The following is a 112,378-nucleotide window of genomic DNA, read 5'->3' as shown; positions in this document are numbered from 1 at the left end:
GAGGAGGCCGCCCGCGACCACGCCACCCGCACCTGCAACGAGGTGACGCTGTCGAGCGCGCTGGACGAACTCGACGAGACGGACGACTTCCGCGTCGAGGCCGCCACGCGCGTCGTCCGGGCGTTCCACGACGCCCTGGTCGAGACGTACGAGGCCGGGATGGGCTCCGGCGCCCGCTCCCTCGACGACGACTGGACGGACCTCTCGATCGACGCCGAGACCGGCCGGGACGACCTGACGATGGCGTTCCTGCGGCGGTACGAGGGCCCCGGCTACGAGCAGGACCTCGACCACGCGCTCAACCTGGCGAAGACGCTTGACCAGGCGTACCAGGAGGCGTACAAGGAGGGCGAGACGACGACGCGCAAGGAGTGCCAGACGCTGGGGGCGGCCGGCTTCATCGCGGACTGGATGGACGGCTCGGCCGAGCCCGGGCAGTACCCGGTCGTCAGCGTCCGCCGGACCGACTCGGGCCTCCGGGGTCGCGCGGAGCTGTACACCTGCATCCCCCGGCAGGTGACCGAGCCGCTGTTCGACGACCTCCACGCCTCCGTCCTGATGAGCGCGACACTGCGCCCGTTCGACGTCCAGCGGGAGGTGCTCGGACTCGACGACCCCGTGACGATGACCCACGGACTGCAGTTCCCGGAGGAGCGCCGGCGGACCTTCGCGGTCACGTCGCCGGCGCTGTTCGCCAGCGAGCGCGACGACCCCGACACCCAGTCGACGGTCGCCGACACCATCGAGGACGCCGTCCGGTTCACACCGGGCAACACGCTCGTCTTCTGCCCCTCCTACGCGGAGGCCGAGCGCTACTACGACCGCGTCGGCACGGCCGCGACGCCGTACCTCGACAGGCCGGGCGAGCGCGCCGAGGACCTCCGCGAGACGTTCACCGACGGCGACGACGGCGTGCTGTTCACGTCGCTGTGGGGGACGCTCGCGGAGGGGGTGAGCTACGACGGCGACGACGCCCGCACCGTCCTCGTCGTGGGGGTCCCGTACCCGCATCTGGACGACCGGATGGGGGCCGTCGAGGACGCCTTCGCCGGCGCGTTCGGCAGCGAGGACCAGGGCTGGCGATACGCCGTCGAGGTCCCCACCGTCCGGAAGACCCGGCAGGCCCTGGGCCGCGTGGTTCGCTCGCCCGATGACTTCGGGGTCCGGGCGCTGATCGACGAGCGATACGCCCGCAGCAGGGCCGACGACCTGGGCCAGTACTCCGTCCATGACACGTTCCCAGAGGAGGAGCGTCGGGAGATGGTGGACGTGGCCCCGGAGAAGTTGAAGTTCGCGATGCTGAACTTCTATCAGGAGCTAGATGCGTACGACGGGGCGCCGCCGGAGCCGTGAGCGCCCGGGGGCCGCCCCTCCGGATCCGGCGGCCGCGTCTCAGATGACATCCGCGCTACCACGGGCGACGGTCGAACGTCACCCGCCCGGAACGGTCCACCTTCGGGGGGACGACCCCTCGGCCCCGAACGTCCGCCCGGGGACCGCCAGCGTCCAACGGTTCCGACTGCGCGAGCCCGTCCTCCGGGTCGCCGGGCCCGGGTCTTATTAACGGACAAGACGAAAACTCTGGGGCTTGAGCTCGGGGATGAAGCCGACCCGCAGCGACACAACCTATTATGTGGATACATCGGTAATCAAGTGATAGCGATGGAATACAGTCACCGCTACCGTGCCTACCCATCAGGAAAGGTAGGGGAGCGACTGGAACACCATCTTGACGTTCATCGCCAACTGTACAACCACGTCCGCTGGGACTACGAACAAGCCCCAGAAGACGACAAACCCAGCGAGTACGACCAGAACAACAAACTCCCCGAGTGGAAACGGCGGTGGTCGGTGTTCGGTGAGCTGCACTCGAAAGCCGCACAAGCCACCGTCGCACGCTTCCACCGCAACGTCTCAAACCTTCGGAAAAAGAAAGAGAAAGGATACGATATCGGTCGCCTCAAACGGCAAGTACCCACCGACTACCGAAGCGTGACGTACAACCAGAGTGGTTTCGACCTCGATGAAAAGAGGGGCCACGACAGGTTCGCTTACGTTCGCTTCAGCAAAATCGGCTGGGTGAAAATCCGGTACCACCGCCCGATTCCCGACCACGCCATCATCAACGAAGTCACGTTCAAAAAGGAGACGACCGGCGAGTGGTTCGTCTCTTTCGGTCTTGAAGCCGACGACGCTGGTCTGCCTGAGAAACCTGACGTTGGTTCGTTGGACGCAAGTAACAGCGTTGGGGTTGACCTCGGTATCCAGAACTACATCCACACGTCGGACGGTCAGACGGTAGACTGGCTCGATCTTGAGGATGAGTATGAACGTCTTCAGCGTGAACAACGCAACCTCTCACGGAAAGAACACGGTTCTGCTAACTGGGAGAAACAACGTGATGAAGTGGCGAAGGTCAAGCGTCACATCAAGCGGAAAGTGCTGGACTACCAGCACAAGATTACGACGGGGCTCGTCCGCGAGTACGACGCCGTATTCGTAGAAGACTTAGACGTGAAGGGGATGCTCGAACAGTCGTACAGCGCTCGAAACAAGCAGGATGCGGCGTGGCGACAGTTCATCACCCTGCTCGAATATAAAGCCGACTTGTACGGCTGTCACGTCGTGCAGGTCGAAGCACAAGGCACAACCAAAGAGTGCGCTTCCTGTGGCGTGGAGACAGCGAAGCCCATCTGGGTGCGGGAACACTCCTGTCCGAGTTGTGGGTTCGAGACGGATAGGGATGCGAATGCGGCGATGAACGTGTTGCAACGTGGGTTTGACGAGTTAGGGCTGGGATGGCCCGAAGATACGCCTGTGGAGACTGTGACCGCTACGGACACGACTCAGTTTGAATCCGTGTCTGCAAGTCACGTCATAGAAACAGGAAGCCTCGGGGCTTGACCCCGAGGCGATTCACTCTGCGCCAGTCCACCAGCCGCGTATGGTGGACGCGTTCGAGGCGATCAGCTTCCTGACGCGCTCGGAGAACCGCGTCGCGGTACTGGAACAGCTCGCGGCGGGGCGGCATACGCAACTGGAGCTGGTGGACGAGACCGGCGTCTCGGACGTGATGATCGGGCGTATCCTGGAGGACTTCACCGAACGAGGGTGGGCGGTCGAGTCGGGAAGCGGGTACGAGACCACCCGGCTGGGTGACCTGGTCGCCGATGACTACGCCCGGCTCCGCGACTCGATGGACCTCTCCTGTCGGTTCGGGCCCGTCCGGGCGTACCTGCCGATCGAGGCGATGGAGTTCGACCTGCGGCACCTGGCCGACGCGCGGATCTCCGACCCCGATACGCACGACGTGATGCGGGCGGTCGACCGGTGGCTGGGACTCATCGAGGAGTCCGACCGGATCATCGGGACGGCCTACGCGGGCAGTGCCCTAACCGCCGAGGCCACCCTCGAGGCCGTCCGCGACGGACAGACGTTCGAGATGGTGATGGTCCGGCCGCTCTACGACGAGGTCAGAGGGGCCCCGTCTCGCGGACCTCTACCGCGACCTGTTACGCGCCGGGGCGACGATGTATCTCGAACCGGACGGAACGGACATCAGCTGGGCCATCGCCCTCTGTGACGACATCGCCGCGATGGCCGGCTACGACGAACAGCGGAGCTTCCGGGTGGGGGTCGAGAGCCGTGCCGACCCGGTTCGCCGATGGGTCCGGGAGACGTACACCGATCTGCGCGCGGACTCGCGCCAGCTCACACCCGCGGACTTCGGCAACTGACCTGACCACGGGCCTCGTCGCCCGGCTCACACCGTGTACGTGCCTCACGGGGTGAAGGAGTCGCACACCATGTGTCATTTCATCGATAATAAATAAGTGGCGAGCGACCCCCGGTTCATCCGGGGATGCACCCCTGATTCGAGATGAACTTCGCGAGCTACGTGGATATCCAGGCACGCGAGCGCCCTGACGAACTGGCGGTAACGGACCCGCAACGGGAGATGAGCTACGCGGAACTGCGCGCCGAGACGGACGCGGTCGCGAACGGGCTGGCGGCCCTGGGTGTCGAGCCGGGGGACCACGTCGCCCTGTTCCTGCCGAACCTGACGACCTTCGTGACCAGTTACTACGGTGCGATGAAGCTCGGGGCGATTCCGGTGCCCATCAACCTCCGGTTCGGCGAGGCCGAGATCGCGCACGTCCTCCGGGACGTCGCGCCCTCGGCGCTGGTGGTGCTGGATCGGTTCGTCGACGCGTTCGCCGACCGCGACCTCGGGGTCGAACTCGTGGCCGTCGGCGACGAGGACATCGAGGGGACGACCGACTACGGCCAGCTGGTGGCCGACGCGGAGAAGTCGTTCCACACCGCCGAGCGACTGGACTCGCAGGTCGCCGAGATCCTCTACACGAGCGGGACGACCGGCGACCCCAAGGGCGTCCAGCACACGCACGGCAACCTCGCCGCGAACGCACGCGGCGGCGCCCGACACATGCACATGACGAGTGACACGGTCTATCTCACCATCGCGCCGTGCTTCCACGCCACCGGCCTGAACGGGACCACGACCCCGTCGGTGGTCACCGGCGCGGAGAACCACCTGCTCCCGGAGTGGGACCCCGAGATGGCACTCCGGACGATGGAGTCCCGGGGGATTACCTACACCGTGTTGATCCCGACGATGGTGCTGGACCTGCTCGAACACGGCCCCGGGGGGTACGACATCGAGCCGCTGGAAACCCTCGTCGTCGGCGGCTCGCCGATGCCGAAGGAGCGGATCGAGCAGGTCGAGGCGGCGCTCGACTGCACGCTGTACGAGGGCGGCGGGATGACGGAGACGACACCGCTGGCGGTCATCAACTCGCCCGAACAGGCGGTTCGCAAGCCCGGGAGCGTCGGGACAGTCGCGGGGGCCGTCGCCCGCCTCCGAATCGAGGACCCCGACACCGGCGAGGCGGTCGAGCCCGGCGAACGAGGGGAACTGCTCTGGCACGGTGACACCGTCATGAAGGGCTACCACGACCTCCCGACGAAGAACGAGGCGGTGTTCGTCGAGCGCGAGGGGAGAGAGTGGCTCCGGTCGGGCGATATCGGCCACCGCGACGCGGACGGGCACGTGTTCCTCGACGACCGCCTCGACGACATGATCATCACCGGCGGGGAGAACGTCTACCCCCGCGAAATCGAGGACGTGATCTACGAACTCGACGAGGCGCAGGAAGCCGCGATCGTCGGGACGCCCCACGAGCGTCTCGGCGAGCAGGTGACCGCGGTGGTGCGCGGCGACGTGACCGAGGCGGAGGTGCAGGACGTCTGTCGGGGCTCGCTGGCCGACTACAAGATTCCCCGCGAGGTCCACGTCCGCGAGGAGGCACTCCCACAGACGGCGACGATGAAGATCGACAAGGTGTCGCTCCGGGCGGAGTTGGGCTGACCGGGGAACGGGATCGTCGACACGGTCGGACGACCACCGTCGCCGCCGGACGAGGACTGGCTGGCGGTTGGCGTCGACGCGGGCCCCCCGTCCGTGGGGCCCGGCTCACCGGCCGGTATCGCCCGCGGGCCGCCGAGCCACCCCTTCGGAACCCTTTTGCCGTAACCACGACCAGATAGCCCCAATGAGCGACCTCACGGAGGAGTATCAACTGGAGTACTTCCGGGAGGAGGGGTTCGTCCGCCGGGAATGCCCGGACTGCGGGGACCACTTCTGGACCCGCGACGAGGAGCGGGAACTGTGCGGCGAACCGCCCTGCGAGGAGTATGGCTTCATCGACGACCCCGGGTTCGACGAGGCCTACTCCCTGACGGAGATGCGCGAGGCCTTCCTCTCGTACTTCGAGGACCACGGCCACGAGCGCATCGACCCGTACCCGGTCGCGGCGAACCGCTGGCGCGACGACGTGCTGCTGACCCAGGCTTCGATCTACGACTTCCAGCCGCTCGTGACGAGCGGCAGAACACCGCCGCCGGCCAACCCGCTGACGGTCTCCCAGCCCTGTATCCGGATGCAGGACATCGACAACGTCGGCAAGACCGGGCGCCACACGATGGCGTTCGAGATGATGGCCCACCACGCGTTCAACGCCCGCGAGGACCTCGAGGACCCGGACCAGTACGCCTACGAGGGCGAGGTGTACTGGAAGGACCGGACCGTCGAGCTCTGCGAGGGGCTGTTCGAGGACCTCGGCGCCGACATCGAGGCGATCACCTACATCGAGGACCCGTGGGTCGGCGGCGGCAACGCCGGCCCGGCCATCGAGGTCATCTACAAGGGGGCCGAGCTGGCGACGCTCGTCTTCATGTCGATGGAGCAGGACCCCGATGGGGAGTACGAGCTGAAGGACGGTAACCGGTACAGCCCGATGGACACGTACATCGTGGACACGGGCTACGGGCTGGAGCGGTGGACCTGGATGAGCCAGGGCACCCCGACGGTGTACGAGGCGGTCTACCCGGAGGCCATCGCCTTCCTGAAGGAGAACGCCGGCATCGAGCACACCGACACCCAGGAGGACCTCATCCACCGGGCCGCCAAGCTGGCGGGCCGGATGGACATCGACGAGGCCGAGGACATGGCGACGGCCCGCGGGGAGATCGCCGACCGGCTCGACGTGGACGTCGAGCGGCTGGAGGCGCTCATGGAGCCGCTGGAGGAGATCTACGCCATCGCCGACCACTGCCGCACGCTGGCCTACATGCTGGGTGACGGCATCGTCCCCTCGAACGCGGGGACGGGCTACCTGGCGCGGATGGTGCTCCGCCGGACGAAGCGCCTCGTCGACAGCGTGGGCGTCGACGCGCCGCTGGACGAGCTGGTCGACATGCAGGCCGAGCGGCTGGGCTACCGGAACCGCGACACCGTTCGGGACATCGTCCGGACGGAGGTCGAGAAGTACCGCGAGACGCTCGAACGCGGCGGCCGCCGGGTCGAGGGGCTGGCCGAGGAGTACGCCGAGCGCGACGACCCCATCCCGCTGGAGGAGATCATCGAGCTGTACGACAGCCACGGCATCCAGCCGGACACCGTCGAGGAGATCGCCGCCGAGTACGGCGCCGCGGTGGAGGTGCCGGACGACTTCTACTCGCTGGTCGCCTCGCGCCACGGCGGCGGTGCCCTTGACGACGGGAGCGAGGGCGTCGACGACCGGGTGGTGGACCTGCCGGGGACGGAGAAACTGTTCTACGAGGACCAGGAGCGGACGGAGTTCGAGGCGGTCGTGCTCGATGTCATCGAGCGGCCGGACGCGGGCGAGGACGGGGGGACGCTGTACGACGTGGCGCTGGACCAGACGATGTTCTACCCGGAGGGCGGCGGCCAGCCCGGCGACACCGGAACGCTCGCGACCGACGACCTCACCGCCGAGGTCGTCGACGTCCAGGAGGCCGACGGGGTCGTGCTCCACCGGGCGGACGCGGACCCGGGCAAGGGGGAGTTCGTCCGCGGGCAGATCGATGCCACCCGCCGGCGCCGGCTGATGCGCCACCACACCGCGACGCACGTCATCGGCCACGCCGCCCGCGAGGTGTTGGGCGACCACATCCGGCAGGCCGGCGCGCAGAAGGGGACGGAGTCGGCCCGGCTGGACGTGACCCACTACGACCGCATCGACCGCGAGGCCGTCAAGACCATCGAGCGGGTCGCGAACGACATGGTCCGGGAGAACCTCGCCGTGACCCAGGAGTGGCTCGACCGGAACGACGCCCAGGCCAACTACGGCTTCGACCTGTTCCAGGGCGGCATCCCCGCCGGGACGGAGGTCCGGGTGGTCACCGTCGGCGACGACGTGCAGGCCTGCGCCGGCACCCACGTCGGCCGGACCGGCGAACTCGGCGCCGTCAAGATCCTCGGCACGGAGCGGGTCCAGGACGGCGTCGAGCGGCTCGTCTTCGCCGCCGGCGACGCCGCGATCACGACCACGCAGCGCACCGAGGACGCCCTCTACGAGGCGGCCGACACGCTGGACGTGGACCCGCCGGCGGTGCCCGACACCGCCGAGCGGTTCTTCGAGGAGTGGAAAGCCCGGGGCAAGCGCATCGAGGAGCTAAAGGAACAGCTCGCGGAGGCCCGCGCGCAGGGCGGCGAGTCGGGGGAGGAGCTCGACCTCGGCGACGCGACGGCGGTCGTCCAGCGGCTCGACGCCGACATGGATGAGCTCCGGGCGACCGCCAATGCGCTCGCCGAGGAGGGGACGGTGGCGGTCATCGGCTCCGGCGTCGACGGCGCGACCTTCGTCGTGGCCGTCCCGGATGGGGTCGGTATCAACGCCGGCGAGGTCGTCTCGGAGCTCGCGGGCAGGGTCGGCGGCGGCGGCGGCGGTCCGCCGGACTTCGCCCAGGGTGGCGGCCCCGAGGCAGAGGCCCTCGACGACGCGCTCGAGGACGCGCCGGACGTGCTGCGCCGGAAGCTCGAGGCCTGACAGTGCCACGAGGGGCGCCGGTCACCCGGTCCCGCGGTATGCGAAGTTATAATACTGAACGGCTCGTCAGCCTTCGCACCCATGCCACGACCCGTTATCGCGGCCGTCGGTGCCTCCCGACTCGGCCGCACGGCCCTGCCCGGACGTGACCTGTTCTCGGTAGCGGTCGACGAGGCCTTCGAGGGACTCCCGGCGCCGGCGGAGCTGGTAGGGGCGCTGTATGCCGGCAACCAGTCCGAGCGGTACGAGAACCAGATCATGCACGGCACGCTGCTGGCGGAGTGGGCCGGACTCCGGTACGTCCCCGCCGAACGCGTCGAGGGGTGTGCGGCCGCGGGGGCGCTCGCGCTCCGGCACGCGGTCACGGACGTCCGCAACGGCGAGCACGACGCGGTCCTGGCCTGTGGCGTCGAGAAGATGACCGCCGGCGGGACCGACGTGGCGACGGCGTCACTCGCGGCGGCGTTCGACCGCGCCATCGAGCAGCGCTCGGGGGTCACGGCTCCCAGCCAGTACGCCCTGCTCGCGCGGCGCTACCTCCACGAGACGGAGGCGACCGAGCGCGACCTCGCTCGCATCGCGGTGAAGAACCACCGCAACGCCGCCCGAAACCCGCGGGCGCAGTTCGGCGAGACGATCGACGTCGACACCGTCCTCGAGTCACAGCCGGTCGCGCCACCGCTGAAGCTGTTCGACTGTGCCCCCGTCACCGACGGCGCGGCCGTCGTGCTCGTGACGAGCGCCGAGACCGCCGCCGAACTGGGCGTTCCGGCCGTGGACCTCGCGGGCACCGGCGCCGCGGCGAACAACATCGCCGTCGCAGAGCGCGACATGACCCACATCGAGGGAGCCAGGATCGCCGCCGAGCGCGCCTACGCCGAGGCCGGCGTCACGGCCGCCGACATCGACATCGCGGAGGTTCACGACGCCTTCACCGTCTCCGAGGCGCTCCTCTCGGAGGCCGCCGGGTTCGCGCCCGTCGGGACGGGCTACCAGAGCCACCGCCCCCCGGCCGAGCGCGACGACGGCTGGACCGACGTGGCGCTGAGTACGAGCGGCGGGCTGAAGGCTCGGGGCCACCCGGTCGGCGCGACCGGGCTGCTCCAGGCCGTCGAGGCGTACGAACAGCTGACGGGTGTGGCGGGCGAACGGCCCGGCGACCCGCCGGAGGGGGCGCCCTCGTCGCCGGAGACGGCGCTCCTGCTGAACGAGGGGGGTGTCGCCGACGCGGTGACCGTCGCCCACGTCCTGACCGCGGCCCCGGAGGTGGGCCGATGAGCCGTGACCGAGCGCTCGACGCCGAGCACCCGCTGACGCTGCCGGGGTTCTTCGACGCGTTGGCGGACGGTGACCTGCTCGGTGGGGTCTGTGCGGACTGCGGACAGGTGCTCCTGCCGCCCCGCCCGGCCTGCTACGCCTGCGGCAGTCGGGACGTGACGGTCGCGGAGCAGCCCCGCGAGGGGACCGTCTACACCCACACCGCCGTCCACACCCCGCCGCCGGCGCTGGCCGACGACGCCCCGTACACCGTCGCGGTGGTCGAACTCGACGGCGGCGGCCGCCTGCTCGGACGGGTCGACGCCGACCATGACGACGTGACCATCGGCGACCCGGTCGAACTGCGGGTCCGCGAGCCGACGGCGGCCGAGCGCGAGGCCGCGCTCGACTACGAGGCGGCGTGGCCGGTCCACCTCTTCGAGCCGCGGTGACCCGACCGTCGGTCCCGCGTTACAGCTCCGCGACCGACGGGAGCACGGCCGCGGCGACGACGCCGTAGACGACGTGCCACAGCAGGCTCGGGAGCGCGAAGTTCGGCAGCGGCGGCGACGCCGGCGACCCGACCGCCGACAGCCAGGCCGGCATCACCAGCGCCGCGAGCACGACCCACGTGAGGACGTCCCAGGCGACGCCCGCGCCGAGCAGCTTCCCGCGCGACGCCGTGATGCCGGCCGCTCCAGTCAGCCCCCCGAAGACGACGCCCAGCACGGCGCCGTGCGCGAGGTGGATGGTCAGCCCGGCGGCCCCGCTGGCCGGCGGCGCCAGCCCGTAGAGGCTCGGGATGGCGACCTCGATGGGCGCCGGGTTCATGGCCAGCATGACCGCCGCCATGACGGCCCCGCCGGCGAGCCCGGCGACCACGCCACCTCTCCACGATACGTCCACGTCGGCTACGAACGTCGGTTCCGCGGGTTCCGTCTCTCTCATCGACCGGATCCACCGCCGGGCCCCGGGTAGTCCTGGGGTGGAACCGCGCGCGGGCGACAGGGTCACATCACCGCCCAGCCGCGAGCCCGGGCGCGGCGCGACCGGGGCGGTTCCGACCCCTGGCGACCCGGGTCGACGCGCGACGGACGAACGGGTCGTTCGTCCTCCGGGTGAGAATCTAGGTGAACCCGAGGTAACGACGGAATTTATTCCCGTTCCGTCACTAGGTATGGATACGATGCACACCCCGTCCTCCGATCCCGACCCGGGTCGTTTCCGCGAGCTGATGATCGACGACGAGCCGGGTTTTGCCGACGTGATGGCCTGCGTCTTCGGCGTCCAGCGCCACGAGGCTCGTACCTATCTCACGCTGCTGGAGAACCCCGGGAGCACGGTCGCCGAGCTCGCGGACGAGCTGGAGCGTGACCGCTCGAACGTGAACCGCTCGCTCACGACCCTCCGCGAGAAGGACCTCGCCGCCCGGCAGCGCCGACTGCTCGACTCTGGCGGCCACGTCTACCAGTACACCGCGACCCCGCTGGCGGAGGCCCGCGACCTGATGCACGAAACCCTGGACGAGTGGACGGCCTACGTCCACGAGCGCATCGACGAGTTCGGCCCCGACGCCGAGGACGTCGACGAGTAGCCCCACCCCGCCCCCCGCCCGGCGGGATACCGCCCGGTGAACCGCTCGGCGGCGGCCGGGCGAACTCCCGGCGGCCGTGGCATGTGACTGGCCGTACGCTCCCGCCGTGGGTGGCGCCCTCCCTGGGGGTCCACGGTCGATGTCGCCCATCCCCCGAGCGGGACACGCCGTGGCGGCGGCTCGTGGGGTGACGAACGACGGAGAACGGGGGTGCTGCGCTACTTCCCGCGCCGCCGGTCGGCGCCGAGGCTCGGCTTCGTGTGCTCGGTGCCCTTGCCACGGCCCTGCTGGCCGCGGTTGGACTGGCCGGCGGAGGTGCGCCCGCGGAACGCCCGGCCCCGCTGGGCGTCGTCGCAGATCCAGTTCAGGTCGTCGTCGTTCTCGATGGCGGGGTGCTCGGGGTCCACGAGGACCACCTCGTGCCACTTCTTCGAGCCGTCCTCGCCGACCCAGTAGGAGTTGAGCACGCGGAGGTTCCGGAACTTCCGACTGGCGCGCTCCTCGGCGATGCGCTGGATGGACTTCCGGCGGGTGATCTTGTTGACTCCCTGGCGCTTGGAGCGCCGCCCGGCCTTGAACCGCTGCTTGCGGGCTCCGCCCTTCCGGACGGCGACCCGGGCCACGACGATACCCTGCTTTGCCTTGTAGCCCAGCGAGCGGGCCCGGTCCAGTCGCGTGGGCCGCTCGATGCGCTCGACGGAGCCCTGGTCGCGCCACTCCTGCTGGCGCTGCCACTGTAGCTCGGCGAGTTTCCCCTCCTTGGGGGAGTTCCAGGCCTCCCGGATGTGCGAGTAGAAGCTTCGTGTCATGTCTTTCACCGCGGGCGTTGCGTGGTTCAGCCTGTCGGGGGCTCTGCCCCCGCCGGCCACATTCCATCCTGCCGTGGCAGGTGCCCGCCGGTGCCCGCGACCGACGAGTTACCGATGTGTTCTCGGTTCGGGGTTCTAAGCGCTTCGGAACGTGCCCGTCGTGCCGTCCGGGGAGCGGCCCCGCCGGCCACGGCGGAGGCCTCGAACGCCCCGCGGCCTCCCGCGACGGCGGCCGCGACCGGAGTCACGGGGCCGCCCCGCCGCCGACCGGAGCGTCTCGCGGGTGGCGATGGGGCGGGATGTCCCCCGCGAGCGCCCCGTGGACCTCTCTCGTGGTCACCCGTGTGACGTGCGCCGACGCCATCGCTACCGGTGTTGTACGGTAGTTCGGCGGAGAAGCTGATAGAGTGGCGATCGAGTCGAGAAAACCACTGATTACCGAGATATGGGTGCCGTTCCCGGACTCAGTACAGCAGCGTCTCCGACCCCTCGATCATGTACAGCGTCCGGGCCGCGATGTTGACCGCGTGGTCGCCGACGCGTTCGACGTCCCGGACCGTCAGCAGGAGGCGGCGGACGCCGGTCAGCAGGTCGTCGTCGACGGTCCCCTCGCGGCCGACGAGGTCCTCGATGACGATGTCGGCGACCCGCTGGCAGAGGCCGTCCAGCTCGTCGTCCTGGTCGGCGACCGCGTGACACGCCTCCGGGTCGCCGCGCTCGTATGCGTCCAGCGCGGCCACGACCATCTCCGCGGCGATGTCGGTGAGGTCGGCGACGTTCACGTCCGGGACGTGGTCCGCGCGCTTCTGCAGGGCCTGCTCGGCCAGGTTCGTCGCGAGGTCGCCGATGCGCTCGATGTCGGTGAGGATCTTGAACGTCGAGGTCACGAAGCGAAGGTCGCCGGCGACGGGCTGTTGCAGCGCCAGCAGGTCGATACACCGGGATTCGAGGTCGAGATACCGCTCGTTGACCGCGGCGTCCCCCTCGATCACCTCGCGTGCGGCCGCCTCGTCGCCGTCGGCGAGCGCGTCGGCCGCACGCTCGAACCCGTCGAGCACGTCCCGTCCGAGGGCCACGACGGCCGCCCGGAGGTCACGCAGTTCCTCGCGGAAGGACTCGCGGGTCACGGGCCCACCCCCGGTTCACCGAGCGGGACACGGCCCACGGGGCAACGTCGACCCATGAGGAAACGGTATGACCCGTGCCCCCTTACTCTTGTGCCGGCCAGCGCCCCCGGGAGAGATATGACCGGGGGTTCCGATATCCGGGCGATGCGACGGCGAGAACCCCTCTGCCCGACCAGCGCCGCCGGTCTCGCGGGGCTGGCGGGCTGTGTCGGACTCGGCCCCTGACTGGTCCCCCCGCTGCCCTCCCGACTTCGGACGCCGAATCCGCGGAACGCGCTCGCGGCCTTCGAGGAGGGTCCGGCGTGTAGCGGTTCGAACCGAGCGCCGTCGTGGCTTCGGACCCCGTAGTAGAGGGGCTTCGCTTACCTTTCGGGGGACGGAGCACGTCGCCGAACGTGACCCGCTTCCGGGCAGCGAGCGACCGTCGTCGGACCGGCGACCATCGCGGTCACAGTCCGCCCTGGCCGCCACGGAACACCGTCGTCGGGTCGACGTCCGCGGGGAGCAGGTTCCCGCCGACGGCCATCCGGACGGCCCAGCCGAGGAAGCCGCCGAGCACGACGAGCCCTACCGAGAACAGGAGTCCGCTGACCCGCGCCCCGGCTAGTGCTATCCGGGCCGAGAACCAGAGGGCGCCGCCGATGCCCGCGACGGCCAGCAGGAGGAGCGCGTAGCTCACGACCGCGCCGAACAGCGAACGGAGTCGCATACACCGGGGTGTACGGTGCGGAATGAACTGTCTCGTGCCCGTCGCGCTTCGGTGGCCTGCACATGGCTTATGTCGGTCGCGGGCGCCTCACCGGCAGATGCGACGAACGGGACCGACCCGTCGCGAGGTCCTCCGCGATATCGGCGCGGTCGCTGGCGCGGTCGGGGGCGTCGCCGTGGCCGGCCGGGCAAGAGCTGCGGACGACCGGTGGCCGACGCTCGGTCACGGTCCGGGGCGGGACGGGTACGCCGCCGGGAACGAGGGACCGTCGGACGCACTGGGTCCCGCGTGGACCGTCGGGACCGGGGCCGCGACGACCGCTCCGGCAGTGGTCGACGGCACCGTCTACGCGGGAAGCCTCGACGGCAACTGTTACGCCGTCGCCGCGGCCGATGGGACGCGGAAGTGGACGGCCGATGTCGGTCCAGTGGGGGGTGACCCGACGGTGTCCGACGGGACCGTCTACGTCGGGAGCCGCGAACGGGGCGTGGTCGCGCTGGACGCGGCCGCCGGCGCGGAACGGTGGCGTCACGAGGTCCCGGCCGGCGTCGACGCGTCGCCCACGGTGGTCGATGGGGCCGTCTACGTCGGCGGGCTGGACGGGACGGTGTACGCGCTGGACGCGGCCACCGGCGAGCCGGCCTGGACGCACACGACCGACGACGAGGTGTCGGCCGCCCCGGCGGTGGCCGGTGACACCGTCTACGTCGGGGGCTGGGACGACCGCCTGCGCGCGCTCGATGCCGCGACCGGTGACCCCCGCTGGACGGTCGGGACGGGCGCCGCCGTGACCGCCGCCCCGGCGGTGACCGAGGACACCGTCTACGTCGGGGGCTCCGACCGGTCGACGGGCGACCCGCAGAACTGGCGACTGTACGCGCTCGACGCCGCGGACGGGACCGAGCGCTGGGCCGTCGGAACGGAGACCGCGGTCCGGGCCCCGCCGGCGGTGGCCGCTGGCACCGTCTACGTCGGGAGCGGACCGTCGGTTGTCGCGCTGGCGGCGGACGACGGCACCCGGGAGTGGACCTTCGAGGCGGACGCGCGGGTCACGACCGCCCCGGTCGTGGCGGGGAGTACCGTCTACGCCGGGACGAGACGAACCGGGATGTACGCGCTGAACGCCGGAACCGGGCGGGAGTTGGCGGCGTTCGACCCGGGCGGGCCGCTCGCCCCGGCCGACAGGGGGACGACGAGCCGCGGCAACGCCCCGGCCGTGGCCGGGGGCCGTCTCTACCTCGGAACCGTCGACGGTCGCCTGTACGCGCTGGACGAGCGCTCGGCGACCGATGGCACGACACCGTGGGGGGTCGTCGGTGGCGGCGTGGTGGCGCTGGTGGGTGGCGGGGCCTGGCTGTGGCGTCGGCGCGGGACGACGAAGTGAACGCCCGTCCGCCCCCTCGACCGCGGCCGCGAGTCAGCCGGCCTCACCCGTGGCCGTACAGTTCCGCCCCCGGGTGACGCTCGCGCCAGGCGAACCAGAACTGCGGCGGCGGCCCGGCGGACGCCAGCCTGGCTCCCCGGTGGGGCCCGTCCAGCGCGAGTCCCGTCGTGATGGCCCAGCGCGACCCGCCGGCGTGGAGGTCGCCCGTCTCCCCTCGTTCGAACCGGAGCGTCCGGCCGTCGACCCGGCGGTCGTAGGCGACCATGCTCCCCGAGAGCGTGCTCACCGACCGACCCGGGCCGGCAGCGACGACGACCGGCGTGCGCCCGACGGTGTCGTTGATGACGCCCCGCTCGCGAACGATGGGGAACGGATACGCACGGGCAGTTCCCCCGGAGCGGATGCCGATGACCGACGTCTTCGGGTGGATTCGGGCATCCGCGGCCGACCGGCCCGCGCCCGGCGCCCCGACGCGCTCGCTCGCGTAGTACGCTCCGTACCGGTCCCGGTTGTAGTTGAACGTCCGGTCGTCGACGCTCCCGGACCGCGGCGGGGGGAGGAGCACCCGTGCCCCGGGGTGCTGCTCGCGCCACGTGTCCAGTCGTGTCACCGCCGACGGCAGGAGTTCGAGCCGGTCGCCGGTCCGCGGGCCACGGATGGCGGTGGCCGCCAGCTGCGACCACAGCGACCCCGTGACCCCGTCGTACAGGACCAGGTTCTGGTCCAGCAGCAGGCCACTCACGCCGAACCGCGCCGGCTCGCCGCCGACCGTTCGCCGGGTGACGATGCTGCTCCCACAGAGGGGACAGTAGGTTACCAGCAGGGGCCGCCCCTCGGCCGTGTCGTTGACAACCTCGTGCCAGGAGAGGAGCTTCAGCGGGTACGCCCTGGCCTCGCCCTCGAGCGCGACGCCGATGACCACGTCCTGCGGGCGCAGTTCGAGGTCGACGGTGAACTCCCCCCGCGAGAGACTCTCGGCGGCGACGGTGATGCCCGACCACGTCTCGCCGAACGCCGGCTCGGTTATCGCGGGAATCCCGTCCCGGGGAGCGGCGCGAACCAACTCCGATTCCGGGACGGGGAGTTCCGACGGTGTGGTCGGTCCCGGCACCGGTGCGGCGGTCGCCGTCCGTGGGACGGGGGCGGCCGTCTCCGTCACGGTGGCATCGCCGGCGAGCCCGGAGCAGCCGGCGAGCCCGGAGCAACACCCGACGAGTGACGCGAGATACGCGCGCCTGTTCATCCCGGCCCCCTACGACCCCGCGGGACGAGCCGACGGCACGGCGATGTGACGGCGTCCGGCCGCGGAGCTCATCCGAACTTGCCGGTGATGTAGTCCTCGACGCGGTCGTGCTCCGGGTTCTCGAAGATCTTCTGCGTGTCGTCGAACTCGACGAGTTCGCCACCGGTGAGGAAGACGGCCGTCTGGTCGGAGATGCGGGCCGCCTGCTGCATGTTGTGGGTGACGATGACGACGGTGTAGTCCTCGGCCAGCTCCTCGATGAGGTCCTCGATCTTCGAGGTGGCGATGGGGTCGAGTGCGGAGGCGGGCTCGTCCATCAGGATGACCTCCGGGTCGACGGCGATGGCGCGGGCGATGCAGAGGCGCTGTTGCTGGCCGCCGGAGAGGTCGAGGCCCGACTTGTCGAGCTGGTCATTCACCTCGTCCCACAGCGCCGCCCGCCGGAGCGCCTTCTCGACCTCCTCGTCCATGTCACCCTCGAGCCCCTGGATGCGCCGGCCGTAGGCGACGTTGTCGTAGATGCTCTTGGGGAACGGGTTGGGCTCCTGGAACACCATCCCGACCTGTCGCCGCAGCGCGACCGGGTCGACGTCGTCGTCGTAGACGTTCTTCCCCTTCAGCAGGAGGTCCCCCTCGACGCGGGCGCTGTCGACCAAGTCGTTCATCCGGTTGATACAGCGGAGGAAGGTCGACTTCCCACAGCCAGAGGGCCCGATCATCGCCGTGACCTTCCCCTCGGGGATTTCCAGCGACACGTCGTCGAGTGCCTGGAGATCGCCGTAGTAGACGTCGACGCCACGGGCCTCGACCATCGTCCGCGAGGTGGCGGCCGCCCTCGCCGACTCCTCGCCGGTCGTCACGTCCGTGGAGATGAGCTTCTCGTCATCGGTCTGTGGGTCGGTTCCGCCCTCATCGGTCGTGGTCGTGGTGTTCTCGTTCTGGGACATCAGATATCACTCTGTTCGAACTTGTTCCGCATGAGTATCGCGATGGAGTTCATCGTGAGGAGCACGACCAGCAGCGTCACCACCCCGGCCGCGACGACACCGTGCTGGAACTCCTGGCTCGGGAACCCCGCCCAGGTGTAGATCTGCATCGGCATCGCCGTCATCTTCCCGAACAGTCCGCCGGGAGGGCTGAACTTGGTCGTCGCGACGCCGATCATGATCAGCGGTGCCGTCTCCCCGATCGCCCGCCCCAGCGCCAGGATGGTGCCGGTCAGGATGCCGGGGATTGCCCGCGGCATGATGACGTTGCGAACCGTCTGCCATCTGGTCGCCCCCATCCCGTAGGAGGCGTCGCGCAGCGAGTCCGGCACCGACTGGATCGCCTCGCGCGCCGAGATGATGACGATCGGAAGGATGAGCAGGGATAGCGTGAACGCCGCCGTGATGACGGTCCCGAACCCGAGCCGGAGCGTGTTGGCGAACACCGCCAGCCCGAGCAGTCCGTAAACGACCGAGGGGACCCCCGCGAGGTTGGAGATGTTGATGCGGATGAACCGCGTCACCGCCCCCAGAGGACCGCTGGAGGGGGCATACTCCTCGAGGTACAGCGCCGCACCCACCCCGAGCATCAGCGTGAGGAGCGCCACGAGCACGATCATGAAGATCGAACCGATGATGGCCGGGTACAGGCCGGCCTGATCGGCGAAACGGGACGGGTTTGCGGTGACGTACTGCCAGTCGAACCACGGCTCCGGCCCGGCGATGCCGAACACCTCGGGTAGCGTCACCAGCAGTGCGACGCCACCGGCGAGGATCAGCGGGCCGGCGAACCCGATCCATCGGTCCCGGTCCGCGAGGTTCTTCGCGGCGACGATACCGAACGGCACGACGAGTGCCACGTGGAACATCAGCCAGATCGGACGCGTGACCGCCGCGAACTGGTCGGCGACCGGAACCCCGACGAGGGCGACGACGACGGTGGCCAGGGCGGCGTAGTCACCGCTCCCGAACTCGAGGACGTCCCCGACGACGTACCGTGCGATCGCCGCCGCGGGGAGCACTAACGAGAGGAAGTAGATGCCCGGACCGCCGAGCAGCTCCCCGACCCGGGTGAGCGGGTCGAGCGCCACGGTCCCGACGACCGGACCGACGACGAGGGCGCCGAGGCCCGCGAGCCCGACCCAGTTGGCCTCGTTCCGCCGCCCGTAGACGAACAGCCCGGCCAGCGGGCCCGCCACGGTGGCGAAGTAGGCGGACCAGACGTCGGACCCGGCGATCACCTCCAGCACGACGACCAGCGCGAAGCCACCGAGAACGCCGGCCATCACCGTCGAGAACAGCTCGAGGGCGACCTCCCCGGCCAGCGCGTTCCGGCGGCCGTAGAGGGCGAAGCCAGTCAGCGGGAGCACGAGCGTCACGGCGAACGCGGCGTACCACAGGGGGTCGGCCGCCTGGAGGCCGAACGCATCCCAGAAGACGTACCCCAGCAACACCCCCAGCGAGGCGATGCCGAACACCGAGGCCGCGAGGGTGAGGTACTCGAAGACGATCCCCCGGAGCCGACTGATCTTTCCGAACGCCGCGCCCTCCGTCGTCGTGCCGGTTTCGGTTGCCATTATTCGTAGTCCTCCTGGTAGCGCCGGACGAGCACGTCACTCACGAGATTGAGCACAAGCGTCATGACGAACAGCACCAGACCGATGGCGAACAGGGCCCGGTAGGCGGTCGTTCCGCCGGCGAGGTCGCTCAGTCCCAGCTGGACGATCGCCGACGTCATCGTCTGTGTCGACTGGAAGAAGGAGTTCAGCAGCTCGGTGGCACTGCCGGGGAACCGTGCGGTCTGGCCGGCCGCGACCACGACGATCATCGTCTCGCCGACCGCCCGGGAGATCGCGAGGATGAACGAGGAGGCGATGCCGGAGGCCGCCGACGGGACGACGACACCGGTCGACACGTCGAACTTTGTCGAGCCGAGCCCGTACGAGGCGTTCCGAAGCGAGTCCGGCACCGCGCTCATCGAGTCCTCGCTGATCGAGGAAACCATGGGGATAATCATGATGCCCATCACCAGCGACGCGGAGAGGGCGTTGAACGTTCCCAGTTCGATCCCCGGGACGGCGTCGAGGATCGGCGTCACGTAGACCAGCGCGAAGTAGCCGTAGACGACCGTCGGGACCCCGGCCAGCACCTCGAGCAGCGGCTTCAGCACCGCCCGCCGCCGCGAACTCGCGTACTCGCTCAGGTAGATGGCGGTGAGCAGTCCGAACGGGAGCGCGACCGCTGCCGCGCCCACCGTGATGAGCAGCGTGCCGAACACCAGCGGCAACACGCCGAACACGGTCGGCTTGATCGCCGGGCTGAAGTCCGTACTGAGCAGGAACTCGCTCAGCGATACGTCCTGGAAGAAGCCGGAGCCACCGAACAGCCCGAACGCCGGCCCCGCCAGCGAGAGGACGATACCGATGGTGGTCAGCACCGACACCGCGGCACAGATGAAGAAGACGAGATGGTAGATTCCCTCGCGGACCGTCTGGGAGCCACGGTCCCCGGTCAGGTCCATGTCCGCAGGTTCGTTGCTCATTCGTTGAGGGGTCGTATCGGTGGGAATGTGTTAAAGTGGGTGGATGCGACCGGAACCGTTAGGCGTTCTCGATGGCCGCGTTCAGCTCCTCCAGTTCCGTGTTCTTCTCCTCCTCGCTGTTGGGCACGTAGCCGACCTGGTTGGCGACGAGCTCCGTGTTGGTGGTCTGCTCGACGAAGAACCGGCAGAACTCCGCGATATGGGTCTCGGTGAGCCGGTTCTGGTTGGGGTAGGTGAACAGCGGCCGGGCCAGCGGGGTGTACTCGCCGGACTTTGCCGTCTCCAGCGACGGCGCCACCGGGCCGTCACCGCTGTCGACGGCAACCGCGGTGACCTGGTCCGGGTTCTGGGAGTAGTAGGCGAAGCCGAGGTAGCCGATCGCGTACTGGCTCCCCGTGACCCCCTGGACGATGGTCCGGTCCTGCTCCGTGGGCTCGTAGTCCTGCGTGTGGGCGCCCTCCTCGCCGTTGATGACCTCGGTGAAGTAGTCGAAGGTCCCGGAGGTCTCGGCGGCGCCGAACCGCTCGATCTCCTCGTCGGGCCAGTCCGAGTTGACGTCCGCCCAGGTCTGGCCGTCGCCGGCCTCCGGGCCCCAGACCTGTGCGAGCTCGTCGATGGTCATCTCGGTCGCCCAGTCGTTCTCGTTGTTGATGATGACCGTCAGGGCGTCGGTCGCGACCTTGATCTCGTGGGGCTGGACGTCGTTGCTCTGGCAGTTCTCCATCTCGCTGTCCTTGATCGGACGCGAGGCGTTGTTGATGTCGGACTCCCCGGGGCAGAAGAAGTTCTCGAACCCGCCGCCGGAGCCGGTCGACTGGATGCTGATGTCGACGTCGCTGTGCATGCCCTGGAACTCCTCGGCCACGGCGGTCGCGAGCGGGAAGACGGTCGAACTCCCGGTGACGCTGATCTCCCCCGAGAGGTTCATCTCCCCGTCGCCACTGCCACCGTCGCCGCCGTCGCCGCCACTGCCACCGTCACCGCCGTCACCGCCACTACCACCGTCACCGCCGTCACCGCCGTCACCGCCGTCGCCGCCCTCTGTACAACCTGCGGCGAGCGCGATGCCGGCAGCCCCGGCGCCGGCGATGAACTTGCGGCGCGATGCGGTGTCGAACCGGTCGTTTTCTGACATCACCTGTCCCCGGACATGGAGCGGGTAAGTAGTCTACTATGACTGCTATACTCTGAACTGATTACTATATAGGTAAAGGTATCAGTACGTGTCACATCCCGCCCCCATCTCGCTATATCGGCCGTGGACCGGCGCTGAACGTCAAACAGCGGCGCGGACGGGGGCAGTGGCGGCGCCGCTTCGGGTCAATACTCCTCCATCGACGGGCACTCGACCCGACCGTTTCCAGCCGTGCAGGGGGCATGACGGCGAACTATGTCTAACTGACATCTCGTATATAGATATGAATCGATTTATGATGGGTGGCCTCACAGGGACGGTCATGGAGACGCGCAAGGTGCAGGTGACCGGCGGGTCGACGTTCACCGTCTCGCTGCCGAAGGACTGGGCGACCGATAACGGCGTCAGCGGCGGCAGCGTCGTCGAGTTCCACCCGGAGGAGGAGGCACTGCTGTTGACCCCTCAGAGCGACGAGGAGAAGATCGAGGGGACCCTCGATATCGGCGACCTGGCGGACCAGGAGCTGATGCGCGCGGTGGTCACGATGTACGTCAGCGGGTTCGATATCATCACGCTGCAGAGCGCCCGCGTGACCGCGGCCCAGCGCCGGACCATCCGCGACGCGGTCCAGTCGCTGGTGGGGCTGGAGGTCATCGGCGAGACCTCCGAGCGCGTCCGCCTGCAGGACCTGCTCGACTCCTCGGAGCTGTCGCTGCACAACGCCATCACCCGGATGCGGCTCGTCGCGACGACGATGCTGGCCGACAGCGTGGCTGCCCTCGTGGAGGACGACGACGACCTCGCCGCGGACGTGGTCCAGCGCGACGACGACGTCGACCGGCTCTGGTCGATGGTCTCGCGCGTGTTCCGCTCCGTCCTCCGGGACCCTGGCGCCGCCGCCGACATCGGGCTGGACCGCGAGACCTGCTTCGACTACCACTCCTCGGCCCGCCAGCTCGAGCGCGTGGCCGACCACGCGGCCAAGATCAGCAGCCACGCCCGGGCGCTCGACGAGATGCCAGCCGACGCCGCGGCCGTCATAGAGGAGCTCCACGCCGCCGCCGAGGGGGTCATCGAGACGGCCATGGACGCGCTGCTGGAGGCGGATTCCGAGGCGGCCACCCGGATGGCCAACGACGCCCGGCGCCGCATCGAGGACGTCGACGAGCGGGCCCGCGAGGTCGACTCGCTCGTCCGCGGTCACGAACTCGACCCCCAGCAGGCACAGCTGCTCGGGCTCGTCGTCGACTCGCTCACCCGCGCGGGCGACTACGGCGGCAACGTCGCCGAGACGGCGCTGCAGAACGCCGCACCGAAACCCTGAGGCCGGCGGAGGGCCCGCTCCGGTGAACACTGATACGCGTCGGCTATGTGCGTAACTGCCGGGACAACGCGGGAATGCCGCTCCCCGCTCGACTGTGTCGGCGTCTCGAAGGCAATGCTCGGAGTTACCCGTCCCTCCGGAACCAGCGGGCCAGCCCGGCGCTGGTGACGAGCTCCACGACGCCGAAGGCGACGGCCGGGAGCGCCGCGGTCGGCGGGAAGCCGGCGCCGACGACCAGCGCGGCCGCGACGGCGAAGTCGCGCATCCCGACCGAGAGCGTCGTGGCGATGCGGGCGGGGCGGTCGAACGGGCTCCCCGCGAACCAGCCCGCGGCGTAGCCGGCGACGTTGAGCGCGAGCGCGCCGGCGACGACCGCGGCCAGGCGCGAGCCGCCGGCCCGGAGGAGAGCCGCGTTCGCGGCCGTCACGCCGCCGATGATGACGACGACGAGGCCGGCGGCGACCGAGGGGTAGAGGTCGTCGTACCGGGCGACCCGTTCGGTGAAGCGCGACCGGAGGCCGACCGCGGCGGCCATCGGCAGGACGACCGCGAGCGCCAGCCCGCGGACGATGCGGGACGTGTCGAACGCCACGGCGTCGCCCACGAGGACGGTGACGGCCCCCGGGACGAGGCCGACGCTCCCCAGCCCGACGAGGACGAGCACCGCGGAGGCGAGCGCGGTGTCGCCGTCCGCGAGTTCGGTCATCACGGGCGTGACGAGTTCCGGCGTCACGGCACCGAGGACGACGAACCCGACCGTCAGGGCGGGCCCGAGGCCGAGCAGGCGCGCGACGGCGAACGCGGCCAGCACCATCCCGGTCTGTGCGACGAGGGCCACGGCGAGCGCGCGGCGGTCGACCGCCCGGAACGCCCCGGCGGAGAGGGTCAGCGAGACGGAGCCGACCATCGCGGCGAGGATGGGTGTCGAGAGCGCCGTCACCGCGCCCAGCTCGGGGACGGCCAGCCCCGCGAGCACGGCCAGCGCCACCCAGCCGACGAGGTAGTCGTCGACGATTCGGGCGGCCCGGGTGACGGCGCTCACCCGTCGTCCTCGCCACCGGACCCGCCCTCGAACACCAGCGCGGCGTCCTCGCGGGCGCGCCCGATGCCCGCGTCGAGGTCGAACTCCCGGACGAGTTCGCCGTCCGCGACGACCGGTTCCAGCAGCGGGTCGCCGTCGGCCGGGCCCTCCTCGTGGGCGAGGCCGACGTGGTGGGCCCCGTCCGGCGTCCGGTAGACCTGCTTGGGGAGCGGGAGCTTCCCGCGCTTTGCGGCCGGTTCCCCCTCGACGGTGACGATGTCCAGCCCGAAGTCGGCCGGGTCGGCGTTGCTGATGGCGCCGCCGACGCCGAACCCGTCGGCGACGTCCCGGAGTTCGCGGAGGTCCGCGACCCCGAGCCCGCCCGAGACGAAGAGGTCGACGTCGTCGTGGCCGCGGGCGTCCAGCTCCCAGCGGACCTCCCGGCAGATGTGCCGGAAGTCGCCCCGCCGGGAGCCGGTCGTGTCCAGCCGGACGCCGCCCAGGTCGTCGACGGCCTCGGCCGCCCGGACGGCCTCGTCCACCTCGTCGCTGTAGGTGTCGACGAGCGCGGTCCGAGGGACGTCGGGGTCGACGCCGTCGTCGAAGGCCCGCCACGCGGCCTCCTGCTCGCCGCGCCCGAAGCAGATGACCAGGGCGTGGGGCATCGTCCCGCTCGCCTCGCGACCCAGCCGGTCGCCGGCGGCGACGTGCGAGAAGCCGTCCAACCCCGCGAGCAGCGCCGACCGCTCCAGGACCGCGGCCAGCGACGGGTGGAGGTGGCGCGCGCCGAAGGAGAGCACGGGCGTCTCCGGCGCGGCCCGCCGGAGTTCGTGGGCGGCCGTGGCGAACGCCGTCGCCCCCGAGAGGAACCCCAGCAGCGACGTCTCGTACCGCGCGAACGAGCGGTACGGCCCCTCGATGCGGACGACAGGGCCGCCGTCGAAGCACGTCCCCGGCGGGAGCGCGTGCACGTCGACCGGGAGCCCCTCGAACAGGTGGACGGCGTCCTGGATGCCGTCGAACAGCGCCGGCTCGCCGGTCGGGAACTGGCTCGCGGTGACCTCGGCGACGACGTGGGGGTTCCGGTCGGCCGCGTCCAGCGCCGCCTCCGTCCGGCGGAAGTACGCGTCGGTCGCGCGACCGTCGCGGATGGCGGCGGGCGGGACGATGGCGAACGGCTGGTCGTCCTCTGGCATGGACATGCGGAGTCGTGGCAGGGCGAAAAACCTCCCGGGTGCCGGGGGTCCCGACCCTACGACAGCGCGTCCAGGACGTCGGCGGTGCCGGCGACGGTCGCGAACTCGCCCGAGAGGTGTGCGAGCGCCGTTCGATGGACCGTTTCGGGGTCGAACCGCTCCCCGCCCAGGCTCCGGGCGTGGGTGGCGCAGGCGTCGGCCACGACGGCCACCTCCAGGCCGCGGTTCTCGGCCATCCGGACCGTCGTCGAGACGCAGTGGTCGGTGGTGAGCCCCGCGACGACGAGCGCGCGGTGGCCGTTGTCCCGGAGCCACCACTCCAGGTCCGTGTCGACGAACGCGCCGTTGACCGACTTGACGAACTCCGGTTCGCCGTCCGCCGGTTCCAACCCCTCGATGAACGCGAACCCCGGCTCCCCGCGCTTGAGCGGGGAGTCGGCCGCCGCCGAGTCGTGTCGCACGTGGGCGACCGCCCGCCCGCGCTCGCGCCAAGCCGCCAGCAGCTCCCGGGCCCGACCCTCGGCGTCGGGGTTGTTCCGGTCACCCCAGCGCGGGTCGCCGAAACCGGCCTGGAAGTCGACCAGCACCAGGACCGCCTCGGCCGGCAGGAGTGGTGCCGTGTCGGTCATGTGGGTGGAACGGTCGGCCAGGGGCTTAACAGTCGTGCCGGTCAGTCGTCGGCCGACGCCGGCGCCGGCATCGCCGGGTCGAACCGGTGGTCGACCTTCGGGTGCTCGCGCGTGAACGTCACCGGACACGCGTCCGGCGCCTGCGACTCGTCCTCCGGGAGCATATACTGGTGCCACTCCCGGTCGCCCGGCGCCCCCCAGTCGCCGAGGTTGGCGTGCGGACAGACGCCGTCGTAGGCCTCGAGGTTCCCGTGGATGGTCTCGCGAGCCCGCTGTCCGGCCTCGGTGTCGCCGGTGATGCCGTCGAACAGCGACCGCGGCTGGAACGTGATCTCCAGGCCGACCGGGCAGTAGCGGCTGCGATAGTCGTCGTAGAACGGGGCCCGGCAGGTCGGGAAGATCGGCTCGTCGCCGAAGCAGAACTCCCAGAACCGGCTATCGGTCCCGGTGGGGATGTCGTCGGGCCACGGCGACGGGTCGTGGACGTGCAGCACCTTCAGCACGTGCCACAGCGCCTCGTGGTAGTCGGCCTCCGTCTCCACGCTCGGGTCGGGGCGGAAGAAGACGACGAACGAGGCCCGACCGTTGCGGTCCTCGTACCGGTCGAGGTACTCGAGCAGTGCGTCCCGGAACCGGAGCAGCGCGTCCTTCTCCCGCATCGACGGGACCGCGGTGTACAGCGGCTCCCCGTTGGCGACCGACTCGGCGCCGAAGAAGCAGGGGAACGACTCGCCCTCGTGTTCGCCGGTCAGGGCATCGCGGAACGTGCGCCAGTGGCGGGCGACCCACTCCGGCGTCTCGCCGGCCGCGACACGCTCGGCCAGGGTCCCCTGGTCCATCACGGACTGGATGCCCGGCTCGTTCATATCCGCACATGGTCCCGGAGCGGATTCAATTCTCCGGTCCCCCGTCGACGACCGCGACGGCGTCGCCGAGGGCGACCGTGCCGCCCTCGACGACCCGGGCGCGGAGGCCGCCCCGGTGGACCAGCGCCTCGCGGATCCCCTCGCGCTCGAGATGGCGCTCCAGGTACGAACAGGGCTCGCAGAGGGCCTCGCCGACACAGACCGCGCCGCCGACCCGGAACCGCTCGCCCACCAGGTGGTTCAGCGCGACGCCCGCGGTCGTCACGTTCCGCCGGTGGACCCCAGGCGCGAGGGCGATGTCGTGGTCGCGCTCGACCGCGGCCAGCGCCTCCCGCTCGATGAGTGTCAGGTCACTGCCCGAGCGGTCGGCGAAGGTGCCCATCTCCTCGAAGTACCGGTCGCCCCGCAGCCCCCGGCCGGCCACCGCCCGGACCGTCTCCCGTGGCTCGACCGGGGCGCCCTGCTCGGGCGCGACGTGGATAGCCGCGACGCGACCGTGCTCGTCCATATCGCCGCCTGCCACTGCGACGGCCTCAATCCGTCGGTCACCGCCGCCGGACCGATGTCTCCGCCCCGGACCCGGTACCACGGTGCGACGGCGGTACCGCCAGCCCCGTCGGAGGTATCAGCCTCCGTCCTCCGATCCGACGACCCGGACGTGGTCACCGGCCTCGACATCGTCGGCCGCCCCGGCGGGCAACTCGATGACGGTGTCGGCCCGCGCCCGTCCGTGACCGAGCCACGCGTGCAGGCACCTGACCGCCCGGACCTCCCCCTCGACCAGCCACACGGCGTCGATATCGAACGGGACGAACAGCATATGGAGGCCACGGGTCGCGACGCGGCCGAACGGGAAGACCAGCGCGTACTCGGCCGGCACGGAGCGTCGGAACATCAGCCCCCGGGCCCGCGAGAGGAAGCTGTCGGCGACCTCGACGGTCGTGGCGAGGACCCGCCCGGACCCGGTTGCCGGTTCGTGGACGACACGCACGGCCGACCTCTCGGAGGGTCACCGCTTATACGTTGTGCCTGACTCGACACACGAGAGGAGAGAACTGACGTTGTACGGTGGCAGTTCGATGCGGAAACAGCACGTTACGGACGAAACCGGCGGATAAACTCGGAACGGTGCGGCCGTCCGGCCCGCGCACGGGGCCAAGGGTTTAGCGCCGGGCGTTCCTATGTGCGTGTAGTGCGAGCTGCCGCCGCCGTCGGTCTGGCCCTCCTGCTGGCCCTGTCCGGCTGTAGCGTCGGCTACGGCGGCCCGACGGCCGACGGCGACGCCGGAGGCCCGACGCCCACGCCGGCGGACGAGCCGACCGCGACACGGACGCCCACGCCGACGGACAGGCAGACCCCCACACCGACGCCGTCCTCCCGACAGTCGGCCCCCGGCGCGTCGTTCGACGGCCCCCCCGGCGACGAGTCGACCATTGCCGTCCGCAGTGGTCGTATCCCGGTCGACGCGACCGCGGTGTACGACCGGACCCAGCGACTGCTCGGGACGGCGGCGCCCCGTCCCGAGGCGGTCCAGCTGCTGAACACGACGGCCAACACCACGCGGCCGCCGGAGTTCCAGCGGCTGCTCGGCCTGGAGCGGAACGTCTCCGAGGTCGAGGCCGCGGCGTTCGTCGTCGGCCCGCGGACCGTCTACCTCAACCGCAACGTCACGGACCGGCCGGCGTTCACCGAGCACGTGCTGGCCCACGAGTTCACCCACACCGTCCAGTTCCGGACCGGGGCTATCGGGCGGGTGCAGGCCGCGACCGGCCCGGGGCCGGACGGGGAGTTCGCCAGCACGGCCGTCATCGAGGGGGCGGCGACCTACGCGCAGGACCGCTACTGGCGGACCCACATCGCGAACCGGACCGCGCCGGGCGAGCGCCCCTCGCGTGCCGTGGCTGCGAGCTACCGGGCGAGCGAGGGCGCCGCCCGCTACAGCTTCGCGCCGTACCGGTTCGGCTACCGGTACGCCAACGCGACGCTGTCCGGGCCGCGGGCGCTCCCGTCGCTCTACCGGGACCCGCCGCGGACGAGCGAGCAGGTGCTCCATCCCGGCGTCGAGGACCCGCCCGTCCCGCTCCGGGTCGAACTGCGCGGTGCGCGGACGGGGACCTGGCAGGAGACGTTCGCGCCGCGGCGGGGGCGGCTGGGTGAGGCGTTCCTCCGGGTCGCGTTGGCGACGGAGCTGGACGACGAGCGGGCCGCACGCGCGGCCGGCGGCTGGGGGAACGACACCCGCATCGCGTTCAACGACGAGTCCGGCGCTCGCAGCTACGCCTGGGTCGTCCGCTTCGACGCCGCCGCGAACGCGAGCACCTTCGACGAAGCCGTCGGAACGTACCTGGACCGTCGGACGGGGAGCGGCCCGCTGGTCGACGACCGACCCGGACGGCGGTGGTCGGGGACGGTCGACGACCGACGGGTGGCCTACCGGCTCGTCCGGACGGACGACCGGACGGCGGTGCTGCTACTCGGGGAGCCGGGGTTCGTCGACGCGGGGACGACCACGGTGCGCGGTGAGGACGGGCGGGTGGTGATCGCGACGGACGGTGCCGAGAACGGGTGAGCGGCCCCCGTCACAGCGTGAGTGCGAGGGGGACGCCGAAGACGACGAACAGCCCCACCAGCGCGACGGCGAAGCCGATACCGACCTGCTGGGGGGTGTACTCGCTCTGCGGGGCGGTCGTGCGCCCCTCCGCCTCGTCGTCATGGCCGTGGTCATCTGCCATATCCGGTCGTCCGTCGGGGCGCACTTGCCAGTACCGGTCCGCGGCGGACGGCCGTCGGGGCGCCGCTGTCGCGGAATCCCGGCGGGAGCCACCGCCCGCCGGGAGGTTATACGCCTCGGCGGCGAACGATGACGCGATGGACGGGCCACGGGTCGGCGCGCTCCTGCTCGCCGTCTGCCTCGTCGTCGGAAGCGCCGGCGTGCCGCTCGCGAGCGGGGCGACGGCGAGCACGACCGCCACGACGGAAGCGACGGGTGCGCCCCACGGCGGCCTCCACATCGACTTCACCACCTCGCTGACCCCGGAGCGCCCCGGCGAGGTCGGGGTCGTCGCCGCGTTCGAGGTCCCCGACGGCGTCACCTCGCTGACGGCCGAGGTCCCCCAGGGTGTGGAGGTCACGGACACCGACGGGTTCCGGCAGCGCGCGCCCCGCGAGTACGAGTGGACCCGAACCACCGACAGCCCGTCGCTGACCTACCGGCTCCCGGTCAACGAGACCGTCACGCGCGGCCGCGAGGGCGCCGAGACGAGCGGTTTCCTCTACGTCGACACCGGCGACTGGGCGCTGCTGAAACCGCCGCAGCTCGGCGTGATCTACTCCGGGACGGGCGGGCGCGAGCCGATCCGGCGGAGCCACTCCGTCGACGGGCCCGGCGTCGCCGGCGAGAGCCTGCTGTTCGTCGGCCCGGTCGAGACGACCGCCCGCGAGGTCGCGGGCCAGCGGCTCCGCCTGGCCGTCCCCGAGGCGGCCGACCTCCGGGCGTCCCGTGCCGACGTGCTGGACTCGCTGGCCGGCGTCGCACGGACCACGACGCTCGGCCCGGCCGACGACGAGGTGCTCGCCATCGCCGCGCCGACCGACGGCGTCGCGTACGGGTCGACGGGTCTCCAGCGCGGCTCGTCGGCGTTCTGGGTCCGCGACGTCCAGCGACTCGACGGCCCGGAGAACGTCTGGGTCCACGAGTACGTCCACACCCGGCAGACCTCCCGACCGACCGACGCGACCCGCTGGAGCTACGAGGGGATGGCCGACTACTACGCCGTCACGCGGGCGCTGCGGGCCGGCCAGATCAACTACACGCAGTACCGCCGGCACCTCGACGTCGGCGCCCGCGAGCGGTACGCCGACGTGACGCTGGCCGAGCCGGACACCTGGCGGGGGACGGGCGCGAACTACTGGAAGGGGGCGCTGGCGTTCGCCGCCATCGACCGGCGGATCCGCATCGAGTCCGACGGCGCGGCGACCCTGCAGGACGCCATCCGCCGGGCCCAGGACCGGGCCGGCGGCGGCCGGCTCGACCAGTCGACCCTCCTCGGGAGCATCGAGGCCGTCGGCGGGTCCGACTCCCGCGACCTCGCCCGCCGGCTGACCGAGACCGACGCCGCGGCCGAGACCTGGACCCGCTCGGAGCACGCTCGGGTCTTCGGCGGCCTCGCTGCCATCGACTACCGGTTCGGTAGGTTCGCCGTTCGCGGGCCGTACCGGAACACGAGCGTCGACCGGCCACCGACGCTGGTTCCCGGCGAACGGCTCGTCGTCGACGCGACCGCCGAGAACACCGGCGACGCCGCCGGCGAGTTCACCGCCACCCTCCGGCTGGGCGACCGCGCGGCCGACACCCGCAGCGGCAGTCTCGAGGCCGGCGCGTCGACCCCCCTCTCGTGGACGGTCCCCGTCCGGACGACCGGCGAGCGGTCGCTCCGACTCGGCGAGGCCACCCGGTCGGTGGCGGTCCGGGAGCCGGCGACACCGCGGGTGAGCGACCTGCGGGTGCCCGGCCGGCTCGCGGTGGGCGAGCGGGCCGAGTTCGCGGCCGTCGTCGCGAACCCGGCTGACCGGCCAGCCGACGGCACCGTCGCGCTGACGGTCGGTGAGCGGACCCTGACCGAACGGCCCGTCCGCCTCGCGCCGGGCGAGTCGACGACGCTGACCGCGACGACGAGCGTCGAGCGCGCCGCCGCGTACACCGTCGCCGCCGGCGACCGCTCCGCGACGCTCCGGGTTCGCGACCCGACGCCCACCCCGACCTCGAACCCGGGCGGCGGGTCGGGCGCCGGCGGGCCCACCCGGACGGCGACCGGCGGCGACCGGCCGACGACCGCCGGCGACGGCCGGACCGACGGCGAGGGCGATGGGGACGGCACGACGGCCCGGAACGGGGACGAGACGGATACCCCCACGCCGCTGACCCCCTCCGGGGCGTCGGGCGACGGCTTCGGCCTCGCGACGACGCTGGCCGGGCTGGCCGCGGTGGCGCTCCTGTGCTCGCGACTGCGATGACCTGGGGGGCAGACCGCCCCGATTCCGCTGTCCGAATCCGGGAACGGCCGACGGCCGGGACACGCGTGGAACTATCGGGGAACCCCACGGATTGCGCTGATACCGACCACGGCCGACCACCCTCGCCGTGGCCAACCACTAACAGCCCGGCCCCGCTGGCGACGAGCATGCGTGACGACGCGGACCGACGTGACCTGGACGCGACGGCGTTGACCGAGCGGCTGCGCGCCGAGCGCCGGGCGGTGAGCGACGAGGGCCGGCCCAAGGCGGTCGAGCGCCAGCACGAGCACGACAAACTGACCGCCCGCGAGCGGGTGCGATATCTCTGCGACTGCGAGCGCTTCGACGAGATCGGCCAGCTCGCGGCGCCCGCCCCGACCACGCCGGAGACGGTCGACTGGGAGCGCGAGGACGCCCCGGCCGACGGCGTGGTCGCGGGTATCGGCGAGGTCGACGGCCGCCCGGTAGCCGTCGCCGCGACCGACTTCACGGTGAAAGGCGGCTCCATCGGCCACACCGGCGGCCGGAAGCTGGAGCGGCTCTACGACCTCGCCATCGACCGGGGCTATCCGGTCGTCACCCTGCACGACGGCGGCGGCCACCGCATCCAGGAGGGGCTCGACGCCCGGCCGACCGCGCAGGGTGACGGCGGGCTGTTCCGCCAGCAGACGAAGCTCTCGGGCTGGGTGCCGTTCGTCTCGGCGATGATGGGCCCCGGCTTCGCCGCGCCGACCAACTTCTCCGTGATGGCCGACTTCGTCCCGATGGTCGAGGGGTCGACGCTCGGCGTCGCGGGGCCGTCGCTGGTCGAGGCCGCCCTCGGGACGGAGCTGTCGAAGCAGGAGCTCGGCGGCACTGACGTCCACACGGCCCGGACGGGGATGGCCGACGCCGCGTACCCGAGCGACGAGGCGTGTCTGGATGCCATCATCGAGTGGCTCTCGTACCTGCCGCGCAACTGCCGGCGCGACCCGCCGGCGGCCGAGCCACGCCCGCCCGAACGGGACCCCGACCGGCTGGTCGACGTCATCCCGGCGGACCCGAAGAAGGGGTACGACGTGCACGACGTGCTGGCGGGCGTGGTCGACGCCGGCTCCGTCCTCGAACTGAAGCCCCGCTACGCCCGGAACGTCGTCACCGCCCTCGCCCGCGTCGAGGGCAGCCCCGTCGGTGTCATCGCGAACGCGCCGACCGCGCTGGCCGGCACCATCGACACCGACGCCTCGGAGAAGGCCGCCCGCTTCGCCTCGCTCTGTGACGCCTTCGGGCTCCCACTCCTGCTGTTCGAGGACACGCCCGGCGTCCTGCCGGGACCGGACTCGGAGGCCGAGGGGGTCGCCCGCCACGCCGGCAAGCTCCCCTTCCAGCTCAACCGCGCGACCGTCCCCATCATCAACGTCGTCCTCCGACGGGGGTACGGCTTCGGCCACGTCGCGATGGGCGGGGGGCGCTCGGCGCGCAACGACCTCACCGTCGTCTGGCCGACGGCGGAGGTGGCCGCGATGGGCATCGAGGGCGCGGTCGACGTGGCCTACCGCCGGGAGATCGAGGCGGCCGACGACCCGGAGGCCAGGCGCGAGGAACTCATCGCGAAGTTCCAGGACCGGACGGGTGCGGTCCGGGCCGCGTCGGGCGTCGGCGTGGACGCGGCGATCGAGCCGGCCGAGACCCGTGGGCGCATCGCCCGGACGCTCGACCGCGCGGACGAGGCCCTCGAGGCGGACTGGCCGCCGAAGAAGCACCCCATCGACCCCATCTGAACCGGCCCCGCCCCCCGTGTCGGACGCCCGGCTGACGCGGGGCCCGCCGACGGAAACGCTTGTCCGGCGGCGCCGAGTGGCTCCGGCTGATGAACAAGAAGGGTCACGTGCTGAACGGCGTCCTCCTGGCTATCGGGCTGGGCTACGTCCTCGAGCCGGCCGGCGACGTGGCGACGTTCCGCACTATCGCGATGACGCTGGTCCCGGTGACGCTCGGCGCGCTGTTCCCGGACATCGACACCGCCTTCGGCACCCACCGGAAGACCTTCCACAACCTGCTGACGCTGGCCGTCTTCGCGCTCTACCCCATCTACTTCGGCAACCTCCACTACGTCTGGATCGGCGTCCTCAGTCACTACGTGCTGGACGTCGTCGGCTCCAAGCGCGGTATCGCGCTGTTCTACCCGTGGCCCGAGGAGTTCGGGCTCCCGGCCGGCGTGAGCACGAGCAGCAAGTACGCCGACGCGGTGACGGTGCTGGTGACGGCCCTGGAGATCGGCGTTGTCGCCGTGTTCGTCCACGTCGTCCCCGGCGTCGTGCGGACCGCCGTCGAGACGCTGCCGCTCGCGCCCGGCGTCGGCAACGAGTCCGTGACCGCCGTCTTCGGCTGGCTGGTCGCCGTGCCGGCCGGACTCCCGGTCTGACGGTCAGTAGACCGCCGCGTCGTCGAACCGGCCCTCGTAGGCGATATGTCGCGGATGCGTGGGCTCGGTGCCTTGGAGGAACAGTCGGTCGATCTTCTCCCAGGTGTTCTCGTAGAGCAGGTGGCCCGTCTCCGCCACGCAGCGGCCCGCGTGCGTCGGGCCGTCCCGGTGGTACACCCGCCGTGGGGTGCCCTCCCTTAGCGCGGTCGCCAGCGCCGCCTCGGACCAGCACGGCTCCTCGAACGCCGTCCAGACCTCGCCGACCGTCCCCCGGAGGTGCGCGTACGAGGAGCCGAACGGCGGAAGCCCGGTGTCCCGGGCCAGTTCACCGGCCCGGCGGTTGTGACGCGGCAGGTGCTTCGGGTTGTAGATCTCGATGGCGTCGACCGTCCTCCGGTAGTCGGCGAGGTCCTCGGTCTCGAGGCTGACGGTGGCGAACTCCGGATGCGGCGCGAGCACGGCGGCGTCCTGCCGGTCGAACTCCGCCATCGCCGCCTCCAGCGAGATGAAGTCCGGCACCGGCTCGGAGAGGCCGAGCGCGAGGACGTGCTTGCGCTCGTGGAAGCTCCCCGTGAACACCTCCCGGGCCGGGACGACGAGCAGCTCCTCGTCGGAGAACCGCCGCGCCTGCGCCCGGATGTCCGGTAACCGGGTGAAATGCGGGGCGTACACCAGCGCGTCGAGGCCGCGCCGCTTGGCCCGCGCGACGACCCGCTCGTCAACCATCTTCACGTGCGGGTCGACCCGGAACTCGCCGTCAGTCACTGTCCCCGCGTGCGCGGGTGAGGGTCTAAGCCGTTGCGGGTCGGCCCGACCGCGACCCGCGAGTGACGTGGGCCACGGACACGAGGCGAGCGCCGACCCCATCGCGGTCGACGGCATCCCGGCCGTACCCGATTCGATATCGCCGTATCCGGTTTACTTCCCGTCCCCCGGGACGCCGTGGGTATGGCTGGCTCTGTGTCGGATTCGTGGTGAACGCGTCGGATAACCGGTCGCGCCGCTCCGGAGCGACGATACGGCGCGGATATCGTAGAAACCGGCGCCCGCCCGGAACGACGAACTACCGCTCGTCCGAATCCAGCACGCGGATCTGATCGCCACGCACCGTCACCGGGATGGGAACGGTCGCCTCGTACAGCTCGACCGTCACCTGGTCCTTGCCCTCGTCGATGCGCTGGACCTTCGCCTTCTCGCCCTTGAACGGGCCGGCGATGAGCTCGACGATGTCGCTCTCGGCGATGCCCTCGACGTCCGGTTTCGGCGAGAGGAAATGCTCGACCTCGGCGATGGAGGACTTCCCCTGCACGACGCCCCGGGAGTGGGGGATCTCGTCGAGGATGCGGTCGAAGACGGAGATGTCGTCGGCCTCGACCATCACGTAGGAGGTGAGCGAGTCCGGCGCCAGCGCGGCGTGGACCGAATCCTCCTCGCGGCTCATGATCATGTCCGCGACGGTGCGCTCCTGGCTGGCGGTCGTCTTGACGGCGAAGATACCCATCTCAGGCCCCTCCGGGGACGAAGTTCATCCCCACGAAGATGAGAAAGCCCAGGATACCGACGAGGATGACCCCGACGCCGGCGATGAGGGCGACCCGGGAGAACTCCTCCCAGGAGGGGGTGCTTGCGAGTTTGAGCACCCGAGTGTACGAGCCCAGATCCTTCGGTACTTGCATATCGCCGTTTTCCCGGGCGGGCTTTCTATACCTGTTGGTCCGACGGACCCGTCCACGCGGCCGGAGCCCGTCGCTATCGGGCTTCGAGAGCGGGTGCGAGGAGCGATCGCGACGGCCGACTACTCGACGAAGTCGATACCGCCGTCGGAGGAGGCCGGCTGCTGGCCGCCCTCGACGGCGCCGGTGTCGGCGGCTCCGTCGACATCGCCGGCCGGGGTGGTGCCGGCCCCCTTTGCGGCCTCGTTCCTGCCGTATATCTGCGGGCTGTCGACGCCCGTGACGACGATCATCGTCTCCATCTTCCCGTCGAACTCCTCGTCGACCGAGGCGCCCCAGATGATGCGGGCGTCGGGGTCGATGCGGTCGTAGATCTGCTCGACCACGCCCTCGGCCTCCTCGATGCTCATGTCCGGGCCGCCCACGACGTTGACGAGCGCGGAGTTGGCGCCGTCGAACTCCACGTCCAGCAGCGGCGAGCGCAGCGCCGACCGGATGGAGTCCTGGGCCTTGTTCTGCGAGTCGGACTCGCCGAGGCCGATCATCGCGACGCCGCCGTTCTCCATGATGGTCTTCACGTCGGCGAAGTCGACGTTGACGAGGCCGGGCTTGGTGATGAGCTCGGTCATCCCCTTCACCGAGCGCATCAGGACGCGGTCACAGATCTTGAACGCGTCCTGGAGCGGCAGGTTCGGCGCGTAGTCCAGCAGCCGGTCGTTCGGGATGACGATGACCGTGTCGGCGACCGCCCGGAGCCGCTCGAGGCCGGCGTCGGCGTTGGCCCGCCGGCGCTCGCCCTCCGCCGTGAACGGGACCGTCACGACGGCGATGGTGAGTGCGTCCTGCTCCTGTGCGGCCTGTGCGACGACCGGCGCCGCGCCGGTGCCGGTGCCGCCGCCGAGTCCGGCGGTCACGAACACCATGTCCGAGCCGTCGATGGCGGCGTTGACGTCGTCGATGTTCTCCTGGGCGGCCTCCTCCCCGATCTTCGGGACGGAGCCCGCGCCGCGGCCGCCGGTCCGCTGGCGGCCGATGAGGATCTTCGTGTCCGCCGCGACCTCTCCCGCGAGGTGCTGGGCGTCCGTGTTGGCGGCGACCAGTTTCGCGCCGTGGATACCCTCATCGTGCATCCGGGTGACGGTGTTACCGCCGGCGCCGCCACAGCCCACGACGGTGATCTTGGTTTCGAGATCGTCGACGACGCTCGCCAGCTCGTCGTCGGTCATGGTGCCCGACGCGTTCGGCGAGTGGTCGTTCGGGTTCGCCGACCCGTCCCCAGTCGGGTCCTCCTCCCTGTGCTCGGCCTCGTCGATAGCGTCCTCGATCAGCGAGTCCATCCTGTCGGGTCGGATGCCTACATCCCGTAAGTAGCTTACTCCGCCGTCACACGCGTGTCTGACGCCGATGCGCGGTCTTGCCGCTTTCGACGGGGAGTGAGCCGATAAACCGTCTGTGACGATACGGAACGCGGTCGGTCGGGCCGTGGGCGCCACGGCTCTCCGTCCGATGTCTGGCGCTCGCGCGGCCCCCCGACTCAGAGCGGGAACCGCCGCTCCTCATCGGAGCTGACCGCGTCCGGGGTGATGGTCCGTCCGTTCACCTCGACGGTTTCGCCGGCCGACAGTCGGCCGAACGCCGGCCCCTCCGGGACGCCGAGCGTCCGGGCCTTCTCCGGGTCGAACGCGGTCCGCCGCGCGACGACGGCGTCCGCGCGGAGACTCACCCCGTCGTAGCGCTCCCGGAGGACGCCGACGAGGTCGCCGACCAGTTCCGCGCGAACCGTCGCCGCACGGTCCGCGTCACCCGGGACGAGCGCCCGCCCGCCGACGAGGGTGCCGTTCTCGCTCGTCTCCAGGGCGACGACCCGCTCGTCGACCGCCGCCCGCGTCCGCTCCGTATCGATCCCCTCGCATTCGGCGACGAGCGCCTCGGGCAGGTCGACCGTCGCCAGCGGTCCCTCGTAGCCCGTCGCGCGGTCGCCGAAGCGGAGGCCCGCCTCGACGGGACACAGCGTCGACTCCGCGCGCTCGACCGTCGCCAGCGGCACGCCCGTCGTCTCCCGGAGGTACGTCTCCCGGACCGCGCGGTAGCCGAGGGCCTCGATGACCGCGACGAGCTCCGGGTGGTCCCCCTCGACGAGCGCGCGGGTCGCGCCGCTCTCGCGGAACGCGGCGTCGACCGTCCCGCGAGCCGCCGCGGTCGCCGGGTCGCCGAGGTCCGACAGGCACCAGTCCGCCGCGATGTGGCCGACGCACCAGTCGGTCTCCCGGACGATGCGCTCGTAACGGGGGACGTAGTGGCCGCCGCCGAAGCCGACGACCGCCCGCTCGCCCGTCGGGTCGACGCCGCGGAGGTCGAGGATGGCCCGCGCGACGGCCCGCGCGGCGTCGGCGTCGGCCCACTGGGCCTCGTCGCTCCCGACCTCCACGAACAGCGACGGGCAACCCACACCCGTCGGGCCGTGATGGGTGCACTCCAACCCGGCCTCGTAGCCGTCCGGCGCGTGCTCGGCAAGGGCGCCGAGTGCGTGCGCCGCCGCGTTCGGGGCCGCCGTCGCCAGCTCCCCGTCCGCGCCGCCGTGGTCGGCCGCCCCGAAGTTGCCGGTGTGGTGCGCCGTCAGCAGCTCCCCGGTGTCGCCGGCGTGCTTCGAGGCGAACGCCAGCAGCTCCGGTTCGCGGCTCGGGCCGTCGTCGACCGTCCCGAAGGCCGACGCGACCCCATCGAGACGTAGATGCAGCTCCTCGAACTCGCGCAGCTCGGCGCCCTCGGTGCGGTAGACGGTGCCGCCGCCGCCCGCGTCCGCCCGCGACGCGTCCGCGTGCTCGGTCCACGTCGCGGCGTCGCGCAGCTGCTCGCCGATGTGGACGGAGGCGCTGTCCGCGCGGCTGACGGCGATGGCTAACACGCGCCTAGCTGGGTGCCGTGCCGAGGAAAACGCGTCGGTCGGTTCCGCCGGTCAGTCCCGACGCGACTCGATGGCGGCCAGACAGTCCCCGAGTGCCCGCCTGGCGAAGCGCTCCTTTAGCTGCTCCCGGTCGCCGTCGAAGACGTGCCGCTCGACGCCGGTCGCCGACTCGCCCGACCCCCACGCGCCCGCGTACGCCACAGCGATGTATATGGTCCCGACCGGGTCCCCGTCGCCGCCGGTCGGCCCGGCGATACCCGTCGTCGCGACCCCCCACGTCGTGTCGGCCGTGTCCCGGACCCCGCGGGCCATCGCCCGGGCCACCGGCTCGCTGACGGCCCCGTACTCGTCCAGATGCTCGCGGGGGACCGCCAGCACGTCACGCTTGGCGTCGTACGAGTACGTCACCAGGGAGCGGTCGAAGTAGTCGCTGGAGCCGGGGACGTCCGTCAGGAGCGAGCCGATGAGCCCGCCCGTGGCCGACTCGGCGACCGCGATGGTGGCGTCCGTCTCCCGGAGCGCGTCGCCGATGCGTTCCTCGACCGGCGGGTCGGCCGCGAACTCGTCCATATCCGTCATAGACGCCTCCGGCTCATGAAGCCGGGTGCTCTCGTGGTCCTGCCGTGGGTGTCCACCCCCGATTTCGTATCGCGGCTGACGGTTTACGCGTTCGCCGTCCGCCCCGGTCCAGCCCTCTTTGAACGGTCGTGATCCGCGAACGATGGCAAGAACCAGGTTCGCGTGGCCGCCAGCGTCGGTATGGACTACGAGCGGCCACTCTTCTTCCGGGTGATGCAGTACGCGAACGCGGCCGAGCGGGACGTGGTGGACATGGTGAGCGGGAACCCGGACTGGGCGCCGCCCGAGGCGCTCCGCGAGGGACTGCGGGAGTACGCGGACCTGTCGGTCGAGCATTACCAGTACCCGCCGAGCGAGGGGCTGGACGAACTCCGGGCGGCCATCGCCGCCGAACACGACGTACCGACGGGGAGCGTCCTCGTCACGAACGGCGCGGGCGAGGCCAACCACCTCGGGATGGCGGTCGGCCTCGACGAGTTCCCCGGCTCGGAGGTGCTGCTGACCGACCCCGTCTACCCGTACTACGCGGGCCGTGCGGAGCTGCTGCGCGCCGACGCGCGCTACGTGGCGGCCGACGAGCAGGGTCGGCTCGACCCGGCCGACGTGCGCCGGGCGGCCAGCGAGGACACTGCGGTCATCGTCGCGAACTCGCCGAACAACCCCACGGGCGCGGTGTACGAGCGGGAGACGATGCGGTCGCTGGTCGACGTTGCGGAGGCGAACGATGCGCTACTCGTCAGCGACGAGGTGTACAGCCGGTTCGACCACTCGGGGCGGTTCGCGTCGGCGCTTGCGTTCGACTCCGACCATCGCTTCGTCACGAACGCGTTCTCGAAGTCGATGGCCATCACCGGGCTCCGGGTCGGCTACGCCGTCGTCCCCGAGCAGCTCCGCCCGGCGGTCCGGACCCGGCATATGCTGACGAACGTCGCCTGCTCCCGACCCGCACAGTACGCGGTGCTGCGAGCGCTCCGGGAGACACCGCCGGAGTACTACCGGGCCAACCGCGAGCTGGTCGCCGACCGTATCGGGACGTTCACCGCCGCGCTCGACGCGGCGGGTGCCGACTACGTCACGCCGGAGGGGGCGTTCTACGTCCTCGCGCGGTTCGACGGCTACCCGGGGACGCTGGCCAACGTCGAGCGGCTCATCGACGAGGCCGGGGTCGCCGGGATGCCGGGCGACGCGTTCGGGGAGAGCAGGACGGACTGGCTCCGGTTCGCGCTGGTCACGCCGCGGGTCGAGACGGCTGCCGAGCGGCTGACTGAGTTCTTCGCCTGAGGGGAGCCAGGGTCCCTCGTCGGCCTCCGAGCGCGCGGGGACCGACGGGTACTCCCGTCCGCGTGGAGTACCGACTCCCATGACCGAGATCGACGTGGAGGCCGTGGAGAGCCTCGAGGACTCCGTCGCGGTCGACGCGCCGGAGTACGTCCTCTACGGCGGGAAGGGCGGTGTCGGCAAGACGACGATGGCGGCCGCCACGGCGCTGGCGTCGGCCCGCGACGGCGTGGCGACACTGGCCGTCTCGACGGACCCCGCACACTCCCTGTCGGACTCGCTGGAGACGCCCATCCCGGCGGAACCGACGCGGGTCCGCGAGGACGTCCCGCTGTACGCCGCGGAGATCGACCCGGACGCGATGTCGAGTGGTCCCTTCGCCGAGGGCGGCGGCGGGATGCTCGGCGGGCTGGACGCGCTCATGCAGGACGAGGGGTTCAACCCCTTCGCGGCGGGGACGATGCCGGGGGCCGACGAAGCCGCCGCGATGCAGCTCCTGCTGCAGTACATGGACGACGACCGGTTCGACCGGGTCGTCGTCGACACCGCGCCGACGGGGCACACGCTCCGACTGCTCGAACTCCCGGAGCTGATGGAGTCGCTCACCGGCCGGCTGCTGGCCTTCCGGGAGCGCCTCTCCGGGATGATGGGCAGCGTCAAGGGGCTGTTCGGGGCCGACGCGGACGACCAGTCCATAGAGCAGGGGATGGACGACCTGCGGGCGCTGGCCGACCGCGTCGAGCGACTTCGTGAGCGCCTGCGTGACCCCGCCCGGACGGACTTCCGGGTCGTGATGGTGCCCGAGGAGATGAGCGTCGTGGAGTCCGAGCATCTGCTGGAGCGGCTCCGCGCGTTCGAGGTGCCCGTCGGGACGGTCGTGGTCAACCGGGTGATGCAGGACCTGGCCGACGTGGCCGACGTCGACGATGACCCGTTCGTCGCGCCGGACTTGGAGGGGTGTGCGTTCTGCCAGCGCCGCTGGGAGGTCCAGCGGGCGGCGCTCTCGCGGGCGCAGGACGTCTTCCGCGGCCACGACGTCAAGCGGGTGCCGCTGTTCGCCGATGAGGTCCGGGGCGAGCGGATGCTCCGTGTCGTCGCGGCCTGTCTGGCCTGAGACAGGTCCGGGGGACCGACACGCTCAGAGCCGCCGGCCGACGATGCCGGCGACGACGAGCCCCAGCGTGATGAACAGCAGCGCCATCGTCGACTGCAGCGCGGCGCCGACCAACTCGCCCGACTGCAGGAACGACACGGCGCCGACGATGAACAGTGACCCCACGAGCAGGTGGATACCGAACGTCGCCCACTGGATGCGGTCGAAGGTCAGGGGTGATTCCAGGAGGTCGAACACACTGCTCTCTACCCCCCTAGTCATGAAAACACGGTCGGTTCCCGTCTCACGCCCCCGGCGACCCGGGCTCGCCCGCCCCATCCCCCACCACGAGGACCCGCAGGTCGTTCACGTTCGTCCCGGTCGCGCCGGTGTCGACGAGCGCCCCGGCGGCGTCGAGGAAGCCGTGCGAGTCGTTCCGTGCCAGCGACTCGCGCGCGCTGCCCCGGTCAGCCACCGTCCCGGGGTCGACCAGCGCGCCCGCCGCGTCCGCGCTGCCGTCCCGACCGTCCGTATCGACCGCGGCCAGCGCCACCGGCGCGTCGGTGCCCGCCAGCTCGATGGCCGCCCGAAGCGCGTACTCCCCGTTCGGGCCGCCGACCCCGTCGCCCCGGACGGTGACGGTCGTCTCACCGCCCGACAGGACGACCGCCGGCGGCGTGACGGGGTCGCCCGTGTCGAGGACCTCCTCCGCGACGGCCACCCCCGTGAGCGCAGCCTCTCGGGCCTCGCCCCGGACGCGCGAGGAGCGCACGAGCGGCTCGGCGCCGGCCTCCCGCGCCCGGCCCCGGGCGGCGTCGATGGCGGTTCGGGCGCCGGCGAGGACGTGGTTCGTCACGCGGCCGAACGCTTCGTCCCCAGCCGCCGGCGTGCCCGGGTGCTGCCCGTCGACGCCCGCCCGGAGGTGTGCCCGCACCGCCGGCGCGTCGACCCCGTACCGGTCAAGCACCGCCAGCGCGTCGGCGTCGGTCGTCGGGTCCGGCGCCGTCGGCCCGCTCGCGACGACGGCGGGGTCGTCCCCGACGACATCGCTCACGAGGAGCCCCGCGACCGTCGCGGGCGCGGCGGCCCGGGCGAGCCGACCCCCCTTCAGCGCCGAGAGATGCTTCCGGATGGCGTTCGTCTCGTCGATGTCGGCGCCCGCGGCCAGCAGGCCCTCGGTCGCGCCCCGGAGGTCGGCGAGTTCGAGGTCGCCCGCCGGCGCGGCCAGCATCGCCGACCCGCCGCCCGTGAGGACCGCGAGGACGAGCGTCCGTTCGTCCGCGGCTCGGGCGGTCGCGAGGACGCGCTCGGCCGCCGTGACACTGCCCGCGTCGGGCGTCGGATGACCAGCGGTGACGACCTCGATACGGTCGAGTCCGGTCGTGTCCGCGTCCGCGGGAACGGCGACGACGCCCCCGGTCAGGTGGTCGCCGAGGACGCCCTCCACCGCGCGGGCCACGCCGGCCGCGGCCTTCCCGCCCCCCACGACGACGACCCGGTCGTGCGCCGCGAGGTCGTGCGCCGCGTCCCCGACGTGGAGCCGCCCGCCCGCCACCCGGACGCGCTCGCGGGCCGCCCGCTCCGGGTCGGCGCCGCGGATCCCCGCCGCGACGCAGTCCAGCGCGAGTTCCGCGAGTTCGGGGTCACGCGCCCCGGACAGCAGCGCGTCGCGGTTCCGTATCATGCCCGGAGGGTCGCCGCGCGAGCATATAACGCTGGCTCGGTCGGGGACGCCCACATCCGGGCCTGGACCGGTCACCGCGAGGTCGACCCGACTGCACGGCAACGTACCTCGCCAGTCGCGTGCCGTTCCCGCGTGGTCCCGCTGGTGGGCGGCGTGGCCCTCGCCGTCGTCCCGCTCGCGGCAGCCGGCGGCCCGGCTCGGAGTTCGGCGGATAGCGGGGGCGTTTCGATGAAATACGGCGAACATATCGATAATACGTCCAAAGAGGGAACAACTGCGAGCAGTCGGAGACGCCACATCCCCCCGGCTCGGCACTACTCCCTGTCGCCGTCACCCTCGCCGACGGCCGACTCCCCGACCGAGTCGTGCCCCTCGATGACCGCCGTCCCGCCCATGTAGGGCTGGAGCGGCTCGGGCACGTCGACGGTGCCGTCCTCGTTCTGGTAGTACTCCAGGATGGCCACCATCACGCGGCCGACGGCGGTACCCGAGGCGTTCAGGGTGTGGAGGTACTCGGCCGACTCGTGGCGCTCCGGGCGGTACCGGATGCCGGCCCGGCGGGCCTGGAACGCCTCGAAGTTCGACGCCGAGGAGACCTCCAGCCAGCGGCCGCCCGCCTCGGGGCCGTCCTCCGTGTCGGTGCCGGGCGCCCACACCTCGATGTCGACGGTACGCGCCGAGGCGAAGGTCAGGTCGCCGGTGCAGAGGTCAAGCGTCCGGTAGGGGAGTCCGAGCCGGTCGATGACCTCGCAGGCCTCGTCGATGAGCGCGTCCAGGCGGTCGGAGGACTCCTCGGGCCGGACGAAGTTGACGAGTTCGACCTTGTTGAACTGGTGGACGCGGACGATGCCCCGGGTCTCGGTGCCATGCTCACCGGCCTCGCGCCGGAAGTTCGGGGTGTAGGCCTGGTATTTCAGCGGGAGATCCTCGTCAAGCAGGATCTCGTCGCGGTGCATGTTGGTGACGGGGACCTCCGCGGTCGGGCAGAGCCAGAGGTCCTCGTCCGTGTAGTCCTCCCGCTCGGCGCCGCCGATGCGGTAGGCGTCGTGGTTGAACTTCGGGAGCTGACCGGTCCCGCGCATCGACGCGCTCGTCACGGGCACCGGCGGGAAGACGTCGTGGTAGTCCTGCTCCCGGTGGACGTCCAGCATGAACTGGACCAGCGCGTGCTCCAGCCGCGCGCCCTCGCCCTTCAGGAAGTAGAAGCCGCTGCCGGTGGTCTTCGCGCCCCGGGCCTCGTCGATGATCTCCAGCTCCTCGCCGAGGTCGTAGTGTGGGACGACCTCGTCGGGGAGGTCCCGACCGTCCTCGAAGCCGGCGCGCCGGCGCTCGACGTTGTCGGCCTCGTCGGCCCCGACGGGGACGTCCTCGTGGGGGATCTGCGGGAGTTCCAGGAGCCCCGCCTCCAGGGTCGCCTCCAGCTCGTCGGCGCGGGTCTCCACCGCCTCGATCTCGGCCTTCAGCTCCTGTGACTCCTCGATAGCCGCCTGGGCCTCCTCGTCCCTGCCCGCCTGCTTGAGCCGGCCGATCTCGCTCGAGACCTCGTTGCGCTCGTGACGCAGCCCGTCGCCGCGGGCCTTCAGGTCGCGCCACTCGGTGTCGACCTCCAGAAGCGCGTCCAGGTCCACGTCGTCGTAGCCGCGGGCGTCGAGCGCCGCCCGCACCTCGTCCGGATGCTCGCGGAGGTACTGCCGGGGGATCATGTGGTACGTCAGGGTTCTCGGGTCGCCGGAAAAGTCGTGTCGGTGTCGCGGGAGCGACTCGCATGGGTACCTGGCACCGGGCGGACGGCGGCGAGCGACGCCGTGCCCGCCCATCACCGCCGGCGTGCCGACCGTCGGTTCCCGTCGCCGGGTCCGCCCCTCGGCCCCGCCAGTCGGCCGTTTGACAACTCTTAAACGGCAACGGACCACACTCCTGATACATGTCTCATTCGCCCGACGCCGACGAGACCGTCGGCGCCGATTCCGATGACGGGGCCCCGAACCGGGGGGCCGTCGTCTACCGGCTCGCGGACGCCTGTACCGCCGATGCGCTCGAGGAGGGGAACCACTACCACGCGACCGTCAACGGCGTCGTCGAGTACGGCGTCTTCGTGGACGTCTCCGGCGGGGTGTCCGGGCTCGTCCACGACTCCGAGCTCCGTGGCGACCACGATGTCGGCGACGAGCTGGTCGTCGAACTCATCGAGGTCCGCGAGAACGGCGACCTCGCGTTCGCCGAGCGCGACCCCGATGACTACACGACCGAGGACGTCACGGCCGGTATCGACGCCGCCGTCCGCGACCTCGACGCCCACGTCGGCGATCTGGTCAACGTCGAGGGCGTCGTCGTCCAGATAAAGCAGACCGGCGGCCCGACGCTGTTCCACCTCGCCGACGGCGAGGCGGTCGTCCCGGCCGCGGCGTTCGAGTCCGCCGGGGTCCGGGCCTACCCGGCCGTCGAGGTCGGCGACGCGGTACGGGTCACCGGCGAGGCCGAGCACCGTCAGGAGGCCCTCCAGATCGAGGTCGACGAGCTGTCCCGCCTCCGGGGCGAGGCCGGCGCCGAGGTCAGCGGGGCCTACGAGGAGCGGCTCGCCGAGGCCGCCGAGCCGCCCGAGGTCGAGCCACTCATCGACTGGCCCGCCTTCGAGCCCATCCACGAGGACCTCCGCGAGGTGGCCCGCCACCTCCGCCGGGCCGCGCTGTCGAACCGCCCCATCCGGATGCGCCACCACGCCGACGGCGACGGGATGTGTGCGTCCGTCCCGCTCCAGGCCGCCCTGGAGCGACTCATCACGGCGAGCCACGCGGACGCCGAAGCCGCCCGGCACCTCCTGAAGCGGCTCCCGTCGAAGGCGCCGTTCTACGAGATGGAGGACGTCACCCGCGACCTCAACTTCGCCCTGGAGGACCGCGAGCGCCACGGCCAGAAGCTACCACTGCTCTGTATGCTCGACAACGGCTCCACGGAGGAGGACGTCCCGGCCTACCGGGCGATGGCCCAGTACGACGTCCCCATCGTCGTCGTCGACCACCACCACCCGGACCCCGAGGCGGTCGAACCGCTGCTGGACGCCCACGTCAACCCGTACCTCCACGGCGAGGACTACCGCATCACCACCGGGATGATGGGCGTCGAGCTCGCGCGGCTGGTCGACCCGTCCATCACCGACGAGATACGGCACATCCCCGCCGTCGGCGGCCTCTCGGACCGCTCGGAGGCCGACGCGATGGACGACTACCTCGCCCTGGCCGCCGAGGAGGGCTACGACGAGGCCGACCTCCGCGACGTCGGCGAGGCACTCGACTACGCCGCCCACTGGCTCCGCTACAACGACGGCAGCGGCTTCGTCAACGACCTGCTCGACGTGGCCGCCGAGGGTGACCGCCACGAGGAGATAGTCGCGTTCATGTCCGAGCGTGCCCAGCGCGACGTCGAACGCCAGCTCAAGGACGCCCTCCCACACGTCGAGCAGGAGCGACTGGCCAACGACGCCCGCCTCTACCGGCTCGACGTCGACGAGCACGCCCACCGGTTCATCTACCCCGCGCCGGGGAAGACGACCGGCAAGGTCCACGACCGGAAGGTCAAGGAGACGGGCGACCCGGTCATCACCATCGGCTACGGGCCGGACTTCGCGGTGCTCCGGTCCGACGGCGTCCGCCTGGACATCCCCGAGATGGTGACGGAGCTGACCGAGGAGCTGCCGGGCGCAGGCGTCAGCGGTGGCGGCCACCTCGTCGTCGGCTCCATCAAGTTCGTCCCCGGCAAGCGCGCCGAGGTGCTGGACGCGCTCATCGAGAAGATGGCCGACGCGGAGCTGGACGAGGCGCTGCGGAGCACGCTCGTCCGCGAGGACTGACGCCGGCGCGGCGGATCCAACTCAGGCACCCCACGATTTATCCGCGACCAGCGGAACGTCTACCCACCTCACCGGCCCATGGGACGACGGTACGAGGAACGGGAGGGCGAGCCCGCGACGCTCGGAGCGCTGCCCGGGTCGGCGCTACTGGGCGCGCTGCCGGGCGCGGCGTTCCTCCTCACGGTCGCGGGGGACATCCGGGAGTGGAACGACCGTGCCGAGCCGCTGGTGACCGACCGTGACCTGACGGCGTTCGACGGGCTGGCGCGGCCGGACCACCGCGAACGGGTCCGCGACGCGGTGGCGACTGCCGCCACCGGCACGGAGCCGACGGTGGCATTCGACCTCTCGGCCGACGGCGAACCGGTCGCGTTCGACTGCCGCCCGGTCACGGTCGAGGGGGAGGTCGCCGCCGTGCTCGCGACACGACGCCCGGAGCCGCCGCGCACCGGGACGGCGGCCGACACCGACACCGAGGCCGGGGGCGCCGACGTGGGGCCGCTCCGGCGAGTCGAACTCCTCGAGGCGGTCGGCGACGGCGCCTACGCGCTGGACGGCGACCGCCGGTTCGTGGCGGTCACCGATCGGCTGGCGGCGACGCTGGGCCGGCCCCGCGAGGCGCTCGTCGGCGAGCCGCTCCGGTCGGTGCTGGCCGGCGACTCCGGGGCCGCCGCGGTCGGGCTCCACGAGGCGGTCCTCGCCGGCGACCGCTCGACGGGCGTCGTCGAGGTGACCCTGGAGGGGGCGGCGGACGAGCTCCCGGCCGAGCTCCACGTCGCCACCGTGTCGGACGGGGACGACGCGGGCGTGGTGGGCATCGTCCGTGACGTCTCCGGCCGGCACCGCCGCGAGCAGCAGCTCGCGCGCCACCGCGACCAGCTGGCGACGCTGAACCGCATCAGCGAGGCCGTCGAGGGCGTGGTCCAGGGTATCGTCGAGTCGGCGACCCGGGAGGGCATCGAGGCGACGGTCTGCGAGCGACTCGCCGCCTCCGACCTCTACCGGACGGTCTGGGTCGGCCGGAGCGGCGCGGGCGGGCTGGAACCGACCGCGACCGCCGGCGCGCCGGCAACGCTCCCCGCCGAGGGGTCGCCGACCGAGGGCGACGGCGACGCGGCCGACGACCACCCGGCCGTCGTCGCGTTCCGGACTGGGGACTCCTGCGTCCGGCGGTCGGGCTGGATGACCGCCGACGCGGACGGCGAGGCCGACCGCGCCGCCGAGCACGGCATCCGCGCGACGATGGCGCTCCCGGTCACCCACCGCGAGACCACCTACGGGGTGCTCTGCCTGCACTCCCCGCGGGCGGATGCGTTCACCGACCGCGAGCAGGCGGCGCTGGAGCGGCTCGCACGGGTCGTCGGCTTCGCTATCAACGCCGCCGACACGGAGCTGCTCCTCCACTCGAGTACGACCACGGAGCTCGTCTTCCGGATCGACGACGACCGATGCTTCCTGGCGCGGCTCTCCCGGACGACCGGGCCCGTTACCCTCCGGTGGACGGTCCCGGAGGACGGGGGCCTCCGGCACTACCTGGAGGTCGAGGGCGCCGCCGCCGGCGTGATGGCGGCCGCGACGGCCGCGGGCGCTGACGACGTGGCGGTCGTCAGCGAGCACGGGGGCGAGGGGGGCGGGACGCCGACGACGGTGCTGGAGGCGCGGCTGGCGACGAGCGTGGCCGGCCGGCTGAGCGACGCGGGCGCCGTCGTGCAGGCGGCGACCGCCGCCGATGGCATCGCCGAGTTCGCCGCCCGCATCGCCGGCCGCACCGACACCCGGACGATCGTCGAGACCTTCCAGGACGAGTTCGGCGCGTCGCTGAAGGCCAAGCGCCGCGTCGACGAGCCCGTCGAGACCGCCCGCGACCTCCGGCAGGCCACCGACGAGCGCCTCACCGACCGGCAGGGCGACGTGCTCCGGACGGCCTACCTGATGGGCTACTACGAGTGGCCCCGCGACCACACCGCCGAGGAGGTCGCCGACCGGATGGATATCACCTCCGCGACGCTCCACTACCACCTCCGGGCCGCCCAGCGCAACTTCCTGGAGCTGTTCTTCGACGAGGCGCCCGCGGGCGAGTAGCGGCCCGCCGGCCGCTCAGACCGTGACCCGCTCGCCCCGCTCGTCGCTCCGCTCGATCGCATCGAGCACCCGCTGTGTCGCCAGCCCGTCCTCGAAGTCCGGCAGGGCCGACGGGGCCGCCGCGGCCGGTTCCGCCCCTCCGACCGCGGCGAGGAACGCGGCGTTCTCGTGGACGACGGGATGCTCCCAGCCGAGGACGTGGCCCGGCGGCCACCAGTGGTCGCCGTACGGGTCCGTGTCGTCGGTCACGAGGACGGTCTCGTAGCCGCGGCCGTCGCCGGTGAGCACCTCGAGTTCGTTCAGCCGTTCGAGCGAGAACCGCACGCTCCCGTCGCTCCCGTCGATCTCGACCGTGTGGTCGTTGGTGTGGCCCGTCGCGGCCCGCGACGCCTCGAACGTCCCGAGCGCCCCGCCGTCGAACGTCACCTGTGCGCTGTACGCGTCGTCGACCGTCACCGGACGCCGCTCGTCGCCCTCCCGGGCCGGCCGGTCGTCCACGAACGTCCGGAGCTGGCCGCTCAGCTGGGCGATCCCCCCGACACGGTCGCCCACGAGGTACCGGACCAGGTCGATGCTGTGGGCGCCCAGGTCGCCGAGCGCCCCGCTGCCGGCCCGGTCGGCGTCGCAGCGCCAGCTCCACGGGGCGTCGGGGTCGACCAGCCAGTCCTGCAGGTACCGGGCCCGCACGTGTCGGATCTCGCCGAGTTCCCCCGCGTCGACGAGCCGCTTTGCGTGCTGGATGGCGGGGACGAACCGGTAGTTGAACCCACAGGCTGCCGGGACGGTGGCCTCGGCGGCCGCGGCCGCCATCCGCTCGGCCTCCGTGAGGGTCCGCCCGAGCGGCTTCTCGCAGAGGACGGGGACCCCGGCCTCGAGCGCCGCGATGGCGGGTTCGGCGTGCAGGTGGTTCGGGCCGAGCACGTAGAACACGTCGACGTCGTCGAGCGCGTCGCGCCACTCGGTCGACGTGTGCCCGAACCCGAGCCGGTCGGCCGCCGCCGCGAGTGCCGGCTCGTCACGCCCGACGAGCACCGACCGCTCGACCGCCGGGACGTCGGGGAAGAACATGGGGAGGCGGGCGAGCGCGTTCGCGTGTGCCGCACCCATGAACCGGTAACCGAGGAACCCGACGCGGAGTGGCTGAGTCGTGTCCATGCCGTACGCCCCCGCCCAAGACCCAACAGCGTTGCCCCCGTGAGGGGCTCGACCGGCTCCACGGGGCCGAACGCCCCGAAGTTATCACCCCGGCCGTCGAGCGGTCGGTATGCGATTCGGTATCCTCAGTACGGCGAAGATCGCCCGGACGGCGGTCGTCCCGGCCATCCAGGCTACCGACCACACGGTCGCGGCGATCGCCTCCCGGGACCCGGAGCGTGCGGAGTCCGTCGCCGCCGACCTCGACGTCCCCGCGGCGTACGGCTCGTACGAGGCCCTCCTGGCGGCCGATATCGACGCCGTCTACAATCCGCTGCCGAACGGGCTCCACGGCGAGTGGACGACCCGGGCGGCCGACGCCGGGTTGGACGTCCTCTGCGAGAAGCCGTTGACGGCCGACGCCGCGGAGGCCGAGGTCGTCGCGGCCCACTGTCGGGAGCGCGACGTCACGCTCATGGAGGCGTTCATGTACCGGTACCACCCGCGGACCGAGCGCGCCGCGGAGCTCGTGCAGCGAGAGCTCGAGGACGTCCACTCGGTCGAGGCGACGTTCAACTTCCGGCTCGACGGCCGACCCGACGACGTCCGGCTCGACCCCGACCTCGCGGGCGGGAGCCTGATGGACGTCGGCTGCTACGCCGTCTCGGCCGCGCGGCTCTTCCTCGGCGAGCCCGACCGCGTGTACGCGACCCGGCACGACTCGCGGGGCGCGGGCGTCGATACGCGTCTGACTGGCGTCCTGGCGTACGACGACGGCTCGACGGCGACGGTGAGCGGGTCGTTCGATACCCCGGAGGTCCAACGCTACCGCGTCGAGGGGGCCAACGGCTGGGTCGAGGCCCGCCCGGCGTTCAACGTCCCGGCCGACGAGCCGGCGGCGCTGACCTACGCGACCGACGGCCAGCGGACGACGGAGCGGTTCGACCCGGCCGACCAGTACCGGCTGCAGATCGACGCGTTCGCGGACGCCGTCACGCGGGGTGTAGAGCCCCGAACCGGCCCCGCCGAGGCCGTGGCGAACATGCGCGTCATCGACGCGCTGTACGAGAGCGCCGAGAGCGGGACGCCGGTCGAACCGTCGTAGGGCGGCGTCGACCGGCGGCGCTCTCGACCTGCCGGGCCTCCCTGCGGTGCGTCCCCGACGCGTGAGGGTTCTGGCGGCCGCCGCAGCCGTCTCACGGGAGAATCGGTGGCTATACTCGCTATAACTCGTCTGAAGAGGGTTTTCCGTCCAAAAAGCCATAACTGTCGAGTAATGTGGACAACAGAGAACGTGATCGGGGTACTCCCTGATTACAGGTAGCCTTCCTCGGCCAGCCGCTCGACGCCCTCCCGGAGCCGCTCCTCGCTGGCCGCGTACGAGAGGCGGGCGAGGCCGGGCGTGCCGAAGGCGCTGCCCGGGACGGTGGCGACGTGGGCGTCCTCGATCGCACCCTCACACCAGGCCTGGTCCACCGGCTCGTCGCCGGTTCCCGAGGCACGGAGCGCCTCGCAGTCCTCCGCGACGGGGAGCATCATGTAGAACGCGCCGTCGGGGACGGCCACGTCCTTGCCGTGGTCGGCGAACAGGTCGACCAGCATGTCCCGGCGCTCGTGGAACGCGTCGCGCATCTCGACGACGGCGTCGTCGGTGTTGCGCAGCGCCTCGACGCCGGCGTGCTGGACGAAGTTCGTCGCGCACGTCACGGAGTGGGAGTGGAGCTTCCCGGCCTGGTCGACGAGTTCCTTCGGCCCGGCGAAGTAGCCCAGCCGCCAGCCCGTCATCGAGTAGGCCTTCGAGAAGCCGTTGAGCGTGACCGTGCGGTCGCCCATCCCGTCCAGCGCGCCCAGCGAGGTCGGGGAGACGTCGTAGACGACCTCCTTGTAGATCTCGTCGGAGATGACGGTGATGTCGTGCTCGACGGCGAGGTCGCGGACGCCCTCCAGCGCCGCGTCGCTGTAGACGGCGCCGGTCGGGTTGTTCGGGGAGTTGACGACGAGGAGCTCCGTCCCGTCGGAGACCGTTGCGGCGAGGTCGTCCAGCACGGGCTCGAGCCGGAAGTCGGCGTCCGAGGTGTCGACCCGCGAGATGGAGCCGCCGGCGAGCCGCGTCATGGCCTCGTAACTGACCCACGCGGGGTCCAGCAGGACGACCTCGTCGCCGTCGTCGATGAGGGCCTGGAAGATCTCGTAGAGGGCCTGCTTCCCGCCGGGCGTGACGATGACCTCGTCGGTGGTGTGGTCCAGCCCGTCGGCGTCGAGCTTATCGACGATGGCCTCCTTCAGCGCGGGGATGCCGTTCGAGGGCGCGTAGCCGGTGTGCCCGGCGTCGATCGCGTCCTTGCCGGCCTCGACGACGTTCTCGGGCGTCGGGAAGTCCGGCTCCCCGACCGAGAGGTCGACGACGTCGACGCCGTCGGCCTCCAGCTCGGCCGAGAGGTTCGAGATGGCGATGGTCGCCGAGGGCTCGACCCGGGCGACACGCTCGGCGAAGTCGAGGCTCATGCCTCCACCCCCGTGTCGGCGTCGTATGCATCGAGGTCGGTGCCGGGGTCGGGGAGGTCGCCCGCGAGGTCGAGCGCGGCGTCGACGGCGTCGGCCCCGACGTGGACGCGCTCGTCGGCCTCGGCGGCGCTCTGGCCCGGGCCCGTCACGCCGAGCGTGACGGGCGTATCCCGGTCGAGCGCCACGTCCGACAGCTTCGGCGCGATGGCGTGGCCGATGACCTCGTCGTGGTCCGTGTCCCCGGTGACGATGGCTCCAACCACCGCGACCGCGTCGATACCGTCGTGTCGCGCCAGGCGGTCGGCGGCCAGCGGCGCGTCGTACGACCCCGGCACCGGTACCTCGGCGACGACGTCGGCGTCGCGCCGGGCGGCGGTCTCCCGAGCCGCCTCGGCCATCTCCTGTGTGATCGGTCGCTCCTTGTTGAACTGAGCGACCACCAGTCCGAGTGCTACCATGGCCTAGCGGAGACACAGCGGTCCCAAAGAACTGCCGTTTCAAACGGGCCCCGCGGCGCCGCCGACCGCCGCGGTGCCGGTGGCTATGCCGGAACTGGTCCCTTTAACCGGGGGGACCCGGTAGGCTCCCGGAACCAATGGTCGCCACCGCGACGCTCGCGACGCTCGTCATCGCGAGCCTCGCGAGCCTGTTCATGGCCTGGTCCATCGGCGCGGGCTCCTCGGGGTCGACACCGTTCGCGCCCGCCGTCGGCGCCAACGCGATCAGCGTGATGCGTGCGGGGTTCATCGTCGGCATCCTCGGCCTGCTGGGGGCGGTCCTGCAGGGCGCGAACGTGACGGAGGCGGTCGGGCGCGAACTCGTCGTCGGGGTCACGCTCTCGCCGGTCGCCGCGACAGTCGGGCTCATCGTCGCCGCCACGCTCGTCGCTGTCGGCGTCTTCGCCGGCTACCCCATCGCGACGGCCTTCACCGTCACCGGCGCGGTCGTCGGCGCCGGACTCGCCATGGGCGGCGACCCCGCGTGGGCCAAGTACCAGGAGATCGCGACGCTGTGGGTGCTCGTCCCGTTCGTCGGCGGCGGCATCGCCTTCGGGACCGCGGTCACGCTCCGTGACGACCGGGTCCCCGAGCGACTCGCGGTGCCGCTGCTGGCGGCCGTCGTCGGCCTCATCCTCGCGAACGTGGAGTTCGTCCTGCTGGGGCCGGCCGGCGAGGCCGCCTCGGCCGCCGCGACGGTCGCCGCCGCGCTGCCGGGGCCCGCCCTCCCGCTCCGGGTCGCCGTCTCGCTCGCCTTCGCGGCCGTCGTCGCGTTCGCGCTCGCCCAGGACATCGCGCGCGATGAGGCGGCCGGCCAGCGCCACTTCCTGCTCGTACTCGGGGGCCTCGTCGCCTTCTCCGCCGGCGGCTCGCAGGTCGGCCTCGCGCTCGGCCCGCTACTCCCGCTGCTGTCCGATGCGTCGCTGGCCCTCCCGCTCACGGGACTGCTGTTCGGCGGCGGCTTCGGCCTGCTGCTGGGCTCCTGGACCGGCGCCCCCCGGATGATCAAGGCGCTCGCACAGGACTACTCCTCGCTCGGCCCCCGCCGCTCCATCGCCGCCCTCATCCCCTCCTTCGCCATCGCGCAGACCGCCGTCTTCCTCGGCGTCCCCGTCTCGTTCAACGAGATCATCGTCTCGGCCATCATCGGCTCGGGCTACGCCGCCGGCGGGGCCGGGGTCAGCCGCGGGAAGATGTTGAAGACGGCGCTCGCGTGGGCCGGGTCGCTGGCGCTGGCGTTCGCCCTGAGCTACGGTGCCTTCGTGGCCGTGGACGCGGTACTGTAGACCGCTGGCGCGGTCCGGGGTCGCCTGCCGGTGCCCGCTACGGCGCGTCGACGCCCGGCTCGTCCGACTCGGCGTCGCCCCCGGGGAAGAACAGCGCCGGGTCGTCGTGCGTGAACGAGATGGTCGCGTCCTCCTCCGGGGGCGTGACATGGGTGTACAGCCGCGTCCCGACCCGCGGCCGGAGGTCGGCCAGCCGGTCGGCGTCGACGGCGGCGGGGAGGAAGACGGCCGTCTCGGCGTCCTCCGTGTAGAGTACCGTCAGGATCTGGATCTCGCCGGGCAGGTCCGCCCGAAGCACCTCGTACTCCTCGACCGTCCGGGTGCTGACCGTCGTGTCGAGCGCGTCGAACGCCTCCCGGGAGACCACGACGCCGATGCCGGGCTCGGGGTCGTCGACGATACCGCTGGCCGTCGGGTGGAGCACCGTCGTTGCCCAGCCGGCGCTCCGGTGCCTGTCGGCCATCTCCTCCATCTCGAGTACGAGCTGCTTCCAGTGGTTCCCCGTCGCAGCGTCGGGGACCGGCTCGGGGCCCTCGGACCCGCTCGCTCCCTCGGCCGGCCCACCCGTGGAGTCGTCGGTCATGTGCCGACCGGGGGGCGGGACCGTGAAAACCCCCTCGGCGCCCGGTCGCACGGGGAGATAGACGGGGCCGACCCGCGGCTCAGGCCGCGTCCTCGGGCGCGCGGACGTTCCGGCCACGGGTCTCGGCGAACGCGTCCGCGGCCCCGTGGTAGACGACCCCTCCGCGGAGCATCGTCCACTCGGGGAAGACCCCCTCACGCCCCTCGAACGGCGTCCAGCCGCATTTCGAGTGCAGGTCCAGCCCGCGGATGTGCCGGCGCTCCGACGGGTCGACGAGCACGAGGTCCGCGTCCCGTCCCGGTTCGATGCGGCCCTTCGACGGGAGGTCGAACAGCGCGGCGGGGTTCGCCGCGGTCACGTCCCGCACCCGCTCGTAGGAGAGCCGGCCGTCGGCGGCGGCGACGAGCAGTAGCGGCAGTGCCGTCTCGACGCCCGGCACGCCCGAGGGGGCGTCCCAGATGCCGACCGTCTTCTCCTCGCGCCTGTGGGGGGCGTGGTCGGTCGCCACGATGTCGATGGTCCCGTCCGCGAGCCGCTCGAACAGCGCCTCACGGCGGTCCTCGTCCCGGAGCGGGGGGTTCATCCGGCCGAACGTGCGCAGTTCGTCGAGGTCATCGCGCGACAGGAACAGGTGGTGGGGCGTCACCTCGCAGGTCAGCCCCGCGTCCGCCGCGGCGTCGACACCCTCCGGCGTGGAGGTGTGGGCGATGTGGACGGCCGTGTCGTGGTCGGCCGCGACCTCGCCCGCACGCTCGACGGCGGCGCGCTCGGCCGCCGGGGTCCGGTAGGCGCTCCACGCGTCGGCGTCGTCATCGGACCGACTCAGCGCGTCCTCGGAGAACAGGTCGGCGTCCTCGGCGTGGACGGTGACGGGCACGTCCGCCGCGGCGGCCCGCGCGACGGCGTCGTCGAACAGGTCGGCGTCGATGCCCATGTCGCCGGTCGAATCGGCCAGGAATACCTCGCCGAGCGCGAACAGCGGCCGGTCGAACAGCGAGTCCGGGTCCCAGTCGGGCGTGACGCCGCCGTTCAGCCCGTAGTCGACTGCCGAGGCGCGGGCGAACGCCGCCTTCCCGTCGACCGCATCGCCGGTCGTCGTCGGCGGGTCGGTGTTGGGCTGGTCGACGACGGTGGTCACGCCGCCCGCCGCCGCGGCCTTCGACCCGCTGGTCCAGTCCTCCTTGTGGCCGAAGCCGGGCTGGCGGAAGTGGACGTGGGTGTCGATCATCCCCGGGAGGAGCCGCTTCCCGGTGGCGACGATGACGTCCTCGCCGGCCTCCGCGGTGAGTTCCTCCTCGACGGCGGCGATGCGCTCGCCCGCCACGCGGACGTCGCGGACCCGTCCGTCCGCGAGCGTGGCGTTTCGAATCAGCATACCACGATTCGCGCGGGGGACGGCGTAAGTGTCCCGACCCAGCGGCGAGAGAGGGGGTCGCGTTCGCTCGGGTTCGGTCGCCGGCAGGGTTTCGCCCTACGGGCTCAACCGCTGGCGGTCCGGCGAGACTCGCTTCGCTCGTCTCGCTGGCTCCCAGAGACTTCGCCCTACGGGCTCAGTCGCTGGCGATCTCGCGGGAACAGCACCGCCTCGCGGATGTTGGCGAGACCGAGCATCGTCATCACGAGCCGCTCGACGCCGTACGCCCAGCCGGCGTGGGGCGGCATGCCGTACTTGAACATCTTCGTGTAGTACTCGAACTGGTCGGGGTCGAGCCCCTGCTGCTCGAAGCCCGCGACGAGCTCCTCGTAGCGGTGCTCACGCTGCCCGCCGGAGACGAGTTCCATCTGCGGGTGCATCAGGTCGAACCCCTTCGAGTGCTCCGGCCGGTCGTCGTAGTCCTGGATGTAGAACGGCTTGATCTCCGCGGGCCAGTCCGTGATGAAGTAGTGACCCCCGACCTCGTCGCCGAGGGCCTTCTCCCCCTCGGTGGGGAGGTCGTCGCCCCAGGCGAGGTGTTCGTCCAGCTCGCCGGTCGCGTTGATGCGCTCGATGGCCTCCTCGTAGGTGAGCCGCGGGAACCCCTCGTCGGGCACGTCGAACGCCTCGACCATGTCCAGGGTCTCCAGTTCGTCCCGGCAGTTCTCGGCGACGGCCTCGTACGCGGCCAGCAGGGTGCCCTCGCAGACGTCCATCGCCTCGTGGTGGTCGATGAACGCCGACTCGAAGTCGATCATCGTCGCCTCGTTCAGGTGCCGGGGCGTGTTGTGCTCCTCGGCGCGGAAGATGGGGCCGACCTCGAAGACGCGCTCCAGCCCGGAGCCGACCATCAGCTGCTTGAACAGCTGCGGGCTCTGGTTCATGAACGCCTCGCGCCCGAAGTAGGTGACCGGGAACAGCTCCGTCCCGCCCTCGGTCCCCGTGGCGACGATCTTCGGCGTGTTGATCTCCGTGCAGCCGACCGAGCGGAAGTAGTCCCGCACCGCGCGCAGGACCTCGGCGCGGATCGCGAAGACGGCCTGGGCCTCCTCGCGGCGGACGTCGAGGGTCCGGTTGTCCAGCCGGGTCGACAGCTCCGCCTCGACCTTGCCCGAGGGGTCCAGCGGCAGCTCGGGCTCGGCGGGCGCGACGACCTCGACGGACTCCGGGACGATCTCCACGCCGGTCGGGGCGCGCTCCTCGTCCTCGACGGCGCCGGTGACCTGCACGACGGACTCACGGGTGACCTCGGTGCCGGTCTCGACGAGGGCGTCGTCCATCTCCTCTTTCTCGAACTTGACCTGGATCTTGCCGGTCGTGTCCCGGACGATGAGGAAGGCGATGCCGCCGAGGTCGCGGATCTCGTGGGCCCAGCCGGCGACCGTCGCGTGGTCGCCCGGCTCGGCGTCCGCGGTGTACGTTCTGTCCTCCATACCCCTGGTTCTCGTACCGGGGCCGAAAACGTGTCGCTACCGTGTGGCCACGTCCACGGCCCGTACTCCGCGGTCTCCTCCGCGACCCCGGTCCACAACGCGATATTTCGTCCGTTTCGACGGATATCCGCCCGGTTTCCGGGTTATCCGGGCCGCCCGTCGCCCGGCAGTCCGACTACGAGTCCGGGACCCGCGAGCACGTGTCCCGACAGCCGGCGCGACCGACCCGTCGCAGGTGGGGGCGCGTACGCTCCCGTGGTGTCGCCCGTTCGCCGTCCGTGTCGGGAGACGGGTCGACCGCGGGCTATCGGTGGTGAGAGGGCGACGGTCCGCCCGTGTTCTGGTCCACCGGAGACCACGCCCCCTGGCCCTTCCGACACGGTTTAGTCCCGGCGTAGCATCGCCCGGGACATGAGCGGTGCACCGTGGACCGACTGGACCCACATCACCAAGATCGACCCGGACAAGGCGCTGGTCGACGGCGAGACGTTCGGTGACGTCTGCGAAACCGGGACGGATGCCATCGAGATCGGTGGCACCACCGGGATGACCGAGGCGAAGATGGAGCGGGTCGTCGAGGCCTGTGTGGCCCATGACGTTCCGGTGTACATCGAGCCCTCCCACTCCGGGACGGTCGTCCACGACGAGGGGCTGGACGGCTATCTCATCCCCATCGTCTTCAACGCCGGGGACATCGCCTGGGTGACTGGCGCCCACAAGGAGTGGGTCCGGATGGACCCCGACATCGACTGGGACCGGACCCACACGGAGGCGTACATCGTGCTCAATCCGGACTCGTCGGTCGCGGAGTACACCGGGGCGGACTGCGACCTCGACCCGGACGAGGTCGCGGCCTACGCCACCGCGGCCGAGCAGCTGTTCGGCCAGGAGATCGTCTACGTCGAGTACTCGGGGACCCTCGGCGACGTCGACAGGGTCGGTGCCGCCCACGAGGCGCTCGACGAGGCCACCCTGTTCTACGGCGGCGGCATCCACGACTACGACTCGGCCAACCGGATGGCGGCCCACGCCGACACCGTCATCGTCGGCGACCTGGTCCACGACGAGGGGGTCGAAGCCGTCCGGAAGACGGTCCAGGGTGCCCGGGACGCCCGAACGGCCAGCCACTGAGACGACGCGGGCCACGGGGGACGACGTCCGGCCCCATCGACAGGGGTTTAGGTCGTGTCGAGTAGATTGGGTATGCGGCGATTCGAGAGGGGGAGGGGAGCGGTATGAGCGTCATCGCGGAGTACCGGCTCTCGTCGGACCGGCTCGCGCTGGCCCCGACGTTCGAGGCCGTCCCGGCGGTGGAGCTGGAGCTGGAGCGGTCGTTCGCCACCGACCCGTACCGGCCGGTGCTGTTCGCGTGGGGGAGCGGCCCGCTCGAGGCGTTCGAGCGGGCGGTCGCCGGCGACCCGACGGTCGAGGACCTCTCCGTTCTGGACACGGCCGGCGGAAAGCGACTCTACCGCATCGCGGTGAGCGACGAGACCGACGTCGTGCTCTACAACCGGTGGGTGGAGCTGGGCGCCGAGCGGCTGGAGGCCCACTACACCGACGACTGGTGGCACGGCCGCATCCGGTTCCCCGACCGCGCGGCGCTCACCGAATATCGGGGGTTCCTCGAGGAGAACGGCGTCGACTTCCAGCTGAAGCGGCTGTACGACGCCGGCAGCCCGACCGGGACCGACCTCGGACTGACCGACGAGCAGCGCGAGACCCTCGTCCTCGCCTACGACATGGGCTACTTCGACATCCCGCGGGGGACGACCACCTCCGGGCTGGCCGAGGAGCTCGACATCTCGAACCAGGCGGTCTCCGAGCGCCTGCGACGGGGGTACCGGCGGCTGGTCGAACAGCTCGTCTGAGGTATCGCCGGCGCCTCAGCTCGCGCCCTCGACCTGGTCCTGCCAGTCCCGGACGCGGTCGGCGCTGACGCCGGATACCCGGTCCGCGACGCCCTCCGGGTCGGCCGCCTCCAGGTCCGACAGCGACTCGATATCCGCCTCGGCCAGCTTCGCGGCCGTCTTCTCGCCCACGCCGTCGAGGTCGTCTAGGTCGCGGGTGGCCCGGCGCTCTTGGAACTCCTCGTAGTTGCAGATGGGACACCCCAGCTCCCAGGGGTCGTCGTCGCCGTCGTGGACGACGAGGTCGGGCAGGTCGTGCTCCGGGCAGCGCTCCTCGAGCACCTCGATGTCCCCGCGCCGGGGGAGCGGCAGCGAGTAGTCACAGTCCGGGTAGCGCGTGCAGCCGACCAGCCGGCTCCCGCTCTGGAGCTGTTTGACGGCGAGGTCGCCGCCGTGTGCCTCCCCGCACCCCGGGCAGTCCCCGATGACCTCGTCCTCGTGGGCCGCGGCCGCCTCGGCCTTGCAGACGGGGCAGCCGTGGACGAACGTGCTCCGCCCGGCCAGCATCTTCACGTGGCGGAGGCCGTGCTCCTCGCAGGAGTCGGTCATCACCGTCGGCTCCCCGTTCGAGGGGAGCTGGTAGGTGTTCTCGCACTCGGGGAACCCCTCGCAACCGACGAAGTACGAGCCCCGGCGCGACCGCCGGACGATGAGCGTCTCGCCGCATTCGGGGCAGGGTCCAAGCCGCTTGTCGTCCTTCAGCGCCTCGCGGAGCTGCTCGCCGACGGCCTCCCGGGAGTCGTGGAGTTCGTCGAACACCCGGCCGAGCATCGCCCGGGACTCGTCGGTCACGTCGTCCAGGGTCGCCTCCCCGTCCGCGATGGCGGTCATGTCCTGCTCCAGCTGTCGGGTCATCTCCTCGTCGACGACCTGCTCGGCGAACGCCTCCGCGGCCTCCACGACCGCCATCGCCAGCCGTGTCGGCCGCGGTGGGTCGTTCTCGATGTAGCCCCGATCGTACAGCTTCTCGATGGTGTTGTGCCGCGTCGACTTCGTGCCAACCCCCCGGGCCTCTAGCTCCTCGATGAGCCGGGACTGGCCGCGCCGGCGCGGGGGCTGGGTCTGTTTGGCCTCCAGCCGCGTGTCGGCCAGGGCGAGCTCCGACCCCTCGTCCACGTCCGGGACGAGGGTCTCGTCCGAGGAGACGTACGGGTAGACGGCCAGATAGCCGGGGTCGAGCAGGCGCTTCCCGTTGGCCTTCAGCTGGCAGTCGTTCGCCTCGGCGGTGACGCGGAGGTACTCCCACTCGGCCGGCTCGGCGCAGGTCGCGAGGAACCGCCGGACGACGAGCTCGTACACCGCCCACTCGTCGTCGCCCAGGTCGGCCCTTCCCGGGACCTCCCCGGTCGGGTGGATGGGCGGGTGGTCGGTCGTCTCGGTGTCGCCGCGGGTGGGCTCGACCTCGCCGTCGTCCAGCAGCGAGGCAGCGTCCTCACCGAAGGCGCCCGTGTCGGCCAGCGTCGCCAGCAGCGCCTCGGGGTTCAGGTCCTCCGGGTAGACCGTGTTGTCGGTCCGGGGGTAGGTGATGTAGCCCGCGGTGTACAGCTCCTCGGCGATGCTCATCGCGCGGCCCGCGCCGTAGCCCAGCGAGCTCGCCGCGCTGATGAACTGCGTCGTGTTGAACGGCGCTGGCGGGTCGTCGCTCCGAGTCCGCCGCCGGACGCCCGTGACGGTGGCGCGGTCGGCCGAGGTGAGCCGGGCGTGGGCGTCGTCGGCGTCGGCCTCGTTCCAGACGCGCTCGTTCTCCGTGCCCTCGTCCTCGTAGAAGTACTGGCCCTCGAAGTCGACCCCGTCGGCGCGGAGGGTGGTGAACAGCTCCCAGTAGTCGTCCGGGTCGAACGCCTGGATCTCGCGCTCGCGGTCGACGATGAGCTTGAGCGTGGGGCTCTGGACCCGGCCGACGGAGATGAAGTCCTCGCCGAGCTGGCCCGCCGACAGCGAGAGGAACCGCGTCAGCGCCGCGCCCCACAGCAGGTCGATTATCTGCCGGGCCTCGCCGGCGGCCGCCAGGTCGAAGTCCAGCTCGTCCGGGTTCGCGAACGCCTCCGTCACCTCCCGCTCGGTGATGGAGGAAAAGCGCACTCGCTCGATCGGGATGGCCGCGGCTTCCTCGATGAGCTCGTAGGCCTCCTTCCCGATGAGCTCCCCCTCGCGGTCGTAGTCCGTCGCGATGACGGCGCGGTCGGCCTCGCGGGCGAGCGACTGGAGCGTCCGGACGATGTTCTCCTGCGTGGCCCGCTTCTCGATGTCGGCCTCCAGGAGTTCGACCGGCTGGACGTCCCGCCAGTCGTCGTACTCGGGCGGGAAGTCGACGCCGACGACGTGGCCCGACAGCCCGACGCAGACGGTCCCGCCGCCGTCCCATCGGTAGACGTTGACGCCGTTGCGCCGGTCGGTCCCGGCGGAGCCATCGCTGAGGATGTCCGCGATACGGCGCGCGGCGTTGTCCTTCTCCGTGACGATCAGCTCCACGCGCGGTCACCTCTCGCGCCCGGCTCGGAGTCGGTCATCATCACCCCGTAACCTCTACCCGTTGCTAAACGTTTCGGGCAGGAATCGCCGGACAGCGCGGGCGTGCGCCCGGTCACGGGCGGGCTCGTGGTCGCGGCTCGCGGGTGCGGGTGAGCGCGGCCGCCTGTGCGGACGACCTCGGAGTCGGAGCCGGTGCCGGGCGCCGTCCGCCCGGCAGCCGAGCGTCACTCGTACTCGGCGAACAGCTCGTCGACGGCGGCCTGCCCGGCGAGTGCAGCGTCGTCGGCCACCTGCTCGGGGTCGAGGTCCGCGTCGGCATCCGGCGCGTTGAGGTAGACGTCCACCTCCAGCACACCGTCCTCGAACGTGACGGTCACGTCGAGGTCGGTGACGTTCGACTGCTTGAACCGGGAGAGAACGAACCCCTCGGCGGCCTCGGAGGCCGTGTTGACGACGGTCTCGTCGCTGGGGTCGGTAGCACTCGAGGAAGCGTCGGTCACTGTCGGGCGTTCAGTCGCCGCCGGCGCCCGGGCCGCCCGGTCCCATCGGGCCACCACCACCGCCGGGGCCGCCGGCGCCCTGGAGCATCTCTTGGAGCTCCTCCTGGAGCTCCTCGAACTGCTCCCGGACCCGCTCCTCCTGCTTCTCGAGGGTGTCGACGCGAATCTCCAGGGAGTCGACCTTCTCCTCGAGCTCCTCGTAGGCCTCGCTGTACTCGCTCTTGACGAGGAGTTCGCCCACCTCCCGGTAGATCTCCGTGTCCTCCTCGGCGTCGTCGAGCGCCTCGAGGGCGTTCTCGGACTCCCGGAGGGTGGTTTCGGCCTGCTGCTTCTGGGCCGCGACCTGCTGTGCGGTCTCTTGGAGGTCCTGTAGTTCCTCTAGCTTCTCCTGGGCCTCCGGCGGAAGGTTACCCTGCATACAACCGAGGTCGGGTTCGCCCGTGAAAAACCCCCGCTTTACAGGTCGAGTCCCGAGTGAAACTGCCCGTTCTCCATCTCGCCGGCTGTGGCGGCCGTCGGCCGGGCCGGTCCGGCAGGGGTCAGCCAAGCGCCGCTCGCCGCGTCCGGTCGGCCACGTCGACCAGCGAGCCCCAGGTGTTCAGCCCGGCCCGCAGTGCCGTCAGGTCGGCCGCCCGAACGGTGACGCGGACCGTGTCGGTCTCGCACGCCACGGCCGCGGTGCTCCGGTCGCCGTCGATACGGTCGAGGTCCTGACGGAGGCTGGTCGCGACCAGTGTGGCCGCTTCGGGGTCGTCGTACGGGAGTTCGAGAACGGCCTCGTGGGGGAACCGGTCGTCGTGTCGGTCGCCGGCGTCGTCGGTCGGCACGCGGTCAGTGGACGTCGATCTCCTTGATGTCGCGGCTCCGCTCCTTCAACAGGACGCGGTGGCCGCAGTACGGACAGCGGACGCCGCCGTACTCGTCGAGTTCGACATCGCGCTTGCAGCGGGAGCACTTGTAGCTCATACGTTACTCGCCGTTGGTGTCCTCGCCGCTGGACAGGGCCGCACGGATGGAGCGCTGGACGGTCCTGCCCGCGGGGGTCTGGGCGCGGTAGGCGCCGCCGGTGAACTTCTCGCCGGTCTCCTCGTCGACCCAGATACCGGTTCCGACGCGCTTGACGTCGTTGCCGTTCCGGGTGGAGTTGCGCATGTCGTCCTCGATCTCGGCGACACGCCGCCGGGAGACACGCCCGTAGCGGGCGCCGAAGCGGCCCGCACTGCCCGTCTTGCTCTTGGCCATAGTGTCAGCCAGTCCGCCCCTGCCCCTGATAAGCCCTGCGAGTTCCGGGGCGGCCATCGGGAGGGCTTTGTCCGCGGCGTCCGGAGCCGTCGCCGTGGCCTCCGGAGGGACGCCGAGATCCGAACGACTCCGACAGGCGATACCGACCACCGGGTCGGTCCCCGGCCGCGGGTTCCTCGGGCTGGGTGCGGCCGTCGGCGCGATGGGGTGGGGAGTGACGGCGGTACTGACCGTCCGGCCCGGAGTAGCGGGTCCGCTCGACCCCGCCCTCCTGGCCACCGTCGCCTGGGTGCCGCTCGTCGCCCTGATGATCGGTGTCGGGTTGCTGGCGACGCCGGACGCGGTCCGGTTCGCCCGCCCGTTCGGCTCGTGGGCCCCGGCGAACGGCCTGGCGTCCGTGGCGACGGTGGCGGCGTTATCCGGGTGGCTCCCCCCGCAGACGTACTGGGTGGCGTGGGCGCTCGCGGGCGCGACCGGCTACCTCGGCACCTGGCTGGCCGTCCGGCGGACCGGGCGCGATGGCCGCCTCTGGCTGGCGGCCGCGGCCTGCGAGACGGCCGTCCTCGTCGGCGGCGTGACCGTCGCCGGCGTCTGGCCCGTCCTGCTGCTCGGGACCGCCCACGTCGTCCCGTTGACCGTCGCGGCGAGCGGACTACAGCGCCGACTCGGCTCCGGTGCACCGCTGGTCCCCGTCATCGCGACGGGACTCGTGCTGGCGGTCGCGATGGGTGGTGCCTGAGTGACGCCCGAACTTTCGAGAAAATGCACACGATATACGGACAATACGAGATATTGGCGGTCGGTACGTGTAATATATGTCGTGGAGCTGTCTCAGACGAGATACGGGCGGACCCGTCGCCCCGCGCTCGCTGGCGGCCGGGGACGCGAGGAGTACCGTTTAACTGGTCCGGTATCCAACCGCTACCCGTGCTGACGCCGCTGCTCCTCGTCGGACTGCTCGTCGCGGTCTTCGTCGGCTTCAATATCGGCGGTTCGTCGACGGGGGTCGCCTTCGGTCCGGCCGTCGGGAGCGGGACGGTCACGAAACTCGCCGCGGCCGGCCTGATGACCGGGTTTGCGCTGCTCGGCGGCTACACCGTCGGGAAGAACGTCATCCGGACGATGGGCGGGGAGATCGTCCCGTCGTCGCAGTTCACGCTGGCGGCCTCGGTCGCTGTCCTCTTCTTCGTCGGGTTGGCGCTCCTGGTGTCGAACCTCTTCGGCGTGCCTGCCTCCACCTCGATGACCGCCGTCGGCGCCATCGCGGGGCTGGGGGTCGCCACCGACACCATCGTCTGGGAGGTGATGGGCCGCATCGTCTCCTGGTGGCTGGTCGCCCCCATCGCGGCGTTCTGGGTCTGTGCGGTCATCGGGCGCTACCTCTACCCCTATCTGGACGCGAAGCTCCCGCTGGGTTCGGCGGACGGCATCGTCGAGCGCCGACACGCCGGACCGGTCCCGTACCCGGCACCGGCGCCGGATGCCGAACTCCGGGACGTCGCCGGCGTCGTCCTCGTCGTCGGCATCGGCTGCTATATGGCGTTCTCCGCGGGGGCCTCGAACGTCGCTAACGCGGTCGCGCCGCTGGTCGGGAGCGGGGCCATCGACCCGAACCAGGGGGTGCTCCTCGCCGGCGGCGCCATCGGCATCGGCGCGTTCACCATCGCCCGGCGCACGCTCGACACCGTCGGGAACGACCTGACCGACCTGCCGCTGCTGGCCGCGCTCATCGTCGAGGTGGTGGCGGCGTCGCTCATCACCTTCCTGTCCGCCATCGGCATCCCGGCCTCGCTGGCGGTGTCGGCGACCATGTCCATCGTCGGGCTGGGCTGGGGTCGGGCGACCCGAACGACGACGCTCCCCGAGGCCGCCGGCGCAGCGATGGCTGGGGAGGAGCCCACCGCCGAGGCGCGGGTGGATGCGCTCGCGGCCGACGGCACGGGTCCTGGCGGCGCGCCCGGCGACGACCGCTCGGTCCGACCCATCGGCGAGGAGGACCCGGACGCGCTGGCCGCGACCGAACTGTTCGACCCCGCCACGACCGGCCGGGTCATCGTCCTCTGGATCCTCACTCCGAGTATCTCCGCGCTGGCCTCCTATCTCCTGTTCGAGTACGTCCCCGTGTTCTGAGGCGGCCACGCCTCCGTCGCGCCGGGATTTCCGGTTTAGGGGCGCCTAACAGTAGCTTTGAAGGTCGGGGAACCCGTATCATCCAGTGATGCCTACAGTAGAATACCTCAACTACGAGGTCGTCGAAGACAACGGCTGGGATATGTACGACGACCCCGTTTTCAGCGAGGCCGCGGACATGGACCTCGACGGCGAGGACTACGGCGAACTGGACGTGAACGAGGGCGAGTACATCCTCGAGGCCGCCGAGGCCCAGGGCTATGACTGGCCGTTCTCGTGCCGTGCCGGGGCGTGCGCGAACTGCGCCGCCATCGTCACGGAGGGCGAGATCGACATGGACATGCAACAGATCCTCTCGGACGAGGAGGTCGAGGACAAGAACGTCCGCTTGACCTGCATCGGCTCGCCGGCCGCCGAGACGGTACAGATCGTCTACAACGCGAAGCACCTGGACTACCTCCAGAACCGCGTCATCTAAGCCGCTCTCAGCCGTTTCTCCCGTTCATCACGGCCGGTAGCCGTGCCGCTCCCCTCGGTCGGAACCCCCGCGTTTTAGCCGGTTCGTCCCCTCTTGCACATATGGACTGGAGCGCCCTCTTCGACCGCGCAGCCGCCCACGAGACGGACGTCCGGGTCATCCGCGAGGCCCTGGCCGACCGCCGGGAGGCGGACACGTGAGCGCCCGCCCGAGCCCCGCGAGCGTCGTGGCCGACGCCGACGTGCTCGCCGCGGACCTGCTGTGTGGCGGCCCGGCCGACGCCGACCTCGGCAGCGGGGACGACCGCCTCGACGACGCTGCCGCGGCCCGCACGGCGCTCGATGCGCTCCGCGCGCACTCGTGGACGACGCTCGTCGCGACCGAGCCGCTGCTCGACGACGCCGCGGCCGTCGTCGCCGACCTCGCGGACCCCGACCTGGCCGCGGACTGGCGCGAGCGCGTCGCGCGGTGGGCCACCGTCGTCGAGGGGACGGCCGACGGACATCCCGCGCTCGTGGCCGCCCACGCCGGCCCCGCCGCGCACGTGCTCACGCTCGATCCGTCGCTGACGAGCGCCGGCGCGGGTGCCAGCCTCCGCGACCACCTCGACGCCTCCGTCCGCCATCCCCGCGCGTTCGTGCAGGTGTTCGACGCGCCCGCGCTGTGGGCCGCCGTCCACGACGCCGCTCCGGAGGACTACCCGGGGCCGGACCGCGACCCCCGCGCGTGACGTCCCGGGCTCAGCCCTCGTTCAGGCTGCGGGACAGCTTCCGCACGGTCGACCGCGGCAGCAGCGGCACCAGCCGGGTGAGCAGCTTCAGGTCCGTCCCCGTCACGACGACGGCCTCGCCGTCGTGGAGGCCCTCGTAGCCCGCGCGGGCGACGTCGTCGGCCGCCTGCCAGTTCGGGGCCAGCAGCCCCTCCGCTTCCGGGTTCCCTATGGGGGCGCCCTCGTTCCCCGCGCGCTCCTGGAACTCCGTCGCGACCGGCCCCGGACAGAGCGCGGTCACGGTGACGCCGTCCGACGCGAGCTCCTCGTGGAGCGCCTCGGAGAACGAGAGCAGGTACGCCTTGCTGGCGTAGTAGACGGCCATGAACGGCCCGGGCTGGAACGCCGCCGAGGAGGCGACGTTGAGGACCCGCCCGTCGCCCCGCTCGACCATATCCGCGCCGAACAGCTTCGTCAGGTGCGACGGCGTGGTGACGTTGAGCTCGATCTGCAGCAGGTCCCGGTCGAGGTCGACCTCGGTGTACTTGCCCTGCGTGCCGATGCCGACGTTGTTGACCAGCGTGTCCACCTCGATGTCCCGCTCCTCGACGACCGCCTCGTAGAGTGCCTCGCGGTCCCCGCGGCTGCCGAGGTCGGTCGGGACGACGTGGGCGGTGACGCCGTTGGCCTCGAACTCCTCGGCGGCCTCCCGGAGCTCCCCCTCGCGGCGTGCGACGAGGACGAGGTCGTACCCGTTCCGAGCGAACTCCCCGGCGAGCGCGCGGCCGATGCCGGCCGAGGCCCCCGTGACGAGCGCGGTTCCGTGTGGCATGTGCCCCGTTGCGTGTGGCCGGCGGTATAGTTCCGGCCCTTCGAGGTCGACGGTGGGTTCCTGCTCCGGTCCCTCGCGCTCTCACACCCCGACAGTGACGGGAGGCGTTGTCGGGGTCGTGGTCGCACCCATGTAGCGAGATTCTGTATAGGTGACATTCGAGCGGATTGCTGACCTGATACGACGGCTATCGCGCGGATAGCCGTCACCGTCCGCGATATCCGCTGATACGGGCTCCCTCAGCATCGCTCCTCACAGATGCGGTCGACGATACGGCCCGTCGACAGCAGTTCGTCCTCGAACCCCCGCTCCCGGCCGGTCGCCCGCCGGACGTCGCAGTCAAGCCCCCGCGCGTCCAGTGCCCCGCGGACGCCGTCCGCGTCGTGGTGCTGGTCGTGGCCCAGCAGGATGCAGTCGGGGCCGATGCGCTCGATGGGGATGAAGAAGTCATCCAAGTGGCCGAGATGGGCCTCCGTCACGGGGGCCAGCGCGTCGACCATCTCGCGGCGCTGCTCGTCGGAGAGCACGGGGGGCTGCTTGTGGGTCACGTTCTCCCGACGGGCGATGATGACGTGGACCTCGCGGCCGAGGGTGGCGGCCTCCCGGAGGTAGTGGAGGTGGCCGGGGTGGAGCACGTCGAAGGTGCCCTGCGCGACGACACGGTCGTACGACGGGGTGTCGTCCCGGTCCTCGGGGCCGCCGCTCACGCGCGGTCCCCCCTGAACCGGTCCTCGCGGTCGCCCGACTCCTCGCGCAACTCGGCGTCGATGTCGGCCTGTGTGAAGTCGAAGAACTCCTCCTGCTCGGGCAGTTCGACGTCGAACACCTCCAGGTCGCGGGGCTCGCCCTGGCGGTCGAACGCCTGCCAGTCGCGGCGCCCGTATGGGTAGCCGATGATGACGTGGACCTCCCCCTTGCCGAACGTCATGAGGTCGGCGTCGGACGGCTGGAGCACGCCGTTGGGATGGGAGTGGACGGAGCCGGCCGCTCGCGTGTCGTTCGGGACCATGTACTCCTGGACCGTCGCGCTGGTGGGGTTGGTCTCGGTCCCGGGGATGACCAGGACGTCGGTGATGACGGTGCCGTCCCGGTCGAGGCCGAGCCGCTGGGCGTCCTCGCCGCGCATGAAGCCCATATACTCGTTCGGGTGGGCGTCCTCGGACGCCTCCAAGGCGAACTCGAGGGCGGCCTCGGCGATGCCGATGACGCCGCTCGACCGGAACAGTCGCATACGACGAGATGGGGTCGGGCGGGGATTAGGCGTTTCGATGGGCCCGACCGGCCGCCCGTCCGAGTCGTGGCGGGCGCGGCGACGGGGTCAGACGAACTCGCCGAGCCCGGACTGCTCGGTGGTGTCCCGCTCGACGATGCCCGGATGGTCGTTCGACGGGTCGTTGACGGCCGTCCCGATCCTGTAGGCCTCCAGGTCGTCGTCGGGGTAGGGCCGGCACAGCGCCGCGCGCGCCTCGGGGCCGCCGTGGAGCCATGTCGCCTCCTCCCCGGGGCGCAGCAGCACCGGCATCCGGTCGTGGAGCTCGGCCATCAGGTCGTTCGGCTCGGTGGTCAGTATCGTCACGCTCCGGAGCGTCCGGTCGTCGCCGGTCCACTCGCGCCAGATACCCCCCAGCAGCATGAGGTCGTCCGGGCGGTGGACGCGATGGGGTTCCTTCCCGTGGGGGGTGGCCTGCCACTCGTAGAAGCCGGAGGAGGGGACCAGACACGGGCGCTCGGTCCAGGACTCGCGGAAGGCGGGCTTCTCCGCGACGGTTTCGGCGCGGGCGTTGATGAGGCCGTCCCCGGGGCCGTCGGCCCACTCCGGCAGCAGGCCCCAGTGCTGGCGCTCGACGGTTCCCGGGTCGGCGCCCGTCACCACCTCCATGGGCTCCTGCGGGGCGATGTTGTAGCGGGGGTCGTACGTCCCGGGGGCCGCGTGGGTGGCGTCCAGGCGAGCCTCCAGCTCCTCCAGCGTCGCGAACAGCGAGGTGCGACCGCACATACCCGGACCCAGGAGCGCCCGGATGGTGGGTCTGTCGGCGTCCGGGTCCCCGGTATCGCGGGGAGCGCGCCACTCGCCCGGCTCGCCGTCGGTCGCGGATGCGGCCCCCGAACCCTCCGTGGTGTCCGGCGACGGCCGGCGGTCGACGGGCACATGTGCGACGAGGTGTAGGCCGTCGTATGAGCTACTCGGAGCAGGTCGACGAGGTCATCGCGGAGTTACGTGCGGTCGCCACGGAGTACGACTGCGAGGTCGGTCGGACCGGGAGCTACGATGTCATCGTCGTGGGCGGGACCGGCGAGACCGTCCGCCCCATCCCGGAAGCGGTGTTCCAGCGGGCCCGGGAGCTGGAGCTCGAGGCCTCGGTCGTCGCGATCGACGACCCGACCGGGCGACCGGAGGTGGGGTTCGAGTTCGTCGAGCCGCCCGAGGCCCCCGACGCGTAGTCACGGGGCCGCCGGGCCACCCGCCAGAGTCATACTGCGGGCCGCGCAATCAAGAGCCATGGCAGCAGATAACGACGCGGTCACGCTCACCATCGACGGCCCGGACGGCACCGACGAGGTCACGCTCCCGACACAACTCGTCGAGATGCTCGCGGAGGACGGCGAGTCCGCCTCCGAGGTCGTCGGCGACCTGGCCATGTTCGGCTGCGCCCAGCGCATCCACGCCACCGTCCACCACGCGGAGGGTGGGGTCGACCCCGAACTGGAGTCCATCGAGGCGACGACGATGGACCTGTTCGAGGACCGCTTCGGCGCCACGTACGGCGAACTGACCGGCCACGACCACTGAGTCGACCGCGCTACGGCACGTCGTAGCGCAGCAGTACGCCGTCGTCCACCTGTTCGACACCCGCCAGCGACAGCGCCGGGAACCCCTCGACGAACCCCGCGCCGTCCGCCAGGGTCGGGGCGTCACGTCCGCCGACGACCATCGAGCCGACGTAGAGGGTGAGTCGGTCGACCAGTCCGGCGTCGAACAGCGAGAAGATGAGTTCGCCGCCCCCCTCGACCAGCAACCGCTCGACGCCGTGGTCCGCGAGGGCCGACAACCCCGCCTCGATGTCGACGCGGTCGGAGTCCGACGCGCCGCCGGTCCGGAGGACGGTCGCCCCCGCCCCGCTCAGTGCCCGCTCGCGTTCCGTGGACAGCGCGTCGGCGGCGAGCAGGTAGGTGGTCGGCCCGCCGTCGAGTATCGAGGCGTCCAGCGGCGTGCGACCCCGCGAGTCGACGACGACCCGGGCCGGCGGCGGCAGGTCGCCCCGCTCGGCCTCGCGGTGGCTCTCGTCGTGCCGGACCAGTGACGGGTCGTCCGCGAGAACGGTCCCGACGCCGACGGCGACGGCATCGACCTCGGCACGGAGGCGGTCGACGCGGGCGAAGTCCTCGTCGCCGGAGATGGCGACCTGCTCGCGCCGGTGGGTGGAGAGCTTCCCGTCGACGCTGGTCGCCGCGTTCACATGGACGTGCATACCGAACCTGCGGGCGCCGGCGAGAAGCGGGTTTCGGTGGCGTGTCAGACCCCGACGGCCAGCATGAGCTCGTCGACGTACTCGCCGTCGATGCGGTAGTGGTCCTCGCGGGTGGCCTCCAGTTCCCAGCCGTGCGCCCGGAGGAACTCGACGGCGTCCTCGTTCGTGGCGGGGATCGAGTTGTACACCCGCTCGTAGCCGTTGGCGGCGGCCCAGCCGACCCCGCGGACGAGGAGGTGGCTCCCGATGCCGAGCCCGCGATACCGATCCACGACGCCGACGGTCAGCTCGGCGGTATGGTCGAGCTTGTCCAGCTCGTTGCCCTTCACGCCGGTCCAGCCCACCACGTCACCCTCGACGGTGGCGACAAAGAACACCCGCGTCTCCACGTCGTTGTGCCGCAACAGCGTGTTCTCCGTCTCCACCACGTCGGCGACGGACTCGGCCTCGACGTACGACGCTGTCGCCGTGGTCTCGCGGATGGCGCCGGTCAAGCCGGAGAGGTCCTCCTGCCGGGCCGGCCGGATGCGGATCGTGGTCCCGTCGGCGATGTGCTCCTCGGCCGCGCCGGCCTCGAACGACAGCTGGAGTTCTCCGTCGGCCCGCTCGACGATGCCGTCGCGCTCCAGCATCGCGACGTGGTGGCCGAACATCTCCCGACTCATCCCCAGCCGGCGGCGGGCGTCCGCCTCCGAGACCCGCCCCTGTCGCTCGATGAGGTCGTAGATCTCCCGTCGCTCGCTGCGCTCGAACTCCGGCTCCGCTCCGAACTGCATGAACGATGATTACCAGTACGGCCACTTAGTGGTATGGTACCGCGGAGCACGATTCGTGGAGCGCCTACCCCGCGCGCCGCCGGGGGTCGTGACGGTTCGCGAGAAGGCCCGGTGCTTCGCCGTCCTCCGGCCGCCCCGGTCAGTCGGCGTCGTCGAAATCCGGCGAGGGGCCGATCCGGTTCTCCCGGCTGGGGTCGACGTCGATGGCGTCCACGGGGCAGACGTCGACGCAGAGCATGCAGTCGATGCAGGCGGACTCGTTGTTGGGGTCGGCCTTCCGCTCGCTCTCGGGGTGGCCCGGCGAGTCCACCCACTCGAACACGTCGACCGGGCAGTCCTCCAGGCAGGCGCCGTCCGCGAGACAGATGTCGAAATCGACCGCAACGTGGGTGCCGTGGATGCCGAGCTCCTCGGGCTCCTCGACGGGCCCCCAGACGTCGTGGCCCTCGTGCTCGGCCACGCGCTCGCGGGTCTCCTCGAAGTTCGGGTCGATGGCCATGTCGTCTCTCTCTTCTGGCGGCAGGGCCTTGAGTCGTGCGTCACGGACCGGTTCCGCTGTCGGGACCTGCGCGAGCGCGGGGCGGTGTGGAGACCCCCTGCCCCGCCGGAGTCACCACGCACGAACGCTCGGACCGGCTGGGGACTCCTGGCGGACCCCGATGGGGAGCGTTCCGCCGGAGAATCTCGATCGAGTGTATAACGCTCGGATGAATGCGGATATGGCGCAACTTGATTCGGAACAGCGGGGATTACTGGAACATCACAGTCCCTCCGCGTCGACCCGCGAGACGAGCGATCGGACCCCCAGCGCCACGCCGAGGCCGATGACCAGGTAGACGCCGACCAGTACGTACGAGAGCCGGCCGGGGGAGTCGATGGCCAACAGTGCGGCCGTGGTCGCGGGGTGTTCGGGGAGCAGTGCGGCGGCGGCGAACGCGCCCAGGATGCCGAGCGAGTAGAGCAGTTGCGCGCGCTGGCGCTCCCGGACCACCAGCCCGAGGCCGATGCCGACCGCGACGAGCGCGAGGGCCAACCCGACGGTGAGGGCCAGCAGCGCGCCGACGTTCGCGATCTCGATGCCGTTCAGCGTCAGGAGCACCATCCAGGCGGCCGCCTGGAGCGGGCCGAGCAGCACGGCGCCGAGGGCCTTCCCGTCGACGATGGCGGTCAGCGAGAGCGGTGCCACCTGCAGCAGCTCCAGCGTCCCGCGTTCGATCTCCTCGGTAACGACGTCCACCGCGACGGAGCCGGCGATGAACACGGGGAGGAAGAGCAACAGCGGCACCAGTACGGTGTAGGAGAAGCCGAAGTACGGGCTGGCGCCGACCTCGTCCGGGAGCGGGATGACGGGGTCGTCGAGATACTGCGAGCGGGCCTGGCGCTCCCCGCGCTCCAGCGATTCCAGGCCCTCGCGGAGCTGGGCGACGATGAGCGTGCCCCGGAAGCTCTCGGCGGGGGCCGTCGCGGTGATGCGGACGCGAGTGCCGCCGTCGTCGGTGTAGTGTTCGGCCCGGACGAGCGCGTCGACGCGGCCGGAGTCGAACGCCTGCGACGCCGCCTCCCGGCTGTCGAACCGGACGGTCGCGAGCCCGTCCTGGCCGGCGGTCGCGGCGACGAGCCCATCGCCCGCGTCGCCGGTCACGCCGACGGTGACCTGGCCCTGGACCGCCGACGGGTCGTACAGCGAGGTGAGGCCGACGACGAGGAAGGAGGAGAACGCGGCCACGAACAGCTGGATGGCCAGGGCGAGGACGATGGTCTTCTCCCGGGTCAGCGAGGTGAGGTCGCGCCGGGCGACGACGCCGCGGACGCGCACCGCCCAGCCCAGCCCCCGTTCGTCGCCGGCGGGCCCGCCGTCGGTCCGGAGAGGGCGACTCCCAGAGCTGAAGCCGTCGTCGCCGGTCGCCCGGCGGGGGCCGGACCCGTCGTCGCTCCCCGTCCGCCCGCGCCGCCCGCCGTCGGGACGGTCAGACAAGGAAGACCACCACCGAGAGGTTGTAGACGATGTGGACGAGGATGGCGGCCGTCAGCCCGAGGGCGTAACCGTCCCGGCTGCGGGTGGCGCCCAGCGCGGAGAGCGAGGTGGTGACGACGTGGAGCGCCAGCGGGGCGAGCAGCAGCACGCCGGCGACCAGCGGTCCGGCGGTGGCGCCGGTCTGGAAGGTGGCGCTCCCGGCGGGCACCTGTTCGGGGAGGCCGACGAGCTGGACTATGAGGGTCAGCTTCTCGGCGAGGAAGAAGCCGAGGCCGGCGAACGCGCCCGCGACCAGGGCGACCCGGACGGTCCGCTCGTAGCGGCCGTGGAGGAAGCCCGCGTAGACGGGAAGCGATTTCGCCAGCTCCTCGATGACCGCGACGGCGGTCAGCAGGAGGACCAGCGAGAGCCCACCGGGGAGCGCGAACAGGAGGGCTACGGCGAGCAGTTCGGCGACGAAGACGAAGGGGATGAGCGCCGCGACGACGAGCGTCAGGGAGCGGGTCCCGCCGATACGGGCCGCCAGCGCGTCCAGCGCCTTCAGGTGGACGGGTCGCTGGGTGAACATGTCCTCCTCGCGGTAGACGCCGGTGCCGAGCGCGAACAGGAGCAGCGCGGTGAGCGTCGTGGGCAGCAACGCGAAGGCCAGCCCGCCGGCGCCGACACCGGTGCCGGTCAGGTCCCGGACGACGAGGGTCAGCGGCGAGATGAGCGCGACGCTGCCCACGTCGGTGAAGATGGCGGGCACGAACGCGAACGTCATCAGTAGGACGCTGATGGCGACGGTGACGAAGGTGAGCTCCTTGAACGAGCGCGCGAACATGGCGCCGACGAAGGCGGCGCTCAGGAAGAGCAGCGCCAGGGCGGAGACCGCGACGACGGACAGGGCCCCACCCCCGACCGCGAGCGCGATGACGCCCGTCACCGCGGCGGCGCCCGCGAAGTAGGGCAGGGTCTTGCCCGCGACGATCTCGCGGGGAGCGACGGGCGAGACGAGCAGCAGCTCGCCGCGGCGGTTCAGCCGCTCGCCGAGGACGGACGAGCCGTACGCCTGGATGACGAAATTCAGCGGGATGACGAAGACGAAGGCGAGGACGAGCGAGCCGAAGGGGAACGGTGGCGCCAGGTCCGACGGCGACCCGCCGCTGGTGCCGCCGCCGAAGACCCCGCCCGTCAGCCCCGGAACGCCGAACTGGCCGCCACCACCGCCCGAGGGCACGCCCGGGCCGTCACCGTCGTCGGTGGCCGTCGCTCCGCCGCCGCCGTCGGAGCCACCATCGCCGCCGTCACCGCCCCCGCCACCGTCGGCACCACCGTCCGTGCCGCCGTCGCCGCCGACGGTCCCGGTGCCCCGCTCGGCGTACTCCAGGGAGACGGGAAAGACGGGGTAGGCGGCCGACGCGTTGCTCTCGTTCCGCAGCCGCGCGTCGTTGAACCTCTGGACCGTCGTCCGGAGTTCGGCCACCGCGGCCCGGCCCTTCTCCGAGTCGGCCGCAACGAGCCGGTCGTCGGCGATGAGTACCTCCGCCTCGCCGGCCGCGACCAGCCCCGGCTCGGGGTCGACGACCCGGAACGTCGGGTCGCTCGCCACGGCGGGGTGGTAGACGTTGTCCTCGGCGACGCCGACCCGGTAGATGCCGTCCTCGAGCGCGAAGCCGCCGCCGGCGACGACAGGCGCCAGCGCGACCGCGAACAGGAGCCCGACGACTGCGACGGCGACGGTCCGGCGGTCGATACCGCCGGCGTTCTTGGTGACCTCCCAGCGCGCGATGCGGAGGACCTTCCGCGGCCTCACTCGTCGGCCCCCGGCGGCTCGGCCCGGGCGGCGTCACCGGCGCCCGCGTCCCCCTCCTCGGCCCGGCGGGCGACGGCCCGCTCGGCGTCGCTCTCGCCCTCCGCGAGGTCGAGGAAGACCCGCTCCAGCGACGGGTCCTCCGTACGGATGTCGACGAGGCGGCCGCCGGCGGCCTCGGCCGCCTCGCGGGTCGCCTCCACCGCGTCCATCGACTCGACGGTCCGTTCGTGACGGTCCCGACCCTCGACCGGCTCGGACCCCTCGACCGGGACGGAGGTGTAGACGTGGTACGCGGTGCGGCCGTACCGCTCGCGGAGCTCGGCGACGCTCCCGCGGGCGACGATGCGGCCCTCGTTCATGATGGCGATGCGGTCGCAGATCGATTCGACGTGGTAGAGGTTGTGCGCGGAGAAGACGACCGTCTTCCCGTCGTCGGCCAGCTCCCGGGTGAAGTCGATGATGTAGTTGGTCGTCAGCGGGTCGAGCCCGGACGCGGGCTCGTCGTACACCAGCACGTCGGGGTCGTTGACCAGCGAGCGGGCGATGGCGACCTTCCGCTTCATCCCCTTGGACATGTCGCCGAGCGGGCGCTCCCGGTACTCCAGGTCGAGCCGGTCCAGGGTGTCGTGAATGCGGGTTTCGGCCACCGCGCGGTCGACATCGTAGAGGTCCGCGAAGAAGTGGAGGTACGACAGCGGCGTCATCTCCTCGTACAGGGGGGACTCCTCGGGCAGGAACCCCAGTCGCTGGCGCATCCGCGGGTCCGAGGCGTCGAAGCCGGCGACCTCCGCGTGGCCGTCGGTCGGCTCCAGCAGCCCGGCCAGCGTCTTCAGCGTGGTCGTCTTGCCGGCGCCGTTCGGACCGATGACCCCGAACACCTCCCCTTCGTCGACGGAGAACGTCGACCCCTCGACGGCGACGAATCCGCCGTATTCCTTGCGCAGGTCCCGGACCTCGATCATTCGTCGGACGGAGGTGCGGCCGAGATTTAAGTCCGAGCCCCAGTCCCGCAGCGCGATTCGTCCGCGACCGCCACCAGCGAGGGTCGGAGAAACGCCTATGTCCACGGGCCGTCGGATTCAGGATATGGTCGCCGAGACAACCCGTGAGGGCGAGACGTGGTACGAGTGCGAGGCCTGTGGCCTCCTGTTCGACGACCGGGACGACGCGGCGGCACACGAGGAGCGTTGCGACGCCGAAGAGCCCGCCTACATCCAGTAGCGCGCCCCGGGGGTGGCGGGGCCACCGGTCGAAACCGCTTTGCCGCGCCACGCGGACCACGGGACATGGCCCGGGTCTGTCTGCTGGGCGAGGACGACATCGATCTCCGGTACGAGCTGCTGTCGCGGGAGACCGCCCGCGAGGCGCTCGCCACCTACGACCTCCGGCAGCCGTACCACAACGCCGTGGCGCTGGAGACCGTCTCGCTCGGCGCCGCGGTCGCCCTCCTGAACGACCTGAACTGGTACCTCGTCCGCTTCGTCGACGAGGCGCTCGTCCGCGAACCGTCGGTCAGCGGGGACGAGTGGCTCTCCCGGGACCTGGCGACCGCCCTCCGTGACGACGCGGTCACGCCCGCGGCGTCCGGGCGCTTCTGCAAGGTGTACGGCGTCGCGACAGCGGGCGAAGGGACGGGGACGGACAGCCAGGCGCCCGACGGGGCGGCCGACGACGGCGATGGCGTCGACACGACCCGACGCGGCCCGGCCCGTCGGCTGGTCGACCCGATGTTCGTCACCCGGACCGGACCCGAGCTGCCGACGTACGACCTCCGGGACGTGGACGGGACGGTCGTCGTCAGGGTGACGGAGACTGAATTCGGCGCTTGACCCTTCGCCCGGTTGAAGTCCCGTCCCGGGCAACTACCGGCCGATGACGACACCCTCCACGGTCGACGGGACGGACGACCGCGGCGGCTCGCTGACTGCCGCGTTCGCTGCCGGCGTCGCCGTCACCGCCCGACGGCCCCTGCTCGCCCTCGTGCCGCTGCTCGCCGGGCTCACCTCGACCGGCCAGTTCGAGCGCGCCGCCCGGGCCGACACCGCCTTCCAGGTCAACTTCGGGCTCCCGGCGCCGGTGGCCGGGCTCTGGACGTTCCTCAACGCACCGTCGCGGGACGGACTGACGGCGTTCGGGACCCCGCTCGGGACCGTCCGCGACCAGCCGGAGCTGCTGGCCACCGCCGTCCTCGTCGCGGTCGTCGGCCTCCTGCTGGTCGGCCTCCTGACGGCGGTCTATCTGGGGGCCATCGACGACGTCCTCGCGGGTCGGGGGACCGACCACCGCGACAACCTCCGCCGTCACGCGCCGGTGACGCTCGCGTTCGCCGCGCTCGAACTGCTCGGCATCGTGGCCGTCGCCTTCGGCGTGCTCGGTGCCGGCCGGCCGCGCGCCCCGGTGCTCCTCGTCCCCGTCTTCCTCGGCGCGCTGGTCGCGCTCTACCTGCTGACGCCGGGAGTCTACGTCGGCGTCGCGGCGGACCTGGCCCCGCTCGCGGCCTTCCGTCACGGCCTCGACATCGCCCTGACGGGTGCCTACCTCCTGTTCGCGCTGGCCCACGCCGCCGTCGTCGCGGCGGTGTCGGTCCCGCTCTCCGCGCTGGCGTTCTCGGCCGGCCTCCCCAGCCTGCTCCTCGGGGCCCTCGCTGCGGCGCCCGCCGGCCTCGCGCTCAACGCCGCCACGATGGCCCTGGTCCGGCGCCAGACCGGTCGCGAGAACACCGGCCTCCGGGAGCCGACGCGGGGACCCGAGTCCGTGGACGGGTCGGCGGGCCCGGAGTAGTCGACTACGGCCGACGGTTCCGTTCGAAACTGGTTACAATCGGGGAGTCGGTCTCAGAACCGATGGAATACGTCTATAACCGATACAACGCGGAGTCCCGGCGAAAACCGCCGGGCGATTCAGGCCTCACATAACAAGGCTTGGGGACCGGGGCGGAAGTGGAACCGGGGACGGCGGTCGGTTCGTCGGGACGGTCAGTAGTCCCGTTCCACGAGGTAGTCCGCGATGGCGGCAAGCAGGGCCTTCGGTTCCCCGTCGGGGAGGGGGTCGAGGTTGGCTTTCCCCGAGGCGACGAGGTCCTGGGCCGTCTCGCGGGCGAAATCGATCGAGCCGGCGTCGTGCAGCGTGGCGACGGCCTCGTCGACCTGCGCCTCGGTGACCTCGTCGACGTCGTCGGGGAGCAGGGACCCCACGTCGATACCCTGCTCGCGTGCGTGGAGCGTGACGAGCGTCCGCTTCCCCTCGACGAGATCCGAGCCCCGCTGCTTGCCGAGCCGTTCGGAGGGCGTCGTCAGGTCCAGCAGGTCGTCCTGGATCTGGAACGCGCGGCCGACGTCGAGGCCGTAGCCGGCCAGCGAGTCGACGACCCCCTCCTCGGCCCCGAGCAGGACCGCGGGGATGGCCGCCGCGGCGGCGTAGAGGACGGCGGTCTTCAGCTCCACCATCTCGAGGTACTCATCGCTGTCGATCTCCGCGCGCCCCTCGAACTCCACGTCGAACGCCTGACCCTCGCAGATCTCCGTACAGGTCGTGGCCAGCCGGTCGAGCGCCCGGACCGAGCGCTCCGGCGGCGCGCCCGTCTCCAGCATGTACTCGAAAGCCTTCGAGTAGAGCGTGTCCCCGGCCAGGATGGCGGTCTCGAGGTCGAACTCCTGGTGGACCGCCGGCACCCCGCGTCGGAGGTCGTCGTCGTCCATGATGTCGTCGTGGATGAGCGTGAACGACTGGATGACCTCGATGGAGACGGCGGCGCTCATGACATCGATCTCGCCGTCCGCGCAGTCGGGGAACGCGCGGTAGTCCTCGGCGAGCGCGTCCACGCCGGTGACGGCCTCGGCGACGAGCAACAGCATCGTGGGGCGCAGCCGCTTCCCGCCGGCGTCGAGGAGGTAGCGGGACGCCTCGTACAGCCGCTCGGGCTCCGTCACTGGGAGCTGCGTGGCGATGGCGTCGTTGACGAGCTCCCGACGGTCGCCGATGGCCCGGTCGACATCCACGTCGCGACGGTCCGGGTCGGTCATGATGGTGGCTCATTGCCGACGCCCAAAAGCCCCGCGGGTCCCGGCACGTCCCTCACAGCGGACCGGGGGCGAACGTGTAGACGGCGAGGAAGCGGGTCAGCGGGCCCAGCCCCGCCAGTAGCGGCGCGAACGGGACCGTCCCACCGGCGGCTCGGCCGGCGACGGTGGTTGTCACGTACGCCAGCGTCGCGACGAACCCGACGACCGACACGACGCTGCCGGGGGGCCGGCTTGGTGGCGCCACGCGGATGGGGCGGTGTGTTCATCTGTTACATCCAGTCCCCGAGGGGAACGACCGCGGAATCACTGGTGGTGGATATCTGACGGCTGCGACCGGATGACGAACGGATAGGTGCGGGGACGCAGCCCGTGCTCGCGGGAGCTAGAAACAGCCGGTTCCCGACGAAGCGGGGAACCACTCCCAGGCTACATACCGCGCAAGCAGGGCGGGGCTCCGTCCCTCTCGCAGTCGGGTGTGACCCGACGACGAGGTGGGCGCAGGCTCACCAGCGTGAGGGCGTGAACCGCGCGCGTGCCGGGGTTTTCGGACTTTTCGCGGCGAGCGGGTTGCCGGCGCGAGAAACCCCGAGGGGGAACACCCTCAGGTGAGCTGAATCGTGTTCCCGTTGGACGTGACGTGGAGGTCACGGCCGAGCTTGTAGCCCTTGGACTTGCAGAGGTCCGCGTACGGCGCGAACCCCTTCATGTTCTGGTGGGCCGGGATGACGTTCTGTGGCTCCAAGGCGTCCAGCATCGCGTAGTGGCCCTCCTCGCGGAGGTGGCCCGAGACGTGGATGTCGTCGTAGATGCGTGCGCCCTGCATCCGGAGGAGCTGTTCGGACTGGTAGCGCTGGCCCTCGTTGGTCGGCTCCGGGATGACCCGGGCGCTGAAGATGACCTTGTCGCCGTCGTCCAGCTCGTAGGGCGTCTCGCCGCGGCCCATCCGGGTGAGCATCGCGCGGGGCTCGCCCTGGTGGCCGGTGACGACGGGCAGGTAGTTCTCCTTGCCCTCGTTCATGATCCGCTTGAACGTGCGGTCCACGCTGTTACGGTGGCCGTACATGCCGACGTCGTCGAGGAAGTCGACGAAACCGAGCCGTTCGGCGGTGCCGGAGTACTTCTCCATCGACCGGCCCAGCAGAACCGGCTGCCGCCCGATCTCGCGGGCGAACTCGACGAGACTCTTGACCCGGGCGACGTGACTGGAGAAGGTGGTGGCGACGATGCCGCCGTCGTAATCCTCCATCGATGCCATCGCGTCCTTCAGGTGGCGCCGCGCCACCGACTCCGAGGGCGTGCGACCCTTCCTGCCCGCGTTGGTGCAGTCCTCGATGTAGCAGAGGACCCCGTTGCCCTCGCGGCCGATCTCGCGGAACCGATCCATGTCGATGGGGTCGCCGATGACCGGCGTGTGGTCCATCCGCTTGTCCAGCCCGTAGACGACCGCGCCCTCGGGCGTGTGGACGACCGGGTTGATGGCGTCGATGATGGAGTGGGTGACGTTGACGAACTCCAGATCGACGTTGCCGCTGTCGCCGATGGACATCGTCTCGCCGGCCTCCATCTTGACGAGATCGTTCTTGACGCCGAACTTCTCCTCGCTCTGGATCTGCTGCTTGACCAGCTCGATGGTGAACGGCGTCGCCACGATGGGCGCGTCGTACCGATGGGCGAGCTTTGAGATGGCGCCGATGTGGTCGAGGTGGCCGTGCGTGGGCACGATGGCCTGCACGTCGCCCTCGATGTCGCTCATGACCCGGTCGTCCGGGATGGCCCCCATGTCGATGAGGTCCAGGCTATGCATCCGCTCGGTCTCGACGTTGTCGTGAATGAGGACCTTCGACAGGTTCAGACCCATGTCGAAGACGACGACGTCGTCGCCGGCCCGCACGGCAGTCATCTGCCGGCCGACCGCCTCGTACCCGCCGATTGTCGCGATTTCAACTTCCATTGTTCTATGCCGAGTGGCCGCCCCGGGCGGCGGGAGGGACCGGCGAGGCCGCGCCGCTGCGCGGTCGACGACGGGCGGGTGCCCCCGGCCAGGGGACCCGAACGCGGGTCCAGTGGCCGGTCCAGCGGCTCCGAGTGGAGCCGTGGTCGGGCCGTACCGACCGTCGGCGAGTCGGCGGGCGGGCCCGGTCGGCCCCATGTGGAGCCATCCCGGGCCGGTCCCGCCGACGCTGCCGGTCGCCCCCCGCTCGCGTTCCCGGGGCGACCGATGCTCGGTTACCCAACAGTTAGGCAGGTGGGATTAAAAACTCGGGGTTTCGAACCCTCACCGCGGCGATCGGCGCCCCTCGACGGGAGTGCGGCCGTAACCGCCCTCAGTCGGCCGTCTCGTCCGTCTCCGCCCCCTCGGTCGCGGGCGCACCCGTCCCCGCGTCGTCCCCACGACCGGCCAGCGTCAGTCCGAGGACGCCCGTAACGACGAGCGCGACCGAGTGGAGCCTGACCGCCCGGACGTACCACCCGCGCGGCGACAGTTCGTCGGCGTTCTCGTAGGCGGGCCCGAGCGCGAACCGGGCGCCGGTCCTGATGGTCCGTTCCGGGAGTAACGCGCCCGGCAGCCCGGCGACGAGCGAGAGCAGTGAGAGCAACATCATACGCCTTAGGCGCCCGCCGGGCAAGAGCGGTTCGGCAGCGCGCCGCCGACACCCTTAGGCCCGCGCCGGGCCCGACGCATCGTATGCCCGCCGACCTCGCCGAGAAGACCGAGCGGTACGAACGACTGCTGGCCGAGGCGCTCGCCGCCGCAGAGGCCGTCCCCCCGACGGAGACGCCGCTCGCGGCCGCCGCCGCCGAGTACGAGGAGATGGCCCGCTCGTATCTAGAGGACGGCCGCCACTTCCGCGACGACGACGACCCGGTCAACGCGCTGGCGGCGTTCTCGTACGGGCACGCCTGGCTCGACGCCGGCGCCCGAATCGGCCTGTTCGAGGTCCCCGACGAGGGGGACCTGTTCACGGTCTGACCTGCCCGCGCTACGCCGGCGAGGGCCCGCCGCGTCGGACCTCTCGGGGGAGGAACCGGCAATCGGGCCATCAAATTGGGGGAGAGTATGGGCCAACCGGGGCGACAAGCCGGAATATCGCTTTATGTGGGGTCTCCATCGCACCGGTGTATGCATCGACGCATGTCCGTGCTGGTCGTCGCCGTTGCGCTGGTGGTCGCTGGGGCGACCGCCGGCGTGACGGGGGCGGTCGGGGCGACGTCGACCGACGCGGAATCGGACGACGCATCGGCTGTTTCGACGGAATCGACGGCACTCACTCACGTCGCGAGCGTGAGCATCAGTAACCAGACCAGCGGTGGAACGGTCGTCACGGTCGAGGAGGTGTACGTCCCCGACGGCGGGTTCGTCACCATCCACGACGAGCGTCTCGCCGAGGGCGGGGAGGGGGTCCTCTCCAGCGTCCGCGGGAGTTCGCAGTACCTCTCGCCGGGCAACCACAGCGACGTGCGCGTCCGCCTGAACGACCCGATCAGGGACGACTCGGCGGTTATCGCGATGCCACACAGGGACTCCGACGGTGACCGCGCCTACGAGTTCGTCTCCGGCAACGCCGAGGTCGACGGTCCCTACACGGCCGACGGCGAGATCGTCACCGACAGCGCGACCGTGACCGCGTCGGCGACGGTGTCCATCTCGGACCAGCCGACCGACGGCACCACCGTCCTGGTCGACCGCACGGAGCTGGCGAACGGCGGGTTCGTCACCATCCACGACTCGTCGGTCCTCGACGGGGCGACCTTCGAGAGCGTCCGGGGTTCGAGCGAGAAGCTCGACGCCGGCATTCACAGCGACATCCGCATCACGCTGGACGAGCCGCTGGAGAACGACGACACGGTCGTCGCGATGCCGCACCGCGACACGGACGACGACGGCTCGTACGACTTCGTCACGAGCGACGGCGGGGACGACGGTCCCTACACGGACGCCGACGGCTCCATCGTCACCGACGCGGGCAGCGCGGTGCTGACCGACACCGCCGACGTCACGATGGCCGACGACGTCAGCGGTGGGAACCTCGTCACGGTCGACGAGGTCTTCCTGCCGAACGGCGGCTTCGTGACCGCACACGACGGGAACGTCTCGGAGGACGCGCTGGGCTCCGTCCGGGGCACCTCGGAGTACCTCGGTCCGGGCTACCACGAGACCGTCCACATCGTGCTGGACGACCCGTTCACGGGCGACAACGCGACTGTCGTCCCGATGGCGCACACGGACACGAACAACAACGAGCAGTACGACTTCGTCCGCAGTGAGGGCCGCAATGACGGGCCCTACACGGACGACAACGGCGCGGTCATCGACCAGGCGACGCTGGACATCGCGGCCGGGTTCCACGTCGACACCCAGCCCTCCGACGGGGTCACCGTGACCGTCGACCACGTCGACCTCTCCGAGGACGGCTACGTCACGATCCACGATAGCTCGCTGAACGCGGGCGAGGTCACCGGCAGCGTCCGGGGCTCCTCCGCGTACCTGGAGGCCGGCTACTACGACAGCGTCACGATCACGCTGGACGACCCGCTGCGACAGTCCACGACCGTGATTCCGATGGCGCACCGCGAGACCGACGGTGACGAGAGCTACGACTTCGTCACCAGCGAGGGGGCCGACGACGGCCCCGTCACGACGAGCGAGGGCGAACTCGTCATCGACTCGGCGACGGCGACCGTGCTCTCGCAGGTCAGCTTCGAACCGCAGACGACGTCCGACACCAACGTCACCGTGCAGTCCGCGACGCTCCACGACGGCGGCTTCGTCACCATCCACGACGCGAGCCTGCTGGAGGGTGCGGTCTTCGACTCCGTCCGGGGGACGTCCGAGTATCTCGGGCCGGGCACGCACGAGGACGTGACGGTCGCGCTGGACGAGTTCGAGGAGTCGAGCACGCTCATCGCGATGCCGCATCTGGACACGAACGGCAACCAGCAGTACGACTTCGTCGCCAGTGAGGGGGCTAACGACGGCCCCTACGTGGCGAAGGACATCGTCGTCGCACCCGCGATGGTCGATGTCTCCGGCATGGGACAGGGGAGCGCGAGGGTCACGCTGAACAACCAGACCGCCAACGGGGCGGCCGGCTCCGTGACGGTCTCGAGCGCCACCCTGCCCGAGGGCGGCTTCCTGACCATCCACGACGGGACCCTGCTCGACGGTGACGCGCTGGGCTCCGTCCGGGGCACCTCCGACTACCTCGAAGCCGGCGACCACTCCGACATCGAGGTCTCGCTGGACGAGCCGTACACGGCCTCGGGTAGCATCATCGCGATGCCCCACCGTGACACGAACGGCAACGAGGCGTACGACTTCGTCAGCTCCGAGGGCGAGGCCGATGCCCCGTACACGACGAGCGACGACGAGATCGTGCTCGACCCCGCCGCGCTGACCGTCCGCTCCGCCTCGGTCGACTTCGAGGACCAGGAGACCGACGGTGACAGCGTGACGGTCGCGTCCGTCACGATGTCCCAGGGCGGCTTCGTGACCATCCACGACGACACCGTCGGCGACGATGCCATCGGCTCGGTCGTCGGGACGTCCGACTACCTGGCGGCCGGCCAGTCGTCGAACGTCGAGGTCGACGTCGACATCTCGGCGTCCGGTCAGTACTTCGCGATGCCGCATCTGGACACGAACGACAACGAGGCGTATGACTTCGTCAGCAGCGAGGGCAGCGCCGACGGACCGTACACCACGGAGGGCGGTGACATCGTCCTCGCGGGCGCACAGGTCACCGTCGAGGAGAGCGGCGGCGACGGCACCGAGACGGGCGGACAGCCCGGGTTCGGCGCCGTCGTCGCGGTGCTCGCCCTGCTGGGCGCGGCACTGCTCGCGCGCCGGAGCTGAAGCCGGGACCGATCCGGTCGACCCGCTCGGCGCGGCTGCGGTATCTTTTTATATCATAATCCTTCAGACGAGATGCATCCATCCGACCATGGATGCCCGAATTCGAGGTCCAGCGGCCGTCGATAGCCTGTTGACGCGTCCCACACGGCCCGAAAGATTTAAGTAGTTTTCGGCCTTACACTTGGTAAGGCGTCGTTCCCGCCGGTATTCTTTCGTCCACCCGGCCGGCAGAGGGGCGTCTCTCGCACCCACCATGAGCGATTCAACAACCATCCGAACACAGGAGAACACCAGCGAGGTCGAACACACGGAGGAGGCCGACGAACAGACGGCCTGTCCCGAGTGCGATGGCCGCCTGCAGACCGACACCGAACACGGCGAAGTCGTCTGCAGCGACTGCGGCCTCGTCGTTGAGGAGGACAGCATCGACCGCGGGCCGGAGTGGCGCGCGTTCGACGCCAACGAGCGCGATAACAAGTCCCGCGTCGGCGCGCCGACGACGAAGATGATGCACGACAAGGGGCTATCGACCAACATCGGCTGGCAGGACAAGGACGCCTACGGCAATTCGCTGTCCTCGCGCCAGCGCCAGAAGATGCAGCGCCTGCGCACCTGGAACGAGCGGTTCCGGACGCGTGACTCCAAGGAGCGCAACCTCAAACAGGCCCTCGGCGAGATCGACCGGATGTCCAGCGCCCTCGGGCTGCCCGAGAACGTCCGGGAGACGGCCAGCGTCATCTACCGCCGGGCCCTCGACGAGAACCTGCTGCCCGGCCGCTCCATCGAAGGGGTCGCCACGGCGGCGGTCTACGCCGCCGCCCGCCAGGCCGGCACGCCGCGCTCGCTCGACGAGATCAGCGTGGTTTCGCGGGTCGAGCGGATGGAGCTCACGCGGACCTATCGCTACATCGTCCGCGAGCTGAACCTGGAGATCGCCCCGGCGGACCCGGAGAGCTACATCCCGCGGTTCGCCTCCGACCTCGACCTCAGCGACGAGGTCGAGCGCCGCGCCCGCGAACTCGTCGACCACGGCCGCGACGCCGGCCTGCTCTCGGGCAAGTCGCCCGTCGGCCTGGCCGCCGCGGCGGTCTACGCCGCGGCGCTGCTCTGCAACGAGAAGGTCACCCAGAGCGAGGTCAGCGAGGTCGCCAGCATCTCGGAGGTCACCATCCGCAACCGGTACAAGGAGCTGCTCGAGGCCGCCGAGGTCATCGCGGCCTGAGACCCGGGTGGGTGCCCCCGACTGCCGCGCCGCGGTAGCGGCCGGCTATCCCGTCGGTGGCAACGTTTTTGCGTTCCCTGCTCGTGCGAGCGTGACATGGAGGAGACGTACGCACGGCTGCTCTGTCCTGAGTGTGGCAAGCACTGGGAGTCGACACCGTCGGAACTCCCCGACGTGTCCACGACCTTCCACTGCCCCTCCTGTCACGCGACCCGCCGCCTCTCCGAGTTCGCCCGCACGGAGCACGACCTCAAGACGATGAAGCAGTTCTGACCGGCTCTCCCCGGTTCTGACACGAAATCGCGGGGATACTCCGATAATCAGGGGAGCCTGAACGTTACCGACCGGGTAGCCGTGTAACCGGTCGCCGTGCCGTCTCAGCCCCCGGTCGCGGACCGGGCCCCACAGGCATCACACTGCAGCAGTTCCGCCCCGTTCTCGCTGACGAGGTTGGTGTCGGGGAGGCCACACTCGGGGCAGCGGACGTAGGCGTCGACGTAGGCGTCGATGGCATCGGCGACGCGGTCCTGTCGGAAGTCGCCGGTGAGCCGGAGACGGCCGCGCTCGTCGATGGAGGCGCTGGTCCCCAACTCGTTCTGGACGAACTTCATGAGGTGGTTCGCCTCGCGACCGAGCCGGTCGATGGTCGACTGGAAGTTCTCGAACACCGTGACGTTCCCCTCCTGGCGGACCTCCGGGTCGGGGATCTGGAACCGCTCACCCCCCTCCTCGATGTCCGGCGTCTCCTCCAGCGCCCGCTCGAGGTGGTCGTCGTAGCTCATACCTGAGGATACCCGTCGGATCCTGAAATGTTTTCACGTTGTCCGTACCGTCGACCCCGCGGTCCGGGCGTCGTGGCGAGGCTGCGCGCGCGCTGTCACGGGGTGAATCCACGATACCGTCCCGCATGGACCCACCCGCGGACGACGGTCCCCGGCGGGAATCGCCCCGAATCGCGTGGGTAGTTCACACGGAATATCCCCCGATTGAGCCGCCGAGCGGCCTCGAGACGGCATTCCGTGTTAACGTGACTCGGGGTAATACTATAACCATCCAGTGGTAAGGCGCGCATGGCTATGAAGAAGCAGGAACTCATCCATCTCCACGGCCTGCTTGCAGAGGTACGCAACCACTACGAACAGCGCACAGGTGACGACGTCGCGGCCACCGAGTACGAGACCCTCGGTGTCCGACCCACCTCCATCCACAAGTCAAAGACCGACCACAAGGCCGCGGTCTTCGCGCTCGCCGATGGAATCACCGACGAGATGACCGAAGAGGTCGCGGAGCCGGTCTCCGCCGCCGCCGACTGAGACACTCCAGTCCTCGAGTCATCCATCCCACGTAGCTGCGGCGCCGTCACTCGTCGACAAGTTCCTCGAACTCCGGCAGCACGTCGTCCTCGTCCCCCTCGTCGAGCCCGACGTCGAGGTCGAGCTCCTCCTCGATGGCGGTCCCCTCGTCGGCCGCGGCGTCGGCATCATCCTCGTCCGCCTCGGTCGGTTCGACCTCGAGGACCTCCAGCGGGATGTTCTCCAGCCGCTGTCCGATCTCCTTGCGGGCGATGCGAGCCGCGTGCTCGGTCCGTTCGACGTTGAACACGGTCATCTCCAGCTCCAGGGCGACGAGTCCCTCGTCGGCGGCGATGAAGGCCGGTTCGAACGAGTCCTCGCAGTGCGGGCACGAGCGCTCGCTCATGTCGATCTCCACGTAGTTGAGGTCCGGGTTCAGCATCTCACCGGTCTTGGAGATGGCGATCCGGACCGCCTCGTCCGCGGTTCCGACGTCGTAGACGGGGACCGCTGCCTCGACAGCAACACGACAATCCATACCTAGGAAACCGTTGGCACGGAGACGACAAGAAGCTTGCCCGCCGGACCGCCGGCCCCTGCCGAAAGCGCAAGCCCGATGCCCGGCCCGCTCCCGTGTCGGGGTATGCACACCGGCCGGCTTCCGGTCGCCGAGTTCCCGGGCGGGTTCGACCTCCAGGCGACCGTCGAGAGCGGGCAGACCTACTTCTGGGACCGCCCCGACGACGCGATGTTCGCGGACGACCCCGCGTGGGGTGGCGACGCCTGGTACCACACCGTTCTCCCGGCGACGGAGACGGCGACGAACGAGCCGGAGGTGCTCCGTTGCCGCCTGGACGGCGACGCCCTGGCCTGGGAGGCGTCCACGCCGCGCGCGCCGGACCACCTGACGTGGCTGCTCCGCCTGGACGACGATCTCGACGCCATCGTCGGCTCGACGCCGGACCTCCCGCTCTTAGAGCGCGCCTACGACCGGTACGGCGGGATGCGCCTGGTCCGGGACCCCTCGTTCGCCTCGCTGATCTCCTTTATCTGCTCGGCCCAGATGCGGGTCGAGCGCATCCACGCGATGCAGGGCCGTCTCGCCCGCGAGTACGGCGACGACGTCACCTTCGACGGTGACACGTACTACGCGTTCCCGACGCCCGAGCAGCTGGCCGCCGCGACGGAGGCCGACCTCCGGGACTGCTCGCTCGGCTACCGGGCGCCGTACGTCCAGCGGACCGCCGAGATGGTCGCCGAGGGCGTCGCCCACCCCGACGCGGCCCACGATATGCCGTACGAGGACGCCCGGGAGCACCTCGAACAGTTCGTCGGTGTCGGCGAGAAGGTCGCGGACTGCGTGTTGCTGTTCGCGCTCGACTTCCTCGAGGCCGTGCCGCTGGACACGTGGATTCGGACGGCGATCGAGGAGTACTACCCCGACTGCGACCGCGGCAACTACACCGACACCTCCCGGGCCATCCGCGAGCGCTTCGGGGGCGACTACGCCGGTTACGCACAGACGTACGTCTTCTTCTACCTGCGGACCGGCGGAGAGTAATCCCGGCTGCGGGACGGCCGTCGGAAACCCGTGAACGGATCGTCCGAGCCTAACGCCAGCGTCAGAACGGCTCGCAACAGGGTCCAGTGGACGTCTAGTGAACCGGTCATTAATCACGGAGTAAAGAACAGTAATCGGAGATTCGACCCGTCGCCGTCTTGCTCTGAGTGCTCCGCAACGAACGACGTCTCTCCAGACACAGTGGTGATAGTTAACGGTCCGAACGACCATGCCTCTATTTACTACACCCCGCAGTCCCTCCCGTTGGGCCCGGGGGGAGATCCGGGGGATGCGGGTCGGTTCATATGGGGGGATGCACCCGACGCCGCTGGTCGAGTCGTCCCGACCCCTCAGGGCCTGGGGGGAGAACGGGCCGGACATGGGTACGGCGCGCCGTGCTACCGCCGTTGATGTTGGCACCCTCGGTGACTGCACCGGCGCTCGCCCGCACGACTGCCGGTCCCTTCATCCGTTTCAGTCACGCGTGCCCAGCCAGCGGCGCACCCGTTCGGCGACGGCACCGCGGAACCGGCCCCAATCGAGGTCGACCGCGCCGGTGTCGGTGGCGCCGTGGAACAGCGCGTCGTGATGAGCCCGCGCCACCCGGTCGAGGACGGCCTCGAACAGCGGGTCGAACGCCACCGCCGCCCTGCCGCCCAGCGCTGCGGCCCGGTCGGCCAGTAGCGCGTCCGTGACGAACCGTTCGGCGAGCGTTTCGACGTCCCTCGCTTCGACGCGAGCCGACGGCTCGCCCTCCGGCAGGTCCGCCCGGACCAGCTTCGCCCGGCTCCCACGCTTGTCCGTGACCACGACGCCGGCAGCGGGCCCGTCGTACCACGCCGACGCCGGGAGGTCGTAGCCGTCCAGCGGCCGCCGGCCGATGGACCGCTCGCGCTCGACGGGGTCGAGCGGTGGCGGGCCGAGCCGCTCGAAGACCCGCTCGACGCGGTCCGGCGGCAGCCATCCCCCCTCGGCGGCGTCGTGGATGGCCGTCCCGAGCACCGGTGACAGCCGCCCCCAGTCGTAGTCGGTGTGCCGCCGATGGGTCGCCACGCCGACGAACGTGTAGCGGGTGGGGTCGTCGACCGTGTCGACGTACGAGCCGAGGTCGAACGCTCGCGTACTGGCCCGCTCGGCGTAGGCGAGCCGCGGCGGGACCCCGCTGTCGAAGACGCGCTCGTCGTCGCCGAACCGGAGGAAGCCCGCCTCGGCGACGGTGAACCGGACGAGCGCGCCGTCGAGTAGCTCCTCGATACGGACGTGACCCTGGAGGTGGTCCGGCCGCGCGTCCGCGAGCGTGGGGGCCGACGGGGCGTCGTGCACACCGGCGGTCACACGGCCGCGGTCATAACTGTGGGGCCGACCCCGGTCAGTCGTCGGCGGGTCGAATCTTGAACCCGTAGCGGGTCACCCCCTCCTGCGTGTAGATCCGCCGGGCGACCGCCTCGACGCGGTCACCGACCGAGAGGTCGCCGTCCGTCTCTGGGTCGTGGTCGGTCACCTGTGCCGGGGCGCTAACGGTCCCGCCCTCGGGGCCGTCGAACGCGACGATGGCGACGCCGAAGGCGCCGCTCTGCACCTGCTGGGCGGCGAACTCCGGAGGGGACCCGCCGCGGCCGATGCGGGTGATCGCCTCGACGGTCCCGCCGCCGGGGAGCCGGACGTCGGCGTAGTCGCCGAGAGCGCCACAGTCCGTGCAGGCACCCTCCGGCGGGAACGCGAGCGCGTCGCAGTCCGGACAGCGGCCGGCGACGAGCCGGTGGCGCTGCGGGAGCGACCGCCGCCACGTCGGGACCGAGACGTACGCGCCGCCGCCCTCCGGCTCCTCGCCGTCCAGGTCGCCGCGCCGGCGGAGGTACTCGGGGTACGACAGGTCGACCGCGCCGTCGAGTGCGAGGTCGGTCGCGACCTCGCCGGTCCGCTCCAGCAGCAGCACGTCCGCCCCGGCGCCGCTCCCGTAGGCCGCGGCCAGGACGCGGTCGTGGCCGTCCGCGAGCGCGCGGGCCAGCGACAGCGGCACGCTCGCCGCGCCGGTGTCGCCCAGGTCCTGGACGGTCGCAGAGGCGTGGATGGTCTCGCTGGCCACGCCGAGGGCGCCGGTCGCGCGGTACGGCCGCTTCCCGTCGGGCGCCTGCACCGCGGCGGCCGAGACGTCCGGGTCGTCCACGCCGGCGTCCGTGGCGGCGCCGGCCAGCGCGTCGTGGAACGCGGCCCGGTCGTAGCTGGTCACGCCGAGGCCCTGGACGCGGTCGTCGCCGCCCGCCCGGAACCGCTCGCCGGGGCGTGGCGTCGCGTACCTCCCGCGGGCCGTCACGGTCGCGCCGCCCTCGGCCGTCAGCAGTAGCGCGGCAGCGCCCGCGCCAGCCGCGTGCTCGCGCTCGTCCGGCGGGTCGGCCCGGGGACAGTCCGCGGCGACGACGAGCGTCGGGGCCCGTTCCGTTTCAAGCGCTGCGACCAGCGCGCGGGTACCGGCCCGCGTGCTCGCCGTGAACTGCTCGTGGCTGGCCGTCCCCGGGGCGTCGAGGACGGAGCCGAGCCGCACGACCAACTCCTCCTCCGCCAGCGGCGGGGTCGTGGTCGCGAGGGAGAGCGACGCGAGCGCGTCGCCGTCCAGGCCGGCCGCGTCGAGCGCCCGCCGCCCGGCCGCGGCGGCCATCGTCAGCGCGTCCTCGTCGGCCTCCGGGACGGCCTTGTGGTCGATGCCCGAGGCCTCGAACGTGCCCCACGCCTCCGCGAACGCGTCGGCGTCGATGCGGAGCCGCGGCGCGTACGCCCCGACGGCGGAGATGGCGAGGTCGCTCATCCCCTCACCTCCGGGGCGAAGCTCCGGCGAGGCCGCCGTCGCTCGCGGTGTTCGCTCACGCGACCACCTCCCCATCCGACACGTCCGCCCAGTCGTGGTCGCGCTCGAACAGGTGGACGACGGCGGCGCCGCCGGAGCCGCCGACGTTGTGGGTGAGGCCGACCTCGGGCGCGTCGAGTTGGCGGTCGCCGGCGGCACCGGTGAGCTGGTCGAACGCCTCGACCACCTGACCGGCGCCGGTCGCGCCGATGGGGTGGCCCTTCGATTTCAGACCGCCCGAGGTGTTCACGGCTGTCTCCCCGTCCGGACGCGTCGCGCCGCTGGCGATGTACTGGCCGGCCTCGCCGCGCTCGCAGAGGCCGATATCCTCGTAGGCCATCAGCTCCGCGATGGCGAAGCAGTCGTGGACCTCGGCGAAGTCGAGGTCCCCGGGACCGGCGCCGGCACGGTCGTACGCCGTCCCCGCCGCGCGCCGGGCGGCCGGGACGCCGGAGTAGGTGTCGCGCTGGAACAGGCCGACCCGGTCGCTTCCGGCACCGACGCCGGCGACGCGGACCCGGGCGTCGGTGAACCGGTCGATGGCGTCCTCGCTCGCCAGCAACACGGTCGCGGCACCGTCAGTCGTCGGGCAGCAGTGGTACAGTGTCAGCGGGTCCGCCACCGTCGGCGCCGCGGAGGCGTCCGCCAGCGAGCACTCGAAGCCGAGCTGGGCGTGCGGGTTCTTCGCGCCGTTCGCGTGGTTCTTCACCGCGACGTGGGAGAGCTGGTCGACCGTGGTGCCGTGCTCGCGCATGTGGGCCGAGGCCATCTGCGCGTAGACGCCGGCGAAGGTGGTGCCCGAGAGCCGCTCCCACTCGGTCTCGCCGCTGACGCCGAGCCAGTAGCGGACGGCCTCGGCCGAGACGTCGGTCATCACCTCGACGCCGCCGGCCAGCACGAGGTCCGCCATCCCCGACCGGATGGCCTGTACCCCCTGCCGGACGGCGTAGCCCGAGGCCGCACAGGCGTTCTCGACGCGGGTCGTCGGGACGCCGTGGAGGCCGACGTGCTCGGTGACGGCCGGGCCCGGAAGCCCGAGTTGGCGGCCGCCGACGCCGAGCGTCCCGACGATGGCCTCGTCGACGTCGCCCGGCTCGACGGCGGTCCCCTCGAGCGTGTGTTCGAAGGCGGTACGGAACAGCGAGCGGTACGACTCGCCGGGGAACGACCCGAAGTCGGACTGGCCGGCGCCGACGACGTAGGCGTCGCGCATGGCTCCCGTCGCGGGCCCGACCCGGGAATAGGTTGCGACGGGGCCGTCGTGACGGTTGGGGAAGTTTCACGCCGCCGGGCGGCGTGGGCCCGCCATGAGCGACAGCGACACCGCCGCCCGCGTCGGCGTCGACGTCGGCGGCACCTTTACCGACGTAGTGGCGGTCCGGGACGGGCGGGTCCGCGTCCACAAGGTCGCCTCCACGCCCGACGCCCCCGAGGCAGGCGTCGTCGGCGGGTTGGAGGCGGCCGCGGGCGACGGGCTCGCGCTCGACGCGGTCGGCACCCTCGCCCACGGGACCACCGTGGCGACGAACGCCGTGCTGGAGCGCGAGTGGGCCGACACCGCCCTGCTGACCACCGACGGGTTCCGCGACGTGCTGGAGGTCGGCCGACAGGACCGCCCCGCGCTGTACGACCTCCACGCCGCCAAGCCCGACCCGGTGGTCCCCCGGGACCGCCGGCACGGGGTCGCGGGACGGCTCGACGAACGCGGCACGGAGCTGACGCCGCTGGATACGGCCGCGGTCCGGGACCTGGCGGCCGACCTCGATGCCGAGAGCGTCGCCGTCGCCCTGCTGTTCGCCTTCGAGGACGACGCCCACGAGCAGCGGGTCCGCGACGCGCTACGCGAGGGCGGCTACGAGGGCTCGATATCGCTATCCAGTGACGTGCTGCCGGAGATCCGGGAGTACGAGCGAACGCTCGCGACCGCGCTCAACGCTGCGCTCCGCCCGGTGATGGCCGGCTACCTCGGCCGCCTCGACGACCGCGTCGACGAGGCCGGCGTCGGCGCCCCGCTCCGGGTGATGGCCTCGAACGGTGGGCTGCTGGACGCCGAGCGCGCCCGCGACGTGCCGGTGCGGACGCTGCTCTCCGGGCCGGCCGCGGGGGTCCGCGGCGCCGCCCACGTCGCGGCCCGCCACGGCCACGACGACGCGCTGACGATGGACATGGGCGGCACCTCCTGTGACGTGTCGCTCGTCCGCGACGGCGAGCCGCTGGTGGCGACCGACGTGACGGTCGGCGACTACCCCGTCGCGACGCCGATGGTCGACGTCCACACGGTCGGGGCGGGCGGCGGCTCGGTCGCCAGCGTCGACGCCGGCGGGGCGCTGCGCGTCGGGCCGGCCTCGGCGGGCGCCGACCCGGGGCCGGTCTGCTACGGTCGTGGCGGCGACCGGCCGACGGTGACCGACGCCGCGTTCGCGCTCGGCCACATCGACCCCGAGGCGTTCCTCGGCGATGTCGGTGGCGCGGGCGAGGCGGCCCGGGCGGCCATCGAGCGCGACCTCGCCGACCCACTCGGCCGCTCGGTCCGCGAGGCCGCGGCCGGGGTCCGGTCGGTCGCGGAGGCCGAGACCGCCCGGGCGCTGCGGGTCGTCTCGGTCGAGCGTGGTCACGACCCCCGGGACCTGGCGCTGGTCGCGTTCGGCGGCGCCGGCCCGCTGCTCGCGTCGGCCGTCGCCGCGGAGCTCTCGGTCCCCGAGGTGGTCGTCCCCCGCGCGGCCGGCGTTCTCTCGGCGCTGGGACTGCTCGTCTCGGACCTGGTCTACGACGAGTCCGTCTCCCGCGTGCGACCATGGGGGGAGATCGACGCCGCGACGCTTCGCGGGACGCTCGCCGACCTGGCGCGCCGGCTGGACGAGCGCCTCGCCGACGTGGCCCCCGAGCGCCGCCGACTGGAGCCGGCGGTCGACCTGCGCTACCGCGGGCAGACGTACGACCTGACGGTCCCGCTCGAGGCGTCCGTGGGTGACAGCGGCATCGCCGACCCGGCCCTCGACGCCGTCGCCGAGCGGTTCCACGCGCGCCACGAGCGCCGCTACGGCCACGCCTCGCCGGACGAGCCCCTGGAACTGGTGACGGTCCGTCTCCGCGCCCGCGGGGTCGTCGACCCGCCGACGCTTGACCCGCCCCGGACGGCGGGCCGGGTCGCGGACGCCATCCGCGAGGAGCGCCCCGTCACCTTCGACGGTCGGACCCGCGGGACACGGGTGTACGACCGCGCCGGACTCCCCGCAGGCGAGGCCGTCGAGGGGCCGGCCATCGTCGAGGGGAGCGAGTCGACGCTCGTCGTCCGGCCGCCCGACCGGGTGCGCGTAGCCGACGACGGGAGCCTCGTCGTGGAGGTGGCTGCCGATGCCTGAGGACGACACGGCCGGGGGAACGGGCGACGTCGACCCGGTGACGCTGGAGGTCGCGCGCAACGCCTGCGCCGCGGTCGCCGAGGAGATGAACGCGACCCTGGTCCGGACGGCCTACTCCCCCAACGTGACCGAGCGGCGGGACTGCTCCTGTGCGCTGTTCGACGCCGAGGGCGAACTGGTGGCACAGGCCGAGAACATCCCCGTCCACCTGGGCGCGATGCCGTTCTCCGTCGCGGCCGCGCTTGAGGCGTTCCCGCCGGCGGAGCTCGGCCCCGGCGACGCCGTCCTGCTCAACGACCCGTTCCGCGGCGGGGCCCATCTGCCCGACTTCACGCTGGTCACGCCCGTCTTCGCCGACGGGGCCGACGCGGACGCCGCCCCCCTCGCCTTCGTCGCCAACCGCGCCCACCACGCCGACGTCGGCGGCTCCCGCGCCGGCGGCGTGGCCGCGGACTCGACGGAGATATACCAGGAGGGCCTGCGCATCCCGCCGGTGAGGCTGTACCGTGAGGGGGAGCCGAACGCGGCCGTCTTCGACACGGTCCTGGCCAACGTCCGGACGCCGGACGAGCGTCGAGGGGACCTCCGCGCGCAGGTCGCCGCCAACGAGACCGGCGCCGAGCGCTACCGCGAACTGCACGACCGCTACGGCGACGACCTCCCCGAGGTCACCGCGGCCATCCAGGACTACGCGGAGCGCCGGACCCGCGCCGAGATCCGCGACCTGCCCGACGGCACCTACGAGTTCGCGGACGCGCTGGACGACGACGGCCGCGGCACCGAGGACGTGCGGGTCGCGGCGGCGGTGACCGTCGACGGCGACGCGGTCACGGTCGATTTCGAGGGGACCGACCCGCAGACGCCCGGCCCCGTGAACGCCGTCTTCGCCGTCACGGCCTCGGCGACCTACTACGCCGTCCGGTGTGTGACCGACCCCGAGGTGCCGCCCAACGCCGGTGCCTACCGCCCCATCGAGGTCCGGGCGCCCGAGGGGACCGTGGTCAACCCGGACCCACCGGCGGCCGTCGTCGGCGGCAACCTCGAGACCTCACAGCGAGTCACCGACGTGGTGCTCGGCGCGCTGGCCGAGTGCGCCCCCGAACGCGCCGCCGCGGCCGGCCAGGGGACGATGAACAACGTCACCTTCGGCGGCACGGACCCCCGCGAGGGCGTCGGCGACGGGGACGGCGGTCGCCCGTGGGCCTTCTACGAGACCGGGGGCGGCGGCGCCGGCGCGCACGCGACCGGCGACGGGATGGACGGCGTCCACGTCCACATGAGCAACACGCTCAACACGCCGGTCGAGGTGCTGGAGACGGCCTATCCGCTGCGCGTGCGGCGGTACGCGCTGCGCCCGGGTTCGGGCGGCGCGGGCGAGCACCGTGGCGGTCTCGGCCTCCGCCGGGACATCGCGGTCCGTGGCGACACCGCCTTCTCCCTGCTCGCCGACCGCCACCGCCACGCGCCGTACGGGCTGGCCAGCGGCGCGGACGGCACGACCGGCGCCGCCTTCCTGCTCCCGGGCGGGGACGGCGACGTCGACACCGACGGCGAGCGGCTCCCGCCGAAGACGACGCTGGAGCTCTCCCCCGGCGATCTCGTCAGTATCCGGTCGCCCGGTGGCGGCGGCTACGGTGCTCCGGAGGACCGCGCGGCGACGGCCATCGAACGGGACCTCCGACTGGGCAAGCTGTCGGCTGACGCCGCGCGCGAGCGCTACGGGCACGAACCCGACGCCGGGGAGTGAGGCCCCCCCGACAGCTGTGGAAACGCGAGCCCGGGGCCGTAATCCCGAACGGAACCCGATAATACGGGGAATACAGCGCGAAACGGCACTCCTGTCGGGATGTCCCGCCGCCCTCGCCGGCGGTGGTCCGGAGCACGCGAGGGCCTCGGGGGTGTTCTCGTCGCCGGAGCCGGCACTGTGCTCGTCCCCTCGCGCGGAACGCCCCTTCACACCGACGATCGCGACCGGTCCCGTAATCGTATCCGGTGACTTCGGGCCTCGCGCTGCACAGTCCCCGGGAACGACGAACGGGAGCGTACACCGGACGACGGACCCGTTCCCGAGGCGGTGCTTCCGGCGCCTCAACGTTTAACTCGAAGCCGGGAGTAGTTACACACGGTGGATTAGTATGCCCGAACACTCACACCCCGAACTTCCCGAACTGCCGTACGATTACGATGCCCTGGAGCCGTTCCTGGACGAGCAGGTGCTGACGTGGCATCACGACACGCATCATCAGTCGTACGTAAACAACCTCCAGGCTGCCGAGGAGACGCTGGCCGAAGCCCGTGAGAACGGGGACGGTTCCGCGGTCGCCGGCGCGATGGGCGACGTGACCCACAACACTGGTGGACACTACCTCCACACGCACTTCTGGGAGAACATGGACCCCAACGGTGGCGGCGAGCCGTCCGGCGCCCTCGCGGACCGCATCGAGGAGGACTTCGGCTCCTTCGAGGGCTGGAAGGGCGAGTTCGAGACCGCTGCCGGCGCCGCGGGCGGCTGGGCCCTGACGGTCTACGACCCCGTCGCCAACCAGCTCCGGAACGTTCCGGTCGACAAGCACGACCAGGGTGCGCTGTGGGGCAGCCACCCCATCGTGGCCTGCGACGTGTGGGAGCACTCCTACTACTACGACTACGGTCCGGACCGCGGCAGCTTCATCGAGGGCTTCCTCGACCACGTCGACTGGGGCTACTGCGAGGAGCAGTTCGACACGGTCGTCGAGCTGTTCGAGTAGGCGGTCGCCGAGCGAGTCGCGACGGCTCCACGACCACGCTTTCTTTCGACGCACGCCGGCCAGCGATAGCGCCGCCGCTGGCACCAACCCTCAGCTCGACCGTCGCCCGCCGGTTAACGGGCCGAACTGTTCGGCCCGCTCGACATCCGGCACCGGCGTGGATGCCCGTTCGATGGACCGGCGTGGGTTCCTGGGCGGGTTGGCGTCGGCGGGTGCGGTCGCGCTCGCCGGCCGTACGAACCAGCGACGGACGCTGGAGACCCTGGATACGACGCAACCGTCGAGCCCGGGTCGTTGCACCACGAGGCGCTGGACGTCGTCGCGAGCAGCGACCAGGTCACCCCCCGGTACGAGGTGGCCGCCGACGGCCAGTTCGACGTGCTGCCGTTCGGCGGGCAGTCCGACCCGGCGGAGTACGACGTCTACCGGCGCCTCGTGGCCGGCGAACCCGACGCACGGCCCGAGCCCTCGGAGTGGCACACCGTGCTGGGCGCCGAGGACACGGCGTCGGTGAACAGGCCGCTCCGGACCGGCCGCCACCACCTCGTCGTCGACAACACCCAGTTCGGGGAGGCGGATCCCGACGGCACGCTCCGGCCGACGGTCGACCGCTCGGTGCGGGACTTCGAGCCGTTCCCGTAACCGGGGCGTCGCCCGACCCGCAACCGTTTACCGGCCCGCTCGCGGACGCCTCTGCATGCCACGCCCCCGCGACGCGTTCGACGACCTGCGCGACCTGGCGTTCCGCGAGCCCGACGAGGTGCTCGACGAGGACCAGCTCTACACCGTCTACGAGATCGCCCGCCTCCTCCAGGGGGTCCCCCTGGACCGCGAGCTGGACGTGGAGACGGAGAACGTCCTGCTGGACTGGGCCATCCCGTGGCTCGTCTACAACCAGGCGGAGTTCGTCTTCGCGGAGCCCGAACACGAGTCCCAGCCGGGCTACTACGGGCTGAAGGAGCACTGAAACCGTCGCGCCCGACGACCCGGCTACGCGACCCGCGCGTCCCAGTAGGAGACCGAGGCGAGCCGCCGGCCCAGCGGCGTCCGGAGCAGTGCCGTGTCCACCTCGCGGAACGGGCGGGCGACGCCGCTCGGGACCTGCCGGTAGAACCCGTACGGGAGGACGAAGTCGTGGTCGGCGCCATCGAGTTGCAGCCCGGCACCCTGCAGCAGACGCTCGACCTCGCCGGAGGAGTAGAGCCGCGACCCCATCGGGAGCGCGAAGTTGTAGATCGACCGGAAGGAGAACCGCTTGAACGTGTCGAAGAACACCTGTCCCTTCGAGACGCGGGCCATCTCGGAGAGGAAGGAGGCGGGTCGGTCGGCGAGATGAAAGAACCGCATCGCCAGCACCGCGTCGAAGTGGTCGTCGGGGAACGGGAGCCGGGCGGCGTCCGCGCGCATGAACTCCAGGCTGTCGTCGACCTCGACGGACCGGGCCTTCTCGCGCCCCTGCTTGAGCATGGCTGGCGAGATGTCGAGACCGACGATGTCGGCCCCCCGGTCAGCCAGCAGCGAGGTGAACCGGCCGGTCCCGCAGGCCACCTCCAGCACGGCCGTGTCCTCGACGGGCCCCAGGGCGTTCAGAACGGCCTCCTTCTCGCGGTCGTCGATGAGGCGGCCGCCGTTGGAGAACCGCTTCTCCTCGTAGGCGTCGGCGATGTCGTCGGACTGGTACCACTCGCGTCCCTTCACGTCTCCGTGACTCCCGAGGCGGCGGATAAAACGGTACTGGAACGCGGCCGCCGGTCGCTACTCGGCCTCTGCGGGCGCCGCGTCGAGGTCGTCCAGGTCGATGGTTTCGGCCAGCAGCACGTCCTCCTGACCGGAGATGTCGCGCCGCTCGCGAGCGAGCTGCTTCAGCTTCGACTGTGGCGCGAGGTCGCCGATGAGGACGCCGCCGACGACGCGGCCGTTCCTGAGTGCGACGCGGCGCCACTCCGTCTCGGAGTACTTCCGCTCGACGAAGTCGTCGCCCAGCGTCGGGTGGCCAAAGGAGAGGAACGGGAAGTCGAAGTGGGTGATGGAGTACGAGGAGACCCAGCGGAACTCCTCGGCGGGTTCGTCGGCGACCATGTTCTGGCCGGCGATGGAGCCCTGCTCCTTTGCCGAGCCCCAGGCGCCGTTCTGGGCCCGCTCGCCGAGGATGAGGTCCTCGAACTGCGTGATGTCGCCCGCCGCGTAGACGTCCTCGGCGTTCGTGCGCATGTGCTCGTCCGTGACGATGCCATCGTCGAGTTCGATGCCCGAGCCCCGCAGGAACTCCGTGTTGAAGTCCAGCCCGATGGCGACGCCGACGAAGTCACCCTCGTAGAAGTCGCCGTTGGGGTCGGTCGCGCCGGTGACGACGCCGTCGTCGTCCACCTCGAACCGGTCGACGCCGGACTGGAAGACCGGCTCGACGTCCCGCTCGCGGAGCGCGTCGTGGATGATCTCGGCCCCCTCCTCCGAGAGGGCGTAGCGCCACCAGCAGTCCCCGCGCATCAGGTACTTCCCCTCGACGTCCTGGGCGGCGCAGATGGCCGCCAGGTCGATGCCGAGCAGGCCGGCGCCGACGATGATACCGGTCTCGGCCGCGTCGGCGTGCTCCTGGATATCGCGGGCGTCCTCGAAGGTCCAGAAGTGGTGGATGCCCTCCGCGTCGGAGTTCTCGACCGGGAGCTGGGTCGGCGTCCCGCCCGTGGCGACGAGCAGCTTGTCGTACTCGTAAACACCGCTCTCGTGGGTGTGGACCTCGTGAGCGTCCGTGTCGACCGCCGTGACGTACGTGTTCAGGTCCAGGTCGATATCACGCTCGGCGTACCAGTCCTCGTCGTGGATGGAGATGGGCGCCTCGGGCAGCTTCCCCTTGGCGAACTCCTTGATGAGGATACGGTTGTAGAGGGCCTCCCCCTCGTCGGTGAGTACCGTCACGTCCGCGTCCGGGTCCGCCTCCCGGATCGTCTCGGCGGCGGACGACCCTGCGATGCCGTCGCCGATGATAACGTGCGATGTTGTCATGACGACGGCTACGATTCCCCCGCAAATAGGGGTTGCCATCGCTCGGAACTCCGATGAAGATAGATGAAGGTTCGGGCGCGGACCGCCGGCGGGCATCGGGACGTGGCCCCGGGACGGCGAGCCGCCGGCAGCCCCCGCGGGACGTCGGGGGGTTCAAGCGGCTCCACGCCGTTGGTTCGGGTATGAAGATCCGACAGAACCTCCGACACTGGGCGGCGAAGAAGGCGCTCACGACTCCCGTCATCGGACCACGGGTGAACGACCGGCTCGTCGACATGCACACGGACATCTTCCTGGGCAAGACCGACGAGTCCAACCACGACGCCCGGCGGGCGCATCTGGACGACTTCTTCGACGCCACGATGGACACCTACGTGGCGGCGCTGCAGGGCGGCTACCCCGAGGCCGAGGCCCGTGAGATCACGCATATCCAGGCGAACTTCGACTTCTTCACCCACGGCTGGACGGAGATGATGGAGATCCCCGCCGACGAACTGGAGGACCACTACCGTCGCTACGAGGAGTTCTTCGCCGAGTACGACATCACCATCGACGACCCGCTCGGGGAGTTCGCCCCCGCCACGGGCGTCACGGCGGCGCCCACCACGCTCGAGAACCTGGAGGGCGCCGAGTACGAGAACGCCATCGAGGGGTTCGCCGACGACGTCTACGTCGAGACGCCGGAGGGCCTGCTCAAGGGTCGGGGCACCGACGAACCGGACGTCAGCCCGACCGAGGCCCCCGGCGCGGACGCCGAGGACGACGAGGCGAGTGCGGACTGAGCGCGCCCCCCGCCTCCCGGCTCGAACCGTTCTCCGACCCGTAGCGCGCGTGACGCGGTAGCGTGCTGGAGACACTGTGGCTCCCGCTCATCGGCGCGCTCATCGGCGGCGCCGTGACGCTGCTGGGCGGCGGCGGTGGCGTGTTCTACTTCCTCGCCCTGGTCTCGCTCGTCGGCCTCCCCTACCGTGTCGCCGTCCCGACCAGCCTCGCCACGGTCGTCCTTACGACCGGCTTCGGCTCGTACGGCCACTACCGCCAGGGCAACGTCGCCGTCCGGGTCGGCACGCTGGTCGTGCTCGGTGCCGTCGGCGGGACCTACCTCGGCGCGCGGACGGTCAGTGGCGTCGATACGGCGCTCCTGCGGCGGGCGCTGGGTGCCGTCCTCATCGCCATCGCCGGCCTCACGCTCGTCATCGACCGCTACCGAACGGCACCGACGGGATCGGTGGCTACCATCGACGCGTCGCTCACGCCGGTTCGGGCGTCCGGCTCGGTCGTGCTCGGCGTCCTCACGGGCCTGTTGAGCGCGCTGTTCGGCATCAGCGGGACGCCCGTCCTGTTGCCCGGGCTCTACGCGCTCGGACTGCCGGCCGCGGCGGTCGTGGGGACCAGCGTCTTCGCCATCCTCGGGGTCGCGCTGGCCGGCGTGGGCTGGTACGCGGGCCTCGGCGGGCTGGACCCCGTCGTCGCGCTCGCGTTCGGCGTCGGCGCGGCCGTCGGCGGGGGCCTCGCCCCGCGGCTCCTCGCCGGGGTCCGGACCGACCGGCTGGAGGCCGTCTCCGGACCCCTGTTCGCCGTCGTCTCCGTTCTTGCCGGTATCGGCTTCCTGCTGGGGTATCTGTAGGACACAGCGGAGTAATGGCGATAGTAGCGTACAGTGGCGGAGCGACGAGCTCTCGTCGGGAAACGTGGGGACAACTCGGATACTGTTCGGAGCTACTGCTCCGATTCCGCGCTCGCGTCGCGTCCGACCCACCGTCGGAGGTCGCCGTCGGCCGCGTGACCCGCCACCTCGCCCGCGACCGCCAGCGTGCCGGCCAGGGCGACGACGCCGACCACGTCGAGGCCGGCCGCGAGGCCGACGGCGCCGCCGAGCAACCCGGCGACGGCGCCGATAATCGCCATCCGTTCGGGGGTGTCGCAGAACGGGAGCGTCAGTCCGAGGTCGAACGCCATATCCGTGTTCGGCGTTCGAGCGTCTTAAGCCCGATCATGAGTGGGTTCGCAAGTTCGTGACGCACTGGGTCTCAGCTGTCGGGGGCGATGTCCCACCGGAACCAGCAATCGCTGATATCCTATCGAGGTCGTGCTATATACGGGGTATGCAGTCAACAGGGGCATCCGCGCGAGCGAAGCGAGCGCGGTTCCCGGACGGCGAGGTCGGAGGCCGAGCCGTCCGCCTTTTCTATCGACGTTTTCGCGCCGAGTGGTTCGCCGGAGGCGAACCCGAGGCGGCAAAAGGTCGCGCCGTGTATTCAGCAGGGTCCTGAGGAACTACCGAGCACCTGCCGGTACCGCGGCGACCGATACAGAGCGTCCGTGTGCCATCCGATACAGCACCGGTTCCCGGCTACCGGCCAAGGGTATGGGGAGCAGGTCGACACTTCCTGGCGTAAGCGTATTAGGAGGTCAGGCGAAACCACATCCGTGCTTCCCCTCCAAGCCGTTCCCGGGATACCGGAACTGTTCATCATAGCGATGTTCGGCACGGTGGTTGTCGGGGCCGTGTTCCTGGGTCTCAAACTGATTCAGAGCCTGACGGAGTTCCGCGAGGGCTATAGGCAGCCGTGATCCAGTGGCTTGTGGGTGCTCCCCTCCGATCTCCGTCGCAAAGTAGCCGAATCACCGCCCTGACGAGTCGAATCAGACCTACTGCTCCGTGACCGACTTGGGCTGTGTCTGCAGTAGGCCACTCGCTACCTACTCAGTCCCTCTCAGAGCCGCCGTGCGAGATACAGAGGATGTGTTCAGTAGCCGAGATCGGCCATGTCTGACGCGCGTTATAGAATGGACCTCACGTGATCGGGCTACTCATCGTACAGTCATGAGGAATACCACGTGGGATTCAACCCCTTCAGAACTACCGTTACAGCCGTCGCACAGCCAATACTCACGAGTAGAACGATCACTGCGTCGGTCAACCGTCGTATACCCGTCATGTTGGTCTGATACCAAGCGAGCACTGCGACGGTTATGCCGATAACTGCGATACTCACGATCTCGTCTCCGCTCAGGTCGCGTAGCAGGCTGGGAACGGAGGGCATGCGCGGAGATTACACGGTTCACAGTGTATAACTATGCCTGTTCTGTGAACTGGCCTCGTCCCGTGGCCGACTCAGACGATGGGTTCAGCACGGCGGCTGCAGTAGATCCGAGTCCGCGAGGAGAGGGCCCGGGAACAGCGGAGAACCACCCCAGCGAACAGCAATGGCTGTGGATGAAGACATTTACCAGCCGGCTTGGAGGCGTGGATATGCAGCGACGGCGATATCTACGTGCAATCGGCGGAGGGCTCGGTGCCGTCTCAGTGTCCGGCTGCACGGAGCTCCTCCCGGGCGCCGATCAGGAACCCGAGTACCCTGGGGGAACACTCGTCCTCAAGAATACGGGGAACAACGCTGTCCCGGTTTCGGTAGAGACGAAGCTGGATCAGTACGACGCCTCAGTTGATACCGAGGTCGCTGCCGGGACGACAGCCGTTCGTCGCGAATTCGTCACTGCTAATCGGGGCGCAATCGTGACACTCGTCGCCCAGCTGGGCTCGACAGGGGACGGGATCCGGTTCCAGTTCCTCCCCGCAGGCGGAGAGGATTCCCCGCCCGAGGTGGCGCAACTCACATTCGAGAACGCGGTCGAAGCGAGTGCGACGTGGACTGCAACAGGTGGGGAGTAACTCGGCTCGTATCAATCGGCAGCTTCCTCAGTAAGCACACTGTATCTCGCATGTCGGTTCTGTCAGACTCTAAGGGGTCCAGCAGAGTCGCACACGGATACGGCAACCCGGTTGGAGTAGTCCACATCCGGCTACCTCCTGTCCGTTCTCCATACCGCGCGAGCAGGGCGGGACTCCGTCCCGCTTGGAGTCGGGTAGAACCTGACGACGGAGTGAGCGCGGTTGGGTTCGAGACGGCGGAGCCGCCTCGTCCTCCCGAAAATCTACGAGTTTCGGAGACACCGGCACGAGCGCCCGGAGGGCGCGAGTGCCGGCTTTTCTCTGAGCGTTTTCGCGCAGGTGGTTCGCGATGGCGGCCGGCTCCGTCGGCCGCCGAGCGAACCCGCAGCGCAGAAAAGCTCGTTCAGACCAGCGTGTCGGGGCGGTCCCCGAGGTAGTCGAAGACCGACCCCATCGAGAAGCCGTAGACGAGGTGGGCGACGAGCGAGATGACGACGTACAGCGCCAGCGAGAGGCCGCTGTAGCCGACGTTGAACGCGAGGACGAACCCGGTCCAGAGGACGAACCCGTAGGCCACTCCGGCGGTGGCGTACCGGTCGCCCGGGAGGTAGCTGCCGATGGACGCGAACAGGAGCGGCCACGTCGTCATCCCGCCGCCGAGGAAGATGAGGTAGCCGGCGGCCAGTACCATCTCAGAGCCCAGAACGGCGTCCAGGCCGATGAGTTCGGCGGTCGTCCCGAACGAACTCATCTCGAAGGCGCCGACCGAGGCGCCGACGAGGAACACGACCGTCATCAGCGAGGTCCCGACGAACCCCCCGAGCGCGCCGATGAGGCCGTCCGTCAGGATACCGGCCAGCACCCCGACGTCAGGTTCCGCACCCTCGTTGGCGAGCGTCGTGTCCACGTTGGCGTCGTCGACGCCTGAATCTCCTTGGGCCATGTCTACGCTTCACGTCCCTGTCGTTGATAAGCGTTGACACGCCGCGAGCACTCCACGGACGGCCGCCCCCGCTACCGGGGTGAGGCAGCCGGGGCCAGGTATACGGTCGCCCGGCCGATACGGTGTGGCGTGGACCCACGCGCGTACCGCCGACGGATCGGGCTCGAGGCCCCTCCGGACGGACCGGCCCGCGAGGCCGTCGCCGCCCTCCAGGCCGCCCACGTCCGGCGGGTCCCGTTCGAGACGCTCTCCGTCGCCGGCGATCCGTTCGGCGACCGCGAGGGCGAGGGGGTGACGCTGGACCCGCCGAGGCTGTACGAGAAGATCGTCCGCCGGGAGCGGGGTGGCTACTGCTACGAGCTGAACGGGCTGTTCGGGTGGCTGCTCGACGACCTGGGCTACGACGTCGCGTACGTCGCCGCGCGGATGCTGCAGGACGACGGCACGCCCGGGCATCCCGCGAACCACCTCGCGAACGTGCTCACGCTCGACGGGGAGCGGTATCTCGTCGACGTGGGGCTGGGGACGCCGACGCTGCGCCAGCCGCTCCCGCTCGACGGGCGGGTCGTGACTGACGACGCGGGCGTCGCCTGGACGGTCGTCGAGAGCGACCGGCCGGACGCCGACGGGCTGACCCGGTACCGCTGCCCGAACACCTGGGAGTGGACCGACCGCTACCTGTTCACGACGACCTCCCGGGACCTGGACTACTTCGCCGCGACCAACGACCACCTCTCGACCGCGCCGGAGTCGCCGTTCACCGGCTCACCGGTCGTCGCCCGGGCGACCGACCGGGGCCACCTCAAGCTCACCGGGAACCGGTTCACCCAGTGGGTCGACGGCGAGTCGACCGAGCAGCCCGTGTCGGGCGCCGAGGCGTGGTACGACCGCCTGCGCTCGACGTTCGGCATCGACTACCGACAGTAGCAGTAGTCAGCAAGAGGACGTCGCTCGTCGGGACAGGGACGAGACCGGGGCGATGTGTTGTAGCGCGGGTCGACCGCGTCCCTCCCAACGTCCGTATATCATCTCCATGACGTGTCGAATGCGGAGCGTGAGTCCAGTATGAGCCGACCGGCTCCGACGGGTCCTGCGAGCGGAGGATCTCGCCAGCGGACCGCGTTGATGCCACCACACGTCTATTTCCTGAGGCACTGGTGGAGCGTCGTCCGCTGGTTATCCCACATGAAGACAGTTAGCCGGTTGGTCTGGACTGATGGCTATGCAGCGGAGGCGATACCTCCGTGCCGTGGGAGGCGGTCTCGGTGCCGTCTCACTCTCCGGGTGTGCGGAACTCGTTCCGGGGGAGGGTCAAACCCCGGCGTATCCGGGTGGGACACTGGTCGTTGAGAACACGGGCGACGCTCCCGTCCGAGTCTCCGTCGATACCGAACTGGATCAGTACGACGCCACAGCCGACACCGACGTCTCCGGGGGTCACACGGTCGTCCGTCGTGAGCTCGTTACCGCCGAGCAGGGTGACGTCGTAACGCTCCAGGCTCAACTCGGGGGAACCGGGGACCGGATCTCGTTCCAGTTCCTCCCCACAGGTGGGGAGACTGCCCCGCCAGAGGTCGCACGGCTCACCTTCGAGAACGCTGTCGGGGCGAGTGCGATGTGGACCGCAACGGAGGGCAGATACGGCTCGGATCTACTGCTCGCCTCCGTGTACGCGTACTCATACGCTGGTTCGCCAGAATCCCACCCGCGTAAGTACCGGCGTGAGCCGGTCACCCCGTGGACGAGAGCGTACCGAGCGTCCTCAGCCCTGCAACGAGTGCGATGAGCCCGCCGGTAACACCGATAACTGCCGGGACGGGGCCATCGGCGTAATCCGAGACGGTGTATGCGATATCAGCGATTCCGATGACACCGATCCCGAGGAGGAATACGGTGACCAGTAGCCAGCGCCTGACGGACCGAAGTAGCGAGTCCCGACTGGAGGGCATCACCGGGCATGTCTCCATGACCGGCTTGGTTCCTCCGATTCCGGGACGGACGCCGGCCACGTGACCGCCCCGCTGTATCAATTTTTCGACGCGCCCGTCGGTCACTCACGACCCGTCTCAACGGAGCCGTCTCCACGATTCCGTACGTTCAGCACGTGTACCGGACGTGCCCGCACTCGACTCCGCGGCGTGATACGTGCTGCTCTGAATCCGTCCGATCACGTACCGATATCCGTTCGAGACCCGGCTCAGAGCGCGTCGATGTACTTCTGCGCGAACGCGCCAGCAGCGAACCCTGCCGCTGCCACGGCGAGTCCGACAGTGGCAAGCACCAGCAAGCCATCGGGCTGGACGACGTAGGCCACACGGTCGATGAGTGGACGGGGGGAGATATCCGTCGCCCATTCCACCTGCATCCCAAGGAGCGGAAGGGAGGAGAGCGCCCACCCGGCGACCAGCCCCTTTCGACCGTATCCCGCCCAGAACGCGGCCGTTCCTCCGACGATGGCGGCGTGGAACGGAAGCAGGACGACGCCGCCCGAGTGGTAGAAGACGCCGAACTCGTACGCCAGGAACGTCACGGCGAAGAGAGCGAGCGCCAGTGCGGTCAGGGACCCCCAGCGACGTCCGCCCCGGGGGGAGCCGAGCAGCAGGGTACGGAGTGTCGCTCGGAGGCCCTCCCCTCTCGGGGGCACGCTCTCCCCGCGTTCGTTGCTCCTCATAGACGGTCCATCCACGGGAGCTCGTATAAACCCGTCAGAGGGACAACGTCCGACTGTAGTGACGCTCAGCGCCCGACGGTAGCGTCAGCGGAGCGCCCCGCAGCGTCGTGCGACGTGGCTCATCCGAGGATAGCGTAGCCGAAACGGCCAGCTACCACTTGCTGGATACGGGGGGTCCCGTTCAGACGCGGCCGAACGGGCGGGGACGGCGGTATCCCCCCCCCCCTATGCCAGAGAGCGACCACCTCACGGTCCGGCTTCGCAGTAGGAGTACAACACCTGAGAACCGATCCCGGCCGTCTATGACGGCGGCTCGGAGTGCGTGTTCGACATCGATTCGGTCGCGGCCGGGGACCCGCCCGGGACTGCCTGTGCAGCGGTCCAGGTCGGGAGAAGGCCGATTCCCATCCTCGAGTGTTATGAATACTGCGAGGGCCCGCCATGCGAGCGCAACCTCGGCGAGGGCGGGAACAGTGACCGTCAGATCGGACTACCACCGGCTGATAGCTCGCTACCCCTCCGCCCAGCGGAGCAGCCGCCGGTAGAACGCGTCGGACTCCAGGGCGTCCCGGTCCCCGACCAGCGCGACCGCCTTCTTCGCCCGCGTCAGCGCCACGTTCATCCGCCGGTGGTCCTCGAAGACGGGACTCTCGACGGTTCCGGTGGCGACGACGGAGACGACGATGACCTCCTTGGCCGACCCCTGGAACCGGTCGACGGTGTCGACGGTCACGCCGGTCCCGTCGAGGCGCTTGCCGATCTCGGCGACCTGCGCCCGGAACGGCGCGATGACGCCGATATCCGCGGCCGCGACGCCGGCGTCGAGATACGACCGGACGGCGTCGGCCACGGCGTCGGCCTCCGCCGGATTGGTGTTCCCGACCTGCCGCCCGTCCGGGTCGACGAACGAGACGGCATCCCGTAGCGACTCCGGCAGCCGCCCCGGGTTGACGCCGGGCAGGTCGCCGAGCCGCTGGCCCGCCACCTCGGGGGTGGCCGGACGCAACTCGCCGTCGTAGAACTCCTCGGAGGCGAACCACTGCACCCGCTGGCTCATCCGGTACTGGCGGGTCAACATGACGCCCGCGTCCGGGTGGGCCTCGATGAGGCGCTCGAACAGCGACTCCCGCAAATCGTTTTCCGCGCGCACGACCGGCGGCAGCTGCTGGTGGTCCCCGACGAGGACGAACCGGTCGGCGCGGTTGGTCGCGAGGAAGGTGCCGGGCTCGGTGAGCTGGCCGGCCTCGTCGACGACGGCCACGTCGAACTCGCGGGACTTCACCGCCCGCGAGCCACAGGAGGCGGTCGTCGCCGCGACGACGGGCGCCTCCCGCAGGTCCCCGGCGACCCGGTCGGGGTCGCCCGTCTCGTCGAGCAGGTGCTCGTGCATGTCCGCGCGGACGCCGGACTCCGAGCCGACCCGGAGGACGTCCTCGAACCCCTGCTCGCGGAGCGCCTCGAGCGCGTTGTCGACCGCTCTGTTCGTGAACGCCGACAGCAGCACGCGCTCGCCCCGCTCGACCAGCGCCCGCACCAGCGTCGCCAGGGTGTAGGTCTTGCCCGTCCCCGGGGGCCCGTGGACCAGCGCGAAGTCCTCGGCGTTCAGCGCGAGATTGACAGCCTCGTCCTGGGCGGCGTTGTTGTCGATGTAAGTCCCGTGCTCGTCCCGGAACGCGGGCTCGCGCCGGCCGAACAGCACGTCCTTGCGCTCCTCGTCGCCGGCGAGGATGGCATCGTGCAGCGCGTTCAGCTGCCGGTCGACCGTCAGCTCGGAGGGGTAGACGTCGAGCCGGCGGACGTCCAGCGGCTCGTCCGCGGTGAGCACGACCGCGTCGTCGGCGCCGCCGAGCGACTCGACGCGCGCGAGTTCGGCCTTCGTCCGGGTGGGGTGGCCCTCGCTCGCGAGCACGAGGTCGCCCTCGCGGATCTTCGAGACGGCCTCGCCGGGACGATGCGCCCGCAGCACCCAGCGGCCGTCGGCGCGGCGCTCGCGGCCCGCCGGTTCGAGGTCGACCAGCGCGCGGTCGTCGTCGGCCCGCTCCCGGGCGGACTGCTCCCAGAGCTTGCGGTACTCGCGGTGGACCTCCCGTCGCTCCGCCTCGATGGCGCGGTAGAAGCGGTCGAAGTAGGCCTGCTCCTCGTCGGGGACGGCGATGCCGGGGATGGCGCCGGCCTTGGCCTCCTGTTCCAGCCGGCCGGCGACGGCCATACACGGGTCCTGCTCGAAGCAGTACTCGCACTTGGCCTCGGCCTCGTACCCCGTCGGGACCGAGTGGTCGTGCTCCATCGCGGCGAGATGGTTGCGCTCCCGGAGGACGTACTCCGCGAAGCCCCGGCCGATGGAGAAGTCCTTCGCCGGCGAGAGGTCGCCGGACGCCTCGGACCGGTCGAGCGCCGCGTTCTTCGTGTAGATGAGCGTCCCCGTGTCCGGGATGGCCGCGGCCGTCTCGCCCCCGCCATCGATGGGGGCGTCGGCCGCGCCACCGTCGGCCGCGGGCGCCCCGGCGTCGGCGAACTCGCCGAGCAGCAGCGCGTAGCACGCCGCCTGCACCTTGTCCTGGAACCGGGGCTCGCCCTTCGTGTTCTTGCCCGTCTTCAGCTCGACCGGCGCGCCCCGGCGGACGGCGTCGGCCCGGCCCTTGATGCCGAACGTCTCCGAGATGAGCGTCTGCTCCGAGCGCCAGCTGTCGGTCTCGGTCAACGTCCCCTGCTGGAGCCAGGCCTCGATGGCGGCCGCGTTCGCGCGGACCTCCTCGGCGACCTCGTCGGCGTCCAGCCCCAGTAGGCCGATGTCCAGCGCGGCGTCGGCGACCCGGTTCTCGACGGCCTCGTCCAAATCCCCGCCCCGGAGCAGGTCGCCGAACACCTCGTGGACGACCGTCCCCTTCACCACGGGGTACTTCAGCGGGACCCCCTGGAGCTTGTTCAGGTAGTACATCCGGGGACACTGGACCCACGCCCGGATACCCGTCACGTCGACGAGGAAATCCGGCTCCACGACCACCCACGAGGTCGGCGTGGTCGCGTACTGGGTCTCGCCCTGCCACTCGTCCGTCTCGACGTCGGTCACGAGCAGCTCCATCCCCGGCTCGAGGTAGTCCGCCGACTCGGCCCACTTGCGCCAGAGCGTCACCTGCGTCGGCGCGCCCGCACCCCGCTCCGGCCGGACCGTCACCTCCGCGAGTTCGGTCCCGCCACTGACCGTTCGCGTCTCGCCGACATCGACGACCGGGCCACGGACGTTCACAGGGGTCCCTGTGCCGTCGGGGGAAAGAGCGTATCGGTCAGCC

The 112,378-nt window shown here is 71.0% G+C and carries 111 protein-coding genes (1 of these 111 running past the window's edge); 49 read left to right on the top strand and 62 right to left on the bottom strand.

The annotated features are described in order from the left end of the window. The 8 genes from DP107_RS01685 to DP107_RS01650 form a co-directional block, all read left to right on the top strand. A protein-coding gene (locus DP107_RS01685) for an ATP-dependent DNA helicase (protein ID WP_144260396.1) crosses the window boundary here: on the top strand, window positions 1–1,353 show its 3' portion. 843 nt of this gene lie to the left of the window's left edge; 1,353 of the gene's 2,196 nt are visible here — the last part of the coding sequence; its start codon lies beyond the left edge, outside the window; its stop codon occupies window positions 1,351–1,353. Between the two features lie 309 nt (window positions 1,354–1,662). After that, on the top strand, window positions 1,663–2,904 hold the full coding sequence (locus tag DP107_RS01680; RefSeq protein WP_144260395.1) for an RNA-guided endonuclease InsQ/TnpB family protein: 1,242 nt from the start codon (window positions 1,663–1,665) through the stop codon (window positions 2,902–2,904). Window positions 2,905–2,944: 40 nt separating this feature from the next. Beyond that, window positions 2,945–3,583: a helix-turn-helix transcriptional regulator gene (locus DP107_RS01675; RefSeq protein WP_144260394.1), complete on the top strand. Its 639-nt coding sequence runs from the start codon at window positions 2,945–2,947 to the stop codon at window positions 3,581–3,583. Continuing rightward, window positions 3,531–3,737, top strand: a complete 207-nt coding sequence (locus tag DP107_RS01670) for a hypothetical protein (protein ID WP_144260393.1) — start codon at window positions 3,531–3,533, stop codon at window positions 3,735–3,737. The genes DP107_RS01675 and DP107_RS01670 overlap by 53 nt, the downstream gene beginning before the upstream one ends. 143 nt (window positions 3,738–3,880) lie before the next feature. After that, window positions 3,881–5,389 carry a class I adenylate-forming enzyme family protein gene (locus DP107_RS01665; protein ID WP_144260392.1) on the top strand — a complete coding sequence of 503 codons (1,509 nt, stop codon included), beginning with the start codon at window positions 3,881–3,883 and terminating at the stop codon, window positions 5,387–5,389. 184 nt (window positions 5,390–5,573) lie between these two features. After that, entirely contained in the window at window positions 5,574–8,372 is a 2,799-nt protein-coding gene (alaS, locus tag DP107_RS01660) for an alanine--tRNA ligase (protein ID WP_144260391.1), read from the top strand. Window positions 8,373–8,453: 81 nt separating this feature from the next. Then, window positions 8,454–9,650, top strand: coding sequence for a thiolase C-terminal domain-containing protein (locus DP107_RS01655; protein WP_144260390.1), 1,197 nt, complete (start codon window positions 8,454–8,456; stop codon window positions 9,648–9,650). Next, window positions 9,647–10,081 (top strand): Zn-ribbon domain-containing OB-fold protein, encoded by a 435-nt coding sequence (locus DP107_RS01650; RefSeq protein ID WP_144260389.1) that lies wholly within the window; start codon window positions 9,647–9,649, stop codon window positions 10,079–10,081. Before DP107_RS01655 ends, DP107_RS01650 begins: the two co-directional genes overlap by 4 nt. A gap of 19 nt (window positions 10,082–10,100) precedes the next feature. Here DP107_RS01650 and DP107_RS01645 read toward each other — a convergent pair whose 3' ends face one another. Further along, window positions 10,101–10,577, bottom strand: coding sequence for a histidine kinase (locus DP107_RS01645; RefSeq protein WP_144260388.1), 477 nt, complete (start codon window positions 10,575–10,577; stop codon window positions 10,101–10,103). A gap of 229 nt (window positions 10,578–10,806) precedes the next feature. Here DP107_RS01645 and DP107_RS01640 point away from each other — a divergent pair, with 229 nt between their 5' ends. Beyond that, complete coding sequence (locus tag DP107_RS01640) at window positions 10,807–11,223, top strand: helix-turn-helix domain-containing protein (RefSeq protein WP_238330734.1); 417 nt, start codon at window positions 10,807–10,809, stop codon at window positions 11,221–11,223. A gap of 218 nt (window positions 11,224–11,441) precedes the next feature. On the opposite strand, the gene DP107_RS01635 is transcribed toward DP107_RS01640, so the two are convergent. The 3 genes from DP107_RS01635 to DP107_RS01625 form a co-directional block, all read right to left on the bottom strand. Next, window positions 11,442–12,032 carry a 50S ribosomal protein L15e gene (locus tag DP107_RS01635; RefSeq protein ID WP_144260387.1) on the bottom strand — a complete coding sequence of 197 codons (591 nt, stop codon included), beginning with the start codon at window positions 12,030–12,032 and terminating at the stop codon, window positions 11,442–11,444. 464 nt (window positions 12,033–12,496) lie between these two features. Further along, the gene (phoU, locus tag DP107_RS01630; RefSeq protein ID WP_144260386.1) at window positions 12,497–13,159 is read right to left on the bottom strand and encodes a phosphate signaling complex protein PhoU; all 663 of its coding nucleotides are present in this window, start codon (window positions 13,157–13,159) and stop codon (window positions 12,497–12,499) included. Window positions 13,160–13,607: 448 nt separating this feature from the next. Continuing rightward, on the bottom strand, window positions 13,608–13,868 hold the full coding sequence (locus DP107_RS01625) for a hypothetical protein (protein ID WP_144260385.1): 261 nt from the start codon (window positions 13,866–13,868) through the stop codon (window positions 13,608–13,610). A 97-nt stretch (window positions 13,869–13,965) separates the two neighbouring features. Here DP107_RS01625 and DP107_RS01620 point away from each other — a divergent pair, with 97 nt between their 5' ends. Beyond that, complete coding sequence (locus DP107_RS01620) at window positions 13,966–15,252, top strand: outer membrane protein assembly factor BamB family protein (protein ID WP_144260384.1); 1,287 nt, start codon at window positions 13,966–13,968, stop codon at window positions 15,250–15,252. Window positions 15,253–15,295: 43 nt separating this feature from the next. Here the strand turns inward: DP107_RS01620 and DP107_RS01615 are convergent, their stop codons facing one another. From DP107_RS01615 to DP107_RS01595, 5 genes are all read right to left on the bottom strand, one after another. After that, a complete protein-coding gene (locus tag DP107_RS01615; protein WP_144260383.1) occupies window positions 15,296–16,495 on the bottom strand; it encodes a DUF3179 domain-containing protein in 1,200 nt (399 codons plus the stop codon). Window positions 16,496–16,563: 68 nt separating this feature from the next. Next, window positions 16,564–17,442, bottom strand: a complete 879-nt coding sequence (gene pstB, locus DP107_RS01610; protein WP_144260382.1) for a phosphate ABC transporter ATP-binding protein PstB — start codon at window positions 17,440–17,442, stop codon at window positions 16,564–16,566. Further along, window positions 17,442–19,058 carry a phosphate ABC transporter permease PstA gene (gene pstA / locus DP107_RS20625; protein WP_144260381.1) on the bottom strand — a complete coding sequence of 539 codons (1,617 nt, stop codon included), beginning with the start codon at window positions 19,056–19,058 and terminating at the stop codon, window positions 17,442–17,444. Before pstA ends, pstB begins: the two co-directional genes overlap by 1 nt. Beyond that, window positions 19,058–20,023 carry a phosphate ABC transporter permease subunit PstC gene (pstC, locus tag DP107_RS01600; RefSeq protein WP_144260380.1) on the bottom strand — a complete coding sequence of 322 codons (966 nt, stop codon included), beginning with the start codon at window positions 20,021–20,023 and terminating at the stop codon, window positions 19,058–19,060. Before pstC ends, pstA begins: the two co-directional genes overlap by 1 nt. A 58-nt stretch (window positions 20,024–20,081) precedes the next feature. Then, window positions 20,082–21,158 carry a PstS family phosphate ABC transporter substrate-binding protein gene (locus DP107_RS01595; protein ID WP_144260379.1) on the bottom strand — a complete coding sequence of 359 codons (1,077 nt, stop codon included), beginning with the start codon at window positions 21,156–21,158 and terminating at the stop codon, window positions 20,082–20,084. A 322-nt stretch (window positions 21,159–21,480) separates the two neighbouring features. Here DP107_RS01595 and DP107_RS01590 point away from each other — a divergent pair, with 322 nt between their 5' ends. Beyond that, window positions 21,481–22,482, top strand: coding sequence for a phosphate uptake regulator PhoU (locus DP107_RS01590; RefSeq protein WP_144260378.1), 1,002 nt, complete (start codon window positions 21,481–21,483; stop codon window positions 22,480–22,482). Window positions 22,483–22,606: 124 nt separating this feature from the next. Here DP107_RS01590 and DP107_RS01585 read toward each other — a convergent pair whose 3' ends face one another. From DP107_RS01585 to DP107_RS01560, 6 genes are all read right to left on the bottom strand, one after another. After that, window positions 22,607–23,524: a bile acid:sodium symporter family protein gene (locus DP107_RS01585; RefSeq protein WP_185977126.1), complete on the bottom strand. Its 918-nt coding sequence runs from the start codon at window positions 23,522–23,524 to the stop codon at window positions 22,607–22,609. After that, on the bottom strand, window positions 23,521–24,699 hold the full coding sequence (locus tag DP107_RS01580) for a nicotinate phosphoribosyltransferase (protein WP_144260377.1): 1,179 nt from the start codon (window positions 24,697–24,699) through the stop codon (window positions 23,521–23,523). Before DP107_RS01580 ends, DP107_RS01585 begins: the two co-directional genes overlap by 4 nt. A 56-nt stretch (window positions 24,700–24,755) precedes the next feature. Then, on the bottom strand, window positions 24,756–25,328 hold the full coding sequence (locus DP107_RS01575; RefSeq protein WP_144260376.1) for a cysteine hydrolase family protein: 573 nt from the start codon (window positions 25,326–25,328) through the stop codon (window positions 24,756–24,758). 41 nt (window positions 25,329–25,369) lie between these two features. Continuing rightward, window positions 25,370–26,194, bottom strand: a complete 825-nt coding sequence (locus DP107_RS01570; RefSeq protein ID WP_144260375.1) for a YqcI/YcgG family protein — start codon at window positions 26,192–26,194, stop codon at window positions 25,370–25,372. 25 nt (window positions 26,195–26,219) lie between these two features. Continuing rightward, window positions 26,220–26,702 carry an MOSC domain-containing protein gene (locus DP107_RS01565; RefSeq protein ID WP_144260374.1) on the bottom strand — a complete coding sequence of 161 codons (483 nt, stop codon included), beginning with the start codon at window positions 26,700–26,702 and terminating at the stop codon, window positions 26,220–26,222. A 117-nt stretch (window positions 26,703–26,819) separates the two neighbouring features. Further along, on the bottom strand, window positions 26,820–27,185 hold the full coding sequence (locus DP107_RS01560; RefSeq protein ID WP_144260373.1) for a DUF192 domain-containing protein: 366 nt from the start codon (window positions 27,183–27,185) through the stop codon (window positions 26,820–26,822). A gap of 201 nt (window positions 27,186–27,386) precedes the next feature. Between DP107_RS01560 and DP107_RS01550 the strand changes: the two genes are divergently transcribed. Continuing rightward, entirely contained in the window at window positions 27,387–28,763 is a 1,377-nt protein-coding gene (locus tag DP107_RS01550) for a hypothetical protein (protein WP_185977125.1), read from the top strand. 10 nt (window positions 28,764–28,773) lie between these two features. On the opposite strand, the gene DP107_RS19730 is transcribed toward DP107_RS01550, so the two are convergent. Further along, entirely contained in the window at window positions 28,774–28,926 is a 153-nt protein-coding gene (locus tag DP107_RS19730; protein WP_185977124.1) for a DUF7550 family protein, read from the bottom strand. Window positions 28,927–29,062: 136 nt separating this feature from the next. On the opposite strand from DP107_RS19730, the gene DP107_RS01545 reads away from it, so the two are divergent. The 3 genes from DP107_RS01545 (at window position 29,063) to DP107_RS01535 (ending at window position 33,611) form a co-directional block, all read left to right on the top strand. Then, on the top strand, window positions 29,063–31,207 hold the full coding sequence (locus tag DP107_RS01545; RefSeq protein ID WP_144260370.1) for a hypothetical protein: 2,145 nt from the start codon (window positions 29,063–29,065) through the stop codon (window positions 31,205–31,207). 167 nt (window positions 31,208–31,374) lie between these two features. After that, entirely contained in the window at window positions 31,375–32,967 is a 1,593-nt protein-coding gene (locus DP107_RS01540) for an acyl-CoA carboxylase subunit beta (RefSeq protein WP_144260369.1), read from the top strand. A gap of 89 nt (window positions 32,968–33,056) precedes the next feature. After that, on the top strand, window positions 33,057–33,611 hold the full coding sequence (locus DP107_RS01535; RefSeq protein ID WP_144260368.1) for a metal-dependent hydrolase: 555 nt from the start codon (window positions 33,057–33,059) through the stop codon (window positions 33,609–33,611). A 3-nt stretch (window positions 33,612–33,614) separates the two neighbouring features. On the opposite strand, the gene DP107_RS01530 is transcribed toward DP107_RS01535, so the two are convergent. From DP107_RS01530 to DP107_RS01505, 6 genes are all read right to left on the bottom strand, one after another. After that, window positions 33,615–34,337, bottom strand: a complete 723-nt coding sequence (locus DP107_RS01530) for a PHP-associated domain-containing protein (protein ID WP_144260782.1) — start codon at window positions 34,335–34,337, stop codon at window positions 33,615–33,617. A gap of 337 nt (window positions 34,338–34,674) precedes the next feature. Further along, complete coding sequence (locus DP107_RS01525) at window positions 34,675–35,112, bottom strand: transcription elongation factor Spt5 (RefSeq protein ID WP_144260367.1); 438 nt, start codon at window positions 35,110–35,112, stop codon at window positions 34,675–34,677. A 1-nt stretch (window position 35,113) separates the two neighbouring features. Continuing rightward, entirely contained in the window at window positions 35,114–35,287 is a 174-nt protein-coding gene (locus tag DP107_RS01520) for a protein translocase SEC61 complex subunit gamma (protein WP_144260366.1), read from the bottom strand. Between the two features lie 119 nt (window positions 35,288–35,406). Beyond that, window positions 35,407–36,621 carry a cell division protein FtsZ gene (gene ftsZ / locus DP107_RS01515; RefSeq protein WP_144260365.1) on the bottom strand — a complete coding sequence of 405 codons (1,215 nt, stop codon included), beginning with the start codon at window positions 36,619–36,621 and terminating at the stop codon, window positions 35,407–35,409. Between the two features lie 197 nt (window positions 36,622–36,818). After that, window positions 36,819–38,189: a D-aminoacyl-tRNA deacylase gene (locus DP107_RS01510; RefSeq protein WP_144260364.1), complete on the bottom strand. Its 1,371-nt coding sequence runs from the start codon at window positions 38,187–38,189 to the stop codon at window positions 36,819–36,821. Between the two features lie 51 nt (window positions 38,190–38,240). After that, window positions 38,241–38,759, bottom strand: coding sequence for a CinA family protein (locus DP107_RS01505; RefSeq protein WP_144260363.1), 519 nt, complete (start codon window positions 38,757–38,759; stop codon window positions 38,241–38,243). A 189-nt stretch (window positions 38,760–38,948) separates the two neighbouring features. On the opposite strand from DP107_RS01505, the gene DP107_RS01500 reads away from it, so the two are divergent. After that, on the top strand, window positions 38,949–40,049 hold the full coding sequence (locus DP107_RS01500) for a pyridoxal phosphate-dependent aminotransferase (protein ID WP_144260362.1): 1,101 nt from the start codon (window positions 38,949–38,951) through the stop codon (window positions 40,047–40,049). Window positions 40,050–40,128: 79 nt separating this feature from the next. Beyond that, entirely contained in the window at window positions 40,129–41,160 is a 1,032-nt protein-coding gene (locus DP107_RS01495; RefSeq protein ID WP_144260361.1) for an ArsA family ATPase, read from the top strand. A gap of 24 nt (window positions 41,161–41,184) precedes the next feature. Here DP107_RS01495 and DP107_RS01490 read toward each other — a convergent pair whose 3' ends face one another. The 3 genes from DP107_RS01490 to serS form a co-directional block, all read right to left on the bottom strand. Next, entirely contained in the window at window positions 41,185–41,397 is a 213-nt protein-coding gene (locus tag DP107_RS01490; protein WP_144260360.1) for a hypothetical protein, read from the bottom strand. 46 nt (window positions 41,398–41,443) lie between these two features. Next, entirely contained in the window at window positions 41,444–42,823 is a 1,380-nt protein-coding gene (locus DP107_RS01485; RefSeq protein WP_144260359.1) for a glycerate kinase type-2 family protein, read from the bottom strand. Window positions 42,824–43,137: 314 nt separating this feature from the next. Beyond that, entirely contained in the window at window positions 43,138–44,526 is a 1,389-nt protein-coding gene (gene serS / locus DP107_RS01480; RefSeq protein WP_144260358.1) for a serine--tRNA ligase, read from the bottom strand. Between the two features lie 221 nt (window positions 44,527–44,747). Here serS and DP107_RS01475 point away from each other — a divergent pair, with 221 nt between their 5' ends. Further along, on the top strand, window positions 44,748–46,670 hold the full coding sequence (locus DP107_RS01475) for a DHH family phosphoesterase (protein ID WP_144260357.1): 1,923 nt from the start codon (window positions 44,748–44,750) through the stop codon (window positions 46,668–46,670). Between the two features lie 78 nt (window positions 46,671–46,748). After that, window positions 46,749–48,752, top strand: coding sequence for a bacterio-opsin activator domain-containing protein (locus DP107_RS01470; protein WP_144260356.1), 2,004 nt, complete (start codon window positions 46,749–46,751; stop codon window positions 48,750–48,752). 15 nt (window positions 48,753–48,767) lie between these two features. Here the strand turns inward: DP107_RS01470 and DP107_RS01465 are convergent, their stop codons facing one another. Further along, window positions 48,768–49,907 carry a Gfo/Idh/MocA family protein gene (locus DP107_RS01465; protein ID WP_144260355.1) on the bottom strand — a complete coding sequence of 380 codons (1,140 nt, stop codon included), beginning with the start codon at window positions 49,905–49,907 and terminating at the stop codon, window positions 48,768–48,770. 109 nt (window positions 49,908–50,016) lie between these two features. Between DP107_RS01465 and DP107_RS01460 the strand changes: the two genes are divergently transcribed. Next, window positions 50,017–50,991: a Gfo/Idh/MocA family protein gene (locus DP107_RS01460; protein WP_144260354.1), complete on the top strand. Its 975-nt coding sequence runs from the start codon at window positions 50,017–50,019 to the stop codon at window positions 50,989–50,991. A gap of 209 nt (window positions 50,992–51,200) precedes the next feature. Here the strand turns inward: DP107_RS01460 and DP107_RS01455 are convergent, their stop codons facing one another. Continuing rightward, window positions 51,201–52,391 carry a pyridoxal phosphate-dependent aminotransferase gene (locus DP107_RS01455; protein WP_144260353.1) on the bottom strand — a complete coding sequence of 397 codons (1,191 nt, stop codon included), beginning with the start codon at window positions 52,389–52,391 and terminating at the stop codon, window positions 51,201–51,203. Then, the gene (ribH, locus tag DP107_RS01450; RefSeq protein ID WP_144260352.1) at window positions 52,388–52,849 is read right to left on the bottom strand and encodes a 6,7-dimethyl-8-ribityllumazine synthase; all 462 of its coding nucleotides are present in this window, start codon (window positions 52,847–52,849) and stop codon (window positions 52,388–52,390) included. The genes DP107_RS01455 and ribH overlap by 4 nt, the downstream gene beginning before the upstream one ends. A gap of 137 nt (window positions 52,850–52,986) precedes the next feature. Between ribH and DP107_RS01445 the strand changes: the two genes are divergently transcribed. Then, window positions 52,987–54,174 (top strand): inorganic phosphate transporter, encoded by a 1,188-nt coding sequence (locus tag DP107_RS01445; protein WP_144260351.1) that lies wholly within the window; start codon window positions 52,987–52,989, stop codon window positions 54,172–54,174. A gap of 37 nt (window positions 54,175–54,211) precedes the next feature. On the opposite strand, the gene DP107_RS01440 is transcribed toward DP107_RS01445, so the two are convergent. The 3 genes from DP107_RS01440 to aspS all read right to left on the bottom strand — a co-directional run bounded on the left by DP107_RS01440 (window position 54,212) and on the right by aspS (window position 57,604). After that, window positions 54,212–54,757 carry a DUF7529 family protein gene (locus DP107_RS01440; RefSeq protein WP_144260350.1) on the bottom strand — a complete coding sequence of 182 codons (546 nt, stop codon included), beginning with the start codon at window positions 54,755–54,757 and terminating at the stop codon, window positions 54,212–54,214. Between the two features lie 79 nt (window positions 54,758–54,836). Further along, window positions 54,837–56,132, bottom strand: a complete 1,296-nt coding sequence (locus tag DP107_RS01435; protein WP_144260349.1) for a dihydroorotase — start codon at window positions 56,130–56,132, stop codon at window positions 54,837–54,839. A gap of 167 nt (window positions 56,133–56,299) precedes the next feature. Then, window positions 56,300–57,604 carry an aspartate--tRNA(Asn) ligase gene (gene aspS, locus DP107_RS01430; protein ID WP_144260348.1) on the bottom strand — a complete coding sequence of 435 codons (1,305 nt, stop codon included), beginning with the start codon at window positions 57,602–57,604 and terminating at the stop codon, window positions 56,300–56,302. Between the two features lie 411 nt (window positions 57,605–58,015). Here aspS and DP107_RS01425 point away from each other — a divergent pair, with 411 nt between their 5' ends. After that, a complete protein-coding gene (locus DP107_RS01425) occupies window positions 58,016–58,735 on the top strand; it encodes a phosphoglycerol geranylgeranyltransferase (RefSeq protein ID WP_144260347.1) in 720 nt (239 codons plus the stop codon). A 104-nt stretch (window positions 58,736–58,839) separates the two neighbouring features. After that, complete coding sequence (locus DP107_RS01420; RefSeq protein WP_144260346.1) at window positions 58,840–59,475, top strand: helix-turn-helix domain-containing protein; 636 nt, start codon at window positions 58,840–58,842, stop codon at window positions 59,473–59,475. A gap of 15 nt (window positions 59,476–59,490) precedes the next feature. Here DP107_RS01420 and DP107_RS01415 read toward each other — a convergent pair whose 3' ends face one another. From DP107_RS01415 to DP107_RS01390, 6 genes are all read right to left on the bottom strand, one after another. Beyond that, a complete protein-coding gene (locus DP107_RS01415) occupies window positions 59,491–61,986 on the bottom strand; it encodes a DNA topoisomerase I (protein WP_144260345.1) in 2,496 nt (831 codons plus the stop codon). A gap of 224 nt (window positions 61,987–62,210) precedes the next feature. Next, entirely contained in the window at window positions 62,211–62,486 is a 276-nt protein-coding gene (locus tag DP107_RS01410; protein WP_144260344.1) for a DUF3194 domain-containing protein, read from the bottom strand. A gap of 10 nt (window positions 62,487–62,496) precedes the next feature. Continuing rightward, window positions 62,497–62,904 (bottom strand): prefoldin subunit beta, encoded by a 408-nt coding sequence (locus tag DP107_RS01405; protein WP_144260343.1) that lies wholly within the window; start codon window positions 62,902–62,904, stop codon window positions 62,497–62,499. A 121-nt stretch (window positions 62,905–63,025) separates the two neighbouring features. Continuing rightward, window positions 63,026–63,313, bottom strand: a complete 288-nt coding sequence (locus tag DP107_RS01400) for a KEOPS complex subunit Pcc1 (RefSeq protein ID WP_144260342.1) — start codon at window positions 63,311–63,313, stop codon at window positions 63,026–63,028. Between the two features lie 4 nt (window positions 63,314–63,317). After that, window positions 63,318–63,452, bottom strand: a complete 135-nt coding sequence (locus DP107_RS01395; protein WP_144260341.1) for a DNA-directed RNA polymerase subunit P — start codon at window positions 63,450–63,452, stop codon at window positions 63,318–63,320. Between the two features lie 3 nt (window positions 63,453–63,455). After that, a complete protein-coding gene (locus tag DP107_RS01390; RefSeq protein ID WP_144260340.1) occupies window positions 63,456–63,728 on the bottom strand; it encodes an eL43 family ribosomal protein in 273 nt (90 codons plus the stop codon). A gap of 94 nt (window positions 63,729–63,822) precedes the next feature. Here DP107_RS01390 and DP107_RS01385 point away from each other — a divergent pair, with 94 nt between their 5' ends. The 4 genes from DP107_RS01385 (at window position 63,823) to DP107_RS01370 (ending at window position 67,066) form a co-directional block, all read left to right on the top strand. Next, on the top strand, window positions 63,823–64,467 hold the full coding sequence (locus tag DP107_RS01385; protein ID WP_144260339.1) for a hypothetical protein: 645 nt from the start codon (window positions 63,823–63,825) through the stop codon (window positions 64,465–64,467). Window positions 64,468–64,655: 188 nt separating this feature from the next. Next, a complete protein-coding gene (locus DP107_RS01380; RefSeq protein WP_144260338.1) occupies window positions 64,656–65,858 on the top strand; it encodes an inorganic phosphate transporter in 1,203 nt (400 codons plus the stop codon). 88 nt (window positions 65,859–65,946) lie between these two features. Next, the gene (gene fer, locus DP107_RS01375) at window positions 65,947–66,336 is read left to right on the top strand and encodes a ferredoxin Fer (protein WP_144260337.1); all 390 of its coding nucleotides are present in this window, start codon (window positions 65,947–65,949) and stop codon (window positions 66,334–66,336) included. A gap of 196 nt (window positions 66,337–66,532) precedes the next feature. Beyond that, window positions 66,533–67,066, top strand: a complete 534-nt coding sequence (locus DP107_RS01370; RefSeq protein WP_144260336.1) for a DUF7384 family protein — start codon at window positions 66,533–66,535, stop codon at window positions 67,064–67,066. Window positions 67,067–67,076: 10 nt separating this feature from the next. Here DP107_RS01370 and DP107_RS01365 read toward each other — a convergent pair whose 3' ends face one another. From DP107_RS01365 to DP107_RS01350, 4 genes are all read right to left on the bottom strand, one after another. Beyond that, window positions 67,077–67,877 carry an SDR family NAD(P)-dependent oxidoreductase gene (locus DP107_RS01365; protein ID WP_144260335.1) on the bottom strand — a complete coding sequence of 267 codons (801 nt, stop codon included), beginning with the start codon at window positions 67,875–67,877 and terminating at the stop codon, window positions 67,077–67,079. Between the two features lie 239 nt (window positions 67,878–68,116). Continuing rightward, window positions 68,117–68,584: an adenylyltransferase/cytidyltransferase family protein gene (locus tag DP107_RS01360; protein WP_144260334.1), complete on the bottom strand. Its 468-nt coding sequence runs from the start codon at window positions 68,582–68,584 to the stop codon at window positions 68,117–68,119. Continuing rightward, window positions 68,581–69,108, bottom strand: a complete 528-nt coding sequence (locus DP107_RS01355; RefSeq protein WP_144260333.1) for a Mov34/MPN/PAD-1 family protein — start codon at window positions 69,106–69,108, stop codon at window positions 68,581–68,583. The genes DP107_RS01360 and DP107_RS01355 overlap by 4 nt, the downstream gene beginning before the upstream one ends. Window positions 69,109–69,195: 87 nt before the next feature. Next, complete coding sequence (locus tag DP107_RS01350) at window positions 69,196–69,873, bottom strand: SOS response-associated peptidase (RefSeq protein WP_144260781.1); 678 nt, start codon at window positions 69,871–69,873, stop codon at window positions 69,196–69,198. 179 nt (window positions 69,874–70,052) lie between these two features. On the opposite strand from DP107_RS01350, the gene DP107_RS01345 reads away from it, so the two are divergent. Together DP107_RS01345 and DP107_RS01340 are read left to right on the top strand one after the other, a co-directional pair. Further along, on the top strand, window positions 70,053–70,319 hold the full coding sequence (locus tag DP107_RS01345; RefSeq protein ID WP_144260332.1) for a hypothetical protein: 267 nt from the start codon (window positions 70,053–70,055) through the stop codon (window positions 70,317–70,319). Window positions 70,320–70,377: 58 nt separating this feature from the next. After that, complete coding sequence (locus DP107_RS01340; protein WP_144260331.1) at window positions 70,378–70,668, top strand: DUF7545 family protein; 291 nt, start codon at window positions 70,378–70,380, stop codon at window positions 70,666–70,668. Window positions 70,669–70,678: 10 nt separating this feature from the next. Here the strand turns inward: DP107_RS01340 and DP107_RS01335 are convergent, their stop codons facing one another. The 6 genes from DP107_RS01335 to DP107_RS01310 form a co-directional block, all read right to left on the bottom strand. Further along, a complete protein-coding gene (locus DP107_RS01335; RefSeq protein ID WP_144260330.1) occupies window positions 70,679–71,347 on the bottom strand; it encodes a 2,5-diamino-6-(ribosylamino)-4(3H)-pyrimidinone 5'-phosphate reductase in 669 nt (222 codons plus the stop codon). Between the two features lie 44 nt (window positions 71,348–71,391). After that, window positions 71,392–72,123 (bottom strand): GNAT family N-acetyltransferase, encoded by a 732-nt coding sequence (locus tag DP107_RS01330; RefSeq protein ID WP_144260329.1) that lies wholly within the window; start codon window positions 72,121–72,123, stop codon window positions 71,392–71,394. A gap of 139 nt (window positions 72,124–72,262) precedes the next feature. Continuing rightward, window positions 72,263–72,622 carry a 4Fe-4S dicluster domain-containing protein gene (locus DP107_RS01325; protein WP_144260328.1) on the bottom strand — a complete coding sequence of 120 codons (360 nt, stop codon included), beginning with the start codon at window positions 72,620–72,622 and terminating at the stop codon, window positions 72,263–72,265. Between the two features lie 261 nt (window positions 72,623–72,883). After that, complete coding sequence (locus tag DP107_RS01320; RefSeq protein WP_144260780.1) at window positions 72,884–73,951, bottom strand: ABC transporter permease; 1,068 nt, start codon at window positions 73,949–73,951, stop codon at window positions 72,884–72,886. A gap of 139 nt (window positions 73,952–74,090) precedes the next feature. Further along, window positions 74,091–75,893 carry a PrsW family glutamic-type intramembrane protease gene (locus DP107_RS01315; protein WP_144260327.1) on the bottom strand — a complete coding sequence of 601 codons (1,803 nt, stop codon included), beginning with the start codon at window positions 75,891–75,893 and terminating at the stop codon, window positions 74,091–74,093. Continuing rightward, window positions 75,890–76,855, bottom strand: a complete 966-nt coding sequence (locus tag DP107_RS01310; protein WP_144260326.1) for an ABC transporter ATP-binding protein — start codon at window positions 76,853–76,855, stop codon at window positions 75,890–75,892. The genes DP107_RS01315 and DP107_RS01310 overlap by 4 nt, the downstream gene beginning before the upstream one ends. Window positions 76,856–76,979: 124 nt before the next feature. Between DP107_RS01310 and DP107_RS21030 the strand changes: the two genes are divergently transcribed. From DP107_RS21030 to DP107_RS01300, 3 genes are all read left to right on the top strand, one after another. Further along, window positions 76,980–77,114 (top strand): DUF7128 family protein, encoded by a 135-nt coding sequence (locus DP107_RS21030; protein WP_272949811.1) that lies wholly within the window; start codon window positions 76,980–76,982, stop codon window positions 77,112–77,114. A 65-nt stretch (window positions 77,115–77,179) separates the two neighbouring features. Then, entirely contained in the window at window positions 77,180–77,722 is a 543-nt protein-coding gene (locus DP107_RS01305; RefSeq protein ID WP_144260325.1) for a DUF5804 family protein, read from the top strand. A gap of 43 nt (window positions 77,723–77,765) precedes the next feature. Beyond that, a complete protein-coding gene (locus tag DP107_RS01300) occupies window positions 77,766–78,674 on the top strand; it encodes a hypothetical protein (RefSeq protein ID WP_144260324.1) in 909 nt (302 codons plus the stop codon). A gap of 194 nt (window positions 78,675–78,868) precedes the next feature. On the opposite strand, the gene idsA3 is transcribed toward DP107_RS01300, so the two are convergent. The 4 genes from idsA3 to DP107_RS01280 form a co-directional block, all read right to left on the bottom strand. Next, the gene (gene idsA3 / locus DP107_RS01295; RefSeq protein WP_144260323.1) at window positions 78,869–79,915 is read right to left on the bottom strand and encodes a geranylfarnesyl diphosphate synthase; all 1,047 of its coding nucleotides are present in this window, start codon (window positions 79,913–79,915) and stop codon (window positions 78,869–78,871) included. A 52-nt stretch (window positions 79,916–79,967) separates the two neighbouring features. Next, complete coding sequence (locus DP107_RS01290; RefSeq protein WP_144260322.1) at window positions 79,968–80,159, bottom strand: hypothetical protein; 192 nt, start codon at window positions 80,157–80,159, stop codon at window positions 79,968–79,970. Window positions 80,160–80,516: 357 nt separating this feature from the next. Then, a complete protein-coding gene (locus DP107_RS01285; RefSeq protein WP_144260321.1) occupies window positions 80,517–81,866 on the bottom strand; it encodes a ribonuclease J in 1,350 nt (449 codons plus the stop codon). Window positions 81,867–82,239: 373 nt separating this feature from the next. Continuing rightward, the gene (locus DP107_RS01280) at window positions 82,240–82,515 is read right to left on the bottom strand and encodes a hypothetical protein (RefSeq protein ID WP_144260320.1); all 276 of its coding nucleotides are present in this window, start codon (window positions 82,513–82,515) and stop codon (window positions 82,240–82,242) included. A gap of 86 nt (window positions 82,516–82,601) precedes the next feature. On the opposite strand from DP107_RS01280, the gene DP107_RS01275 reads away from it, so the two are divergent. The 4 genes from DP107_RS01275 to DP107_RS19725 all read left to right on the top strand — a co-directional run bounded on the left by DP107_RS01275 (window position 82,602) and on the right by DP107_RS19725 (window position 87,264). Next, window positions 82,602–82,886 (top strand): DUF357 domain-containing protein, encoded by a 285-nt coding sequence (locus tag DP107_RS01275; RefSeq protein WP_144260319.1) that lies wholly within the window; start codon window positions 82,602–82,604, stop codon window positions 82,884–82,886. Between the two features lie 150 nt (window positions 82,887–83,036). After that, window positions 83,037–85,769, top strand: coding sequence for a DUF7282 domain-containing protein (locus DP107_RS01270; protein WP_144260318.1), 2,733 nt, complete (start codon window positions 83,037–83,039; stop codon window positions 85,767–85,769). 253 nt (window positions 85,770–86,022) lie between these two features. Beyond that, window positions 86,023–86,991 carry a transcription initiation factor IIB gene (locus DP107_RS01265; RefSeq protein WP_144260317.1) on the top strand — a complete coding sequence of 323 codons (969 nt, stop codon included), beginning with the start codon at window positions 86,023–86,025 and terminating at the stop codon, window positions 86,989–86,991. Between the two features lie 96 nt (window positions 86,992–87,087). Further along, window positions 87,088–87,264, top strand: coding sequence for a DUF7836 family putative zinc-binding protein (locus DP107_RS19725; RefSeq protein WP_185977122.1), 177 nt, complete (start codon window positions 87,088–87,090; stop codon window positions 87,262–87,264). Window positions 87,265–87,368: 104 nt separating this feature from the next. Here the strand turns inward: DP107_RS19725 and DP107_RS01260 are convergent, their stop codons facing one another. Further along, complete coding sequence (locus DP107_RS01260; protein ID WP_144260316.1) at window positions 87,369–87,773, bottom strand: translation initiation factor IF-2 subunit beta; 405 nt, start codon at window positions 87,771–87,773, stop codon at window positions 87,369–87,371. 294 nt (window positions 87,774–88,067) lie between these two features. On the opposite strand from DP107_RS01260, the gene DP107_RS01255 reads away from it, so the two are divergent. Continuing rightward, complete coding sequence (locus DP107_RS01255) at window positions 88,068–88,304, top strand: UPF0058 family protein (RefSeq protein ID WP_144260315.1); 237 nt, start codon at window positions 88,068–88,070, stop codon at window positions 88,302–88,304. A 46-nt stretch (window positions 88,305–88,350) separates the two neighbouring features. Here the strand turns inward: DP107_RS01255 and DP107_RS01250 are convergent, their stop codons facing one another. Continuing rightward, window positions 88,351–88,821: a DUF555 domain-containing protein gene (locus DP107_RS01250; RefSeq protein WP_144260314.1), complete on the bottom strand. Its 471-nt coding sequence runs from the start codon at window positions 88,819–88,821 to the stop codon at window positions 88,351–88,353. A 105-nt stretch (window positions 88,822–88,926) separates the two neighbouring features. Between DP107_RS01250 and DP107_RS01245 the strand changes: the two genes are divergently transcribed. Then, window positions 88,927–89,844, top strand: coding sequence for a DNA-3-methyladenine glycosylase family protein (locus tag DP107_RS01245; RefSeq protein WP_144260313.1), 918 nt, complete (start codon window positions 88,927–88,929; stop codon window positions 89,842–89,844). A gap of 474 nt (window positions 89,845–90,318) precedes the next feature. Here the strand turns inward: DP107_RS01245 and DP107_RS01240 are convergent, their stop codons facing one another. Genes DP107_RS01240 through DP107_RS01230 form a run of 3 tightly spaced genes read right to left on the bottom strand, consistent with a single transcriptional unit; the run spans window position 90,319 to window position 93,899 of the window. Next, complete coding sequence (locus DP107_RS01240; protein ID WP_144260312.1) at window positions 90,319–91,167, bottom strand: hypothetical protein; 849 nt, start codon at window positions 91,165–91,167, stop codon at window positions 90,319–90,321. 46 nt (window positions 91,168–91,213) lie between these two features. Further along, window positions 91,214–92,647 (bottom strand): zinc ribbon domain-containing protein, encoded by a 1,434-nt coding sequence (locus DP107_RS01235; RefSeq protein WP_144260311.1) that lies wholly within the window; start codon window positions 92,645–92,647, stop codon window positions 91,214–91,216. 55 nt (window positions 92,648–92,702) lie between these two features. Next, window positions 92,703–93,899 (bottom strand): thiolase C-terminal domain-containing protein, encoded by a 1,197-nt coding sequence (locus DP107_RS01230; RefSeq protein ID WP_144260310.1) that lies wholly within the window; start codon window positions 93,897–93,899, stop codon window positions 92,703–92,705. Window positions 93,900–93,993: 94 nt separating this feature from the next. Between DP107_RS01230 and DP107_RS01225 the strand changes: the two genes are divergently transcribed. The 5 genes from DP107_RS01225 to DP107_RS01205 all read left to right on the top strand — a co-directional run bounded on the left by DP107_RS01225 (window position 93,994) and on the right by DP107_RS01205 (window position 99,762). After that, window positions 93,994–96,048, top strand: coding sequence for a hydantoinase/oxoprolinase family protein (locus tag DP107_RS01225; RefSeq protein ID WP_144260309.1), 2,055 nt, complete (start codon window positions 93,994–93,996; stop codon window positions 96,046–96,048). Next, entirely contained in the window at window positions 96,041–97,795 is a 1,755-nt protein-coding gene (locus tag DP107_RS01220; RefSeq protein WP_144260308.1) for a hydantoinase B/oxoprolinase family protein, read from the top strand. The genes DP107_RS01225 and DP107_RS01220 overlap by 8 nt, the downstream gene beginning before the upstream one ends. Before the next feature lie 388 nt (window positions 97,796–98,183). Next, entirely contained in the window at window positions 98,184–98,795 is a 612-nt protein-coding gene (gene sod, locus DP107_RS01215; protein ID WP_144260307.1) for a superoxide dismutase, read from the top strand. Between the two features lie 294 nt (window positions 98,796–99,089). Further along, on the top strand, window positions 99,090–99,437 hold the full coding sequence (locus DP107_RS19720; RefSeq protein WP_185977121.1) for a hypothetical protein: 348 nt from the start codon (window positions 99,090–99,092) through the stop codon (window positions 99,435–99,437). 55 nt (window positions 99,438–99,492) lie between these two features. Further along, window positions 99,493–99,762, top strand: coding sequence for a DUF5827 family protein (locus tag DP107_RS01205; RefSeq protein ID WP_144260305.1), 270 nt, complete (start codon window positions 99,493–99,495; stop codon window positions 99,760–99,762). 23 nt (window positions 99,763–99,785) lie between these two features. On the opposite strand, the gene DP107_RS01200 is transcribed toward DP107_RS01205, so the two are convergent. Both DP107_RS01200 and DP107_RS01195 read right to left on the bottom strand, forming a co-directional pair. Continuing rightward, window positions 99,786–100,493 carry a class I SAM-dependent methyltransferase gene (locus DP107_RS01200; protein WP_144260304.1) on the bottom strand — a complete coding sequence of 236 codons (708 nt, stop codon included), beginning with the start codon at window positions 100,491–100,493 and terminating at the stop codon, window positions 99,786–99,788. A 57-nt stretch (window positions 100,494–100,550) separates the two neighbouring features. Beyond that, window positions 100,551–101,798: an NAD(P)/FAD-dependent oxidoreductase gene (locus DP107_RS01195; protein WP_144260303.1), complete on the bottom strand. Its 1,248-nt coding sequence runs from the start codon at window positions 101,796–101,798 to the stop codon at window positions 100,551–100,553. 182 nt (window positions 101,799–101,980) lie between these two features. On the opposite strand from DP107_RS01195, the gene DP107_RS01190 reads away from it, so the two are divergent. Together DP107_RS01190 and DP107_RS01185 are read left to right on the top strand one after the other, a co-directional pair. After that, window positions 101,981–102,580 carry a DUF6149 family protein gene (locus tag DP107_RS01190; RefSeq protein ID WP_144260302.1) on the top strand — a complete coding sequence of 200 codons (600 nt, stop codon included), beginning with the start codon at window positions 101,981–101,983 and terminating at the stop codon, window positions 102,578–102,580. A gap of 62 nt (window positions 102,581–102,642) precedes the next feature. Then, window positions 102,643–103,425: a sulfite exporter TauE/SafE family protein gene (locus DP107_RS01185; protein WP_144260301.1), complete on the top strand. Its 783-nt coding sequence runs from the start codon at window positions 102,643–102,645 to the stop codon at window positions 103,423–103,425. Between the two features lie 92 nt (window positions 103,426–103,517). Here the strand turns inward: DP107_RS01185 and DP107_RS01180 are convergent, their stop codons facing one another. Continuing rightward, complete coding sequence (locus DP107_RS01180; protein WP_144260300.1) at window positions 103,518–103,757, bottom strand: hypothetical protein; 240 nt, start codon at window positions 103,755–103,757, stop codon at window positions 103,518–103,520. Window positions 103,758–104,228: 471 nt separating this feature from the next. Between DP107_RS01180 and DP107_RS19715 the strand changes: the two genes are divergently transcribed. Both DP107_RS19715 and DP107_RS01170 read left to right on the top strand, forming a co-directional pair. After that, window positions 104,229–104,372 carry a hypothetical protein gene (locus tag DP107_RS19715; RefSeq protein ID WP_185977120.1) on the top strand — a complete coding sequence of 48 codons (144 nt, stop codon included), beginning with the start codon at window positions 104,229–104,231 and terminating at the stop codon, window positions 104,370–104,372. A 682-nt stretch (window positions 104,373–105,054) separates the two neighbouring features. After that, entirely contained in the window at window positions 105,055–105,474 is a 420-nt protein-coding gene (locus DP107_RS01170) for a hypothetical protein (RefSeq protein WP_144260298.1), read from the top strand. Between the two features lie 403 nt (window positions 105,475–105,877). On the opposite strand, the gene DP107_RS01165 is transcribed toward DP107_RS01170, so the two are convergent. Continuing rightward, window positions 105,878–106,417 carry a DUF6789 family protein gene (locus DP107_RS01165; protein ID WP_144260297.1) on the bottom strand — a complete coding sequence of 180 codons (540 nt, stop codon included), beginning with the start codon at window positions 106,415–106,417 and terminating at the stop codon, window positions 105,878–105,880. Window positions 106,418–106,546: 129 nt separating this feature from the next. On the opposite strand from DP107_RS01165, the gene DP107_RS01160 reads away from it, so the two are divergent. Together DP107_RS01160 and DP107_RS01155 are read left to right on the top strand one after the other, a co-directional pair. Further along, window positions 106,547–107,344 carry an arylamine N-acetyltransferase family protein gene (locus DP107_RS01160; protein WP_144260296.1) on the top strand — a complete coding sequence of 266 codons (798 nt, stop codon included), beginning with the start codon at window positions 106,547–106,549 and terminating at the stop codon, window positions 107,342–107,344. A 322-nt stretch (window positions 107,345–107,666) separates the two neighbouring features. After that, on the top strand, window positions 107,667–108,203 hold the full coding sequence (locus tag DP107_RS01155) for a hypothetical protein (protein WP_144260295.1): 537 nt from the start codon (window positions 107,667–107,669) through the stop codon (window positions 108,201–108,203). 411 nt (window positions 108,204–108,614) lie between these two features. Here DP107_RS01155 and DP107_RS01150 read toward each other — a convergent pair whose 3' ends face one another. Further along, the gene (locus DP107_RS01150) at window positions 108,615–109,061 is read right to left on the bottom strand and encodes a hypothetical protein (protein WP_238330733.1); all 447 of its coding nucleotides are present in this window, start codon (window positions 109,059–109,061) and stop codon (window positions 108,615–108,617) included. A 538-nt stretch (window positions 109,062–109,599) separates the two neighbouring features. Then, the gene (locus tag DP107_RS01145; RefSeq protein WP_144260293.1) at window positions 109,600–112,335 is read right to left on the bottom strand and encodes an AAA domain-containing protein; all 2,736 of its coding nucleotides are present in this window, start codon (window positions 112,333–112,335) and stop codon (window positions 109,600–109,602) included. Window positions 112,336–112,378: the final 43 nt, after the last annotated feature.

Source organism: Haloglomus irregulare, from assembly GCF_007421925.1.
Classification (GTDB): Archaea; Halobacteriota; Halobacteria; order Halobacteriales; family Haloarculaceae; genus Haloglomus; species Haloglomus irregulare.
The sequence above is the reverse complement of the archived record's forward strand: the minus strand, read 5'-3'. Positions and strand labels throughout refer to the sequence as shown.

Bases quoted from the DNA above. Each gene is read 5' to 3' on its own strand.
- DP107_RS01680 (WP_144260395.1), top strand. From the start codon at position 1,663: ATGGAATACAGTCACCGCTACCGTGCCTACCCATCAGGAAAGGTAGGG.
- DP107_RS01675 (WP_144260394.1), top strand. From the start codon at position 2,945: ATGGTGGACGCGTTCGAGGCGATCAGCTTCCTGACGCGCTCGGAGAAC.
- DP107_RS01670 (WP_144260393.1), top strand. From the start codon at position 3,531: ATGTATCTCGAACCGGACGGAACGGACATCAGCTGGGCCATCGCCCTC.
- DP107_RS01665 (WP_144260392.1), top strand. From the start codon at position 3,881: ATGAACTTCGCGAGCTACGTGGATATCCAGGCACGCGAGCGCCCTGAC.
- alaS (WP_144260391.1), top strand. From the start codon at position 5,574: ATGAGCGACCTCACGGAGGAGTATCAACTGGAGTACTTCCGGGAGGAG.
- DP107_RS01655 (WP_144260390.1), top strand. From the start codon at position 8,454: ATGCCACGACCCGTTATCGCGGCCGTCGGTGCCTCCCGACTCGGCCGC.
- DP107_RS01650 (WP_144260389.1), top strand. From the start codon at position 9,647: ATGAGCCGTGACCGAGCGCTCGACGCCGAGCACCCGCTGACGCTGCCG.
- DP107_RS01645 (WP_144260388.1), bottom strand. From the start codon at position 10,577: ATGAGAGAGACGGAACCCGCGGAACCGACGTTCGTAGCCGACGTGGAC.
- DP107_RS01640 (WP_238330734.1), top strand. From the start codon at position 10,807: ATGGATACGATGCACACCCCGTCCTCCGATCCCGACCCGGGTCGTTTC.
- DP107_RS01635 (WP_144260387.1), bottom strand. From the start codon at position 12,032: ATGACACGAAGCTTCTACTCGCACATCCGGGAGGCCTGGAACTCCCCC.
- DP107_RS01625 (WP_144260385.1), bottom strand. From the start codon at position 13,868: ATGCGACTCCGTTCGCTGTTCGGCGCGGTCGTGAGCTACGCGCTCCTC.
- DP107_RS01620 (WP_144260384.1), top strand. From the start codon at position 13,966: ATGCGACGAACGGGACCGACCCGTCGCGAGGTCCTCCGCGATATCGGC.
- DP107_RS01615 (WP_144260383.1), bottom strand. From the start codon at position 16,495: ATGAACAGGCGCGCGTATCTCGCGTCACTCGTCGGGTGTTGCTCCGGG.
- pstB (WP_144260382.1), bottom strand. From the start codon at position 17,442: ATGTCCCAGAACGAGAACACCACGACCACGACCGATGAGGGCGGAACC.
- pstA (WP_144260381.1), bottom strand. From the start codon at position 19,058: ATGGCAACCGAAACCGGCACGACGACGGAGGGCGCGGCGTTCGGAAAG.
- pstC (WP_144260380.1), bottom strand. From the start codon at position 20,023: ATGAGCAACGAACCTGCGGACATGGACCTGACCGGGGACCGTGGCTCC.
- DP107_RS01595 (WP_144260379.1), bottom strand. From the start codon at position 21,158: ATGTCAGAAAACGACCGGTTCGACACCGCATCGCGCCGCAAGTTCATC.
- DP107_RS01590 (WP_144260378.1), top strand. From the start codon at position 21,481: ATGGAGACGCGCAAGGTGCAGGTGACCGGCGGGTCGACGTTCACCGTC.
- DP107_RS01580 (WP_144260377.1), bottom strand. From the start codon at position 24,699: ATGCCAGAGGACGACCAGCCGTTCGCCATCGTCCCGCCCGCCGCCATC.
- DP107_RS01575 (WP_144260376.1), bottom strand. From the start codon at position 25,328: ATGACCGACACGGCACCACTCCTGCCGGCCGAGGCGGTCCTGGTGCTG.
- DP107_RS01570 (WP_144260375.1), bottom strand. From the start codon at position 26,194: ATGAACGAGCCGGGCATCCAGTCCGTGATGGACCAGGGGACCCTGGCC.
- DP107_RS01565 (WP_144260374.1), bottom strand. From the start codon at position 26,702: ATGGACGAGCACGGTCGCGTCGCGGCTATCCACGTCGCGCCCGAGCAG.
- DP107_RS19730 (WP_185977124.1), bottom strand. From the start codon at position 28,926: ATGGCAGATGACCACGGCCATGACGACGAGGCGGAGGGGCGCACGACC.
- DP107_RS01545 (WP_144260370.1), top strand. From the start codon at position 29,063: ATGGACGGGCCACGGGTCGGCGCGCTCCTGCTCGCCGTCTGCCTCGTC.
- DP107_RS01540 (WP_144260369.1), top strand. From the start codon at position 31,375: ATGCGTGACGACGCGGACCGACGTGACCTGGACGCGACGGCGTTGACC.
- DP107_RS01535 (WP_144260368.1), top strand. From the start codon at position 33,057: ATGAACAAGAAGGGTCACGTGCTGAACGGCGTCCTCCTGGCTATCGGG.
- DP107_RS01530 (WP_144260782.1), bottom strand. From the start codon at position 34,337: ATGGTTGACGAGCGGGTCGTCGCGCGGGCCAAGCGGCGCGGCCTCGAC.
- DP107_RS01525 (WP_144260367.1), bottom strand. From the start codon at position 35,112: ATGGGTATCTTCGCCGTCAAGACGACCGCCAGCCAGGAGCGCACCGTC.
- DP107_RS01520 (WP_144260366.1), bottom strand. From the start codon at position 35,287: ATGCAAGTACCGAAGGATCTGGGCTCGTACACTCGGGTGCTCAAACTC.
- ftsZ (WP_144260365.1), bottom strand. From the start codon at position 36,621: ATGGACTCGCTGATCGAGGACGCTATCGACGAGGCCGAGCACAGGGAG.
- DP107_RS01505 (WP_144260363.1), bottom strand. From the start codon at position 38,759: ATGGACGAGTTCGCGGCCGACCCGCCGGTCGAGGAACGCATCGGCGAC.
- DP107_RS01500 (WP_144260362.1), top strand. From the start codon at position 38,949: ATGGACTACGAGCGGCCACTCTTCTTCCGGGTGATGCAGTACGCGAAC.
- DP107_RS01495 (WP_144260361.1), top strand. From the start codon at position 40,129: ATGACCGAGATCGACGTGGAGGCCGTGGAGAGCCTCGAGGACTCCGTC.
- DP107_RS01485 (WP_144260359.1), bottom strand. From the start codon at position 42,823: ATGATACGGAACCGCGACGCGCTGCTGTCCGGGGCGCGTGACCCCGAA.
- serS (WP_144260358.1), bottom strand. From the start codon at position 44,526: ATGATCCCCCGGCAGTACCTCCGCGAGCATCCGGACGAGGTGCGGGCG.
- DP107_RS01475 (WP_144260357.1), top strand. From the start codon at position 44,748: ATGTCTCATTCGCCCGACGCCGACGAGACCGTCGGCGCCGATTCCGAT.
- DP107_RS01470 (WP_144260356.1), top strand. From the start codon at position 46,749: ATGGGACGACGGTACGAGGAACGGGAGGGCGAGCCCGCGACGCTCGGA.
- DP107_RS01465 (WP_144260355.1), bottom strand. From the start codon at position 49,907: ATGGACACGACTCAGCCACTCCGCGTCGGGTTCCTCGGTTACCGGTTC.
- DP107_RS01460 (WP_144260354.1), top strand. From the start codon at position 50,017: ATGCGATTCGGTATCCTCAGTACGGCGAAGATCGCCCGGACGGCGGTC.
- DP107_RS01455 (WP_144260353.1), bottom strand. From the start codon at position 52,391: ATGAGCCTCGACTTCGCCGAGCGTGTCGCCCGGGTCGAGCCCTCGGCG.
- ribH (WP_144260352.1), bottom strand. From the start codon at position 52,849: ATGGTAGCACTCGGACTGGTGGTCGCTCAGTTCAACAAGGAGCGACCG.
- DP107_RS01445 (WP_144260351.1), top strand. From the start codon at position 52,987: ATGGTCGCCACCGCGACGCTCGCGACGCTCGTCATCGCGAGCCTCGCG.
- DP107_RS01440 (WP_144260350.1), bottom strand. From the start codon at position 54,757: ATGACCGACGACTCCACGGGTGGGCCGGCCGAGGGAGCGAGCGGGTCC.
- DP107_RS01435 (WP_144260349.1), bottom strand. From the start codon at position 56,132: ATGCTGATTCGAAACGCCACGCTCGCGGACGGACGGGTCCGCGACGTC.
- aspS (WP_144260348.1), bottom strand. From the start codon at position 57,604: ATGGAGGACAGAACGTACACCGCGGACGCCGAGCCGGGCGACCACGCG.
- DP107_RS01425 (WP_144260347.1), top strand. From the start codon at position 58,016: ATGAGCGGTGCACCGTGGACCGACTGGACCCACATCACCAAGATCGAC.
- DP107_RS01420 (WP_144260346.1), top strand. From the start codon at position 58,840: ATGAGCGTCATCGCGGAGTACCGGCTCTCGTCGGACCGGCTCGCGCTG.
- DP107_RS01405 (WP_144260343.1), bottom strand. From the start codon at position 62,904: ATGCAGGGTAACCTTCCGCCGGAGGCCCAGGAGAAGCTAGAGGAACTA.
- DP107_RS01395 (WP_144260341.1), bottom strand. From the start codon at position 63,452: ATGAGCTACAAGTGCTCCCGCTGCAAGCGCGATGTCGAACTCGACGAG.
- DP107_RS01390 (WP_144260340.1), bottom strand. From the start codon at position 63,728: ATGGCCAAGAGCAAGACGGGCAGTGCGGGCCGCTTCGGCGCCCGCTAC.
- fer (WP_144260337.1), top strand. From the start codon at position 65,947: ATGCCTACAGTAGAATACCTCAACTACGAGGTCGTCGAAGACAACGGC.
- DP107_RS01365 (WP_144260335.1), bottom strand. From the start codon at position 67,877: ATGCCACACGGAACCGCGCTCGTCACGGGGGCCTCGGCCGGCATCGGC.
- DP107_RS01355 (WP_144260333.1), bottom strand. From the start codon at position 69,108: ATGCGACTGTTCCGGTCGAGCGGCGTCATCGGCATCGCCGAGGCCGCC.
- DP107_RS01350 (WP_144260781.1), bottom strand. From the start codon at position 69,873: ATGTGCGGTCGCACCTCGCTGTTCGCGACGCTGGAGGAGCTGGAGGCT.
- DP107_RS01345 (WP_144260332.1), top strand. From the start codon at position 70,053: ATGAGCTACTCGGAGCAGGTCGACGAGGTCATCGCGGAGTTACGTGCG.
- DP107_RS01340 (WP_144260331.1), top strand. From the start codon at position 70,378: ATGGCAGCAGATAACGACGCGGTCACGCTCACCATCGACGGCCCGGAC.
- DP107_RS01335 (WP_144260330.1), bottom strand. From the start codon at position 71,347: ATGCACGTCCATGTGAACGCGGCGACCAGCGTCGACGGGAAGCTCTCC.
- DP107_RS01330 (WP_144260329.1), bottom strand. From the start codon at position 72,123: ATGCAGTTCGGAGCGGAGCCGGAGTTCGAGCGCAGCGAGCGACGGGAG.
- DP107_RS01325 (WP_144260328.1), bottom strand. From the start codon at position 72,622: ATGGCCATCGACCCGAACTTCGAGGAGACCCGCGAGCGCGTGGCCGAG.
- DP107_RS01310 (WP_144260326.1), bottom strand. From the start codon at position 76,855: ATGATCGAGGTCCGGGACCTGCGCAAGGAATACGGCGGATTCGTCGCC.
- DP107_RS21030 (WP_272949811.1), top strand. From the start codon at position 76,980: ATGGTCGCCGAGACAACCCGTGAGGGCGAGACGTGGTACGAGTGCGAG.
- DP107_RS01305 (WP_144260325.1), top strand. From the start codon at position 77,180: ATGGCCCGGGTCTGTCTGCTGGGCGAGGACGACATCGATCTCCGGTAC.
- DP107_RS01300 (WP_144260324.1), top strand. From the start codon at position 77,766: ATGACGACACCCTCCACGGTCGACGGGACGGACGACCGCGGCGGCTCG.
- idsA3 (WP_144260323.1), bottom strand. From the start codon at position 79,915: ATGACCGACCCGGACCGTCGCGACGTGGATGTCGACCGGGCCATCGGC.
- DP107_RS01285 (WP_144260321.1), bottom strand. From the start codon at position 81,866: ATGGAAGTTGAAATCGCGACAATCGGCGGGTACGAGGCGGTCGGCCGG.
- DP107_RS01280 (WP_144260320.1), bottom strand. From the start codon at position 82,515: ATGTTGCTCTCACTGCTCTCGCTCGTCGCCGGGCTGCCGGGCGCGTTA.
- DP107_RS01275 (WP_144260319.1), top strand. From the start codon at position 82,602: ATGCCCGCCGACCTCGCCGAGAAGACCGAGCGGTACGAACGACTGCTG.
- DP107_RS01270 (WP_144260318.1), top strand. From the start codon at position 83,037: ATGCATCGACGCATGTCCGTGCTGGTCGTCGCCGTTGCGCTGGTGGTC.
- DP107_RS01265 (WP_144260317.1), top strand. From the start codon at position 86,023: ATGAGCGATTCAACAACCATCCGAACACAGGAGAACACCAGCGAGGTC.
- DP107_RS19725 (WP_185977122.1), top strand. From the start codon at position 87,088: ATGGAGGAGACGTACGCACGGCTGCTCTGTCCTGAGTGTGGCAAGCAC.
- DP107_RS01260 (WP_144260316.1), bottom strand. From the start codon at position 87,773: ATGAGCTACGACGACCACCTCGAGCGGGCGCTGGAGGAGACGCCGGAC.
- DP107_RS01255 (WP_144260315.1), top strand. From the start codon at position 88,068: ATGAAGAAGCAGGAACTCATCCATCTCCACGGCCTGCTTGCAGAGGTA.
- DP107_RS01250 (WP_144260314.1), bottom strand. From the start codon at position 88,821: ATGGATTGTCGTGTTGCTGTCGAGGCAGCGGTCCCCGTCTACGACGTC.
- DP107_RS01245 (WP_144260313.1), top strand. From the start codon at position 88,927: ATGCACACCGGCCGGCTTCCGGTCGCCGAGTTCCCGGGCGGGTTCGAC.
- DP107_RS01235 (WP_144260311.1), bottom strand. From the start codon at position 92,647: ATGAGCGACCTCGCCATCTCCGCCGTCGGGGCGTACGCGCCGCGGCTC.
- DP107_RS01230 (WP_144260310.1), bottom strand. From the start codon at position 93,899: ATGCGCGACGCCTACGTCGTCGGCGCCGGCCAGTCCGACTTCGGGTCG.
- DP107_RS01225 (WP_144260309.1), top strand. From the start codon at position 93,994: ATGAGCGACAGCGACACCGCCGCCCGCGTCGGCGTCGACGTCGGCGGC.
- DP107_RS01220 (WP_144260308.1), top strand. From the start codon at position 96,041: ATGCCTGAGGACGACACGGCCGGGGGAACGGGCGACGTCGACCCGGTG.
- sod (WP_144260307.1), top strand. From the start codon at position 98,184: ATGCCCGAACACTCACACCCCGAACTTCCCGAACTGCCGTACGATTAC.
- DP107_RS01205 (WP_144260305.1), top strand. From the start codon at position 99,493: ATGCCACGCCCCCGCGACGCGTTCGACGACCTGCGCGACCTGGCGTTC.
- DP107_RS01195 (WP_144260303.1), bottom strand. From the start codon at position 101,798: ATGACAACATCGCACGTTATCATCGGCGACGGCATCGCAGGGTCGTCC.
- DP107_RS01190 (WP_144260302.1), top strand. From the start codon at position 101,981: ATGAAGATCCGACAGAACCTCCGACACTGGGCGGCGAAGAAGGCGCTC.
- DP107_RS01180 (WP_144260300.1), bottom strand. From the start codon at position 103,757: ATGGCGTTCGACCTCGGACTGACGCTCCCGTTCTGCGACACCCCCGAA.
- DP107_RS01170 (WP_144260298.1), top strand. From the start codon at position 105,055: ATGCAGCGACGGCGATATCTACGTGCAATCGGCGGAGGGCTCGGTGCC.
- DP107_RS01165 (WP_144260297.1), bottom strand. From the start codon at position 106,417: ATGGCCCAAGGAGATTCAGGCGTCGACGACGCCAACGTGGACACGACG.